The sequence below is a fragment of the Bombilactobacillus apium genome (assembly GCF_013385145.1).
Taxonomy (GTDB): Bacteria; Bacillota; Bacilli; order Lactobacillales; family Lactobacillaceae; genus Bombilactobacillus; species Bombilactobacillus apium.
In genome coordinates, this window is record NZ_JABZEC010000004.1 from 1 (window position 1) to 115,343 (window position 115,343).

A 115,343-nucleotide genomic window follows, 5' to 3' on the forward strand; every position below is an offset into this window, starting at 1 on the left:
GATAGACATTGATCCAATTCACCACTTGCCTTTGAGACTTGATGCTGTATTTCTTTGATAAATAAGGTACGCCACCTTCTCCCGCAAGATATTCGTGAACGATCTTTAACTTAAGTTCAAAACTATATTTAGCCATAAAAATACCAACCTCCAGAAGCTAGATTTTTGGTCTAATTTTTGGGGGTCGGTACATAGGGAATCAATTAAGTAACTACCTATTTTTATTTTTAAATTTATTCGGCTAATTTCTTGTATAAATCAACCATTTCTCCAGCTAGGTCGCGGAAAGTAATGGCATTCATAATATGATCTTGGGCATGCACCATCAAGAGGGTCACCGTTTGGTGATCACCTTGAGCTTCTTGGGTCAACATGCCTGTTTGAGCATTATGGGCTTCACTCAAGAATTGGTCGGATTCTTTCAACTTAGCTTGCGCTTCTTCAAAGTCACCCTTCTTGGCAGCCTTGATCGCCGCGAAGGCTGATCCTTTAGCATTGCCCCCATTCATAATTAAGCCCATTACGGCTTGCAATTGCTTTTCGTCTTCCATCTCTTAAGCCTCCATCATTTTCAAGGCTTCAGCGAGAACTTTAGAACCATTCATCATGCCGTAATCTTGCATATTGATAACTTCGACCGGAATTTCGACTCGCTTCTTGAAATCGTCCAACATATAGCTAACTTGCGGTCCCAACATCAAAACATCTGGATGTTCGTTTTCAATCTTGTTGTCGGCATCAGCAGCCGAAGTGGCGAAGATGTGGACATCGACGCCTTGGTCGCTAGCAGCAGCCTGCATCTTGTTAACTAATAAACTGGTGGACATTCCGGCGGAACAAACCAACATAATTGTTTTTTCACTCATAATAAATTTCTCCTTTAAGACTTTATTTTTCTAAAGCTAGTTCTTCTTTTAATTTAGCACGATCCATTCGCTTAAAGAAGACGTAATAGATCAAACCATCTAAAATAATATTTACAATTTGGAGGATCACCCCGGAAATATGACCGGTAGCTAGATAACCAGAAATAATCGGTGGTGTCGTCCAAGGAACCATTACCCCCATCGTCCGGGCAACTAAGCCGGTGGACATGGCAATATAAGTTGTCACAACATTAACTAGGGGAGCAACGATGAAAGGAATCGCTATTTGGTAATTCAAAACAATCGGTAGACCAAAGATAATCGGTTCATTGATATTGAAGATTGCCGGACCAACAATTAACCCCCCCAGCGTCTTATACTCTGCACTCTTAGAAAAGAGCGCAATCATGATTGCCAAACCTAAAGTAGCCCCGGCACCACCCATATGCACGAAATTATCCCAGAATTGTTGAGTCACAACATTGGGTAAAGCTTTGCCCGCAGCATGTGCAGAAGCATTTTGAGCCATGGCTCCTAACCAGATTGGCATCATCACACCACTAACGGTATTACCCCCGTGAACCCCAAAGATCCACAGAATACAAATCAAAAGTTCAATGACCAAAGCCCCCCAGAGAGAGTTAGTTAACTGGCTGAGTGGTTGTTGAAGGAAGAAGATGATGATATTGGGAATACTCTTCATCGGGGTGGCTTCAACCGCCAGCCGAATGATCCAAACAACCGTTAGCACAACTCCACCAGGAATTAAGGAAGCAAAGGAACTGCTGACTGCTGGCGGAACACTCGCCGGCATCTTAATCGTCAAATTCTTGTGCACCAGCCAAACATAGAGGTCAGTCGCAAACAAACCAACAATCAAGGCAATAAATAAACCGGCGGAATCAAGTTGTTGGAGCGGCACCCATAAGGCTCCAGCTTTATCAATTTTCATCGGGATAGTTAATAGGAAAGCCCCCACCATCACAATCATGGTTGAGAAAGGCTCTACCTTATAAGACTTCGCCAACTGATAGGAAATTCCCGCAACGGCAATCAAGCCCATGATGTGGAAAGAAGCGTTCGTTGGGTACTGCAGAACCGTCGCCCAATTCTTACCAAAGGTATGCGCCATGAAGTTCAAATAAGCGGGAATAGGAAATTGGGCCAAGATCATAAAGACCGACCCGATAATAATCATTGGTACAGCAGCCGTCATCCCATCCCGCAAGGCGGTTAAATGTCTGGAAGCGGCAATCTTTTGGAAAAAGGGAATCATCTTTTGATTAAGAAAATTGTTTGTTGTCTGCGCCATCACAATCTACCTACCATTCTTAAGCATCGCTAACTTAGTCGGCGGCCCGCAATTGGAAACTACTCCAAGGTTTGATGTACTGTAATAAAGGCAAGTCACTTGCTGTTAAGCGACCAACTAAATTACGGCGACCATCATTAGGGAAAGGCTGCAAGACAATCTGTAACTCACCCTTGTAACGTTTGTAACCTTCATTAACAATCACAACATCGCCGCGTTGAAAATCAACGGTATTGTCGTGAGCCGGAATAATCTCTTGACTATATTTAACTCGCGGATTGGTATCGCGTAAGAGATAGTCGGAAGCATCGCCCCGATAGAGATGGGTTTCCTCCAAGGTGATCTTTTCTTCCAAAGCCGAAATGTTTTTCTGTAAATCAACTTGCAAGAAAGGATATGGATTTTGAAATGCAGCGGCGATAGCTTTCAATTCAGCTTCCGAAGCATAAGCGTTTCCAATAATGACATCGTCAACCATCCCGGTCAATAATAAATGTTGAACTTGCGAAGCGACAAGGCGCTTACGATCAGTTTCAATAGTAGGCAAGCCTTCACTCACCGGCCAAGGACCAATCTTAGCAACTTGTGAGGAAACAAAAGCGGCACTGTGAATCTGGTGCTTGCGGTAGGATTTCGAATAATCGAGAAAAATTTGTTCACCCAAACCAGTGTAACTTTGAGGATAGAAATTATGGCAACCCAATAAATTATCGGGATTCGGACCATAATCCATAATTTGATCTAAGTAATGGGTCCCACGACTCATATTTAATTCAATCTTTAAACCATAAGGATTCCGCGTCATCTGTGCTTCTTCCAAACCGGAGAAGCCTTCGTCTAAACGCAAGCCCCAAACTTTCAATTCATGGAAGAAACTCAGATCATCATAGCTAATCCCTAAAGATTCAAACAGACTGGGATTGATATCCACAATGACTTTCAAACCTAAACTATTAGCGTAGTCTACTGTCCGGCGAAATTTACCTAAGATATCTTCGCCATTCTCCCCAACTAACTGGAGCAGCGAAGTAAAGACTCGCTGATAACCGTATTGACTAGCTAAATCGAGATAAGCCTGATCCTGTTTAAAATCTGACAAATCTGGATAGATGGAAACACCCAACATGCGCATACAGTTCACCTCAAAATTTTTTCAAAAAATTAAGCTCACTTATATAATAGTGAAATCGATTGCAATTTTCAATGATTACTTTTCTGAAATCGAAAAAATTGTGTTAAACTTATTTTCAAAAAGCGGAGGATTTCCATAATGAGCCCTGATCACGACTACCAAAATCTCTTAGCCGGAAAATTATACCGGGCGCACAATATTCAGCCAGAGCATCGCTCGACTTCCGGCAAAGTTTTAGTCCAAAAGATTAATCAACTACCCCGAAAACAAATAGATCAGATTAAGACTCTCGAACGGCAGCTTTTCGCCTCCTGCGGGACTGATGTTTTTATTCAACCGCCCTTCGAGGTCGATTACGGTCGCCACATCTCAATTGGTGATCATTTTTACTGTAATTCCAACGCCATTCTACTGGATACTAATGAAATTCGGATCGGAAATAATGTGATGATTGGACCACGAGTCAATTTATTTACTGCCGGTCATCCAGTAGATGCGCTGATTCGCAATCAAGAGTGGGAATTTGCGCAAGCAATTACAATTTCTGACAATGTCTGGCTCGGAGGAAATGTCACCGTCCTGCCCGGTGTAACCATTGGCGCGGGCACAGTCGTCGGCGCGGGCAGTGTCGTTACTAAGGATCTTCCAGCTGACGTAATCGCGGTTGGCAATCCTGCCCGGATTTTACGCTCCATCACGGCCGAAGATCATGCTTTTTGGCAAGCAAAGTTCGCAAGTCAATAAAATGACAAATAATAGGTTCAGAATTAGGTGAGCGTCTTCAGGCTTCTTTATAATGAGATGTTCTAGTATAAGTGATGTAGAAATAATCTAATCACTTAAAAAGTGCATGGCGTAGGAAAGAAAGTCATCTACTGTTTAATTTATTCGCCACTTTCACAGCTCCTCTAAATTTATAATACTTGGCTTTGACAGCTCCATTGTAAATCTCAGAAGAGCTGTTTTGGTTTAACCATTGGACTATCCACCCGCATAGCGGGTGGTTTTTTGTTTCGCACAGACTCCGTGCTCAACTAGGTCTAAAGACAATAATAAAAAACTCCCCATGGGAGTATTTCATTTAAATATAAATCAAGTATTTTTAAAAATAACAGACAATATATTTCTATTTTTTGAATATTTTCTGTTTCAGTAGGGAATTTTCCTCGCCATATTTTTGTCAGAATTAGGGTTGAATTAAAGTGCAGATTGCTTGCGGATCAATTCGATTGAAATAAGCGGGCAAGTCCAGTTCACTGCAACGTTCTTCTAAAACAGAAGCGGTATAAGCTAGGCCGACCAATTGCTCTTCTAATTCAGCAACATCTTTTTGACCAAAGAAGTCGCCGTAAAATTTAATGGCCACAATTCGACCGCCTTTAATTTGCAGACGCGCGTCAATGGTTCCGGCGGGAAAATGCTTTCTCTTCTGGACGGTAAAGTCGGGAGATTGACCGTAAACCCAATCCCAATTAGCGTAATAACGTTCCTTTAAATCGGCAATCGCTTGTCGATCAGCCGCGGTTAATTGATAAGCTTGGCTTTGAATCGCTACCAAGTTCGGAACCGCAAATAAACTCAATAGTAATTGGTCGCGAAATTGCGCGGTGGTTAAATGTTGGTATTCCGGCTTGAGATAAGGGCGCAGATTGGTGACCCGACTGCGAATCGACTTAATTCCCTTGGACTGAATCTTATCGGGATTAACTCGCAAAGCCTGGGTTAAGACGTCCAGATCTACATCATAAGATAAGGTTCCGTGCGAAAAAGTCTTGCCGTTTTTGGTGTACATGGCATTTCCCGAAAACTTCTTCCCGTCAATCAAGATATCATTACGACCGGAGACTTCCGCGCCCGTCGCTCCCATTTGATGCAAAGCTTGGACAATTGGAGCCACCATTTTCCGAAAATCACCGAAACTTTCGTCTTCAGCATTGACCACAAAGCTAAAGGAAACATTGCCTAGATCATCGTAAACCGCCCCGCCGCCTGATAAACGCCGCGTCACGGTAATTTGCTGCTCCCGCACATAAGCAGTATTTAACTCTTCTAGGGTATTTTGATTCCGTCCAACGATGATGCAGGGTTTTTGAATATAAAATAAAACTAAAGGCGCATCGAAATCTTTATTATTCATCAAATATTGTTCTGTAGCTAAATTAGTTCGAATATCTAATTCCGGCATTATAAAATAGTACATAAATTGTTTCCCCCAATAAAACGCTAGAAATATTTTTTCCCGCCAATCAGAGCTGCTCACAAAATCAGAAATTGATTTGGCATTTAAAAAACCGAACGAAATCTATTTTCATTCGGTTTCTTATCAACCTTGCTTATGGTTTCACAAGTTCTAAGATTTCTGCTGGATCAATCAAGGCAAAGTAAGGCCGTAAGTCTTGCTTTTGAAAGAATTCTTGGAGACTGTCATAGTCGTAAGTCAAGCCCAGCATTTTAGCGGCCAAATCTTGGACGTCTTGGGCGCCAAAGAAATCACCGTAGAATTTAGCTTGAGCAATTTTGCCGTGTTCAATCTGAAAACGGGCGTCAACGGTTCCGCCATCAAAGTGCTTTCTTTTTTGGACGGTAAACTCGGGTGACTTTCCATAAACCCAGTCCCAATTGTAATAATATTGTTGTTTTAATTTTTCAATTTCTGCTAAGTCAGACTCGGTGAGCTGATATTCATGCTCCTTAATTTCATCCAGACTATCGGCTTCAAACAAACTCAATAACAAGATATCTCGAAATTTCTCGGTGGTCAGATGCTGATATTCCGGTTTTAAATAGGGACGAATATTGGTGACCCGGCTGCGAATCGACTTAATCCCCTTGGATTTAATTTTATCAGGATTAACGTGTAAGGCTTGAGTCAAGACATCCAGATCCACATCGTAAGACAAAGTCCCGTGCGAGAAAGTTTTGCCGTTTTTGGTGTACATCGCATTTCCCGAAAATTTCTTGCCGTCAATCAGGATATCATTGCGGCCTGAGACTTCTGCTCCCTTAGCGCCCAGGCGATGGAGAGCGGCAACCATCGGAGCGGTAATTTTCTTAAAATCACCGAAGTTTTCATCGGCAGCATCCACCATGAAACTGAAGCAAAGATTACCTAAATCTTGATAAACCGCGCCCCCACCGGACAAACGCCGGGTGACGGTGATCTGGTGCTCGCGCACGTAATCATTATTCAATTCTTCGATTGTATTCTGATTGCGGCCCACAATAATGCACGGACTTTCGATATAAAATAAAACCAGCGGTTCATCAAAGTCTTTATTATTCATCAAAAATTGCTCGGTGGCTAAGTTATCCCGAATATCCCGGGAAGGCATAACTACATAATACATTCTATCCGCCCCTTTATCTTAAAACGTTTTCAGTTTAATTATACTTTAGTCATCCAGCAAAAACAATTATCCCTTAATTAGTCGTCCCAAAACGGGCCGCAGTAAGAATAGAACTATACCTAAGAAAATTAGACTCGCGAGAGCACTGCCCCCGTTGACGATGAAAGAATACAACCAAGGATTCATCGACTTGGGCGCAAAGCTTCCCCAAACTAAAACTCCGGCGATGAAGTGAAGAAAATATTTAGCAATTAGCGCTGTGGCCCCACTAGCCATCATTAATCCCCAAGACAGATGTTGGCGGGCTTTTTTTTGAATTAAAGGCGTGGCCCAGCCCGCTAAGCCGAGAACACTAAAAGCCAGCGGATATTCGAGGATTCCTTGCCAGACATTGAGCACTGAACCGCTACTCAGGCCCCGCAAGATCAGATCCAACAAGCCCCAAACCAAACCGGACCCCATTCCGGCAACCAATCCCCGGCGCCAAGTATAGATATAAATAGGTACAATTCCATACAAAATTTCAATCGACGAGATTCCCGTACTGTGCGGAATATAACTCAAAGCCATTGCTAGAGCACTGATAATTGCCCCTTCAATCAAAACCTGTAATTTATTTTTAACCATCAAAAAAAGCCCTCCTTGTGAATGTCCCGCAAACAGAGCCTCTCGACTCATCACAATTCCTACGCTTGTCTTAACAAACAGGTTCAAGGGTCTGAACTTAATCACTCTCAGCTAATTAGCTCCCCTTTGCGATGACGATTCAATTTAATCTATTTTTATTGTAAACCCTTTAATTCCAAAAAACAATTTTCATTTTCTAAAATTTTGCCCATCAACTAAGGTCTAGCGTTAAAATGACCTAGAGTATGATATATTTAAGGGTGTTGTTTATCTTTATTTTTGAGCTAAATTAAAGGAGTCCTGAAATGGATTTTATTGTTAAATTGTACCAACCTTTTTTTGATTTACACAATTGGCAAACAGTCATCACCACCCCCAATGACTGGCTAATTATTCTCTCTTTAATTATCATGGAGTGTCTCTTATCCGTCGATAATTCAATCGTCTTAGCGGCCCAAGCCCACTCTTTGCCCCAGCGCAAGCAGCAAGAGGAAGCGCTCTTTTATGGAATCTGGGGAGCTTTTATCTTTCGCTTTCTCGTCATTGGAATTGGCACCTACCTCATCAATCTAGAATGGATCAAAATTCTAGGGAGTTTATATTTACTCTACATGGCCTTTAATTTCTTTCATAGTAAGATAACCAATAGCCACAAGAAAATTAAACTCTTTCGTATTAAAGGACTCTCTCCTCTGCTTCAAGTAATTATCTCGATTGAATTCACCGATATTATGTTTTCTCTCGATTCAGTCCTGACTTTGATCGCAATTTCTAACAACCCGGTTATTATTTTGATTGGAAGTATTGTCGGAATTATTGCCATGCGGGGAGTTGCCGAAGTGATCATGACTTTAATGAACAAGATTCCGGAGCTGGAACCGATGGCCTATGTGCTGATTACTTTCATCGCCGTCAAGTTATTCCTGACGATTCCAGCGATCAATATTGAAATTCCCAACACCATTTTCACCCTCGTCTTAGCCGTTGCCTTCATCGTAACTTTTATCATTCATTTCTGGCGCAAAAAGCGGGCTCGTTAGCCCCAGGGTTTTGCTTTCAAAGCTGGCCTTGGTTTATGATAGAAGAGAACGGAGCATGACTTGTTGTCTTACAAGAAAGGAGGATCTGCTTTTAATGTCTCAACAAAAGCCGATTGTAGAATTTAAAAACGTTTCAAAAATTTATAAGGGGAAAGCCCCCGCTGTTACTGATGCTAATATCAAAATTGCTCAAGGTGAATTTTGTTGCTTTATCGGAACTTCTGGTTCTGGGAAAACAACTTTGATGCGAATGATTAACCGCATGAATAGCATTACCAAAGGTCATGTCTATATTAATGGTAAAGATGTCAACCAATTCAACCCCGTAAACTTGCGCCGGCGGATTGGTTACGTGATTCAAAATAATGGTCTGATGCCCCACATGACGATCAAAGAAAATATCATTCTCGTTGCCAAACTTTTGAAATGGCCCCAAGAAAAACTGGACCAAAAAGCCCGCGAATTAATTAAGTTGGCCGAATTGCCCGAAGAGTATCTCGATCGCTATCCTTACGAACTTTCTGGCGGTCAACAACAACGGATCGGGGTCGTTCGCGCTTTAGCTGCCGACCAAGATTTAATCTTGATGGATGAACCTTTCGGGGCTTTAGACCCCATTACCCGAGAAAACTTGCAGGATTTAGTCAAAAAGCTGCAAGAAGAATTAGGAAAAACAATTGTCTTTGTGACCCATGATATGGATGAAGCTTTGAAATTAGCCACCCATATTGTGATTATGCACGACGGAAAAGTTGTCCAAAATGATACTCCTGAAGAAATCTTGCGGCATCCGGCGACGGAATTTGTCGAAACCTTGATTGGGGAAGATCGTTTAGCCGAAGCGCAACACGACACGGTCCAAGTTCAAGAAATTATGTTAACCACGCCCGTAAAAATTAACCTCGGGGCTTCTTTGCGCGATGCTTTGAGTTTGATGCGGGACCGGCACGTGGATACCCTTTTAGTCACCGATAATTCGGAACATCTCAAGGGCTTTATTTCGATTAAAGATCTTGAACAAAAATACCGCAAGGTTTCTAGTGTTAGTGATATTTTGACTGCCAAACTGTACACCGTCCATCCAGATGCTTACCTTCGGGATACCGTGGATCGGATTTTAAAACGTGGTTACAGCTATGTTCCCGTAACTGACGATGAAAATAAATTAGTCGGAATTGTTACTCGGTCAGCCTTAGTCAACCTCGTCTACAATACTATTTGGGGCGATAACGAACCGATGTCCGCAGCGGAACTCAGCCAAACTCCAACCAAAGGAGCTGATCATTCCCATGAGTAGTTTTCTTAGCCAACACGGTTCGGAATTATTAACCAAAACTTGGCAACAAATTTATATCTCAGCTATTTCTTTAGGCTTAGGAATTTTAGTGGCAGTACCCTTGGGCGTAATTCTTTCCCGCTTTCCCAAAACCGCTCATGTGGTGATGTCAATTGCTAGTATGTTACAGACCATTCCGGCGCTAGCTTTGTTAGCCTTGATGTTGCCCCTCTTTGGTGTCGGTCAAGTGCCCGCGATTGCCGCTTTATTCATCTATAGTTTAATGCCCATTTTGCGGAACACTTATCTGGGGATGAAAGATGTCAATCCGGACTTAATTGACTCTGCCAAAGGTTTGGGCATGACGAATTTGCAATCAATCACTAAGGTTGAGCTGCCTTTAGCAACGCCGGTCATTATGGCGGGAATTCGCCTTTCCGCGATTTATGTAATTGCTTGGTCAACTTTAGCTTCCTATATTGGGGCTGGTGGTCTCGGTGATTTCATTTTCAACGGTTTGAACCTCTTCCAACCTGATCTGATCTTCGGCGGAACGATTCCGGTTATTTTATTGGCAGTCCTCACTGATTATCTTTTGGGGCGTTTGGAAAACTATTTAACTCCAGCCGCTGCGAAGAAGAATTAGGAGGTTGGATATGAAAAAATTACGTTATCTTTGGCTAACTTTCATTACTTTGGGTAGCTGTTTGCTTCTTGGTGCCTGTAGCTTTCCCGGCCTCGGGGCCGGTGGTGGTAACACACCCAGTGTCAAAATTGCTTCTTTAAATACGACGGAATCTCAAGTGATGGCCAACATGTTGGCGGAACTTATTAGTCACGAAACTAAGTACCCAACGGAAATTGTCAATAACTTAGGTTCTGCTCCCTTAATTCACCAAGCTTTGGTCCGCAATGACGCCGACATCCAAGCGGTGGCTTACTCCGGAACCGAATTAACAACTAACTTGTATCTTCCTCCGGAAAAAGATCCCCAAAAGGCGACGGATATTGTCCGCCGGGAAGCCAAAAAACGCTTTGATCAGACTTATTTCCCGACCTACGGTTTCAGCAACACTTTCTCTTTTATGGTGACGCAAAAAACTGCCCGAGAAAATAATCTTAAAACAGTGTCAGATTTGAAGAAAGTTGCCGATAAATTCACGGTCGGCGTTGATGCCAACTGGTTGAATCGGAAAGGCGACGGTTACCGCGATTTTACCCATCATTATGATCTGGAATTCGCTAAGGCTTACCCGATGCAGATTGGTTTAGTTTATTCTGCCTTAGCTTCTAATAAGATGAATGTCGTTCTTGGTTATTCGACGGATGGACGAATTGATAGTTATCATCTGAAATCACTACAAGATGATAAGCATTTCTTCCCTCCTTATAACTGTTCAATGATGGTCAATAATTCACTTTTGCGCCAACATCCCGAATTGAAGCCCATTTTGCACCGCCTCGATGGTAAAATCAGTGTTCATACCATGCGTCGTTTGAACTTCCAAGTTGATGATCAACTTTTGGAACCGCAAGTCGTCGCGCATCAATTCCTAGTTAAAAATAATTACTTCCGAGGTGAATATTAATGTCTTCCATGAATACCTGGCAACAATTGTTGTATTACTACAACCACAATGGGATGTATATTCTCGAACAATTCAACCGCCATTTTCTAATTTCCATTTATGGGGTCTTAATTGCGGCCGTAATTGGAATTCCCTTGGGAATTTTCATCAGCCGCAACCATCACCTAGGAAATTTTGTCATTAGTATCGCCAACGTCATTCAAACGATTCCCTCTTTGGCCTTGTTATCAATCATTATGATTGGCCTCGGTCTAGGTGTGAACACAGTCATCGCGACGGTTTTCTTGTACGCCCTCTTGCCGATTATCAAAAACACCTATACCGGAATGCGTAACGTTGATGCCAATATTATTGACTCTGGAAAAGGGATGGGGATGACTAATCTCCAACTATTAACCATGGTGCGTTTGCCCTTATCTCTTTCCGTGATCATGGCTGGGATTCGTAATGCCCTAGTCTTAGCCATCGGAATTACCGCGATCGGCGCTTTCGTCGGGGCCGGGGGTTTAGGTGATATTATTGTTCGCGGAACTAACGCGACTAACGGAGCTGCCTTGATTCTCGCCGGGGCTTTGCCAACAGCCTTAATGTCGATTATCACTGACTTCATTTTGAACTTAATTGAAAAATGGCTCCAACCCGCAGGTTTACGTTAATTAAGAAACACTGACCTCAAAATGGACCCGTTTTAGGCTTCATTCCAGAATCAACTGGAGTGAAGTTTTTTTTATCCTGAAGATCGAACTGGCCCCTCCCTAGCTAAATTAAAAAAGAAACATCGGCTTAAAGATCGGCCCTCTCATCGTCGATCCCTTCGAAAAATTTAATAGTTTCGGAAAAAGTTACTTAAAGCCCCAGTCTTTTGATGAGCATGGTTTGCGTTAGCTAAGTTAGGGCTTATAATTGAGATATAAAAGAGGAAGGCGCGACGGTAATCGAACTTCCTTGCAGAGCCGGCAGCGATTAAGATTCTAAATAACTATGCTTTACCGTAAGCGGACGGTTATTTTTTTGCTTAAATTTCAGAACTTTAAGCATGGATTCGGCAAATCGCAATACCAAATCCAGCAATTGAAAGTCTGACATGTTGTTCCCTTCTGGAGCAATACATATTTTAACCAGCGACATTACCCCACTTTCTGGAGTTAGCACCGGCTACGAAACTGAAAGTCCGATATTGTGAGAGCTTGGTTATTGAAATAATTTCTTACTTTCTCCTAATTTTATCTTAGAGGACAGATTACATTTAGAATTTCTGATGGCGATAATCATTGCTTATCCATAAAAAGATACCCTGCCCTCTTTTATTTTCCTAAAATTCGCTGGCAAAGGTGTCTTTGTTTTTTTAAATTCTTATTCTAAGTTGGGGTAGCAGGATCAGAAATAAATTTAACTGCAGTTCCGTAAGCCACGACACTTTGCATGTCGCCCCCAATTGAGCCCGAGTCAAAACGCATCATTACAACTGCATCTCCGCCCAAAGCGGTAGCTTCATCACGCAAGCGACTGATGGCCTTCTCTCGCGATTCGTGCAACATATTACTGTAGGCCTTGATTTCGCCACCCACCATATTTTTCAAAGATGCCCCAATATCGCTGAAAAGATTTTTCGACTGCGTTGTCAAACCAAAAACTTCCCCTAAAATTTCATATTTTTGTCCCGGAATAGTTTCAGTGGTCGTAATTAAAATTTCTGTGGCCATGCTAAAACCTCTTTTCCCCATTTAATAACTTTATTATAAATTAACCGGGAGCAATAAAATAGCCAAACTCGAAAAATCAAAGTTCAGCTCAGAAGAAAATTTTTATTTAGTAGCGATGGTGGGCAAGTCTTTGTGCGGTGCCGTGGCTAAGGTCTTAAAGCCCGGAATCGTGAACATCACGATAAAGCTGAGGCAGTATAAACCGGCTAAGAAAATCATGACCACGATCAAGGAATAATGATCTAAGAGAAAACCAATCACGACGGAAGAAAAGCCACCGATTGCGCGCCCAGTATTAACAATCACATTATTAGCGGTCGAGCGAATTTCCGTCGGATAAAGGCGACTAATTACGGCTCCATACCCCCCAAACATTCCGTTTGAGAAGAAACCTAAGATAGCTCCGGCAAGTAAAAGCGTCACCTGATTGTAGGCTAAAGTGATGCCGAAGACGGAAGCTGCAGAGGCAACCAAGAAAATTCCGAAAGCCCAACGCGGACCAAAGTAATCCAGGATTCGTCCGTAAACTAACATCCCAATACTCATTCCCACGATTGTAGCAATCATCCACCAAGAAGATCCCGAAACAGATAAGTGCAGTTGTTTTTGCATAATTGACGGCAACCAATTCATTAAACCAAAGTAACCAGCAATTTGAACAATCACCATCACCATTAAGGCCAGCGTTTGATAAGCCAAGCGCGGGGTTTTAAATAATCTCCGGACTTGAACCCGTTTTTTGGGATCTTTTTGGGCAGCTTTAGCAGCCAGAAATTCATCACTTTCCCGTAAGTGCCGACGGATAAAGTAAGTTAATAAGACGGGCACTACTCCGATTAGAAATAATTCACGCCAGCCCCAAGTCATTAAGACAAAGCCCGCCACGACCGCAGCTAAAACCGCCCCAACTTGACCGCCAATCGCGGCAATCGAAGTCATAGTCCCAATTCGCCGCTGATCAAAATTTTCCGCAATCAAGGTAATGCCAACTCCATATTCGCCTCCAGCACCGATACCGGCAATGAATCTGAAAATATAAATCATAGTAATATTTTGGGCCCAAAACATGGCTGCCGTAGCGATGGCGAAGATAAAGACGGTGTAGGAGAAAGTCTTTACTCGACCCACTCGGTCACCGATAATTCCAAATAAAATACCACCCACTAACATCCCCAGATTAGTGATGGAAGAAATGAATCCTGCCTGCATACCGTTGATTTGAAGGGAAGCCATGATTGATGATAAAGCGAAAGATAAAAACATGACGTCCATATTCTCCAAAGCAAAACCGGCCGAGGTTGATGCAATCGTCCATTTCTGATTGGTTGTTAGTGCGTGGTTTGTTCGTGCCATTACGATTCCTCCAAAACGGCTGCTCACGGACAGCCATTATTTTTTTAAAATACACGTTGCTTGACTCCGGAAGTTAACTTAGCATAATTATTAAGAAATAGCAAACTTAGATTTTGCCTAGTTAAGATTTGACGAAATTAAAAACTTGGCTTAAGCTACCATCAATGTGTTTCAAGTTTGAACAGGGAAAGGTGACATTCACATGGGACCCGTTTTTATTGCCTTAGATTTTGCTGAAGCCCAGACAGCTTTAGCTTTTCTAGACCAATTTCCAGATTCCGAACCCCTCGCCGTTAAAGTGGGGATGGAACTATACTATGCTGCTGGACCAGAAATTATCCAAGAATTACGCCGGCGACACGCGACCATCTTTTTAGACTTAAAATTATGCGATATCCCGCATACAGTCGAACAAGCGGCCGCCCAATTAGCTGCTCAAGAAGTCAGCTACCTTACAGTCATGGCTTTGGGTGGCGGCACGATGATCCAACAAGCTAAGCAAGGTTTACTCCGGGGAAGCCAGCAAGTTGGCGTCCAACCAGCTAAATTGCTAGCCGTAACTCAGTTAACTTCAACTTCGGAAAGTCAAATGAATCAAGATCTTCAAATTCCGGGATCACTGGGGGCTTCAGTAACCCATCTCGCCCAATTAGCCCAAACTAACGGCGCTGACGGCGTTATCGCCTCCGCCCTAGAAGACCCTCAGATTCACCAAGCCACCACCGACGAATTTCTCTGCATCAATCCGGGTATCCGGCGAACAGACAATACCAATGACGATCAAAAACGGGTCGTAACTCCGCAAAAAGCTGCTGCTCTGGGGAGTAATGGTTTAGTCGTTGGTCGACCGATTACCCAAGCAAGTGACCCGGTTGCTAGTTACCACGAATTTTTAAAAGAATGGAGTGCCCAACATGAATGAAACTACCGCCAACCAAATTGCGCAAGATTTACTAAAAATTGATGCCGTCCGTTTAAACTTATATCATCCATTCACTTGGGCTAGTGGGATCAAATCCCCTATTTACACCGATAATCGCAAGACAATTGCCTATCCGCAAGTTCGCGACCATATCGCCGAGGGCTTAGCGCAATTAATTCAAAATTTCTATCCACAGGCAACGATTATTGCTGGTGTCGCCACTGCTGGAATTCCTCATGCCGCTTTAGCAGCCGATCGTTTAGCTCTTCCCTTGAGCTATGTTCGCCCCAAACCCAAAGATCACGGCACTAATCAACAAGTCGAAGGGTCTTTGCCCACGGCCCAAGACCAAGTTGTCATCATTGACGACTTAATTTCTACCGGTGGCAGTGCCTTAAAAGCTGTTGACGTGGTTCGTAAAACGGGTGCCGAAGTTGCTGGTGTGGCCGCGATTTTCAGTTATGAATTACCCGACAGTCAAACTAACTTTACTCAAGCTCAAACCACGCTGCAAACCTTGACCAGTTACAGTCATCTGCTGCACGCGGCTCACGCCGATGGTCAATTTACAAAAGCCGAATTTAATTTACTAGCTCAATGGCAGGCTGATCCTTGGCACTGGCAAGCTCCCACTAAATAATCTATCTTCAAAATTAAAAAGGCCTCTGAAAAAAACTTTCAGAGGTTTTTTGAGTATTAATTAATCTAAAAAAAAGTCAGCTGGAGCGAGGCGATTATAATAGCGCATCGAAGTGAATTTTTCAGTTTCATCATAGGCGAGGTTGACGACTCCAGTATTTTTCATCTGGACAATTTGCATAATTTTAGGAACCTGTAGAGCATTTTGGACTAGCGCTCGGGAAACTGCGCCATGACAAACAACCAAGACGTTTTGCCCAGCATGTTGGCTAACCAAGTCTTGCCAAAAAGGCGCTAAACGTTGAGCTAAATGGGCATAACCTTCGCCAGTGCAATAGTTACTATACTGGTCATTTAAATAGCCAAAACCATCAAAAGCCTGCGGATATTTTTCTTTCAGGGGTGGAACGTAAGCTCCATCCCAGCTACCATAATTCAATTCAGTTAAGCGATCATCAATTTCTAATTGATCGGGTTGATCCATGATAATGTTCGCCGTTTGAACCGCCCGAATTAAGGGACTGGAATAAACGTAGTCAATTTTTTTTGGATCCCAACTGGCCCGTAAAGCCTGAGCTTCCGCGATTCCCGTATCGTTTAGGGGTAAATCAGTTGTCGCTCCGTTAATTTTCTTGCTTTTGTTCGTGTCTGTTTGTCCGTGACGAACTACATAAACATTAATCATTCCTGATCTCCTTCACCAATCACCGTGCTTTCAAACTGCCCTTCATTATAGCAAAAAGCATCCCTTGAACATAGCTTTTCTCAAAGCGAAAAGTTGACAAATCCCTTGAAAACCAGCTAAAATGTCTTCAAATAGCTCCTTTTAATCCCAGTCCCGTGAGGCTTGGAAGGGTACCTGCATTAATCAATTCGCTTTCCCCCTCCTTCCTCCCGCTACTTACCGGATGGAAGGTTTTTTCTTGGAGGAAATACCATGACCCCGAAAAATAAAGATATCTTACTTGATCTCCACGATCGTCCCACTCCCGGACACTGGTTCGGTCTTTCCTTACAACACCTATTTGCGATGTTCGGCTCGACTGTCTTAGTGCCGATCTTAGTCGGCCTCAATCCCGGAATTGCTTTATTTAGTTCTGGGGTCGGAACTTTGATGTATCTGTTAATTACCAGAGGCAAGATTCCCGCCTATATGAGCTCGAGTTTTTCCTTCATCGTTCCCATGATGGCCCTCATGAAAACAGTTGGTTATCCCGGAATCGCTCAAGGAACCATCGCTGTCGGTGTGGTTTATCTAACTGTTAGTCTCTTAGTTGGCTGGTTAGGCTCCGATTGGATTGATAAAGCCCTGCCCCCAATTGTTGTGGGTCCGATTGTGATGGTCATTGGCCTTTCCTTAGCCGGAACAGCGGCCAAAGATGCCACCATGAACGGTAGTCACTACGATCTCCGCTATTTCGTGGTGGCCATCTTGACAGCCTTGATTACAGTAGCTTTTAATATGTATTTAAAAGGTTTTTGGAGTCAAATTGCGATTTTACTGGGAATTGTTGTCGGTTATCTAATTGCCGTTGCCTTTGGCTTGGTCAACTTCACACCAGTTTTAACTACTCCTTGGTTTAAATTACCCCACTTTGAGATTCCTTTCTTGTCCTACCAACCTAAATTCTACTGGGGAGCAATTCTAAGCTTAGCCCCCATTGCTTTTGTGACGATGACTGAACATATGGGTCATATCATGGTTCTAGATGGTCTCACTCATCGAAACTTTTTCAAAGATCCCGGTTTGAACCATACTTTAGCCGGTGATGGAACAGCTTCAATCATCGCTGGTTTAATCGGGGGACCAGCTATTACCAGTTATGGTGAAAATATCGGCGTGATGGCAATTACCAAGATTTACAGTGTTTGGGTCATCGGGGGTGCCGCCGTCTTAGCAATGATTTTCGGCTTTATCGGCAAGCTCAGTGCCCTAATCCAAAGTATCCCTGCTCCAGTAATCGGGGGAATTAGCTTTCTACTTTTCGGCGTAATTGCTTCCAGCGGTTTACGAATTTTAATTGATAACCAAGTCGACTTCAATCGAAAGCGGAACTTGATGATTGCTTCCTTGATTTTAGTGATCGGAATTGGGAATGCCTTTCTCCAATTAGGCCCCTACCAATTCTCTGGCTTGGCTATTGCAACTGTTTTAGGAATTAGTCTCAACTTAATTTTGCCCCAACAAGCAGCGAGCGAAAAATAAATATCTTGTTTATGGTATAGAAAAATCATCAAACCATTTTTGGTTTGATGATTTTTTTGGGTTACTCCATAATCTCTTTATTGCTTGTCTAGATCCTAACAATTATCTGGGCTAGTTTTATGATACTTTAAAATGAGAGGAAAATGCTAGTCCAAAATCAAGTCAAATGATGATTTATCACTTTATGAAAGCGCGACCATTATTTATAAACCAACAACTGAGATCGTAATTTAAATCACAAAATTATTTTTTATTTCTAACGACTAACTTGATTATTGGAAGCCAAAACAGCTTGAATATCTGTATCGGTGACTAAATTCAAATCACCTTGAATTGTTAATTTCAAAGCACTGGCTGCTAAAGCCTAGTCAATTGTCGCTTGAAATGTAAAATTATGCAACAAAGCATGAACCAAACCAGCTTCAAAAATATCGCCGGCGTAATTCTTGAAAAATAAAAATAATCAATATCCTGTAATAAATCAGGCCAAACAAACTCCTCTACCTGACTGGTCGCTAATGAACTTCCTGCTCGATCGTAGACAACATTGATATTGCGTACACTAGCCCCTTTTTCAAAGAAATAAATCCCCATCCGAGGACCACCTCGTAAGATCTTTTGGGGATCAACTCCTAGTCCCCGCAGGGTATTACGGGCCGCGTCACCCAAAGGATTTCGTGGAAGTTTATTTACATATTGCACTTCATCACCTAAGAGAGCTAAGGAAATAGCTATATTAGCTTCGGCACCCCCGTAATTAACTTCCAGTCCCGGCGTTTGCAGTAAACGCTGATGAGAATTTTCATCAACGTTAACGTAAGATTTTTAATATAAATATGCTTTAGCTTCATAAGGCCGCAAAGTGGGGCCTTGATCATCAGCATAATTAGAAATCAATAACTCCTTATCGGCCGGCAATTGATAGTCACGGGTCAAAGTTTGCGCTGTAAAATTACTCAAAACAATTAAAGTTTGCCCTTGATAAGTTCGCCGATAAACAAAAGCTTGAGAATCGTCTAAATCAACTGCTTGATAATCACCATAAACAATGATTTCTTTTTCATGGCGGAATTGAATCAGCTTTTGATAAAAAGCAAAGACTGAATCAGGATCCTGAACTTCTTGGGCAGCATTGATTTCTTGATAATTAGGGTTAACTGGCAGCCAAGGCTGCCCCTCAGTAAAGCCACTGTGCGAACTTTGATCCCACTGCATTGGCGTCCGGGCATTATCGCGACCTTCCGTAGCCAAATAACGAAGCATCGTTGGGCCATCAACAATTTGGGCGCGATCAACTAACTGATGGTAAGCCTCAATAGATTCAATATCTTGATACTGATCCAGACTCGTAAAGTGAGCGTTAGTCATTCCTAATTCTTCCCCTTGATAAATATAGGGCGTCCCTTGTAACAAATGTAAAGTCAAAGCTAGCATCTTGGCCGATCGTTCCCGATATTTGGGAGTGTCATTACCGAAGCGCGAAACCGCCCGAGCTCGATCATGATTATTCCAGTAAAGACTATTCCAGCCCTTACCCGCCAAAGCTAACTGCCACTTGGAAAGGGTCTTCTTCAAAGCTACCAAAGAAACCGGAGCATCATTCCACTTACCTAAGCGTGGATCGGGGTTCATTGCCAAAGTTACATGGTCAAATTCAAAGGCCATACTCAATTCACTACCATCTAAATTAGTATATTGAGCGGCATCTTCCGGGGTCACACTCGGCATTTCGCCGACTGTCAAAACATCATAATGAGATAAAACTTGCTGGTTCATTTCCCGTAAATACTGGTTTACTTTGGGACCATCAGCGACCACTGGCTCAACATTACCATACAAGGCTTGTTCTGGATTCGGGGCATCGGGCAGGCCTTCAGGTTTAGAAATCAAATTAATGACGTCCATCCGAAAACCATCAATTCCCTTATCCAACCAAAAACGCATCATTTTCCAAATTTGTTCGCGCATTTGAGGATTTTCCCAATTTAAATCAGGCTGACCCTTGGCAAACAAATGTAAATAGTATTCCTTAGTTGCCTCATCAAAGTCCCAAGTTGAACCACCAAAGTAGGAGCCCCAGTTATTAGGCTTCTTTTGGGAATCACCTGGCCGCCAAATATAGAAATCTCGGTAAGGATTATCACGACTCTTCTTACTTTCTTGGAACCACTGATGTTGATCCGACGTATGATTAACTACCAAATCCATCACAATCTTCAGCCCCAATTCATGGGCCTTAGTCAGTAATTCATCAAAGATCGCCATCGTTCCAAAACGCGGTTGAATTGCCCGATAATCACTAATATCATACCCGTTATCACAATCTGGTGATTTGTAAATCGGGTTCAGCCAGATGACATCAACTCCTAACTTCTTGATATAAGGCAAACGCTGAATAACTCCAGCTAAATCCCCAATTCCATCACCATCTGTATCTTGAAAACTCCGTGGATAAACTTGATAAACAACTGCCTTTTGCCACCATTTCTTTTCCATCAGCTTACTCCTTTACCTGATCTTCTTTAATCACGCCCACGGCTAAAGCACCGAGGAACATTGCAATTCCTGCCACCAGAATCATTTTCGGCATCGATTGTCCTAAAAGTGGGAACAAGCCGAAGCTAATTACGGAGGCAATAATCTGTGGTAAACAAATTCCACAGTTAAATAACCCTAAATAAGCGCCTTCATTTTTTCCTGTCAAAGCTGTAGTAAAAATTGAAAAAGCTTCTGTTTGCATGGTTAAATAAGAAATTCCAATCAAACAAAACGGTAAAATTAACAAATATTGATTATGAGTTAAGAAAACCCCCACAAAACCAACGGCTCCGGTAATCAGTCCCACTCGAAACCAGAACTTGCGTTTCTGGGCACTGGTTTTCGATAAAACGAGAAAACCCCAGACAACTGCGGCTAACGACTGGACACAAGTTAAGATTCCGTACCAATTACCGGCTGCTTGATAACCAGCCGAGGCTGTATTAGCGGTATGCCAAACATTTTGCGCAATTGCTCCCGTAGAATAAGTCCATAAGTATTGGAAAGCAAACCAATCAAATAACTGCACAAAAGAAACCTCCCAGAAAGCTCGCGGAGCAGTCTTTAATAGCTGCCACAGACTAGGCGTCTTTTCTTTTTTCTGGGCGGAAACATGATGATAGCGATTATAAGTCTCGGGATCATATTCATGGACAGAAACTACCGTATACAAAGAAGTGCCTAATAAGACTGCCGCGCCAATATAAAAGGATAAGCGTACTGATAAAGGAACTTCCCCCTTAGGCGCCACATTAGCAACTCCGATGGCCGTTAAAATAAAGGGAAAAATAGTCGCCACTACCCCACCTAAGTTGCTAAATGACTGCTGCCAAGACCAGGCCAGATCCTTTTGATCTTCATTGACCATATCACCAACAATCATTTTAAACGGTTGCATACAGACGTTGCTTGAAAGATCCATGAATAAAATAGCAATCGCCCCAAAAGTTAAGGCGGCTACTGAAGCATAACCAAAGCCCATTGAACCCGCATTTGGCAATAAAATCATAACCAAAGCGGCAATCGGGGCTCCCAAAATTAAGTACGGCATCCGACGACCATAGCGATTGGACCAAGTTAAATCAGAATACTTACCTACTAAGGGTTGAACGATCATTCCAGCTAAAGGTGGCAAGATAAAGAAAAAACCTAGCTTCGTTGGATCAGCGCCAATAGTCTGAAAAATCCGCCCCATCTGAGAAGATTGGAGGGAAAAGGCCATATTAACGCCAAAGAAACCAAAAGTCATCGCAAAAATTGTCTTTAAAGAAAGATTGGGGAGGGAATTATTCGTCGGTGGAGAAACCGGAGCCTTAGCTCCAGCTTCTTGACTTGAACTGACAACATTTTTCGTAGTCATATCTATCATAAGCTCCTTAATTATTAGATTCAGTAACCGTTACCAATATCGATTATAACGTTTAGGACAAACGTTTACAATAGCTTCAAAAAAATAACACAAACGTTTGCAAAAAAGAATGCTAAAATAAGGCTAGTTCTACTAAACTACTAAAATAAGTCCAAGTAAATGCAAGTGAGGTCTGTTTTCATGCCGACAACAATCAAGGATATTGCCCAAACCACCGGTTTTTCTACCGCCACAGTTTCTCGAGTTCTAACCAATAAAACTGGTTTTTTCAATGCGAAAACGGCGCAAAAAATTCGGCAAGCTGCCCACGATCTAGGTTATCAAAAGAATATTGCCGCCACCGAATTAGTAACCCAAAAAAGTGACGTCGTCGCTGTTATTGTTAATTCCACCAATACCAATTTTTCCGAAGCTATTATCCAAGGAATTCAAGAGCAAGCAGAAAAAGCTCACAAAACTATTATTATTTTATATACGGAAAATCGTAATCCTAAGGCCCAAAAGAAAGCCTTAACTACGGCTTGGGAACGCTCCGTTGCCGGAATTTTACTCTTATCAGTCAATCTAGCACCCGCAAATTTAGAACTTTTAAAAAACTCCCAAATTCCATTTTATTTTGTTTCGATCAATTTCCAAGATCCAACTCTGCCCTGTATTACTGCCGATGACTATGAAATTGGTTATTTAGCAACCCAATATCTAATCCGAAAGGGACATCAACGAATTGGTTTAGCGGGTATTGATCTTAGTGACTCTTTTACTGGTCAACTGCGCCGATCTGGTTATCACCAAGCTCTAGCTGACTATCACTTGCCCGTTGATTCTTCTTGGATTCAAACTGGCGACTATAGTTACGCCGCTGGTAAAAAAGCCCTAACAAATTATCTAGCAGATGAGCAGCCAGTCACTGCAGTAATCGCTGGAAGTGATCTTGTCGGAATTGGAATCTTAAAACAAGCCCATCAACAAAATTTAGAAATCCCCCAGCAATTGTCGGTTATCACTATTGATGGAACCCAACTTTGCGATTTTGTTCAGCCTAGTTTGACCAGTGTCAGTCAAAAATTTTATCAAATGGGAAAAATTAGTCTCCACCAACTTCTCGCAGATCGACAACAAAGTAATTACGTTAGCAGTAAAATTGTTGAACGAGAGAGCGTCTTAGATCGCTTGCAGCATTAAATTACACTTTCCCAGGAAAATCTTTCGCCAAAAACAAGAGTTACCAATTTTTATTTTGGCAACTCTTATTTTGTCTTTGAATATGAGTAATAATTTATCTATAGAAATTATTATTTCTAATTCTACAGCCAGCATATAATCACCCTAGTTGGGGTCTAATAAGTAGACTTAATCTAAACGTAGAAATATATTACTGCATCATTATTGGGCTACCTAGTTAAAATCACCAACAAATTAGGACCAACAAAATCAAAATACAAATTATTTTCCAAAAGTAATGTGTTTTTGCTTCTGTGCTAATTTCGAGCAGTTTAGCTAAAATTAATAAAATTCCAGCACCCAAAAAAGCTCCTTGCCTAGGTAGTTCGATTACGGAGCAAATTGCTAAAACAACAATTAGAAAGCTAACAATGTTCAAGATTGCTGCCAATTTAAGCTTTATAGAATGTGACCAAAGTTGATGCCAGTTAGCGAGAGTTAGACCAAAAGCTTCCCCGGCAAAGGCTAAAAAAATAATTCGAATTATCATTTGCACCATGAAAACGTCTCCTTTTTAAAAATCATTTTAACATGACTTTCCTTTCCTAAAAAGGTGCTCTCGTGATACTTCCGATAAAAGGCGTCAAAAATTAGCCTTCGCCAATATTTCAAAATCATGTTAAATTCAAAGTTATAGATTAATAATCGAGAATCAATGATTACAACAGGGGGGTTTAGAAATCAAAAAACTTAGACTAAACTTGATATATTTACTTATCTTTTGGCTCAGTGCTATTGTTGGCAAATACTTGTTTTATCAAGCCTTCTTAAATAAAGCAGATCTTTCAGGGCTGTTGCTTACAAGTTTAGCTTTAGTTGTTGGCAATCATTTATTTACTCCTAAGAAATAATTTCTCAGCTAGTGAAAGACTAAAAAATGCCACCACGACAAAAGTAGTTTTACGTTTAATGTCTACAAAAAGTAGGGATCAATTTAGTAGTGTCTAATAATAATCTCTTTCAGCAATAATTAACCAAATTTTGCAGCTACGGTGATTACCGGCTGGTTTCGCTCAGGATGGATGTCCCGCCAACTCATTAATCATCATTTCACCAGCACTTACCCCTAATAGGAAGGGATTTTGCGAGATAAATTTCATGCGCGGTTCTAAACGACGGGTAGTATTCGTATCCGCAAAACCGGTAACGGTCACATGATCATTATCAATATACCGTAATGGCCTTTTCTCTAATTTTATTGTCTTTAGACCTAGTTGAGCACGGAGTCCGTGCGAAACAAAAAACCACCCGCTATGCGGGTGGATAGTCCAATGGTTAAACTAAAACAGCTCTTCTGAGATTTACAATGGAGCTGTCAAAGCCAAGTATTATAAATTTAGAGGAGCTGTGAAAATGGCGAATAAATTAAACAGTTTCGCACACACTAAATGGCTGTGCAAGTACCACATTGTATTCACTCGGAAGTATAGAAGCAAAATAATTTATAATCAATACCGAAGAGATCTACAAACAGATATTAAACTTCTGTGTCAATACAAAGGAGGCAAGCTCCTTGAGGGACATATGATGCCTGATCTATTTTCGCTGGGTATTAGTATTCTAATTCTTTACTTATATTTCCGAAAAGCAATTCCTAAAGAATTTGATCCTAGTCAACTGGGTTCACCCAAAAATGCTATTAAAGACTTGTGACTATTTTATTTATCTTGGTTAGTCCTAGCAGTACTACTTATTGGCTACTTCTTAAGTAGTTTCGTCAAGGTGCCAGTATCATTAATCGCTTTACCAATTGCTGCTGTATTCTTATTACTTGCTAGAAGAAGCCCTAAAGTTGATGCATTAGCTGCTATTAAAGGTGCTCCATGGAATATTGTTGTGTTTTCAATTGGTATGTATGTCGTTGTTTATGGGTTGCAAAACGCTGGCTTAACAAGTATGTTAGCTATTCTAATTAAACAGATTTCTAGCTGGGGTCGTTTAGGTACTACGTTGGGAATGGGCTATTTAGCTGCATTTTTATCCTCACTAATGAATAACATGCCAACAGTAGTGATTAATGCATTAGCTATTCAGGCTAGTCATGTTACTGGGATACTACACCAAAGCTTAGTTCTAGCGAATGTGGTTGGTTCTGATCTTGGTCCAAAAATTACACCAATTGGTTCTCTGGCAACCTTAGTCTGGTTACATATATTAAGCCAAAAAGGTATAAAAATTAAATGGGGAACTTACTTTAAAATAGGTATTACAGTTACTATTCCAGTGCTATTTGTCACTTTAATTGGGCTATATGTATCATTATCAATTTTTCACTGAAAATTTGATAATGGTTATAATTTTAATTTCTGATAAACGACTACACCTTTTTTCCGCCGCAAACATGTAAAAGAGGTGTGGTCATATCAAATTAATGAAAGCATTTTGGATATACCCTAGTGCAGGCAAATAATATTTTCCAAATCGTATTTATGTTCAATTACTTAAATTATTCTGTATCGGCGGGAAACATCCTGTATCTTGCCATCAAATCCCTTATAAAATATATAGCAAGGATCACTAAATCAAGGATTTTTAAGCGCTTGGTTATATAGAGAATTCCCGGTATAATAGTCCAAGCAGGAAGTTTTAAGGGCGGTGGCTGTCTTTTCCCTTGCGAGGTGAGGCCCATGGGAACATGGAATAATCTTCAGAAAGGTTTCACAGTCAATGAGCGTCTTCCAGACACTCTCGTTGATGTTGCTGTTTGGCACGTTTTTAATCGCGCTGCTCAGCTATATCGACAAGCACCACAAATAAAAAAGCCGCCCCGATTATAACTTTGGCGAGTTACGGGACGACATTAATATAGTTTTGTAATTATGCCACCGCCTTTGAAGCGGCTTGCATGGGAAGCCCTGTTTTCGGCGGGGCGTCCTTTTTCTGTCTTCATTATAGCATGCCCTAACAAAACTGGCTAACGTTTCAGGCTTTGATCCAGTTCGGGATCGGATTGTTTGATTTCTGACTTTCGTTTAGCAAAATCTTGCAACTGTTGTTGCGTTCGGTTACTGATTTCTTGGTGCACATCATTTAACTGGTTTTTTAGTTCTGATTTTTGTTGGGGATCAGTCGCTTGCTTAATTTGTTGTTGCAAGCTCTGATAAGACTTATTAAGTGCTGGGGCTGGTAGCTGTTCCAAGTTATCGCGAGTATCGTTTTTATTTTCTGGATCATTTATTGACTTTTCAATTTTTAAATCTGGATTATCTTTAACAAAGCCATTTAGTTGTTTTTGAATGGCTACTTCAAAAGTGATTTTCGGATTAATCCAAAGATATTCACTCAATTTATTTTTAATTACTTGGTCATGCTCTTTTCTGTAAACTGAAACAAATTTTTGGCTATTATCGTAGATCACAACGCTATCAGCTTTGAAGGCGACTGCTGGCAAATTATGATTTGATTGATTATACCCTTGTAACATCAGATTAGGTACGAATTCTAACAACCAACGTTTCTTTAATACAAAAATAACTGTCCACTCCTTAGTAGCTGGCTAAAGTTTAATCAATTGTTGATGAACAGATTGATGATTGTAAGAAAATTCGGAAACTTCTATCACATCAACATTTTGCGCCGCAGCAAGAATTCCCCGATAGCGTTCACGACGATTGTTTGCCAGTCCCAATTCCTAGGTCAGTACAATAAAGTGAGTATATTTTTTACCTACAAAATAGTTCGTCGCCTCGCGAGCCGCTTCAAAATTGTTGGTAACAACCTGTGGCCAAGGGGATCCGGGAGTTTCTCGATCAACAATGACAATCGGTATTTCTCACCGCATAGTGGCATTAATCTTAGCTACAGAACTAAAGGGTTGAATGATTAAAGCGTCAAAAGTATGACTATCGACTGTCGCCATCAGCCTTTGTTCCCGCTGAATGTCAGCATCGGAATCAAACATTGTCGCAACATAGCCGTTAGTTTCTAGAATTGAGCTAATTCCGCATCCGTTGAGTTTGTGCAATTTGATCCTGCCCCTCTCTAAAATTAGTCAGTCCTAAATAGGCGGTTTCTAAATCCGGATAACCATATTTCCTAGGAAATTCAGTTACTGGCGCCTGTGCTCGAAGTCGGCCATGATCAATTCATCAGCTAACTTGCTTATCTCTTCTACATAATGAGACGTCAGTAAAATAGCAACTCCCTTTGCTTGGAGTTGCTTAATTTTCTGCCAAAAGACATGTTGGGATTGAGTATCCAAGCCTGTTGTTGGTTCATCTAAAATTAGCAAGTGGGGATCATTAATTAAGGCCCAAGCCAAAATCCCCCGACGCCGCATCCCCCCGAACAATTGGCTAATTTCTTCTCCTTGATAATTAAACAAGCCCACAAATTCTAAGAGCTGGGCCACTTTTTCTTGAGCTTGGGCAACCGACAAATCAAATAAAATTCCATGAGCAATTAGATTCTCTTCAACCGTTAGAGTTGTATCCAAAAAATCATCTTGCATTACCACTCCTAATTGCCATTTGGCTGCCCGAGGGTTTTGACTAACATCTAATTGCTTAATTAGACTTCGGTCACTACTAATTTTCGTAGCTGCATAAATCATCTTCAAGGTTGTTGATTTTCCCGCACCATCAGGTCCTAAAATAGCGATAGTCTGACCAGCTGCGACCGTGAAAGAGATTTCCTGAACAACAGTTAGTGTGCCATATGTTTTAGTTATTTGACGTACCTCCAAGATTGGCGTCATCTTCTCATCTCGCCGGCAGTTTTGGCACCAAGAATTACAAATTGACTTAGACCAAGTAGCCGCTAAAAGAAGAAAGTGGGCCTTCCCCTACTTAGATTGGAGTGAGCGCCAATTTGATTTAGCTGGATCCTTGGGGCAAGCTCTATTTCAAACTTTTAAAAATTTAGACTTCGTGGAAAGCGATTTAAAAACACCCCGAGCTTTACACCTAACTTCCAACGGTCAGCAATTTTTAATGACCAAGTTAGAGCTCCCAGAAGAATTAATAACTTCCACAAAATAAATTCACAACCAAATTTGGAGATAAAAAAGAGAGCTTGCTAAAATCGCAAGATCTCTGATATCCAAAAATATCGACTTTATTCTTAACCGAATTTTACAGAAAAGACCGACCGTCTACCCCCTGAATACCAAGATGCCATGCTAAGGCCTGATAAGAGAATTGATCACCTACCAAACAAGTCTTTAGAACCACTTGGACATGGAAAAAGTCATGACTTAGTAAGAAAAGCTTACGCACTAGATCAACTAATAATTATTTATCAGCTCTGGTAAACACAATCTCCAATCCTAATCGTTTAAATTAAAAAAGCGTCGATGCTTCTTAAGCACCAACACTTCTAGAATTATTTTTATTCTGCAGCTACCGTAGCTTTGTCGACTCCATTTAAACATAAGTTTAAAATTACGGCGGTCATACTACCGACAACCATTCCGTTGCTGAGAACGGTTTGGACAGTTGTTGGTAAATATTGGAACAGGGTCGGTTGGGAGCTAACTCCTAAACCAACTCCAATGGAAATCGCCATCACCAACATATTCTTGGTCGTCATTTCGACCGTCGACAACATTTTAATTCCTTGGATCCCAACCATCCCAAACATCACCAACATTGCTCCCCCTAGGACTGCAGTCGGGATCAGCGTCGCAATCGCCCCGACCTTAGGAATAACTCCTAAAATCAAAAGGAAGAAAGCGGAGTAATAAACTGGGCGCAAAGTTTTGATTCCTGATAATTGAACAATCCCGACATTTTGCGAGAAAGTTGAATAAGGGAAGGTGTTGAACAGCCCACCTAAAACGGCTGCGATCCCTTCAGAACGATAACCATCTGCTAAATCGCGTTCGGTCAACTCTTTACCGACAACTTCGCTCAAGGCAAAATAAACTCCAGTTGATTCAATCATACAAGTCAAAGCTGTTAAGACCATGGTGACAATCGACGACCACTCAAACTTCGGAGTTGCAAAGTAAAAGAGCTGCGGTAATTGAAACCAATGAGCTTGGCTAACTGGACTAAAGCCGACTTGTCCTAAGACAATTGCCAAAATTGTACCGGCAATAATTCCTAATAAAATTGCAATTTGTTGAATAAAACCATGGGTCCAAATATTTAAAACAATAATAATTAAAGCTGTACTAAAACCTAAGAGTAAGTTCGTACTATCCCCGAAAGTTTTGGCAGCGACATTTCCGCCCCCAATATTTTGAAAAGCCACGGGAATCAAAGTGAAACCAATTAAAGTAATCAATGATCCGGTTACTAAAGTTGGGAATAAGCGCCGAAGTTTCGCAAAAGTTCCGGCAATTAAGAAGATAAAAATTCCGGCGATAATAATCGAACCGTACATATAACCATAACCTAGAGTTTTCCCGATATGTTGCAAGGGTGCTACATACTCCACCGCACAACCGAGAACGACGGGGAGACCAATTCCGGTCCACACCGTCCGCTTAATCTGCAATAAGGTCGCAATCCCACACATAAAAATATCGGCAGAGATTAAATAGGCCATCTGCTGTGCATTAAAGCCTAATGCTCCCCCGACTAATAACGGCACTAAAATGTCTCCTGAGTACATCGCTAATAAATGTTGCAAACCCAAGAGGGCCGTTTTGAAAGCCGATTGCTGCTTCTCCAAGATCTGTTCCTCCTTTAAGTAAGTCACTGGAATGTATCTAACAGCATACCACTGAAAACAGGAATTTTAAACATAAATATTCTTCCAATGTTCGTCTTTATACTGAAAAATTACTAGGCTTACTTTCTTATGTAGCCTATAAATTCCAATCGCCTCAACCGTTAAGACTAAAAAACAGCTTCCATAAAAAGCTAACTTTTACACCTAGTTCCAAGTTATTGTTCGTAAATTGTTTCCGCTTAATATTTTTAATCATACTTACAAGCCCTGGACTATTACCAACTACATTAGTCCTTTGATATGTACTGAAAAATATTGATATTTAAGCAACAAAAAACACAGTTTAAATTTAGCGTACTTTCTAAACTATGTTTCTTTGGACCTTATTGCTCAAACATGCTTTTATTTCCCCGGCCAAATCTTGCAGATCCAAAAATTCTGCCTGTTTAAGTACGGATACTAGTTCCTTATGTCCTTTACTAGAATCTCTAAATAAAAAATCAATTTTTGCTAAATAATATTTGACTAGCAACTGATAACCCGCCATTACAATCCCCCGGGAAGTTGCTTCTAAAACCGAAATGAAAGATAGTGCAAGTTTAAGATCGGATTTATTTATCATTTGATTAATACAGTTGGATAACATCGTAGAAAATATTAAATCACTATTATTAAAGTAGCGATATCTATTTTGAGCTTTCAAGGCCTCTTGTAACAAGGTCAGCATAAGCTCATAAGGCAAGATACAACAATTATTAGCAAAAAATCTAATATCACTTAAGGTCCAGGAAGACAAGTTAGTAAAATAATCAATAACAATTGCCAGTTCGCTACTATTTAATTTTTCATCCTGTGAATATTCTTTTAACAAACGATAGCTTGATAATTGAACTCTCTCAATATTTATACTATTTGATTCTATCGTTTTTATATTTTCTTCAAATTTACTTTTTTGATTAGTGTTCCAATATTTCTTAAACATATAAAAGTGATAATGATTTACGCCAGGCTGGTAGCCATTCTTTATCCATAAAAATTCATCCATAGTAATCAGTAAGTTGTCTAACACTTTGTTAAACTTATCTGCTGCTAACGTCCGTTCCCCTTTTTCAAACTTTATAGCGTTCGTTTTGGAACAAATATCATAGTATACGCCTTTGATAGGTAAGCCCTTACTTTCTCTAATTTTTTTTTTTACTACACCATACATATCCACCCCTCCTTAATTTAGTAAACAAAAGTTCACTTACACGTTTATCGAGAAAATTATAACTCAAAATAAAATTAAGAGGGGGGCTTTATCAAACATGATTAATTTTATAAAATGTAATACACTATTCTCCAAATTAACTGCTATTAGCCTATTTTCCAAGATTGGTGATCGTCTTTTTTATACAACAATGCTCATGCTAGCTACCAGTTTGCCTCAAGCTAATCTAGCTATAACCATTGTTTCTGTATCTGAAACAGTACCTTTATTGTTAGGTTTCTTTATTGGCAGCATTGCTGATCGTCAACAACATAAAGTACGTAGAATGATTATTAATTCTTTATTACGAAGCTGTATTTATACATTAATGGGCTTTTTACTAAACTATTCTTCTACTTTTATTCTAATTGTAATTATGGCCAGCCTAAATTTTTTATCTGATATATTTGGAAATTATTCCTCAGCCCTGACTGCCCCCTTTACTAAATTGTTAATTAAGCGTAACGATATGGAACAAGCCCAAGGATTAATCAGTGTTACTTCTCAGCTCGTAAACGTTTTGGCGACCTTCACTGGTTCCTTATTGCTGTCATTTTTCTTATCACAAACAGTTGCCTTTCTAAATGCTCTTATTTTTCTATTAGTGGGAATTCTTTTTCTACTGGTAAGAAAAAAATTAGAAAGTATAGAAAATAAAATCAAAGCTAGTCCCAATGATCCCTTGCGACAAATGATTACCGGAAATTTAAAAACCATTTTTCAAAATAAAATTATTTTAAATGATCTTTTTCAGCTATCATTAATAAATGGCTTTTTTGGTGGTATAACCCCTATCTTTGTCTTATTTTTAAAAGATTCTGCGGTTATCTTCTTTTCCAAGCCAATTACAATAGCAATATTATCCAGTTCAATAACAATTTTTATGATTATTGGCAGTGAAATTAGCCCCAAATATTTGACAAAAACAAGCACTACTAGGTTTAATATGATTTCCAATCTCTTTATTATTATCGCGGGGATCGGTTTCCTACAGCAAAATATCTATTTAATTCTATTTAGTTCAAGTATTATTGCCTTGGCTTTGGGAATCGTATCTCCGCGATTTTCTGCCAAAATTATTAATAACTATCCGGCCGAACGTTTAGGTGGTATTGTAACCACAGTTAATTCAATGTTAGTTGTTATTCCGCCAATTACTGCTCTGATTTTTCCAATTTTAGCTAGTCTCAGCCTCCCATTTTCATATTTATGTTTCATAATTTACGGTATTACACTATTAATTATCAGTAAATTGATTTTATGGAAATCTTAATTTAAACTCACCTAAGATGGGTATAATGTTAAAATGGAATAATACTATCAAAGGAAGTATTTCAATGTCAGTTCAACCCTTATCCGCCTGCACCAGCATTTTAGTCGGGAAAAAGGCTTCCCTAGACGGCTCAACGATGATTGCCCGCAACGATGATACTTTTCACGCCGTGGCTCCGCATCAATTTGTCTACCATCAGGCCCAAGACGCCAGCGACACTCCGACTGTTAAATCATGGCTCAATAAGTTTGAGGCTCCTGTTCCCGCCAAAAGCTACGGCTGGCCCGCTGTTCCTAACGTCGACTACCAACATGAAGGTTACTATGACGAAAGTGGAATCAACAGCCACAATGTCGCCATGTCGGCGACTGAAAGTACCTATGGAAACGAGCGCGCTTTAGCTTATGATCCCTTGGTTCCTGACGGTCTAGATGAAGACTGCCTCCTGCGGATGGTCTTACCTTATATTGATTCTGCCCGCGACGGCGTCCAACGGACGGGTGATTTAATCGCCCAATATGGTTCTCCCGCTGGAAATTCAATTTTATTCAGCGACAGCCAGGAAGTTTGGTATTTAGAAATCGTCACTGGTCATCATTGGCTAGCGCAAAGAATTCCTGATGATGCTTACGCCATCGCGGCCAATCGAGTTTCCATTCAAGAAGTTGACTTTAGCAAGCCTGAAGATTTTCTTTGGTCAGAAAAAATTCAAGAATTTGTCCAAGAACATCATCTTAATCCCGATGCTCATGGTTGGAATTTCCGGCACATTTTCGGAACTAACAATCAAAAAGACCGCCACTATAACAATCCCCGCGTTTGGTTTGGCCAACGCGTTCTTAATCCCAAAATCGAACAAGACCCGGAAGACGGCGAACTGCCTTTTATCTGTCACACTGACCACCAAATTTCCGTTGAAGATTTAGAATATATTCTGGGTTCTCACTACAATGAAACGCCTTTTGATCCCTTGCAATCACGGGAAACTCCCGAAAAGTATCTTTATCGACCAATTGGCTTAAATCGGACGCAAAATTCGCACATTCTGCAAATTCGCGGCGATCAACCAGCAGCCACGGCGAGCTTAATGTGGTTTTGTTTTGGTTACCCGACTTTTGCGCCCTACTTGCCCTTCTATACTAATATGAAGGCTACTCCGGCCAGTTTCGCTCAGACTGATGCTAAGTTTAATTTGGACCAAGCTTATTGGTTGTATAATGGTCTTTCAACCTTGGTTGAAAGCCACTATCCCGAATTAATTCAAGCTAATCGTGATTATTTGACTGATTTTCGGCAAGCCGCTCGGACTCATGTGGCTCAGACCGATCAAGCGGCGCGAAGCTACCAAGGATTGGCAGCAACCGAATTTCTCACGCAAGAAAATGAAGCTTTTGCTCAACAAACAGCCATTAAATCTCGCCAATATTTTGGAGAACTATTGCAAACTAGTATTAATTTATCCAAGTTGACCTTTAACATGGACCGTAATCTTTAAAGATTGACAATAAAGTTCGATTAGCCCCCTTCCTAAGAAGGATTTCACCCCCTGAGAAGATCAGTCTTTTCGGGGGCTTTTTATTAGCTACTTTCTGCCAACTTTTCCTAGGAGATAATTATCAAATAATATATATTTAAATTATATATTTTATTTTTAATAGATTATTTTTTTAATTTTCTTTATAGAAATCCTCATTTCGAATTAAAAAAAGACCATTGATTCCCGGAAGCTTTTGTTTTACTAAAAGGCAGAGTTCGTTTCTGGGAGGCAAATAGTTATGAATGTTTTTCTAAAAAATTCAAATTTCCGAATCTTTTCCCTGGGTAGTTTTTTCTCCACGGCCGGTGATATCCTCTTCTATCTGGCCTTAATCACTTATGCTAGTAAATTAGAGAATTACTCTCTGGCTATTTCTCTAATTGGAATTACGGAAACTGCGCCCCACCTTTTTGGCACGATTGGGGGCTATTTCGCTGACCGTTCCGCGAATAAATTACGAAGTATGGTTCATCTGGCTCTTTTTCGAGCCGGTTTATATCTTATTGTAGGCTTTCTTTTTTGCCAAAATCTTCCTGGCTGGCACCTAGTCTTAATGGTCATTGTCCTTAACTTTTTTTCAGATAGTTTAGGAATTTACTCCTATGGCCTACAAAGTCCGACCATCGTCGCCTTAGTCGGGGAGAAGCAATTAGGGGAAGCGCAAGGCTTTAACAACGGCTTTAACCAAATCATTACCATGTTGGCCCAATTTGTCGGCTCTGGCTTACTTTTAGTCATGAATTATTCCCTTTTGGCGGTAGTTAATGCGGGAACTTTCTTAGTGGCGGCGGCTTTATTTGCGATCACTAGTCGCCGAACTAATTTACAAAAAGCAAAGCCGGTCACTTCCGAGTCGACGAACATTAATCGCGACAGTCTAGGTCAAACTTTGAAAAAAGTTTACCGACAAACGATTCACATTCCTGGACTCGTCCCCAGTATCTTAACCTTAACTTTGGTCAATGGGATTTTGGGAACTATGGATCCCCTCTTCGCGATTTTGGTGCGAAACAGTGAGCAACAAATGTTAATTTTGAACTTCAGTTTTACAATTGCCTGTTATACCACCGCTTTAGGTCTCGGTGTTGCCAGTGGGGGAATTTTAGGAACGCTACTTTTTAAAAATATTCCCGTGCAGCATTTTTCTTGGATTACAGCGCTAATGGTCATGGGGGAGTTTAGTATGATGCTTCTTCGCCAAGTCTGGCTCTGTTTAGTTTTTTGCGTCCTTGTGGGTTTTTTCGCCGGAATTATGGGTCCCAAAATTACTAAATGGATTACTACTTCTGTAGAGCGCAGTATCTTAAGTTCCTCAATGGGGACCTTGAATATGTTGGTAACCATTTCTCAACCTTTAGGAACAGCGATTTTTACGACCGTGGCGACGGTTGGCGGGTTGAACACTTCAATCACTAGCTTAATTGCTATTAGCTTTTTAACCGCGCTAATTACTAGTATCTTGGCTCTCAAAATAACGACGAAATCTGCCAACTAAAATTATTTTCAAGATAAATTTCAACTTCTTTAGTCCAGAAGCTATACATTACTAGTAGATTTGTACTAAAATTTAAGTTTAGATTAAGGAGGCGACGGCATGAATGCCAAGCAAAGACAAAAACGAGGCACAATTTTAGCACTAACAGCCTCAGCAATCTGGGGAGTTTCGGGAACTGTCATGCAATTTGTAGCTCAAAACGCTGCAGTCCCAGCTACCTGGTTCATTGGAACCCGAACTTTAATTGCCGGAACGATTCTAGTTATTATTGCATTGCTCCAACCAAAAAAACAGGCCAGTCCCCTCTTTAAGAACTGGTCAAATGTTCTACTTTTAGTATCTTTTTCCATTTTTGGATTACTGGCAAATATGTATACTTTCTATTACAGTATCCAAGGGGGAAATTCTGCAGCAGCCACTATTTTGCAATATCTCAGTCCCCTGTTTATCTTATTGGGAATGATTTTGTTTGGAAAACAAAAACCAACCAAGAATAACATGGGCGCCTTTGTTATCGCCCTAATTGGGGTCTTTTTATTAATTACCCAAGGTGATATTCATCATTTATCGATTCCCTTTGATTCTTTTATTTGGGGAGTTTTATCTGGTTTGACAGCGGCCTTATATGTGGTTTTACCCCAAATTTTAATCAAGCGGGGCTGTTCACCAGTCGAGGTTACCGGTTGGGGAATGTTCATCAGCGGAATTTTATCGCAATTCGTCCGCCCGATCTGGCATCTTCCAGCTCATTTTGATTTAGCAGCCGCAATCGGCGTGGGAACCATCATTCTTCTAGGAACCTTGATGGCCTTTTTAATTATGATTACCGCTACGCAATACGTTTCCTCAGCAATTGTCAGCATTACTGATGCCGTTCAACCATTAGTGACTTTCGTTCTCAGTGCCTGTTTTTTGGGAGCCAAGTTTTCTCCCGTGGAAATTTTCGGTGCCTTAGTGGTTATCGTCGCCATTTATATTTTAAATCGTGATACTGCCGATCTAGAAGCCTAAAGAAGATTTTCTGACCTTAACTTTTTGATTTCCTATTTCTAATCGTAAAATTTTTCAATTAATATTCGTTAAAGAATGAAAGTTTATTGAAATCGTTTTCTAATTAAACTAAAATAAGGATAGATTTAAATTTATAATAACGGGAGCGCTAACTTTATGAAAATTATCAGTTATAGTATCCGGGATGACGAAATGCCCGCACTCAAGGCTTGGAAATCTCAACATCCTGACGTTGAAGTTCAAGTGGAATCCGAGAATTTGACTCCAGAAACAGCTAGCAAGGCGCAAGGTGCCGATGCTGCCGTAACTTTCCAGCAAGCTCCGTACACCAAAGAAGTTTTAGAAGAGCTCCAGAAATTGGGCGTGAACAAACTGAGTTTAAGAAATGTCGGAATTGATAACATTGACTTACCAGTTGCTGAAAAACTTGGTTTTCAAATTACCAACGTTCCAGTTTATTCGCCGAATGCGATTGCCGAACATGCTGCTTGGTTGATGGGGCGTCTGTTGCGGCGCGTTCCAGAATATGATGCTAAAATAAAACAACGTGATTTACGTTGGGCTCCAGAAATTGGCCGTGAGATGCGCATGCAAACTGTTGGGGTCATCGGAACTGGTCATATTGGTCGCGTTTTGATCAATATTTTACAAGGCTTTGGTGCTAAAGTTGTTTGCTACGATATTTTCCAAAATCCAGAAATTAAGGCTGCTGATCTTTATGTCGATAGTTTGGATGAATTGTACCAACAATCAGACATCATTACTTTGCATGTTCCTTCCGTTAAGGAAAATATCCATATGATTAATGCTGATTCCATCGCTAAGATGAAAGACAGCGTAATTATTATCAATGTAGCCCGCGGTGATTTAATCGATACCGATGATTTATTGAAAGCTCTAGATAATGGTCAAGTCGCTGCCGCTGGCTTAGACGTTTACGAAAAAGAAGTTGGTATCTTTAATAAGGATTGGGCTGGTCAACCAGTTCCGGACGCTAACTTAGAAGATCTTTTCCGACGACAAAATGTCATTGTTACACCACATACTGCTTTCTACACGGAAACAGCGGTCGAAAACATGGTTCAAAAATCATTTGATGCTAGTCTGCAATTAATTAAGGGTGAGACTCCAGATACCTTAGTTAAATATTAATTTTCCAATTCAAATTTGTAATACTCCCCCAAGATGGATTCTGTAATTAGGCAGAATCCATTTTTGTTTATCTAAAATTATCCTTAACTCCCCCTTCTGCCAGGGGATTTTAGAGCCAGGGTTTCTAAATAATTGCTTTTATGTTGACAAATGTAGACTATCCTTCTATCCTTAAGACTACAAATGTCAACAGAGGAGGATTTCGATGGATTTAATCATGACTCCGGCAGAATGGAAAATTATGCGTATCATCTGGACTAAAGGACAAGCCCAAAGCAGTACAGTTGTCGAAGTCATTCAAGATGATTGGTCTGCTTCTACTGTGAAAACCTTACTAGCCCGTTTGGTTAAAAAGCAGGTTCTGACCACGACCCGGGTGGGTCGCAGCTTCGTCTATCATCCGGCGATTAGCGAAACTACAGCAATGAAGCAAACGGCTAGCGCTCTATTTGAAAATCTTTGTGCTACCAAACAAGGGCTCGTCTTGGCTGACTTATTGGCTAACCTGACCTTGTCTCAAAAAGATTTAGCAGATCTGCAAAACATCATTCAGGAAAAACTACCCACTGCTCCGACTAAAGTAGATTGTAATTGTCTCGATCAGACAGCAATTTGTTCTTGTTCCTAGCAGATTTTTGAAGGAGAAATATACAATGTTGAAAATAATTTTAGTCTTCGTCACCATTATCGTTATTGCTTTAATTGTTTGGTGGTTCTTTGCCAGCCGCCAAAACACCAGCACGACTGCTCAAGTTACCGCCGATCACCAACAGCAGGCCACGATCACCGTTGATGGTGGTTATAGTCCCAGTCAAGTCGTCTTTCAACAGGGAATTCCGGCAGAATTAACTTTTACGCGCAAAGATCCTTCCAGCTGCTTAGAAAGAGTCGTTTTTGAAAAACAGGGCATCAACAAATTTTTACCCCGCAACGAAGCGACCACGGTAAAATTCGACACTTCTAAAGCGGGAGAATACCCCTTTGCTTGCGGCATGAACATGTTTCACGGACAAGTGCTTGTCCAAGCTCAAAAAGCAAACTCTGCCCAGTAAAAGTAAGACTTGCGAAAGGTGGCTCCCAGCATGACAATTCAACAGCGTTTTCTCTTTTCTTTTATTTTTTCTTTACCGATGTTTATCAATATGTTCACCATGCCCTGGGGGTGGATGCTTCCCGGAGGCACTTGGACTCAGCTAGGCTTAACCACCGCCATTATGCTCATTGCCGCCGGACCCTTCATTCAAAGTAGTTGGGCCGCTTTAAAAAATCACCAGGCAAACATGGATACCTTGATCGCCGTAGGAACTTTGACCGCCTATCTCTATAGTATCTACGCCATGTTTCACCAGCAGGATGTCTTTTTCGAAAGTGCTGCGCTAGTAATTACCTTTATCTTACTTGGTCAGGTGCTCGAGGAAAGAATGCAACGGCAAGCCTCGAGATCGATCGAAAATTTATTAGATCTCCAAGCTCCCACCGCGGAAGTTTCCAAAGACGGGCAAATCATCAAAGTTCCTCTAGCCGAGATTGCCGTGGGAGATTTAATTCGAGTCAAACCGGGTGAAAAAATCGCCGTCGATGGGGTAATCACTGAAGGTGAATCAACCATTGATGAATCCATGGTCACCGGTGAAAGCCTGCCTGTGACTAAAAGTGTGGCTGATGAAGTCATCGGGGCCACGGTTAATCAGACCGGAACTTTCTGGTTTCGAGCCACTAAGGTGGGAGCTGATACCTTCTTAGCCCAAATCGTCGAACTTGTCAAAAAAGCGCAAACTAGTCATGCTCCTATCCAAAAGATTGCTGATCGAATCGCGAATATCTTTGTCCCGGCGGTCTTAATTATTGCTCTTTTGACTTTTGACGTCTGGGTTCTCTTTTTCCAAGCCTCCTTGGGACAAGCCTTAATGTTTGCCGTGGCTGTAATTGTCATTGCCTGCCCTTGTGCTCTAGGAATTGCTACTCCCACGGCCTTGATGGTCGGTACCGGCCGCGGCGCCAAAATGGGAATTTTAATTAAAAATGGCGAAGTTTTAGAAGCAGCAGCTAGAGTCAAAACGGTGATTTTCGATAAAACCGGAACTTTAACCGTTGGTCAACCACAGGTCACTGATGTCATCGGGCCGCGCGATCAAGTGCTAGCAATTGCAGCCGCTTTAGAAGCTGCTTCCGATCATCCCCTTGCTCAAGCTATCAACGCCTATACCCGCAAGCTAAATTTGACTCCCGCGTCAGTGACGGCTTTTCGCGAACAACAAGGTCAAGGAGTGACCGCTGAACTTGCCGGGAAAAAGATCGCCCTTGGTAATCCCCAATTTCTTGCTCATTATGAATATCCTACCTCAATCCAGCAATCTCTAACTCGCCTTGAAAAGGAAGTCAAGACGGTAATGCTGATCGGTCAAGAACAAAAAATCTTAGGCCTAATCGCCCTCCAAGATCAGCCCAAAGATAGCGCTCAACCAGCTTTAGCTGAACTTCAAAAACGGCAGATTCAAACTGTCATGTTAACCGGCGACAACCAAGAGGTAGCCGAAGCGGTGGCCCAAGAAGTCGGAATTGATCAAGTGGTGGCCCAAGTATTGCCGGAAGAAAAAGCTCTCCACATCAAAAGTTTGCAAGAAAAAGGACCGGTCGCTTTTGTTGGTGACGGAATCAATGATGCTCCCGCCCTTACGCAAGCCGATGTCGGGATTGCGATGGGGGCCGGGACAGATATTGCCTTAGAATCCGGTGGGATTATTCTCGTGCGCAATGATTTGGAAGATGTTCCCCGGGCCCTAGAGCTTAGCCACCAAACCTTACGACGCATCAAAATTAATCTCTTCTGGGCTTTCATTTACAATACCCTCGGGATTCCCATTGCCGCCGGTCTCTTCGCTGGGGTCGGACTTACCTTAAGTCCCGAATTAGCTGGGTTAGGGATGGCGCTCAGCTCCCTATCGGTAGTTGCCAGCTCCTTACTCTTAAAGTGGACCTCTCTACCCCAAAATCAAGCCTCAGCCTAATTAACTCTACTTCCGACTCCAGTTTTTGAAAAACTGGGGTTTTTATTTTATTCCGAACAATTATTGCAAAATAAAATTCCACTTCATAAATTAATTGAAGTCCAAAAATCTTGGTTTTCAGCCTACTAAAGTCAGTTTATTTTCTATTAAGTTTTCAAGTATTATCCGAACAATATTATATTTATATTTGAAATATTTCGTGTTATGATGATATCAAATTAGAAAGGAGTTGAGCTCCATCATTTTCCAAAAAGTTCTCCAAGCTTCCTTTTTTTCAGCGCAAACACCTGAGCAAGTTGACTTTGAACCAGCAGCTTTAATCGGAATTGACCCTAATGGCCAAATCGCCCAAATTTTAACCCCGGCTGATCCTGCATATACCACGGTTCTTCAAGACGCCCAGGAAAAAAATATTTTACAATGTTTACCACCTGACGAGTACTTATTACCTGGCTTCATTGATTTACATCTCCATGCGCCGCAATGGCCCCAAGCAGGGATTGCTCTCGACAAACCCTTAAATGCTTGGTTACAAGACTATACTTTTCCCCTAGAGGCCCAATACCAAGATCCTGATTTTGCCCAAGGTAGCTATCAAAACTTGGTTCAAACCCTCCTAGCCAACGGAACCACGACGGTGCTTTATTTTGGAACTATTGATGAAGCGGCTAATCTCGTCTTAGCTGCCCAATGTGCGCAAGCAGGGCAAAGAGCCTTCATCGGACAAGTTGTCATGGATAATCCCGAGCAAACTCCGGCTTACTATCGCAATTCTTCGGCGGAATCTGCCTTAGAGAGTACTCGCCACTTTATCGATACCCTGCGAGAACGCTACGGTCAAACTGGCCTCATTCAACCAGTTTTAACGCCCCGTTTTGTCCCTAGTTGTTCGGATGCTGTCTTAGCCGGCTTGGGGCAACTGGCCCAAGAAACTGGCCTGTTGATTCAATCCCATTGCAGCGAAAGTGACTGGGAAGATAATTACGTCCAAGAGCGCTTTGGACGCAGCGATACTGAAGTTTTAAAATCTTTCGGACTTTTAACCGCTAATTCCATCATGGCCCACGGAACAATGTTGGTTGACGCCAACTTGGCTACTTTTCACCAACAAAAAGCTGCTCTGGCTCACTGTCCAATCTCTAATGCCTACTTTGGAAATGCTGTCTTACCCGTGCGAAAGATTCTTCAAGAAAAAATTACCGTCGGCTTAGGAACGGATATTTCAGGAGGTTTTACTCCTAGTATGTATCGTAATATTCAACAAGCAATCATTTCTGCACGCATGCTGGAAGATGGTGTCGATGCTCGGCAAAAGGCAAGTGAGCGGGGAGTTAAGAATTCCCGGATTACAGCCCGGCAAGCTTTCTATATGGCGACGGTCAATGGAGCCCAAGCTCTTCATCTAAATACCGGGCAAATTAAGACCGGCTATACCGCTGATTTGCAAGTTGTCCAAGATCCTTTAGCTAAAATTGCTAGTTCTGATCCGGCAGCCATTTTTGAACGTCTAATGTATCAGACAACCGCCCAAAATATTCAAACCGTCTTCGTCAAGGGTCAAGTTGTCGCTAATCATAATCAGTGAAAGGAAGCTTAATCCATGGCTAATTCTCCCCAGAATCTCTTATTAGGGCCTGATGATCCGATTAAAAAAAGTGAAGCCGGTCTCCTAGGCTTACAACATGTGTTAGCGATGGACGTTTATGTTCCATCGATGGTCTTAGCCTTGATGCTCGCTCTGCCAACGGGGGCCAAAACCGATTTACTCCAGGTCACTTTTTTAGCAGCGGGAATTGGAACCTTTCTCCAAACTGTAATTTTTATGAAGATTCCCCTCTCACAAGGGCCCTCTTTCGTTCCCTTAACTGCAGCGGCAACAACCGTTCTGGCGGCTCCCAATCTTCAATCTGGGATGTCCAATCTTTTAGGAGCCTGTCTAATTGGAGCCTTACTTTTAATTATCTTAGGAGCATCAGGGATTTTCTATCGAGTAATTCAAAAATTAGTTCCCCCAATTGTCGGGGGAACCATCATCACTTGCGTCGGTCTATCCTTGATTCCCACCGCTCTCCAAAGTAATATTTTCCAAGCTCCCGGTCCCAAAATGGAAAATATCTTTTTAGCAGGAATTACAGCGCTGACTTTATTAACGATGATCACCTTGAGTCTCCATTTTCCTCGTGGACAGCGGATTTTACGAACGGGAGCAATTATCAGTGCTCTTTTAATCGGTACCTTGTGTGCAACTTTTCTTGGTCGCTTTAATTGGCAAAGCGTTCAAAAAGCCCCTTGGTTAAGTTGGCCGCATGGAACCGTGCTCCACTATGGGGTCTCCTTTTCACCAACAGCAATCTTGACTTTCCTAATCATTTACTTAATTTTAGTTACCGAAACAACAGGAACTTGGTTCGCGATGAGTGCCGTGATTCAAAAACCGATTGCTGCTCGGCAATGGAACCGCGGTTTAATCGGCGAAGGTGTCAGCTGCCTGATGGCCGCTTTTCTAGGAACAACTCCAGTCACAAGCTATTCAACCAACGCAGGGATTGTCTCAATTACTGGGGTTGCCAGCAAACGGGTCTTTTGGGCTGCCAGCATTTGGTTCCTTATTCTAGGTTTCGGTACTAAAATAGCTGCTTTTCTAGCGGCGATTCCCGCCCCAGTTATCGGCGGAGTTTTCACAATTATCTGTGTCACAATCATGTTGAACGGTTTACGGGTTATCCGGCCCCTTCCGGAACGAGAAGGCGACCTCTATATTATCGGTGTCCCTTTAATTATTACTTTAGCCCTCATCTTCTTGCCCCCAGCCCTATTAAAGAAAGCACCCTTCCTGCTACAAGTTTTCTGTGGTTCACCAATCGCGGTTAGTGCTCTGGTCGCGATGGTCTTAAATTTAATCATGGTTCCCAAATCAAAGGCGAAAACTTCCCATCCTGCTGCTAATTAACCTTTGAAATCAGGGAGGGTTCGATGATAATTAAATCTAAAAAACTCTGGATAATTTTCCTACGATCGCTGATAGTTGCCAAAATAAGCCTGTGGTTTTTAAAACTTGTTTAGGTTAAATCTATGCTTATTTAAAATAAAAATGGCAGCTATTATATAAATTTAACTTTAAGAGTTTTTCCTAAAGCAAGCGCAAATTTGCTTAAGCTTGCAAAGCTCGTGTTATCGCCTCGTTCGATTCGAACGACGGTTGCCTGTGCAAGACCAGCTTTGGCTGCTAAATCTCCCTGTGTTAGGCCGGCACTTAAACGGGCCCTTTGGAATTCTACAGCACTATCTAGTTTACCCATTTCTTGAGCATAAGCTTTTTTAAAATTAGGATCAGCTAAGTCTTCTTTGAGTAGGTCGCTGAATTTCTTGGTGGTCATTTCTCCATCTCCTTATAAAATTGGTTTGCGAGGGATCAGTTTGAGTTCTACTCTATTATTCAATTCCTAAAACATCTCTATGAGATCCCGTTGCTAGGAGTAATAATTCCACTCTATCTCCAACTATTTGATATCTTAAAAGCCAATCAGGAGCTAAATGAAGTTCCCTTTGATTTTTATAACGCCCAGATAATCTGTGATCTTTAAGCCTCTGAAGTCTAGCTAAATCACCTTCGACAATGGCTGTAACGGCAATATCAATCAGCTGCAAATCCAGGCCACGTTTTTTAGCTAGTTTAAGCTGTTTTCGGTATTTAGAAGTTAGGCTAATCTTCATTTGAATACAAGTCTTTGCGAAAATCTGCTAGTGAATTAAAGGTCGTCACGCGCCCAGCTTTCACATCTTGAAGCGCAATATCCGTAGCTCTATCCAAGGGATCTTTGGCATCTGGTGTAAATGGTAAACGTTGATCGCGGGCAACTTGCTTTAGAAAAATTGAAATAGCTGTACTCATATCTAGACCCATAGTAGAAAGAGCCTCCTGAGCAGCCGTCTTTGTTTCTGGATCAATTCTAGCGGAAATACGAACAGTTTTATTTTTTACTTCCATGATTTAATCCTCCTTGTATGCCTATTGTACATCTAACGGACGTACGTTTGTCAATAACTTATCAAGAATTCAGATCAAAAAATCTAATCTTTTAGCTATTTTTAAGCTCTACTGACCTCTTCTTTATCAAGTCACTAAACTCACTTAGATCTTCTTGAGTTGCTGATTTTTTTATGAAACTGCGAGCCCGTGACCTATCCGATCAGTATACTTATTCACATATTTTGGCAAACAGTATCTATTTCAGTCAACGCTAAAAAAGGGCTTAAATCAACGCCATATCAACTTACGACCGTTAAGGCACTATATACGGCAAAAAAGTAAGTATAATTGCAGAGAAAGTCGCTTAGAATAGCTTTTATTTGTAACTACACAGCAGATTATTAAATATTAAATATTCCAAGACCCGAAAAATAAAAGAGAATAAGATGGATAACCAAAATACTTTTGGAGAAAATATAGCCCAATTTAATGCAGAGTTAGGGGCCTTTTCTATTGATCTACCAAAAAACTACATGATTTTGCATCCCTATTCTGGAGAACAAAAAGAATTAATCAGTGAAATGAGTTCTATTTTTATAAGAAATTTTTCAACGATCTGCATCATCGCAAGTTGATCTTGGGAAGTTCTCCAGCTAGAAGAGGATCAGCAGTAACGGGAATTCCCTTTGAAGATGTCCAACATTTACAAGAAGAAACGGCTATAAAAATTGCGGGATTTCGGATCAATCAGGCGTCTTCAAATTTCATATACGAAGTAATGAATAATTATGGCGGAGTCCGAAAATTTTATCATGAATTTTGTTTGTCCCCTGGGAATAATCCAAAAAAATCCTAAAGGGAACTATGTAAACTGTAATTATTATGAAAATAAAAATATTTTAAAAATTTTACTTCCGTTTCTAGTTGAATCACTCCGTAAGATTATTTCTTTTGGAATAGATACTTCAATATGTTACTGCATTGGCAGCGGCGAAAACTATCAAGTTTTAAAAACGATAAATAACAGCCACAAATTCTTTGAAAAGATTATTCCATTAGAACATCCCAGATATATCACTCAATACCATGCACAAGATAAAGATAAATACTTAAATAAGTACTTACAGGCCTTAAATCTAGACTGACGTGTTAAAATAATTTGCGGTAACTACTAATCAATTAAAATGTGCGCAATCCATAGAATCGCAAGCGGACGTGGTTATCATTTGTCCCTAAAGTAATTCTTCTTTAAATTAATTATAAAATCTATCCACCACAAAAAAATTCTCCAACTCTGTTTGAGTTAGAGAATCAAGTTTGAAAGTTATTTTTTGGATTTGCTTTTTTCTTTCATTTCAGCCAAGCCATCAAATAAGAATGCTAAGACAGCATCTGTATGTTGGCGCCGACTAGCTGAGTTTCCTTTAGATGTGGGACGACGCCGTCCAGTCACACCTTTATGCGTATTTGCCATGTTCAGTCCTCCTCTCACCGTCAACTTAACCTTTTCAGTTTAAAAGATTTCGCCGGGAGATTCAAGTTTTATCCCGTAATTCTGGCGGCCAGCAAGCAATCTATGCGGATTTTCCTTAGTTAGTATGCTAACATTATTAGGAGGAGGATCGTTTATGACAGAAAATGTAATGCATATGATCAAGATTGTTTCTAATCAATTATCACGGGAGATTAACAACTTCGCCAAACAATTTGGTTTGACCGGAGTTCAACTCCAAATTATTGACTACATTAACCATCTGCCCCAGAACCAATTCGTCTACCAAAAAGATATCGAGCGCGAATTTAATATTCGACGTTCTACCGCCACTAGTGTTCTCCAAAAGATGGAAGAAAATCAACTCATTATTCGGAATGTTTCCCCATCTGACTCTCGAATCAAAATTATTTCAGCCTTACCGAAAGCCGAAGAAATCCAACCGCAGATTTCCCGATTTTTGGAAACTACCAATGAGCAATTACTCAGTTGCCTCAGTGCTTTCCAACGGCGGAGCTTTATCAAGGCTTTGGAAAAATTACCTGAACAAATTGACCTGATGACTACTAAGGAGGAAGATCATGACCACAAAAATCGTCTTTGATTGCGACCCGGGGAGCGATGATGCCCTAGCGATTTTAGAAACCTTCGCTCACCCCAAAGAAGTTGAAGTTTTAGGAATGACCACCGTTGGAGGCAACCAAGTTCTCACCAACGTCACCCGCAACCTGCAGCATTTACTTTGGTTCTTGCACCAACAAACTCCCATGGCTGCCGGGCAAGCTGTCCCTTTAATCAAAAACTTGGAAAATGCTTCTGAATTTCACGGGGAAAATGGTCTCGCCGGTCCCACTTTTCCTTCAGCTGCTGATCAATATCCGGTTCAAAAACAAGGCGGAATCGTTTTTCTCCATGAGATTATTAGCCAAAGTGACGTCCCGATCACCATTGTCGCCACGGCACCCTTAACCAATATCAGCCTCTTGCTTAAAGTTTTCCCAGAAGATAAGGCCAAGATTGCCCGAATTATCATCATGGGCGGAACTTTGACGGCCGGTAACGTGACGGACGCGGCCGAATTTAATTTCTACGTTGATCCCGATGCCGCCCAAATTGTCCTCAGTTCGGGGATTGAAATCATCCTTTGCGGTTTGGATGTAACGCACCACACGGCTTTAACTGCCCCCGAAATTGATTCTCTGCATGACCGCGGACCAGCTAGCGAATTAGCTTACAAAATTCTGGTTCCCTACTTTGCAGCTGAAAAAAAGCATGGCTTTACCATGGCTCCCATTCACGATTTAGCTACCATCACTTACCTCCTTCACCCAGAATACTTTCAAGGAGAAAAGCATGCTCTTGCAGTCGCAACCACTTGGGATGAGCAAAGAGGAGCCGTTCAGATCATAGAGCAAGAACCTGCTAATATTCTGGTCCTAAAGCAAGTTGACCGCGCCGCCGCCGCTCAATTTCTGCTTGACTCTTTAGCTCTTTTGGACGCGCGACTTTCATAATTTTTTCTGAAAATAAAACTTTTATCTTCACTTTTTGTCCATTCTAGTTTAGAATGATTCTAAACTAGAAATTCAAGGAGTGACTCCATGCACTATAAAAAATTATTAGTTATTTTTGGCATTGGCTTATTGGCCTTTGTCCTCGAATTTGCCTTCCATCTCAATCTCTGGGCGCAAATTCTAATTACTGTGGTCGGTTTACTTTTAGCCTTCTCGATGACCATTGAAATGATCAAAACCATTCGTTCCGGCAAGTACGGGGTTGACCTCCTAGCCATTATGGCGATCTTATCGACCTTGGCTGTCAGCCAATACTGGGCCAGTTTGATTATCCTTTTAATGTTGGTCGGCGGAGATACTTTAGAAGACTATGCCGCCAATAAAGCCGGCAGTGAACTCAAGGCGCTCTTAGAAAAAGCTCCGGAACAGGCTCACTTAATTGTTAGTCCAGAAGAAATTAAGGATGTCCAATTAGATACCGTCAAAATCGGCGATCACTTACTCGTGAAACCCGGAGAACAAGTTCCGGTCGATGGAAAAATTACCAAGGGTAGTGGCAGTTTCGATGAATCTTCCTTAACTGGTGAATCTCAACCCGTTGACAAACATTTCGGCAGCGAATTAATGTCGGGATCAATTAACGGGGATAGCCCCATCGAGTTCGAAGCGACTAAGCTGGCAACGGACTCGCAATACCAAAAGATTATTCGTTTAGTTAAGGAGTCCCAGAATCAACCCGCCCATTTTGTTCGTTTGGCTGATCGCTACGCGGTGCCTTTTACAATTGTCGCCTTAATTATTTCCGGTTTGGCTTGGCTAATTTCAGGCGATCCGAATCGTTTCGCCCAAGTCCTAGTAGTTGCCTCTCCTTGTCCTTTGATCTTAGCTGCTCCCATTGCTCTCGTTTCGGGAATGAGTCGTACCAGCCGGAACGGAATTATCGTTAAAAATGGGACCGCGATTGAAAAGCTATCCCTGCTCAAGGCGATTTTCTTTGATAAAACTGGCACCATTACGACTGGGGAATTATCTCTAGATTCCGTTGAGCCGACGCCGGGATTTGATAAGCAAACCTTACTCCAAACGGCAGCCAGTGTTGAACAACAATCTAACCACGTGCTGGCAATTTCCTTATTGAACTATTACCATGGTCCCTTACTTCAACCCGAAGATCTCAGTGAAGTTACGGCTCAAGGAGTCCAAGCTCAGTTACGCGGCCACCAAATCAAAGCTGGTCGGATTGAATTTGTCGATCCCCAGCAAAAGTTGACCCCGACTAAGCCCACGATCTACGTTTCCATCGATAACCAATATGCCGGAAAAATCACCTTCCTAGACCAAGTTCGACCAGAAGCAGCCCAAACGATGGCCGATTTACGCAATTTAGGAATTCAAGATCTCGAAATGTTGACCGGAGATAATGCAGAAACTGCCCAATTAGTCGCCCAACAGGTTAACTTATCTAAGTTCCAAGCCCAATTACTACCAGAAGATAAGATTAAAGCTCTCCAAAATTATCAGCTGGATCAACGGCCAATTGCGATGATTGGCGATGGTGTCAACGATGCCCCAGCTCTGGCGACCGCCGATGTGGGTGTAGCTATGGGAGCCAAAGGTTCTTCTGCTGCTAGTGAATCAGCTGATGTCGTGATTCTCAAAGATGACCTCAGTCGACTCAGTCGGGCGATCATTATCGCCAAAGAAACGATGGTCATTGCTAAGCAATCCGTCCTGATTGGGATCTTCATCTGTACTGCTTTGATGTTAATCGCGGCAGTTGGTATTATCCCAACCATCATTGGGGCTCTCCTCCAAGAAGTAATTGATACAATTTCCATTCTTTGGTCGCTAAAAGCCCGGCACGGAAAAACCAAATTCAACTAATTATTTATTCTTTAAAAATCAAAGCGAAAATTTTCCACTAAAAGAGGCTGTAACATAAGTCCAGTCAAAAATAAAAATAAGAGTTGCCAAACTAAAAAATCATTTGGTAACTCTTATTTTTACTCCTGTTTTTAAAAGTGGTCCTAAACGGGACCTTAAATTTAAGATGTTTAAGACTAATACTAACAATCCAGCTTCCTTAGTTACCTTATCTAAACCTCGAACCAAGAAACGACGGAACTTCAAAGAAGCCTTCAACCGTCCAAAAACAGGTTCGACATCAATCTTGCATTGTGCGTAACTTGACTTGGTCGGTCCGGCGGTTTGTAGTTGACGCTGTTGGGCATTATAGTATTCCCAATGCTTTACTTTTCGATCATCATGCGCCACTTGCGCCTGTTTTCTTTGAGCATCGTATCGTACTATAAGGAATAGTTACGGTTTTAGAACTTAATTCATCTTCGCAAAAACAGTAATTTCGCTCTGATCCATAACCGGCATCAGCAACGATGGTCGTGTCTAAAGCTTTCTGTGCTGCTAATTATTTCAAAAAAGGTGGTAAAGTTCGGGTATCATTGCGATTTTAAAACAAAAGGGACCGCTAGAAAATGAAAAATCTTCTAGCGGTCCTTTTTTCTTGGAAACTTATGTCACAGCCTCTTTTAGTAACCACAATTAGCTGCATATTTAATAAGAAAATTTTAGATAGTTCAGATTAATTATCAAATCAAGTGCGACCCTTCTGCCCGAAAACTTGGGATAATGTGTAGCAAGCTACAAGCTTATGAGGCCTATTATCTGGCTTCTTGTTACACTTCAATTAGAAATTTGTCCAGCAAAAAATATCTTCGTTTATCCATCATCAATACTGAATAATAATTTGTACAAATAATCTGTTCATAGCCACTACTGGAATTAAAGTTAACATAATATATATCACCTTGGCTTACTATTGAACTTCATTACCTACTGACTCACCCCAATCAAGCTCATGATCGCGTTTTCCGTCATCTTGCCAGTCCTTAAACAGTTCGTGAATATTAGTTGGACACTTTTTTATGGGCGTTAAAGTAATTGATCCATCTTTAATTGCTACTGTCATATCTTGGTTATCCTCTAACTGCTTAATAATTTGACTAGGAATTCTAACAGCCTTAGAGTTTCCCCACTTTGCCAAGCGTATTTGTTCTTTAAAGCGATATTTCAAATGATAAATTAATAGCCACATAAAAATATATAATAGCTATTTTTTAGCTTTTAACGTGATTAACCATTGACACAAGAATTATATATGCTAAACTAATGTCTGTAGGATAATTCCTGATCAGGAAATTATTTATTTAAAAATTGAGGGGAGGCATCTTTAATGAATTCATCTGATAAAATTAACGAATTTGTTGCCGTAAATTCTGGAGCAGAAGACTTTGAAGTTTCTGAAGTTCGCAATGATGACCACGACAGCACAAACTGGTTCTTTATCTAAATCAATTTCAAAGAGACATTTATCTAGGATTCAAAAGATGAATGTCTCTTTTCCTTAATTCTTAAGAATTAACACTTCTAATAAGAACAGAAGGAAGGCGAGACAATGGATCTTATGACTGAATTTGAAAGTTGGACCGCAGCCCACTCAACTGAAACCAATTTTGAAATCGCCGAAGTACGTCATACTAGTGACGATAGTATCAATTGGTTTTTCATTTAAGGACTAGCAAAAGAGGACCCTTGGCAGTTTGACTGACTAAAGGTCCTTTTTTGCAGAATGGAGATTAAGATTAATGGCAAAACTACTCGACTACTATCCCATGATTCATCGAGATAAATTGGTTTATACATACCAAACAGGTATTGTGCGGATCGGGACCGACGATAATGATGTGATCGAAATTACTGATCCGGAGGGTAAATTTCTACCGATCTGTCAACTGATGGACGGCGAACATTCCGTCCGTAGTCTCTTGCAAGAGTTCCCCGAACTCAGCTTACGCCAGTTAAGTCTGATGATTGTCAAACTGGGACAAAAACACTCTTTAGCAGTTTTAGAAGAACCTTTTTCAGAAATGACCCAAGCGGGCCGCTTCCAAGCTGATCTGACTTATTACTACAGTGAAGGCTTTGCTGGAGACCAAGTTTTAGAGCAAATTCAAAAGATGCACGTTACCATCTTTGGCGCTGGCGGCGGGGGTAGTTTGCTGGCCCTCCAACTAATCAATTTGGGGGTTCAACACCTTCATCTAGTTGATGACGATCTGATTGAACAATCAAATCTCAATCGACAATTTTTATTTCAAGACCAAGATCTAGGACATTTCAAAGTTGACGCTGTCCGACAATTTCTCTTGGCGCGCCAGCCCCAAGCCCAAATTACAGTTTCCAAACAACGAATCACCAGCGTAGCGGGGGCTAAGAAAGAACTGGAAAATGCTGATTGGGGTTTTTGCTGTATCGATGAGCCCCCCTATATTGCTCAGCGAATTATCAACCGTGCTTGCTTTGAAAAACAAATTCCCAGTCTTTATGGCTTTAGCGCCCGGGATTCCGGTAAATTACTATTAGTTGATCCTCGAAAAACCGCTTGTATTGACTGCCTCTTAAGCAGTCGCGACAACGCCGGCTTCCAACAACTAATTACGGCCTTTCAAAATGGTGATTTTCACCCAACTACCCCAATTATCCTGCCCAATATGCTCTTAGAAACTGCCTGGATTGCCAAACGTTGGCTTGATCAAGTTTTGCAACGACAAGAATTTGGTAATGCCTTGTATCGTTTTGATTACAATCAACTTCAAGAAGAGAAATTCGTCCCTTTCACCCGGCAAGACAATTGTCCGACGTGCGGTTCAATTAGAAATCGGAGCAAATTATGGTCAATTATTCCCATTCAGTAAGCCATTTAGACAATGGCCTCGTGGTCTATCAACGATCCTTCCCGGGAAGTCCCTTGGCTGGAGTAACTTGTAAAATTCATTTAAATTCTCAATATCAAAACGGCCTTCCCCATCTCATCGAGCATCTTTTGGTCCACCAGATTCCGCGTCCTGATTGGATCAAAATTTCCGGAAGTACGACAGCTCACTTTATCGCTCTGCAAATTCTCGGTGAAAAAGCGGCCATTGCTGACTTTTTGCCTAATTATTGGAAACAATTCCAACATTTTCAAGTTACTTCTGAGCAATTAGAGCGGGAAAAAGCCGTCGTTCAACAAGAATTACGACATTATCAAGCTAGCTTAACGGAAAAGTTTGCTACCCAAGCTAGGGGAAAGATGTTCGATGCTCAGCAACCTTACCATGATGAAGTTTTAGGAAATATTCAGGATTTAGCAACTATCAAGACCGCTGATATCACTGACTTTTGTGAAAAACAACTGACGCCAAAGCAAGTAACTTTTCTGATTGCCGGAGATTGTTCCCAAAATCCTCTCGACTTGCTGAAAGTTTGGTCCCAATGGCCGACACAGGCGACTGTCCCGCCAACTTCCAGTTCGGACTCCCCGGCTTTGCAAACTGAACCAGTCATTCTCGGGGATCCCCAAACAGCGCAAATCGCCCATTTATCACTCATTACGCCGCTAACAACTCAACCTTTACCTCCGGCCATGATTTTAGCGCTTAGTTTAACTTTTTCTTTATTACAAACTGGGCCTTCAGCCCTATTGCAGCAATTACACCAAACGGTTCCCCAACTCTATATGGCCCAACCGCTGCCCTTATACCGAGGGTCGCAATTATACTTACAAATTTTATCAGCTTGTGCGCCTAACGATGCCCCTAAAACTATCAAAGGCCTCCAGCAAGCTTTGGCCCAACTAAAGACGCTCCAAGATCCGCAATTAACCGCGGCCTTTCGTGCCCTGACTTTCCAACAAGATTGTCTTTTTGATGGCGTCGCTAGTAGTTTGGCCGCTTTTGCCCGCATGGATCCTTCTCAAGAAAAAATTGTTTCCTTAACTCAAGTCCACCGCAAGGCAATTTTAAAATCTTGGCAAGAGTTGACTACTACTTTAGCCTCCGACCAACAACCGTATAATATTTTATTAAAGTATCAATAGGAGTGCCTATGACTCTCAAATATGCTCCCATCTGGCAAATCATTCTCTATGTAGTTCTCGCCCTAGCTAAAGGATTACAGGTGGTCTTTGTTGCCTACATCTTTCAGCAATTTATTAATTTCGCCCAAGCTCCCACCGGGAGCTTAGGATTGCTCACTCTAGGGGCCTTAGGCGGTTTGCTAGTTTTTGGCGGCCTCAGTATTGTTTATCAATTTATCACGACCAAAATTGTCGCCACTATTAATTTACGCTTGAAAAGTCAAGCCGCAACTGCCCTTCTCCAAACACGCCCGGAGCAGAATAATCTGGACACTTCTTTTTTAACTAATGACCTCAAACAAATCGAAACTGCCCGCATCCAAGCTGAACTAAAAATTATCTTTAACGCTGGCCAATTCATTGAAGCCTTGATTGCTGCTCTGGTCAGTTCTTGGTCCTTAGCTCTGATTTTCCTAGTCGCGGCCTTAGCTCCGGCTACTATTCAAAAGCTCTTTGGACAAGCCATTGCTCAACGGGCCGCGCACTGGCAAATTGCCAACCGCCACTATACTCGAACCGTCCAAGACACTGTCACCGGGGTTGGCTTAGCCCAGCTCTATCAGGTCGGAGCCACCTTCCAAAAACGTTTCGCGCAAGCTGCTCAAAAAATGGAAACCGCTTTACAGCAGACCAACTGGCTGCAAGCTACTGCCACGGAGGTAACCACCACCGGAGCCTATATCTGTAGTCTAATCATCCCCTTTGCATTTGGAATTTACTTCGTCGTTCATGGACAGATTTCCTTGGGAACTTTCATGATGATTACCCAATTAGCCAACAATTTCATTAATCCGATCGTCAATATTTTCAGTGCCCTTAATGATCGCCACACCACCAGTCCCATCTGGCAACAATTACAAGCTAGTCTCGCCAACAGGTCAACTTTTCCCCCAGCAAAATTAACTCCCGGACCAACTTTTCAGCAGCTTGAACTCCAAGACGCTACCGTCGTCTTAGGGGAACAAACTATTTTTCGAGGGCTCAACTTAAGGGTGAAAGCCGGTGAAAAAGTGTTGCTCAAAGCTCCCTCTGGTTGGGGAAAATCGACCCTCCTCCAGGTTTTGACCGGAAATTATCGGCTTACTGCCGGCAAATACTTAATTAACGGTCTTGATTGTACGGGTAATTGGGAGCAAGCCCATCAATACTGTGCCGTCATCCAACAGGAACCTTTTATTTTAGACGATACTTTGCGCTACAACATTACTCTCGGACGTCCCTTAAGTTTGGAACAATTAACACAAGCCGCTACTCAAGCTGGCTTAAGTGATTTAGTTGCTACTAAAGGTTGGAATTATCAAGTCGGTCCCCACGGCCAAAATCTTTCGGGAGGACAAAATCAACGCTTGGAAATCGCGCGCGCTTTAGTGGCTCAACGACCTTTACTCTTGGCCGACGAAGCAACTTCCGCTTTAGACCCCCACTTAGCTCAACAAATTCATCAAATCTTCTTACGAGATTTTCCAGGAACAGTGATTGAAGTTGCTCACCAAATTAGCCCTGCTGATCAAAGACTTTTCGATCGCATTTTAGATTTAACAGAATTGGGCACTCCCACTGCTTAAAAACTCCCCAGAACAAATAAACTGACTCTCCAGTAAGGGTCAGTTTTCTTTTTTACTAAAATTTTCACTTGGCAAAGGGAACCCTTGTCTAATCATGGCGACCAAGGTAAAAACAAAGACTCAAGAGGCCTGAAACAAGCATGAAGTTAATTATTAGAACTAAATATACTGGGACACTGGCAACCAAAGCACTTGTCCCTAATAAGACTAAGAGCGAGGCGCAACGACTCAAGGTGAGTTGAAGGAAGTCAAAGCACTAATTCTCGTCGGCGAAATAATTTGTGCAAAGTAAGTTTTACAAGGATAATCCAGCAAGCTGTAGGCAAAAACAAAGGCTAAGTAGATTAGAGCCATTAACCAACGCTGCCGTCCCCAAAAGACTAAGGCTAAGAGACAACTTCCCGCAAAGATCAAAGCCCAACTGCGACGGGAAGGCAGTCGAGTCAGGGGCACACTACAAGCCAAAATCGAGATAGCTTGAAATAATAAGTAAATTAGACTAAAAATTGCTTTGGGAAATTTTGACTCCAATAAGAAAGCCTGCCATAACTGATAATGGGTCTGGAAAAAGATTTGCATGACGACATTTAAGAGGACAATCATACCTAGTCGCGGTTGTGTTCGTAACTCCTGCAAACTAGTCTGCAGATGCTGGTGAATTTTACGAGTCATTTTGGGCGAACTTTCAGCAGGCAGCCAAGTTTGTAAACCATGATATTGCCAAATTACTAGTCCACTAGCAATTAAGGTCACCCCAAAGGCTAAAATATAAATCTGGCCACCGATGACAAAATACAAGTTGCCCCCCAATAAACTACCTAAAATCAAAGCTCTAAAATAGATTCGCTGATCATTTTTGACAAAGGGATCAACTTGGGCGCCTTCTCCCAAATACTTGAGATCATTAATTATCTGGGCATCAATCGTTCCACTCCACAAAACTGAAGAAATCCCATATAAAATCCAGGCCAAGACTAGAACCGGAAAAAAATGTCCCCAACAGATTAGGAGAAACATTTCCAACAACAAGGCATTGGCCAATAAATAAATTATTTTCTTAAAATATAAATCAGCCCAAACGCCGTTGGGAAATTCACACAGCAAAACCAAGCCACTGAAACTGGCTTCAATGAGCATAATTGTGCTAAAGTCAGCCCCTTATCCAATAAGAGGACTGTTAAAATCGCATGAGGTAAAGATAAAGCCACGGTGACTAAAGCCAAGGCCCCGTAATAAATTCTCTGATTACGTCGCAACTGTTCGAGCATCAATCCCACCTCAGATCAAAAAAACATTAATTGATGCGCACTATATCATAATTTATTAGTTGACGCAAAAACAGAGTATTTCCCCGAGTTAGATTTTAAAGAAGCTGATAATTCCCATGATGACCATAACTACGGCAAAAAAGTAGCCGAAATAGAGGGTCGCCAAAGAAAAGTGCGAGCTAGAAGATGTCTGTTGCTGTTTCAAAACTCGAAAGTAGCGTTGAGTATTAATAAATTCCAGAATCCCCAAAATAATCGCGAAAATTCCTAATAATAGATTAAACATTGTTTTTCCCTCCAATAGTAAGAGTTAGTCTGAAATGGTTGTAGGACGGTCTTGCTAGTGAAACAAACCTTAACTGGAAATAATTTGACCTTGATTTCTCTTTGGATGATATTCGAGACAGGTAATTTCTCCTCTTTAATGTCATTGAGAACCTCTTCAATCTTACTTCTAAAAAAATAATTATAGACTTAATAGTCAATACAAAAGTTTTAAAACTCAATTATTCTGATCAGATTGTCCTAAAAAATAATTTTTATAATAAGCAAAAAATGATTCTTTCCCCGTAATAATGGAACCCTGGCCAACCATTCCATAGTGTAAATTATTACTTTGCTTAGTGGGGATTCTGGCTAAGGCCTCTACAACATAAAAATTACTTTTATTAATTGTTACTGGTGCCACACTAATTGTTTCAATTTTTCCCTCTAATATAATAGGAGTGGAAACATTTCGGATAATTTTTAATCTTAATTTCTGTCCCTTTTTAATTGTTGAAATATCTCGAGGTTCAACATAAGACTTAATTTTAACAAATTTATTTCTCCCCAATACTGGATAAACCTGAGCGATTGGATTCCCCATTCCTATTAATTTAGAATGTTCATCAGGATTAAGAATATGAATCATACCAGAAATTGGTGCTTTAACCTCCAGATCCTTAGTAGAGCTTTGCACACTTTTTATTTTTAAATTATTTTCATCTTTTTTCTGTTCCAATTCAACTTTCGATTCTGAACAGGACTTTAGTTGTTCATTTTGCAAGCTTAAAATTTTTTGATTATTTGAGGCAATATTATATTGATTAGAATCAAAATTTTCCAATTCTATCTTTTGTTGTGTAGAACTTTGAATAGTATTTCTTAATTGATCCACATGCTGCTGCAAGTTATTTAAATATTCTTCTTTATTGGCACTTCTTTCTGCCTCTGAAAGGTCCCTATTTTGCTTTTCATAATCTTGATAAATATAACTATACTTAGAATTTCGAGGACGTATTCCAGATTTAATAGCACTAATAACATCTATATAAGAGTTCAATTGACTTTGATTTATTTGCAAACTAGAATTAATATTATTAGTAATTTGGCTTTTTTTACTATTCTCCTGACTAGATTTTTGTTTTAAATTACTATTTTCCAAAAGATATACTTGGCGTTGATTGCTATAACTGTTATAAAGATCCTCATAACCAAACTTATCATTTCCAAAAAAAAGATTTCGATTTTGTTGAATACTAGTCTTCAAGGTCTCAAGAGCACTAATCTGTTGTTGCATTAAATCATTTTGTCGTCGTAATAAATCTAGTTGACGATTAATTGAATCGGATTGATAGGTAACTAGCGGCTTTCCTTTATGAACTAAATGACCCTCTTTAAGATAATTATGGATAATTTTATTATTACTTGTAGATTGAATAATTGGAACCGCTTTCCCTGAATCAACTTGCCCTCCAGACTGAATTGTAATTTCACGTTGGCAGAATAACGAAAAAATTACTACTAGTATTACTAATAACGTCACGGGAATAATAATCATTGTTGAAAAATTACTAAAACGTTTATCATAAAATTCGCTACTCTCTAAAATCGATTTATCCATTATTATCATCCCCCGTGGCATGTAAAAGTTGATAATATTCCCCTCTTAGATGAACCAATTCTTGATGTGTACCTTGTTCTATCAATTTACCATGCTTCAAAACAACAATATTGTTAGTCTTCTGAGCAATAGCTAAGCGATGAGCAATGAAAATGATCGTTTTATTCAGATCTAATAGTTCATCTATCAGATGCGCCTCTGTGATCGCATCTAATCCACTAGTAGATTCATCTAAAATAAGAACTTGAGCCGGAGATAGCAATGCTCGAGCAATAGTAATTCTTTGTTTTTGACCACCAGATAAAATATCTCCATTCTCATCCAAGGGTGTTTCATATTGAAGAGACATTTTTTCAATATCAGTTTGAATTTGTGCAATTGCACAGGCCTGACGGATATCTTCAAAGGTTACATCCTTACGATTTCCTAATTTTAGATTTTCTAAAATAGTTCCAGAAAAAACATAAGGAGTCTGTGGAACATAAATAATTTGACTTCGCAGTGTTTCTTTATCAATTTCGATCAAATTATTTTTGTTAATCAGGACTCTTCCGGCAGATGGATCAAAAAAACTAACCAAGAGTTTAACTAAAGTCGATTTTCCCGAGCCGCTCATTCCTACAATTGTCAATTTAGATTGCGGCTGAATAGTTAGATTAATATCGTTAAGGACATCTTCACCATAACCATATTTATAATGGATATGTTCCAAAACTATTGGTCCTTGGAGAGATTCAATATTTTTAATTGGTCTTTGTTGCTTAAATTCTGAATCAATAAAATATATTTCGCTTAATCTATTATTAGCCACCTTAGCACTTTGTAACTTGGGCTGGAGATTGATGATATTTTGGAGGGGATTTGTAAAATATGTTAATAACGCATTAAAAGTCATCAATTGTCCTATAGTTAAAACATTACGAACTACCAAATTTGACCCAATCCATAAGACAACTACCCCGAGTCCAAGCTGAACAAACAATTTTAAGGCCTGCTGCAATTGGTCTATTTTTGTGTATTTTAAATTTTTCCTTAATAAATCAACAAATTCTTGATCTACCTTTTGATAGCTTTGTTGTTCGCTTGAAAGAGCCTTAATAGTTTCAATTCCATGTAGATCTTCAATAATTGATGAATCTAGTATCGCACCACTTTCCATCTGCTTTCGATTCAAAGTTTCAAAGGGTTTATTAAAGATCCAAATAATAATACTATAAATTGGCAAAGCTACTAAAGTAATCAAAAATAGAATACCATTTTGCAGCGTTAAGACGATCGCCATAATAACTACTATCGTTAAATCTAAGCCAACCGAAATAATAGAACTAGCTAAAGCATCAATAATTTTGTTAGCATCATTAAATCGCGAAATAATATCTCCCGTTTTACGAGTAGTAAAAAAAGACATTGGCAATTCAAAGATATGACGAATATATCCCAAAATGATATCAATCGAAAGTCTTTGACCTAAAATCGCCAACAAGAAATTTTCAGCATAAGAAAATAACGCCTGAAAAATGTAAGCAACAATTAATCCTATCGCAATTAGAGATAAAGTATGCATCGTGTTATTAGGAATATAAGTATCAATAATACTTTGAAGGAAATAGGAACCCAGAATACTGATTAGGGTAACCAAAAGAGCCGCTAAAATAATATTAATTAAAAGTTGCTTTTGTTTCAAAATAACTGGCAAAAATTGAAACAATGAATCTGATTTTTTATCTTTAACTGGCTTATAAGTAGAAGTTGGTGCAAAAAAGAGAGCTACTCCACTCCACTCTTGAGCAAATTGTTTGCGTGGCATCTTAGTAATCTGGATATCAGGATTAGGATCAGCTATCAAAATATTTTTTCCAGTAGCTTGAAGTACTACATAATAATGAAGTAATCCTCCTTCTTTAATCACATGAGCAATAAAAGGGTATGGAATATCCTGTAAATCAAATAAAGTCATATCAGCTTGAATTGCCCGAACTTCAAGATCAAAATGCTCCGCCGCTTTTTTGAGTCCCAGAGCCGTTGTCCCTTCATTGTTTGTTTTCGTAAAATTACGTAATTTGGCTAGTGAAAACTGTGAACCATAATTTTTCAAAATCATGGCCAAAGAAGCTACCCCACAATCTTCTTCATCAACTTGTGCTACATAAATTTTTTTAAGATTCATAGTTTATCTCCCACCTAAAAAATTAAGACAAAAATTCCTGGGAAATGTAAAAGATTTTTACCCATCTAGACTACAAAATATAAATTTAGATAATAATAACTGTTATTAATCTATCCAAAGAATTACCTAAATACAAGCTTGTTATTTAAGACATTCCTAACTCTTCCTCGTATTATATAAATTAATTTAGATAGGCTTTAGTTAACCACTTATATCTTGGCCTCTATATGATAATTTTTAATTGCTATTTACTTTAATTATTTGTTACATACTGTAATTTTCTACGGCTTTTCTATCTAAAAAACATACTACTCAGACCAATCTTCTAATATACTCATATGCTATTCCAATTTCTTGGTTATGCTACGATTCATGATAGTAAGTATCCACCAGCATAGCTGCTCTAGAAGGGCTCCACCTGGCACAAAAAGCCCCTTTAAGGGGCCCAACAAAACACTATCAACCGCTAACTATTCTTATTTACTCTCTACTATTTCTTAAAGGGATCTAGATACTCTCTCTTACTGATACTATCTTGGACACGATCTTCGGCTTCCCGTTCCCAAATATATTTTTGAATAATTTTCTAATTTAATCCCACGGTACTGACATAGTACCCGCGCGCCCAAAAGCTTCGATTTCCATAATTATATTTTAAGTTAGCGTGCCGCTCGTGAATGATTACGGCACTACGTCCTTTTAAATTGCCCACAAACTGGGAAACACTCAGTTTTGGGAGGAATTCGAACCAACATATGAATGTGATCTGGCATCGCATGGGCTTCGATAATCTCTACTTCTTTCAGCTCACAGAGCCTTCTTAAAATACGGCCAATGTCGATTCTTAATTCACCATAAATCACCTTACGTCGATACTTGGGTATAAAAACTAGATGATACTTACAATTCCATCTAGTGTATGCTAAGCTATTAGCGTCTTGTTTCAAGACCAAAAAAACTTCCTTTCGATTTAGTTATGGTTGATAGCCAAAAACTATTATCTCGAAAGGAAGTTTTTCATGCTAAAGCTGTTTTGTCCCCCACAAGTAAAACTTGTGGTTTATTCGATCGTATTAACAAAAAATGTGGAAAAATAATTTAAAATTATTATTTTTCCACATACTATAATCACCATTAATAATTACACAAGTGTTTATATTCCTCACGTGTTTGAAACTAAACAAATACCGTTATGATCAAAGTAGAAGATAATCAAGAATCTAAAATAGATCACCTAAAGTCATAACTAACTATCATAAATCTCTAAATATAATGTCTTATATCCGAGTCATATTTTAACTATCCTACAACTAAAGTGACTAAAAATTAAATAACAATTGAACATTTATTCCAGTATCTTACTATCCAAAATCAAAGCATCCTTAATCATCGGATCTTTTATATTAAGATATATCTCACGTGCTTTATCATAATTATGAGTTAGTATAAAGAGCCTAACAAGTAATGCACTTAAAGCCTCCTCAGAACCTTGAGACTCCTCATCAACTTCTGTCTCGTTTACATTTGAATATCTACTAATGATTTCATTTAAATACAATTGACTAGTACTCTCAACGTAAGAAAAAAATGTGCTCAAATTATACATAACAAAATTTACATCATAGGGAAAAATACTATCAGCAAAATCAGCACATTCTTTGACTATTTTCCAATTTTGCTTGCTAATCATCAATAAACAAAACTGCTCTAATAAATATTTCAAGTATGGTCCAGATCGGATATTTTCTTTAAGAAAAACTTTATTATTAATATTTTTAAAAATGTTTTTTTCCAGTTGTTCTTGATATTTACTATTAGAAATAAGTCCTAATTCAATATAGTCTGGAGTCACTAAAGAAATCCATCTTGGATTATTAGGTTCTAATTCGATATTTTTAAGAAGTAGCTTTGAATATCTTTCTGCTTTACTAAATTTATTGATATCTTCAACACTAGTACCTGTATTATTAAAAACAATATCAGTATCTATTTTAAGATTTTGTTTAGCATTTTTACTTCTTAATTCTTCATGAACATATCCAAAATAATAAATGGTATCTGTCTTCTTAAATATTCTTTTAGATCTAACAAATGATCCCAAACTGCTAAGATTTTGTTTAACGGTACACGCTATATCATATCCGGGGTATTTGGAGTCAATATTATACACAAATTGATGTAAAACTTCATAGCTTAAATTTGAATCTAAATATTCATCAGAGTCAACACAAAATACCCAGTCTCCTTTCCTGATAAAAGACAAACATTTATTACGCATAAGAGAATAGTTTTCTATCCATTTGATTTTTCTTATTATTACATCAGGAAATTCATTTTGAATATTTTTCACAGTATTATCAGTAGATCCTGTATCTACCACTATTATTTTATCACAAATATTTTTTATTAATTTGATGGTTTTTACGATCTTTACTTCCTGATTTTTAACCATTATTAAACCGATAATTATAGGAGCGCGGTCGTTAGTTTGAATATTTATTGTTTTAAAATTTGAATCAGAAAAATCATTAGGATCTCTATATTTCATGTATAAAACATCTTCTTTCTAATTCTTTCAAATTACTTATACAACTATATTTTCAAAAAACTGTGATTGTACCTAATAAAAATAAGGTTACCCCAAAAACAAAACCAGCGTAAACTGCATAAAGCGAAAATTGTGAAGTGGCCTTAGTGGCATCATTTTTAATAAATCTAAAATACTTAATTGAATTAATTATCTGAAATATAGCTAAAAGCATTAAAAATATACCTATTAGTAGCTTAATCATACGATCACCAATATTATTTAAAAAACATGGGAGACACTATGATTAAGTATCTCCCACACACGACCTGCTTTTAAACTTTACCACTCAGATAAAAATTAGTATCTAATATGCCATAATCCAGATCCAGCTTCAGCTACCTGTCCCATTCCATTTAGAAATTTATACCACCATTTGTTACTATATCCTCTTCCACCACTCACAGAAGCTAATGTCTGCTCAGAAACTTCGTTATTTAATTTTGAAATTTGTTCTAAACTACTCATAAGAATATCTCCTTAAACAAATCTAAAATGTATTTATCACTGCTAAATAAACACTCACTATCAGACGAATTTATACAAACAATGAGTCACTCATAATTTTCTAAATTACTTTCCCCCTTCTTTTTCCATTTGCTAAACTTATCATTACAAACTATTATAAAAACTCATTGCTTGACTGTAATTTAAAATAGTTATTTGTTTAACACAAGCTATTCAGTAAAGACATTAAAAACTTACCAAGTAAGACCAATATAAACAGCTCTAATAAGTAAATTACAGTTAAAATTCGATAACTAAAGTTAAATAATATTTTTTAATAACCATATTATCAAGAATTAACCTCTTAATAAATAAGATAGATATATCAATAAGCTTGTGAAAAATCATAATAAATAGATTACTATTTGCCTTAATCGGTTGATCCATGGATATTTATGACTCCAATATTGAATAGATTTATCTTACGATATTTTAGTTGAAGCTTAACAAATAGTTTAAAAATAAATATTTAGATTCTGTCGATCCTAAGGACTAACACAGTTGGTTACATTTTTAACTGCTGTTCATTCTGACCAACGTTCTCAGTATCAAATTCTAAATTAATAGAATTACTCCAAAGTAATCAAACTTTTCAAGGTATGAGTCAAAAGGCGACTTTCTTTGATAAAACTCAGCTACTTGCGTTTGAACAGCTTGAGTAATATTAGAAATCGTGGTTGACGAATAAGCTATCTCCTATATCTTTTCAATTAATTGGGCTGTAGTCATACCATTTTGATAAAGATGTAAAACTGTGGTCTCCAAAGAATCACTACTCCTAGTATGAGGATCGAATACCTGGGGTAAGAAAACTCAATTACTATCTCAAATAATGAACAGGTTAACGTTTTTATAATCAGCATCAAAAGTTCGTTCATAATGACCATTATCAGAATTAAAACCAGTCCGATCATAGGTCTTGCAACCAAGATAGGCAGCTAGTTCTGTTTGGAGGAATTAATTCATAACTGGTTCCTGATGGGAACGAAAAAATTCTTTTAAATCTTGCTTCTAAGCTAGAACTGAAATGATATCTATATTAAGTTTATTCGTAGGGAATCTCATTGATTAAGTGCGGTCATTTTTAATCATACTGGGAATGTACGCCCTTTCCTAGTCAATTAAAATTTTCAATTATACATAATTATTTAAACACTCAATTATTAATCTATTAATCACTAATTTAATTATGATAAGGCTTTCTTTTGTTTTATAATAATATTAAATATACCTAAAGGTGTGGTGATTAATTTGAACATTGCAAATAAATTAAAACAGTATCGCCTAGATAAAAATATGACTCAAGCCGAAGTAGCCGAAAAACTCATGGTTTCGCGCAAAACTGTTTCCGGTTGGGAAAACGGCCGCAGTATTCCGGAAATTACGACTCTAGCTAGACTTAGTGACCTATATCAGGTCCCCATAGATACCATTATCAGGGATGATCAAGATATCCTTGGACCTTATACCGTAAATAATCATCCATCCTCTAAAAGTATCAAAATATACAACTACACTTATGGATCAACCTTTATTTTTCTGATTTTAGCTTATTTTCAAATGTACGGTTTTTTTCATTCTATTTTAATTATGCTGGGGCTGCTGACTTGTATAACAATAATTATCATGATCTATCCATATTGGAAAATCTATGCCAACAAAAAAAGATTAGCTTTACTGCTAATCTCCTATCTAGTCTTAATAATTAGTAACATCCTACTTATGCTACTAGATCCAATTTTTTTGAAATCTATGACCGACAACGAATATGCAAATGCCGGGTTAATTTTTGCGGAACTGCTTCATATAATATTCATCTCATCTGGAGAAATAGTAATTATTTTTCTAGCACCCATACGATTAATAAAATTCTGGTTACTTTTGCGCCATAAAAAATGAAATAAATCTATTAGTAAAGTCCCAAATTACATTTTTTCTTCTCCGGCCCCCGCTTACTTGCTGAAGCTTACTTTCATTTAAGATTTTAAAACTATTAATTGTCTTCAATCTGAATTCCCCCTTCATTTTTTATTTAATCCTCTATTAAGAATTAAATCAAGCTAACAACTTAAGACAAGTTATTAAAAATTAGTTCCAATGTGAACTATAATATTTCAAAAACTACTTAGATCTAACAATTCAAAACTCATTTTCTCTTACCGTCGTTGCCAACGGACTAAATAATTAGTCAAGAAAATCGTCGCAATTATCCCCAAGACAGCTAAGAGTAATTCTACAACCGCGGTAGCCAAAATCGTATTGTTGAAAATTTCGGCAACTGAATAATGAAGTTGCAAAAACCAGAGACCTAAAGTCAGATAACTACCAAAGAAGCCAAATAAAAGCGTATTAATGGCCGTTGAAATATTTTTAAAACCAATCGCTAAACCGGCGCGCCATAATCTAGCCGGAGAAATTTGCGGTTGTTGGTCAACAATTTCCCAAATTCCCGAACTGACAGCAATACTGGCTTCCGCTACTGCCCCTAAACTACTAAACAAGGTCACGACGACTTGAATTTGAGGAAATGATACTCCGACGGCTAAAACAAATTGTTCAATTTCATCCGTATCCTCCAGGGCAAAACCATGCCCAAAGGCGAGGTTAATTAAGATTTCTGCTAAAACTAATAAGCCGGCCAGGACGATCAAAGTACCCCAGATTGCGGTCTTGCGGGTGGCGGGATTTTGGGTATTGGGATAAATTGCCAAATAAACCAAAGCAATGGCCGCCAAAACTCCGACAATCAGAGCGGGAAACTGATCCGCAATTAACATCATCACTACTAATAAAACTAGAAAACTTCCCGCTAAGCTCAGGAAAATGATCCAACCTTGGCGGCCACAAACTAAAATTAGTAAAACTAAGAGAATCAACGTTAAGATCAGCATTTTTTTGAACCTCGCAACCAAAGTGCCGCCAAGCCGGCCGTTAAAGGAACCGCTAAGACTAAGGCAATTGCGCTCACAACGGTTTGGGTGTAACCCAAAGTCATTGTCCGCGACAAAGAAAAGGCTAAAGTATTGCCATTGCGCAAATAAAGGACGACCAAGGGAATTAATTCAGCTAAGAAAATATAAAATAAGATATTAATTAAGGGACCTAGGATCTCCCGACCAACATTTAAGCCGGAACGAAACAAAGCTGGCCGAGTGATAGTCGCTTTTTCTTGCAGTAATTGCTGCATGGAAGCCGTAATATCCCCAGTTTCATCCATTACCGCTCCTAAAACACCTAAAATTGTTTCCGCTAAAAAGACTAATTTGAAAGGTTGGATTCCATAATCCATCGTTTCGTAATAAATACCTTGATCATGACTTAGCTGCAAGACCAGGACACTAATCCCAATGGCAATCCCTGTACTAACCAAGGTCGCCCCTAAAGTGACCGCAAACTGTTGCGACCAGCCAAAAATCAGACCCAAAGTCAGAATGGTCATCACCCCCGCCAAAATACTAGCAGTCAACAAAATTTGCTGATTTTGTAAATGCGTGGTCCACATTAAGGCCAAAACAAAACAGGCCAAATTTAAGGCCACACTAATTAAAGCCCGCAACCCGGACCACTGCATCCAACCCAATAAAATAATGATAATTACAGCCAGAAAAGCCAACCAAACTCCCGATCGCTGGGGTCCTAAAATCTGCCAATTCTGCGCTTGCGAATTATAATGTAAGCGCAAATGACTGCCGACAAAATAGCGATTACTGGTCGCTTGCGATTCGTAATAAACATTAGTCAAAGTTAAATGCCGGCTCTGCCCGACAGGAACTTTGTGAATTAAACGTAATTGTAACTTTTGCTTCACCTGTTGATCATGATTTTCATATTCACTGTGCACCGTTTGCCGGTGTTGAACTTGAGCCTCTTCTACCACGGCAACAGTTTGCGAAGCTTGCTCTTGAAGCCAATAAGCCCCGCCACTCGCCAATAAAACTAGAGCCCCTAAAATCCAATAAAAGTGTCTTAATTTTGACATTCTTTTCACTCCTAGCCTCTATCTTATCAAATCTAGGCTAATTTTGCTTTTTGGCTTAGATTAATTTTATTGCTTGCTAGTTCAATTTTGCGCCCATTAGTTAGCCAAATATAAAAAAAGATCGACTCTTAAAGTCGATCTCTTCCTATTATAATATTTTCTTTAAGACTAGCAGATTAATACCAGTTATTTTGTAACCAGAACTTCTTAGCATTTTGCCATGAACCGTAACGGGATTGAACGTATTGGTTAGCAACCCGATCTTGGTTAGCAGCGGAGTAGTCACCGTTCAAGTAAGAAGAACTTAATTGATATTTACCTACATAGCTACCGTTAGCAGCGCCATAGTTACCACCGGATTCACGACCGGCAATCCATTCGCGAGCGGAATCTTCATCACCAGAAACGGTAACTGCTGGAGCAGCTTGTTGTTGAACTGGAGCTGGTGTTTGAGTAGCTGGAGCAGCTTGTTGTTGAACTGGAGCTTCTTGCTTTGCTTGGCTTGCTGCTGGTTGTTGATCTTCTTGGGCAACAGCTTGTTGAACAGTTGCAACTTCTGGGGTCTTTTGAACTTGCGTCTTGGTAGCGACACTTACTTGGCCGTTATCTTTAAAGATTAACTTTTGGCCGGGGAAAATTAAATCCACGTTTTGAATATTGTTATCAGTTGCGACTTGGTTTAACTTGCTTAAGTCGTTTTGAGTTTGCATCAAGATTTCGGAAAGAGTATCTCCGGACTTAACGGTGTAGATGCTGTCAGCGTTAGCTACCTTGGTAGCTCCTAAAAATGAAATTAATCCTAAAATAGTTGCGAATGCTACTTGTTTGATTTTCAAAATAATAATCTCCTTTAAAATGTTCAATCGAATTTGTGAGGTTGAAAACTTATATCTTTCAACAGGGAATATAGTATCAGATGAACATTACAACAATATTTCAGGAAAATTATAAATTTTGGCCTTTATTACAGAAGCATTACAAGGAATAACTTATTTATGATAGGGCCGCCCCGCATTAATCATAAAACTACGATAAATTTGCTCAGTCAAAACCAGGCGCATTAGCTGATGGGGCAAGGTAAAGCGGCCAAAAGACAATTGCCGTTGGGCCCGTTTCAAAACTGCTGGACTGAGCCCCAAAGAACCCCCAATAATAAAGGTAAATTGACTATGGCCATAGGTTGACAATTCTTGTAATTGTTGGGCTAAGTGTTCCGAAGTCCATTCTTGGCCACTAATTTCTAAGGCCAAGATATAGTCATCGGCCTTCACTTGACGCAAAATCCGTTCGCCTTCAATTTCTTTGACCTGGGCCATTTCCTTAGGACTCAAACTTTCCGGAGCCTGTTCGTCTTTAACCTCAATAATCTGAAAGTCACAAAAGGGACGCAAACGCTGGGCGTACTCGGCAATCCCTTGGCTAAAGAATTTCTTTTTGACTTTCCCGACGGCGATAATTTTAACCTTCATCTTTTTCTCCTTAGTTATCCACTGCTTAAATAATATTCGGAAATCCAATCCGACCCTATCCTTATCGGGTTTACTGGTTTTTTATAATCAGTTATCCCCAGTTTATACAACCAGTTGTGGATAACTTTTAAAATTCTCTAAAGTTTAATTTTGAGCTTATCCCCTGCTTTATCAACAGCATGTGGATAATTTTTAAATCTAATTATCCCCTATTTCTCAAATTAGGCGAAATTTAATTCCGATCATTAGTTGCGTCTTCTAAAAATAAAGTCCAGTTTTTAGTTAACCACTTCCGGACACTCCCCGAAATCAACTTTTGACTCAAAAGAAGCAAATGAAAAAGGAACTTTTCATCTGCTTCTCTCTTAATTATGGCTGTAATTACCTCGGCTGAGCTTAATTAGCTCGGGCTAATTTTAATTCAACTGTTTGTTGTTTACCTTCGCGATAGAATTGTAACTTCACAGTATCGCCCAGGGCATGACTATAGAGTTTCGTGTGCAATTCAGCAATATTCTTGACCTTCTTGCCGTCAAGAGCCGAAATTACGTCATACTTCTTCAAACCAGCTTTTTCGGCGACAGAGTTCTTATTCACAGAACCAACAATTACCCCTTCAGTCACATCACTTGGGAGTTTCAAAATCGAGCTTTGTTGGCTTTGTTGAACTTGGTCTAAGTCGATGACTTTGATCCCTAATTGGGGCCGTTCCACTTTCCCTTTTTCCACTAATTGATTAATAATTTTGACAACTTCGTTACTTGGGATCGCAAAACCCATCCCTTCAACGGAAGTTCCATCAGTACTCGAAGCTAATTTCATGGAATTAATTCCCACAACTTGGCCGGCGAGATTAATTAAAGGTCCGCCAGAATTTCCGGGGTTGATGGCCGTATCGGTCTGCAAAACGGTGGCTTGGCCCGTAGCTTGACCGGTCTTCTCATCAGTGGTATCAATGGTCCGATTCTTCGCTGAAATAATCCCGGAAGTTACGGAAGTTGCATACTGGCTTCCCAGAGGAGAACCGATCGCCAAAACTGATTCTCCCGGTTGAACAGCATCTGAGTTACCAAAACTAGCTGTTGACTTCACCTTGCTGCCATCAATCGAAAGGACAGCTAAATCCGTGACTTTATCAGTTCCCACTTTTTTAGCTTTAACTTTCGTTCCATCACTTAAAATAACTTCTAGTTTCTGTGATCCGGAAACCACATGATTATTAGTTGCTAAATAGGCCAAGTTTCCTTGCTTCTTATAGATAACTCCGGAACCTTCACTCGATTCTTTCAATTTATCTTTCGAAGAATTGGACCCGTTTTGGCTTCCATTACCGTTACTATTGCCATTGCCGTAAAGACTACCAAACAAGGAACTGAGACTATCGTCTTGCTGGACCTTTTGATAGTTAATCACGGATACCACGGAACCCTTAACTTTGTTAAAGGCATTGGTAGTTTGGTTGTTGGACTTTACCGTCATATTACTAGTTTGCGTAGTCCCGTTACTAGTAGTATTGGCATTAGTTGCCCCAAACTGGCTAAAGCCCCAATAACCGATTCCGGTTCCGATTAAAGCCGCAACCACAGCTACTAAAGCAATTTTCCATAACTCTTTACTGGATTGTTTCAAGATGATCTACCTCCTAATTAACTTCTATTTTAATCATTTTGAACCAAAAAATCATGGATTTTTTATTTATAAGCTTATTAAAGGCGTGGCTTGTAAAGCAGCCGTATCCCAAAGCCGAAAATCATGATCTACCGCGTAATCTCGGTCTTCCAAAAAATGAGCCACGGTCTGATGCGCCAAGTTTCGTTCATTATTATGGGGACTACGGTGACCCAAATAAACCTGTTTGGTCGCATTACCGATCACCTCACTCAAGGTGCGGGCGCTATCCAAATTAGAAAGATGACCTTCATCTCCCAAGATTCGCTGCTGCAAGGACCAAGGATAATTCCCCTGCCGGAGCATTTCAACATCGTGATTACATTCCAATAAAATTCCGTCGGCATTTTGAATCTGATATTTCACGCGATCAGAGACGTAACCCGTATCGGTCAAATCGATAAAAGATTTATTGTCATAATGTAAATTGTAAAATTGTGGATCGGCAGCATCATGGGAAACTCGAAAACTTTCAATCTCCAAATCCCCCAAACTAAGACAGCTTTCTGGGGCAAAAATATGCTGCTGTTCCAAAGGAACCTTCCCAATTTTGGGGGCCATCGCTTGCCAAGTTTTCTGATTGGCATAAATCGGGACTCCATAACGCCGCGCAAGAACACCCACGCCGCGAATATGATCGCTGTGTTCATGGGTCACCAAAATTGCCGCAATCTGCCGCATGTCACTGCCCACACTTTGCAACAAAGTTTGAATCTTTTTTCCCGATAAGCCGGCGTCGACCAAAATCTGCTCGTGTGGCGTCTTGACCAGTAGTGAATTGCCTTGACTGCTGCTGGCTAAAATACTAACTTGAAAACTATCTGCAGCCACTATGCCATCTCCTAATTACTTGTATCTTTAATAATTGTTCCGTTAAAAGCATTAATCCGGCGAATTTCGGGAACTTTACTATTTTTATTGACAAAACCTACATACCAAACCGGGATATAAACTGTACTTTCCCGAACCCGTAATAAACGTTTATAGGCCAAATCAATCCAGCGAATCCGGGCACCACTAGGGATTTCATTGTTGGTATACAAAATCTCAATCGCCCGTCTTTCACTGATTGTATTTTGTTTTTCTCGCAGAAAAGTTACTCCATTAATGTATGTTTGTTGATAACCAACCACTTTTCGACCTACAATTTGAAAAATTAATTGGCCTTCACGAGAATAAAATTGCCCTGAACCTTGCTTTTGAACATAGACCAAATTATGTTGATCTGAGAGATGGGGGGCATATTGATATTGATTGCCATACAAGATATTTTGATCTTTATTTTTCAGACGATTCAAAGTCTTTTGGGGAGCAGTTCGATTAACCGTCCACGGCACATCTAAGACACTATGCAATTGTCTTTTATTACCATCATAAGTTACTGCTTGATTTTTTAAGTCCGGATGGTTCTGTAAGATATTACTATCCTTACTGGCCAAATAATAACCTTGAGATGGCCGATCACTAGGGGTTTGATCCAAAACAATATTATCCTGGCTCATTTCCTTAGCTAAGGTCGTCGGACTAGAATTATTGGTCATCACCACCGCATTGCGGCTTTGATTGTAAGAAAAAAACAAAAAGATATCCAAAGCCACAAAAACGCAGAGGAAAATTATTTCAATCCGTTTAAAATCCACAGTTTAAGGCACCCCCTTTACTTCAACCAATCTTGGTAAGATTTCCATTGATCGTTAATTTTGACATAATAACTAGGCATTAAATCAACAACATCTTTATTTTCTAAATCATTATTCCAACTATATCCGAGCGTCAAATTTTGAATCTGAGAGCTACTATAACCAACCGCTTGCAATTGTTGTAAAACTGTTGTCGTCGCTGGCAATTCAATCGTTTTTTGTTCAGCAGGAACGGGAGCTTGCAAGACCCGATTAGAAAAGCGTAAGGTTTGCGAGCCATTAGCAAAACTCACCTCAGTACTCCCGGCTTTATTGGAGTGAAAAATCGGAAAACCTTCAACATAATCACGGAAACTCAAACGGTGTTCCGAAGCATCATAATTGAAGAGATAGAGACTATTCAAAGGATTACTAATCTGCTTTAAACTTTGGTAGGCCTTATTAAAAATCTCACTAGTAGTGGTCGCCAGCGTGAATTTTGAATAGTCATTAAAGACGACCACCCCGGTTTCCCGATCCACGGTCAACATTTTATTTTCTTTGCGATAAACATTCTCCTTCCCCGTCTTATGAGTGGTAATTTCTGTTCCCGAAGAAGAGCTTAAAAGATTGGCCAAGTAGGTGCTATCACTGGCTTTAACCACCAAATAACTAACCGGATGGAGTTTAACTGGCTTTAAATAGTTAATGCGTAAGTTATGGTTGATCATTTTTATTTCTACGGGAGCGGTAAAATTATTATGCTGCCAGAGCTGATTCAAACGCTGATAGTCTAAGCTTCGGACCTTTAATTTATGAACCGTATACCGATGATCATCAAGAAAATACAATTCCTGGGTCGAACTATCCTTATTTAAAGTCAAAATAACCCGATTTAACTTCTGATCAGTCTGGGGTCGTAAAATATTCTGTTTACCAATCGCCTGTAAAAAGGTACTCAAAGTTACCGTAGTCGGATAACTTAACTGCAGGGTGTGGTGGCGATGCAAGAGTTCTAGATAACGATTTTGATCTTGCTCAGAAACTCGGTGTAAAGGGCCCATTCTGGCTTTTTGTAAAACCTTCAAAATTTCTCCACTACCACTGGAACGATAATTATAAATTAAACGCTGTTGCTGAGAATCAGTCACAATGACTTCCGTGGGGGCGAAGACCTCACTAATTTTCTTCGTCGCTGCTAAATGGCGCCGGCCAAAAGACTGGACATTACTGTTAGCCGTCAAACCTTGTTGATATTTAGCGTTATTTGTCCAAATCAACCACGATAAAACTAAACTCACCAGCACGGCCAAAGATAAGCCAATTCCCAAAGCATAGTTACTCAGCCGTTTCGTCATCCCATTCACCTCCGGTTTCTGCAGGATTGTAAGGCAAGAGGATATAGAAAGTTGAGCCCCGATTTTCGGTACTATTAACCCAAATATGGCCCCCTTGAGCTTCAACAACTTCTTTAGCAATCGAAAGACCTAAGCCCGTGCCGCCTTGCTTGCGGGAACGCGCTTTATCCACCCGATAAAAACGATCAAAGATCCTTTTTAAATCTTTGCGCGGAATTCCCAGACCTTGATCAGCAATACTCAAGATGACATTATTTTGGGTATAAACCAAACGACAGGTGATTGTTCCCCCATCAGGTGAGTATTTGAGAGCATTATTTAAAATATTATCAATTGCTTGCGTAATCTTATCCGGGTCAATTTCCACCCAAAGATCACGGTGAGTCAAAAGACGCTTAATTTGATAACGTTTGGGCTGGACACCACTGTCAGCCAACTGTTTTTCTTGATCCTTTTGAATCATCATATCGAACCGATCCAAAATATAACTAAATAACTCATTGAAGTTCACTAATTCGACACTAATTTTAGCCGTTCCTTGATCTAAACGAGACAAGCTTAAGAGGGAGCTAATCATCCGAATCATCCGCTCGGTCTCTTCTTGAATCACATGTAAAAATTGTTTGGATAACTTCGGATCATCCATTGCTCCGTCACTCAAGGCTTCTTCATAACTGCGCAGGCTAGTCAAGGGCGTCCTTAATTCATGGGAAACATTGGAGACAAATTGGCGACGATCACGGTCAATTTTTTGCTGCTCAGTGACATCATGCAACACGCAAACCAAGCCGGTGACAAAGCCAGTACTGCGTTTAATTAGCGAAAAGTCAGCTTGCAAAATTAAGTTTTCCGGATCATTACCCGAGCGAATTTCCAAAATTCTCTCGGTTTGATTAGCCAACAAATCATCAAATTTAACTTGCTCGGTTAAAGCCAAAATTTCGATTAAAGATTGATTTTGCGTTTCTTGAGCTTCGACATTTAGGAGATCACAAGCTGTTTCATTAATAATTGTAATCTTTCCGTGGCGATCAGTTGCCAAAACTCCATCCGTCATCTGCCGTAAAACACTATCTAGTCGATTTCTTTCCGCATCGGAATTTTCACGTTCTTCTTCTACTTTAATAGAAAGATTATTCACGGCTTGAGCTAGTTGACCCAATTCATCTTGACTATAAATTCGAACTTGCCCGAAATAATCTCCCTCCGCCATATGAAAGGCCTGCTGCTTCATTTCGGAAATTGGCCGCGTAATCGCTCGCGCAACAACAATGGAAATAATCGCCCCCATTAAACCCGCGACCAGAGAAGCGATGAAGAAAGTTGAAACAATATCGTTAATATTTTTATAAATTTGATCCATATCTGCTCGAATATAGACGGCTCCGACAACCGTATTACTATCCCCATTGGAATTAATCATCGGTGTAATCGCGACATAATAACTCCCATCGCGATCATCATGTAAAATTTTGGTAAATTTGCGTCCAGAATATAAAACTCGCTTAACTTCTGTATTCGTAGTCCGGCGACCAATCAATTCCGAATTATTAGCTGACTTCGTCGCCACAATTTTGCCTTGGCTATCAACGACTTTCATTTCTGAAATTTGCGGACTACTATATTCTTTAATCAAAGTTCGAATTTTACGACCTGAACCAGTTGTATTCTGGGCCAAATTCGTCGCCAGAGGAGTCGCAACATAGGAAGGTAATTGAACTTGCGTTTCAAAACTCTCAATATTTTGTTGCTCCAAACGGTGCACAAAATAAGCTCCAATAATTTCAATCGTACTCAACAGTAACAAGATGAAGATAATTAAAATTTTAAACTGGATTGATCTAAAAAACCGTGCTTTTTTCTTCACAATAAGACTCCATTACTCCAATTATCAACTAACACTAGTTGGAAAATTAATCGGCGTTTTGTTCACCTTCCGGGATCTGTAAATAATAACCAACCCCCCGCCGAGTAATTAAATACTGGGGCGAACTAGGATCGGTCTCAATCTTCTCCCGCAGCCGGCGAACCGTCACATCAACTGTCCGGACATCCCCAAAGTAATCATAACCCCAAACCGTTTGCAGTAAATTCTCCCGAGTCATCACTTGCCCAATATGTTGGGCCAAATAATAAAGCAGCTCAAATTCGCGATGCGTTAACTCAATTTCATGCTTTTGCTTACTGACACTGTAAGCATCCGGTGAAATTACTAGTTCACCAACGCGAACATCAGAATTGGTTTGCGTTTCTTCTTGACTTAAATTAACACTTTGCCGACGTAAATTAGCTTTCACTCGGGCTACTAGTTCGCGGTTGGAAAAAGGTTTGGTCACATAATCATCCGCCCCCATTTCCAGCCCCAAAACTTTGTCTAGTTCAGAATCCTTAGCGGTTAACATAATAATCGGAATATCTTTGGTTTTACGAACTTGACGAGCTACTTCTAAGCCGTCAATTTTGGGGAGCATCAAGTCTAAAATAATCAAATTAGGCTGCTCCGCCTCGACTTTTTCCAAGGCTTCTTCGCCATCAAAGGCCACAACCGTATCGTAGCCTTCTTTGCCCAAATTATATTTAATAATATCTGAGATCGTTTTTTCGTCATCGACGATTAAAATCTTATTAGCCATTCCCGAAATCCCTCCTTGATCTTCTGTTTCAGTATACTAACTTTTGTAAGGAATGACAAAATTTGTTCAAATAAATCTTGCACTGGTCTAGAGGATATGATAATATATCTTTTGTATTCAAATGGGTGGTTAGCTCAGCTGGCAGAGCAACGGACTCTTAATCCGTGGGTCCAGGGTTCGATCCCCTGACCACCCATTAGTGAAAACCCCTTGGTCTCAATAATACCTAATGGTAGATATTGTGATTTTTCATTTAATACAATAAAAACCCCTACTCTTAGCAGTAGGGGTTTTTATTGTATTAAGATTGAATTAATTCGGGCTCTCTAAAATCTAGCCTTAGTTTCTCTTCTGGAGACCAAGCGCACTCGGCTAGCCTATAAACGGTCTAGCTATTTTTTTACAATCATTAATTCGGCAGTTAAATTTACTGAGCTTGAGTTATTTTTCCATAACGGTTGGCAAATTCATTATTATAAGCTTTACCACTCGCATCGTGAGCAACATCCCAATTGGCTGACCAAGTCATCAAACCTTTGACCGGATTACCGGCAGCTTTTAAGCGATCCAAAGCGGTCAAGACAGCTTGCGGATCTTCTACATAGCCACTTCCAGCAGCATCACGGTTGGCCGGTAAACCTAAAACTAACTTATCAGCAGGAACTTGCACGAAAGTCCGACTTCCATGAATCATCGAATCCGCCATATAATAGAGGAAATCTGCTTTTCGAGCATCATTATTTTGCGAGATCCAAGCACTAATTTCGTCGACCCAGACGCCATCGCCCCCTTGGTTATACAACTGTGGCGAAACGTAGTCATAGTAACCTTCTAAGTCTTGAATATATTGAGCGTAAGGTAAGCCGACCTTCATATTCGGAAATTCTGGGGCCATTGTGATCACAAAGTTCTTACCTTCGGCGCGATAGTGATCTTTGACAATCTTCAAAGCTGCTGGCAAAACAGTTTGGTTATCCCCTGCCGTAATTGCCCCTTGCTCCAAATCAATATCCAGACCATCAAAACCATAAACCGAAACCAGACGCATAATTTCTTGAGCTAGAGCCTGCTCATCACCCTTTTTCAACTGGATGTGCGCATCTGCTCCACCTAAAGCAATTAAGACCGAACGGTTCTGTTTATTCAAAGCCCCAACTTCTTGACGAAATTCTTGGTCGGTCTCTTTATAAGGTTTAAAAGTCGGAATTCGGTTAGTTCCATCACTTTTCATGAAAGCAACGGGAACAACATTGTAAGCTGGATTGACTTGAGACAGCTTGATTTCTGCCGACGTTCCCTGCTTATAACCATCATGACCCGCGGACTTCCAGTTATGCCAATAGCCTTCCAAGACCTTCTTTTGGCTGACATCAACCATTTTCGCGGCTTCATCAGCTTGAGCTGAAGTAGACAAAGTCCCGAAGCCAATGCCTAAACCAGCAATCGCCGTTGCCAGTAGGGTCCAATTTTTCTTATTTTTCCACATCGAATTTCCCTCCCGAAAATAAATTAAATATGGAAACTAAAAATTGTTATCAGTTTGATAACAATTTAATTTTATAATATTTTCACAAGCATTAAAAATAATTTGCCTGCTATATATTATAAATATTTATAAAAAAAGTGTGTATTTTACCAACTAGACACTATTTTTTATGTCTAAAAAACGCATTAACTTGAAGATAATCAGTAATGACTAGAGTTCCCCCCAGAATTAAAACAAGGTAAATTCCTAACCAAGTCGCTAAGATTACCCAGTCAGCTCCGGGATGATGTCGACTCTCCTGCCACAAATGGATGACGGCCGGAATTCGGGTCACTAAGCGCCCGATGATGAAAACAGTAGCCCAAAAGAAGGCCCGACGAAAGGCAACCTTGAGCTTTTTTTCATTTTCTTTGCCGTTTTTTCCGCCGATCTTGATGTTGCCGAAAGTTAAGATAGACCGCCAAAATCAAGGTGAAGAAGACGACCAAAGTCAAATAGACCCCCAAATACATCCCCAATAACTTAACTATTCCCAGCCGTTGACAACTAGTTTGAAAAGATTGTTGAAAGTTGGACCATTTCGTAAGGATGGGCGCGATCATCAGCAACAAAGAAATTGCTAGGGCACCCTTAAAAGCTGGTTTGAAAACTTTTTTCATTTTTATTCCACCTCAAGTTTTTGTACCTTATTATAACAAGCCCGCTTCCGGGAACAAATCAGAATTCTGCACCATACAAAAAAAGTGCCCTTTTCAGGACACTTGGTTAGGAGAAGTTAGCTCCTTCTTAAAACTATTTTTCCAAAGCTTGTAATTTTTGGTTATCATCCAATTGCGAAATTCCCATCAGATGTCTTCTTTGTAAGAGCTGCATCGCCCAGAAGAGAAGTACTAGAGAAACTAGCGTAATCCCCACTAAGATTGATAATGAAGAAACTACTGTACTGGTTCCCAGACCGGAAGTAATTGCCTGCCGGAAACTCAAAATCGAGTAGGTCATCGGTAAGAAGGGATGAATGGCATTAAAGAAGCCATTGGTGATTTCCATCGGGAAGGTCCCGCCAGAACCACCCAGTTGTAACATTAAGAGCACCATGGCGAGAAAACGTCCGGGATTGTCCAAGAGCATCGATAAGAACATAATCAAAAACATCGAGCAGAGTGAGAAAATAATCGTCGTTAGATAAAAGGTTCCTAGGTGGTCGACTTTTAAGCCGCCAACCATAATCAAAGTTGCTTCAACCAAGGCCATTCCCACCGCTACTACGGCGCCAATTGAAACTTTACTCCAGAACCACTCAGTCGCGGACCTTCCAACCATCGAAACTCGCCGAATTGGATAAGCAAAGTTGAAGACGATGGCCCCAACATATAAGGCTAAGGATAAAACATAAGGTGCTAACGCATGCCCATAATTAGGTACATAACTGTAATTAGTATGCTTTTGCTTGGTTGGTTCAGCAAACATTGAGAGGTTTTGCGGAGTGATCTTAATGCCGTTCACTGTTTGCGCCCCATCAGTTAAGGACTTGCTGAGTTGATCACTACCCTTACTCAACTTCTGACTTCCAGCCAACAGTTGCGCCGAGTTACCATCTAAAGTCGAAGCCCCGGTTGCTAATTGATTAATCCCCGAAGTCAACTGATTGCCACCGGCACTTAGTTGATTAATGCCGTTAGTTAAGGTTGGTACTGACTGATTGAATTGTTGCAAACCACCGGTTAATTGTTGCGAACCGGCAACTAGTCCCGTCGGTACGGTAGTCCCATTTAAGGCTCCTTGAATACTTTGTAAGCCCCCAGATAATTGGGTAATCGCTTGATTAGCCCCCGGTAAAGCAACCTTTGCACCCGCGGATAATTGGGCGACCCCGGTTTGCAGTTGGGTTAACTGCGAGTTTAATTTATTAAGATCAATTTGATTTGCTTTGCTTTTAACTGCCGTCAAGGATTTTCCAACACTTTGCGTGGATTCACCAGCAGCAATTAAATCTGCTTTCACACCTTGTAAAGTATTGCCTAAATTACCTTGAACTTGTTGCGCTTGCTGTTGAGACTCACTAACTTGGCCTGCGATTTTGCCTACTCCGGCTTGAATTACTCCCTGAACAACAGCTTGTTGTTGCGGCGTTAATCCTTGTTCTCCTTGAAGCTTCTGGTTAATGCCCCCCATCATTTGTTGGGTAACTTGATTACTATCAAGCTGCGGTGTTTGCACACTTCCGGCGACATTTTGAAGGCTACTTAGTTTTTCACCAGCATCTTTAATTTTACTACCGACATTTTCTAAGTCCGTTTGAACAGAACCCATTTGACTGGTAAGGCTACTAAACTGACTCAAGTTCAACTTATTCCCGTTAACTTGTTGGTTCAAAGTCTGAATTCCGGCATTCAACTGCGGTAAAGCCGCTTGCAGTTGTTTGATTTGAGCCTGTTTATCAGCCGTGTTGCTAGCATTAACTGCTCCTTGCAATTGTTGTAGGCCCTGAGTTAACTGGTTTGATCCGTTGTAAAGTTGGCCGACACCGGAAGCTAGCGGTTGAACGCTTTGTTGCAATTGACTCAAACCACCAACTAATGGTTGGGTCTTAACTTTTAAGGTTTGGACACCCTTATTAACTTGGGAAACCCCGGCCGTATATTGCGTTAGGCCATCGTTCAAGGTGACGGTTCCTGAATTTAACTGGGTTGCCCCATCAGCAGCTTGATTCATTCCCTTGCCCACGACCTTCAATTGACTGAACATCGCGCTAGCATAGGCATTAGTCACTGCCGCCCGAATTTTCTTCTCGAGATTAGTTACTCCCATTTCACTAATAACTTCCCCGATATAATTCAAAGAGTCATTAGTTTGGTAACGTAATTCCATTTTCTTCGGTTTGGACGATAAAACGGTAGTTGCATTTTCAGAAAAATTCTTGGGAATTGTAATAACCGTGTAGTATTTCTTATCTTTAATTCCCTGTTTCGCTGTCTCTGCCGAAACAAAACGCCAACCTAATTGTTTATTTTGTTTTAAATTGGCGACTGTCTGCTGCCCGACGTTCAAGGTTTTACCTTGATATTGGACTGGCCGGTCTTCATTAACTACCGCAATCGGTAGGTTTTGGGTACTTCCATAAGGATCCCATACTGAACGCAAGAAGAAAATTGCGTATAAAAACGGAATCAGCGTAATAACTAACACCGATATTAAGAGCAAGCGGTTATGGCCAATGGCCTTCCATTCGTTTTTAATCATCCACTTCAATCCCTTTCCTTAGTCTTCTTTAATTTCACTAAGCTGTAACTGCAATAAACCTGCAAATTCATGATCTCTTTGTTGCTGATCTTTAGGTAAAAAGCCCATCACTTCAATAAAAGTAAAGCCTAAAACTGAACTTAAGAGAGTTTGAACGTACGATTCCGCATCCAGATGTCGCAATTTGACACTAGCAACTAATTTATGCAATAAGTCCAAAACTTTACTCATTGCCTGATAAAAATCACTTTCTTGGTCAAAATTGTGGACATGGTACAGCAATTCTACCATGCGCCCTTGGTTTTCCAAATAATCATGCGCCACTAAAGCATATTTTTGGAAAGCGGCTTTCCCGCTCAAGCCAACTAAACTTTCGACAACTAGTTGGTAGAGTTCATTCATAAAACCCGCGCCAATTTGACCGATCAAGTCATCTAGATTTTTAAAATAGTTATATAAGGACTGAGATCGAATATTCAGCTCCTTAGCTAACCGGGGAAAAGTCAAAGCTCCCATTCCTTCACGATAAATAATCGTCCGGCCAGTTTCGAGAACCTGTTCTCGATTGATCCTTTGGTTACTCATTTCTTCACTCCTTCAACTAGAAGTTTTAAATCTACAATGTGTAATTTTAATACGTGACTTTGAAAATTTCAAGCAGAAAATCAGATTTTTTTCAGGAAAAAAAGCAGTGCCCAGTTTTTCCTGGAGCACTGCTTTATTTTTCAAAAAATTATTTTTTAACTTGGCTCAGATCTAGCCCCAAAGCTTGCGCAACCCGAGTCCCATAATCAGAATCAGCTTGATAAAACTGACGTGTTGCCAGCAACTTAATTTCGGCATCAGAAACCGAGCCTAGACTTCCCACTATGGCCTCAATCAGCCGATCTTGTTCATCTTTCGACATTAGTCGATACAAGCGCCCGGCAGCGGAGTAATAGTCAGGATCATAGGGTTCATAATTTCCCTCTCGGCCGGTCAGAGGATTTCCGTGAATCTGACTGCTGGGGTCAGCCTGCGGTCCATCATGACCACTAGGAGCATAATTAACCGCTTTTCCTTGACCTTGGGCCATCACGCCGTCGCGCTCATAGTTATGGACCTCATTGAGGGGCCGATTGACTGCTAATTGATCATAGTTGGCACCTAGACGATAACGAGCTGCGTCATGGTAAGCAAACAAACGTCCTTGTAAAACTTTATCCGGCGAAGGTTCAATTCCCGAGACTAAGTTAGCCGGGGAAAAGGCTGCTTCTTCAATATCTGTAAAGTAATTCGTGGGATTTTGATTTAAAGTAAATTCTCCGACTTCGACTAAAGGATAGTCGTGATGGGAGACGACTTTGGTAACATCAAAAAGATCATACTTATAATCCCAACCTTCTTCATAAGGAATAATCTGAACATAAACTTTCCAACTTGGGTAGTCACCTTGGGCGATTGCATCATACAAGTCATGCAATAAATAATCCGGATCTTCGCTGGCTAATTTAGTCGCGATCTTCGCACTCATATTTTGAACACCTTGATTACTCAAGAAGTGATACTTAATCCAATACTGCTCACCTTGAGCATTAACCCACTTGAAAGTATGGCTGCCATAGCCATTCATCGTCCGATAACTGGCGGGATTTCCCCGATCCCCCATCAAATAAGTTACTTGATGTAAGGCTTCGGGATAATGGGCCCAAAAGTCCCACTGCATCTCATCACTCCGTAAGTGAGTTTGCGGATCTCTTTTTTGCGAATGAATAAAATCAGGAAACTTCAAAGGGTCATTGATGAAAAAGACCGGCGTGTTGTTTCCGACAATATCATAATTTCCAGCTTGCGTGTAAAAACGAAGCGCAAAGCCCCGAACATCTCGAATGGTATCTGGGTAGCCTGATTCTCCCGCCACTTGAGAAAAACGTGCCAAAACTGGCGTCATTTTATTTTGGCCACAAAATAAATCCGCCGTTGTGTAATCACTCATATCATAGGTCAAGGTAAAGATTCCTTTGGCGCCGGCTCCTTTAGCATGTACCACTCGTTCCGGAATTCTTTCCCGGTTAAAATGGGCCAGCTTCTCTAATAGCTGGTAATCTTGCATTAGAACTGGTCCTCGGACACCGGCAGTTTGAGAATGGTCGTTGTTTCCCCAAGCTTGTCCAGAACTAGTCGTCAACTTATCTGTCATCGATGGTTCCTCCCTTGCGAACAATATCTCGTTCTTTATTCACCATAAAACGATTTTCACACGGAAGCAAACATTCTGACTTTAAGCAAATAGGTGGAGTTTGCCAATCCGTTCGCAAGCTTCACTAAAGCGCGGTTCATCAATCAAGAGGCCAATGCGGACATAACCTTCTCCGCCAGCGCCAAAGCCACTGCCTGGAGCCACGGCAACTCCAGCTTCTTTTAACAATAAATCGGAAAATTCTGCACTACTATAACCTTCAGGAACTGGCATCCAAGCATAGAAAGATCCACCACTCGGATAAGGCTCCCAGCCAATCTGACGCGCCGCTTTTTCAAAGTCTGCCCGGCGTTGTTGGTACAACTGTGCCAACTTTTGAACAGTCTTTTGATCACTTTCTAAGGCCGCCACTCCGGCTTCTTGAATTGCGGGAAAAACACTGACAAATAAGTGATCTTGAATTAAATTCAACGCCTCAATCATTTCCGGATTTCCGACCGCAAAACCCAAACGCCAACCAGCCATGTTATAGGTCTTGGACAAAGTATACATTTCAATTCCGACTTCTTTAGCTCCTGGAGTTTGCAGAAAGCTGCGCGGCTTAGTCCCGGTTGCGCCCAAAGCTCCGTAAGCAAAGTCATGTACAATTCCAATTTGATTTTCCCGGGCAAAGTCGACTGTTTGCCGAAAGAATTCTGCGGTCGCCACTGCTCCCGTGGGATTATTAGGGTAATTTAAGTAGAGATACTTGGCGGCGGCCGCTACTTGGGGATCTAATTCTTGATAATCTAGCAAATAATTATTCTCCCGGCGTAAACGGAAAAGCTCCAAATGAACTTGGGCCAAAGCAACTCCCGACAGATAATCAGGATAACCGGGATCAGGCAACAATAAAGTCTCCCCGGGATTCATCAAGGCTAAAGGCAACTCAACCAAGCCAATTTTGGATCCCCCCAGAACGGCGATTTCGGTCTCGGGATCCAGTTGCACACCATACTCGTGTTGATAAAAATCAGCAGCAGCTTCTTTAAAGCTTGGCATGCCTCGGAAGAGAGAATACTTATGGTTTTCCGCTTTAGCCGTTGCTTTTTGCATGGCCTGAACAATAAAAGCGGGCGTTGGTTGATCGGGGTTCCCCTGACCTAAATTAATAACGTCAACTCCCGCCGCAATTTGGGCATTAACATTGTTAACTAAAGTAGCGAAAAACTGCGTGGGCAAGCCCTGTAAGACTTTCGATTCCGGAAACTTCATTTGCTAATCCCCCTGTTAGATTTCAAATCAAATCCATATTTTTAATTTAAATTAATTAATTCAAATTTTAATTCATAAAAATATAATGTCAAGGCTGAATAACAGCTTTTCGGCCACAAAAAAAGACTTCTTTTCTAGAAAAAAGAAATCTTCGAATTATTTGAACTTAGATTAAAACTGTAATGGCGGCGGCGACTAAAATCAAAGCTAAACCAATGAGGGTGACCGTCATTTCTTTGCCCGTCTTCTTTTGATTGAGGAACCAAATTCCTGTCAAGGTACCCAAGATCACCGAAGTTTGTGACAAAATAAAGCCGGTGGCTAAGCCATTGACATTTGGCTGGGCAGAAATTAAGTAGGTCAAGGCTGCAAAAGCAAAGAAAAGGCCGGAAAAAATGTGTTGGTAGGAAACAGTTTCCAAGATCGCAAATTTTTCCCCTTTGCCGGCAAGGACGATTGCGTAAATTAAAGCTACTAAGAACATCCCCATTGCTTGTGGTAAAAAGGCCTCCATTCCCGTAATATTGGTGGCTTGCGGAGCAGCGGAATAAGCCCAGTAGCCAATTTCTCCAATCGCCAGTAAAATTATCGCTTGCTGTAATAATTTTTGATCACTGGCGCTTTTCTTTTCACTCCAAACCGTCATCGAAGCTCCGATAATAATCAAGATGAGCGCTACAGCTCCTAATACTTTGGCCATTACTCCGGGCCAATTTCCTAAGGCTAAAACTCCCCACAGGGAAGCGCCTAACAATTGAAAAGCAGTGGTGATCGGCATGACCCGCGAAGAACCAACTAAAGTAAAACTTTTAAAGGTAAAGATTTGGGCACAACCCCAACCAACACCCGATAAAATCGCAAAAATTAAATTTTTACCAGTGGGAAAACTGACCTGATTGACTATTAGAACTACCCCCGCAAAGAGAAGAGTTCCAAAAGTGGATCCCAAGATTTGATTGACAGGACGGCCGCCAATTTTCGACGCAATCGTTGGATACAGGCCCCAGCCTAACAGGGGTCCTAAGCCAACTAGTAAAGCAAACATACTCATCTAGCATTTCTCCTCTAACTAATTTTCTGAAAAAAGCGTTTTACTTTCAGACGTATCTTACCATTATATTAGAAAAGTTATCACAATGACACTTTAATTTCTGGACTCGGCAAATTAGGAAGCTAGTGCCCAGCGACAACAACTAAAAAGTAAGCCACATGAGAGTAGTTGAATCTCATTTGGCTCACGAGGGTAGGATCAGGGGATTCCTTTTCGAAACAGGAAGCCCCCTATTTCTTTTCCAGTTCTGTCCGATAAGGGATCGAGCTTTGCGCGCCTGGACGTTGAACCGTCAAAGCTGAAGCCTGATTGCCAAATTTAATGGCCGCAACCATCTTGGTCAACTGCGGGTCGAGAAAACTAGCTAGAGCACCAATAAAAGTGTCCCCAGCAGCAGTGGTGTCCACGGCTTCAACTCGATAAGCGGGAATTAGCTGACTGGCTTGACCTGATGCAGACCAAAAAGCACCTCGACTCCCAAGCGTAATAATCACCTGCTCGATGCCTTTGGCCTGCAACTTTTGGGCAGCTTGCTCCGCACTTTCTTGATCCACAACTGCGACGCCCGTCAAAATCTGTGCTTCGGTTTCATTAGGAATAATCAAATCAGTCAACTCTAACAGTTTCGGGGACAGATCAGCTTGGGCGGGTGCAGGATTTAAAATCGTTACCGCCCCATGCTCATGAGCTAACTCAAAAGCAGCCTGAGTGCATTCCAGGGGGCTCTCAAATTGGGCGATAACGAAGTCACTGTCGGCAATTAATTGGGCTTGGCTTCTGACTTGCTCTGGAGTAAATTCTTGATTGGCGCCGCCGTGAATCATAATCTGATTTTCACCGGCATCATCAACAACCACGTAAGCTTGCCCAGTTGCCACTTGGGGCAAAACTTGAATTCCTTTAGTTTGAAGTCCTTCTTTTTTTAGCTGGGCTAAGATATCCTGGCCCGCAGCGTCATCACCAACGGCGCCAATAAAATTGGTTTGCGCGCCCAAACGCTGGGCAGCAACCGCTTGATTGGCTCCTTTGCCTCCATGAGCCGTAAAAAGTTCCTTAGTATGAATTGTTTCACCAGCCCGGGGCATCTTTTGAACCCGAATCGTCCGATCTAAATTAATACTTCCAACTACCGTTACCGTATTCATAACTGCTCCTCCTCGTATAAGTAGAAATCATTTCAAGTTGTAGCTACGTTTTGAGCTACTCATGAATTTCTTCTTCTTAATTATACCCATTTCCAGAGATTCTTTTGGCAAAAAAAATCCTCCCAACTCCAATCGGAGTCAGCAGGATTTGCAAATCAACTTAGGCCGTGAAAACAGTGGTCTCGACAGTTTCTACATATTTAGCACTTTGTGGTTTAAAGTACAACTGTTCACCATTATCGAGACACAAGTGAGCTTGGGCAATAATTTCCATTTCTTCTTTTACCTTTTCGGCAGTTAAAAGCGGATCAGGAGTAGCACAAGTCAAAGTATGTTTCTTGGAACTATCACTGGTAAAGACTAATTTTAAAACTTTCATTTTATCATCCTTTCTCTTAGACGGGAGTAATCATTGAATGCACCGTTAATTGGGCGCCAACTAATTGAGAATTAGTGCTTAAAGCAGCTAAGGCTTGCCCGACAGCCAAGACTTGCGCATCATTGGGGCTCGCAACCACTTTACTAATCTTTTGTTGCACTGTAGTTTCTGATCCTGGTTGAGTGAATTGATAATTAAGGCTGGTATCTTGCCAAGCCCGTTGAGCAGTTGTCGTCATAAAAATGACTCCTTTCCAAAATTAGTGTAGGTCTCATTCCTAGCTAGGTTTTCTTGCCTACACCCTTAGTAACGTTGCTCTTTTGTAAAACGGAACTTATGTAAATTATTTTTTCTCAAAACTCTACCTAGTTTAAGCCGTTGGCTGGCAAACTAACCTTAAATTTTCTAGAACTTTAGTATTTCCCGGAAAATATTTTCTACATTTATCTAATTTAGGAATCCCATTTAGTAAGGAAAAACAATTAAAAGCATCCAGCTTATGTCAGATGATTTTCTAAGTAAAATTAGCATTAATTAATTAAAAAACGGCGGAATTTCAGGGTTATTTTAAAACAATATCCTTGTTGGCTCTTCATTTCTATTTAAAATAATCGTTTTCATTGATTAATTAATCAGATCATATTCTCCGTCAGTTACAAATTCAATTAGTTGTGCAACTTATCAATTAAACAAGGAGTAAATCTTTATTCTCTTTTAAATTAAACCATAAATAGATTTATCTATTACAATGAGCTTTAGATAGTTAAAAATTTGTATTTTTTAATCAGTATTTCGAGCCAGCAAAAAAAGCCCTTTCTAATTATTAGAAAGGACCATCGATATTTCCTGGGAAATTTTATAAATAATGCCAGCTTAAATTCCCGAAAATCACTTCACCGCGAATGTAAATCCGGGGATTCTCTGCTGGACGCGGATCGTGCCGCAGCGAAGTCGTACTCCCCATGATCGGTACGGTTTCATCAATTACCTGACAATCACGAGGCAAGAACAGTTCTACATGACCCATGACTACATCTAAGTCAATGATTATATCGTTGGTTGGTTTTTCGGAGGTTAAATAAATCTTCAAACTAGACATTACCGTATCGATTTTCAATTTTCGAAAATTGTTATCGGGTAAATAACGCATGCTACTCATCATCAGGGCATCAATATTAACTACTTCTGCATTCCGAACTGTTTCTTCAGTCGTAGCCGACTTTCCGGAACGACAAGACGGTGTCCAAGATCGAACCCGATAACGTTGTAACCAAGGGGCTAATAAAATTGAAAGTCCGGCCTGCAGTAAAACCGCCACAATAAAAAGGATGAACGGAGAAACCATCCCCAAATGTAAAGTATCGGCATTAAAAATGATGAAGAAGGCTATTGCGTAATACATCACTTCAAACAACCTTCGATTCCAACCCCAAAGGAAAATCACCAATAAAACGGCCGTCGAGATAAATTTTCCAGAGCCTAAAAAGGGAAGATCGATTATTTGGTTCAAGAGTAATAAAAAGGCCAATAAAATAAAGATGATCCCCCAAAAATAGCGTCTACTTCGTTTCATAAACTTTCTCCTCCCGTTAAGTATTGCCTTACCTGTTGATAATATTTACGTGAAACAAAAACTTCTTTCGGTGTATTTTGAAAAGTAATCCGCGTCTGTCCCATCGTATGTTCTAAAGAATAAATTGCCTGAAGATTTAAAATCGTTGACTTAGAAACCCGCATGAAAGTGCTAGGTAGTAACTCTTCCAACTGATAAAGGTGAAGGCGCGTTTGGTAGGCTTGCTCCCCCGTATGCGCTTGGACTTGCCGGGCGAAAGTTTCAAAAAACAAAATCTCTTGCACAGCTAAATAATATTCTCGGTCACCTTGATAAAATAATAACTTTTCCCGAGAAACACTAAGTTCCTGCAAATTTTGGGCGATTTGTTGAACCTGTGCATCAATTTGCGGAGTTTGAATCACCACTTGAGTTTGCTTTAGAACAGAATTCACCTCGATTTCAACTTTCATCTTGGCCTGAGCTCCCCCCTTTACTATATGTCTAGTAAACCATGCCGAAAAAAATAAACCAACCCTTCTGGGCTAAGTGGTTGATTTATCTGACTAAGACGCATTTAAATTTAGCTTACTTTTGCTTGAAAATAAAAACTTTGCTAAAAATATAATTGGTGATTACGACAACTACATTATCAATCAACTTCACAATCAAACTGTTGCCATGCAGCCAACCAATCCCGATGGTCACAATAATGACGTCTAAAAAGTAACTTAAAATTCGAAAGAAGAAAAAAGAACCCAATTCTCGCCAAACTCCTGCTTGACTAGTTTGATGGGAGTCAAAAACGAAGATTTTATTAGTTACATAAGCAAAAATCACTGATAGAAACCAGGCCCAAAAAGTCGCTACTTGGTAACCCATCCAATGATTCCAAGTATAAAAACTATAGAATACCAGTAAATTAATCAGGGTCGTTAAGCCACCAAAAATCAAATAAGACCAGACTGTCCAAGTTTGCTGCACAAATTGAAAGATTTTTTTCATTCTTTTATGTCTCCTAAAAATTAAGATACCCTTCCCCCAGGGTGACTGTTACTATATAACCATATTACTATAAAATTTCCATTGAGGTTTCTAATGTCTACACAAAAACAATTACGTTGGTACAATATTGCCCTAATTGCCTTCTCCTCCGTTTGGGGGCTCATCAATGTCGTCAATAACTTTGCCAATCAGGGTCTAGTTGTTGTTACATCCTGGATCTTGATTATGTTTCTCTATTTTATTCCTTATACGCTAATGGTCGGGCAAATGGGAACCACCTTCGCTAGCGATAGTGGCGGCGTAGCCACTTGGATCAAAGAGTTGACCAACAGTAAGTGGGCCTATCTGGCCGCTTGGACTTACTGGGTTGTCCACATCCCTTACCTAGCGCAAAAGCCCCAATTAATCATCGTTGGTATCAGCTGGCTCCTGCACGGTAACGGTCAATTCGTCAAGCAAAGTTCAGCCTTCACCGTTCAGATTCTCTGCCTCATAATTTTCTGGTTCTTCTTAATTCTCGCCGCCCGTGGAGTCAAAATTTTAAAACTTATCGGTAGTTTCGCGGGACTAGGGATGTTTATCATGTCCATCCTTTTCATCATTCTAGGTCTATGCGCCCCTTTGATGACTAACTTAACCATCCAAACCGAAGGCATGGACCAAATCCAAAACTACTTCCCTAAATTTGATTTTCACTACTTTACCACCATTTCGATGCTGGTATTAGCCGTCGGTGGCGCCGAAAAAATTGCCCCTTACGTCAGCCAAACTCAACAACCGCAACGAGAATTTCCCCGGGGAATGATTCTCCTTGCTCTGATGGTTGCCACCTCGGCTATTTTCGGTTCTTTTGCGATGGGAATTTTATTTGATGCCCAACATCTCCCCGCTGATCTAATGGCTAATGGTGCTTATTACGCCTTCCAGCTACTGGGACAATACTTCCACTTGGGAAATACCTTAGTCTGGTTATTTGCCCTCACCAACATCCTCACAGCCGCTGCGGCCTTGATTATTTCAATTGACGCCCCCCTGCGAGTTTTACTCAGCGATCCTAAACAAAAACTGATTCCAGCTAAGTTGCGCAAACAAAATCGCTATCAAGTACCGATTAATGGTTATTGGCTGACCGGCGGTCTAGTTTCTCTTTTAATTATGATCCCTGCTCTAGGAATCGGTGGTGCTAACGAACTCTACAATTGGCTTTTAAATCTCAATTCAGTGGTGACCCCCCTGCGCTATCTCTGGGTCTTTGCTGCCTATACGCTCTTAAATCATCAGTTGCAAAACTACCAAGGCAGCTATATGTTAACCCACCATCGTCACTGGGGCATGATTCTGGGCAGTTGGTGTTTTATTTTCAATCTGGGAGCCTGTCTTCTAGGGATGATTCCCAAGACTACCGGCGCTCTTCCGGCCCAGAATTGGTGGTTCCAATTAAGCCTCAACATTCTGACTCCCGTGGTTTTACTCTTATTGGGATTAATTTTTCCATTAATTGCGCGCCATCAGCGCTCCGCCAATAAGTAATTAAGCCCTAAGGATACTAAAAAGGCGCCACCGGCGAAAATTGCTCCAACCGGACCAACTTGCGCTAAACCCCAACTTTTAAAAGTCCAACTACCGGCCGCCGAACCCAAGGCAATTCCTAAATTAGCACAAATCGAGTTAAAAGAAGAGGCAAAGACTAGGGCTTGCGGATATTTCTGCTCCGCTAAAGTCATAAAGTGCATCTGAATCGGCGAATTATTTAAATACATGCTCAAAGCTAACAACATAATGGCGCCTAAACAAAGACCGACCTTGGGCAAAAGAAAAGGTAAACTAATTAATAAAATCGTCTGCCCAGCAAAGACGAAGGGTATTTTACGTAAACCCCCCATTTCAGCCAAGCGACCGCTCAATAAATTGCTGGCTAAAGACATTAAGCCAAAAATAAATAAGATTGGGGTTAATAAATGCGGCGAAAGCTGTAAACTCTGAGTAATTAAAGGACTCAAATAGGTATAAAAAGTGTAGATACCAGCCAAGTTTAGCATCGGTAATAAAAGTCCGAGTTGAATCCGGCGATCTTGCAAAATAAGCAGTTGATGGCGCAAAGACTTTGCAGGCTCCTGAAAGAGACCTTGCGGTAAAGCCTTCGCCAAAGCTAGGGCAATCAGGATGGCTAAGAGGGTAATTAAGCCAAAAACACTGCGCCAACCAGCAACTAACCCCAAAGCCGTTCCCAAAGGAACGCCGAAGACACTGGCAATACTAAAACCAGAAAAAATCCAAGCAACTAGGCGAACTCTTTTTTCAACCGGGGCTAAACTATTGCCGATGGTAATCGCTAGAGAAATAATCGATCCCGAAACTACGGCGGTTAGGATCCGAGTTCCTGTTAAAATAGCAAAATTGGGGGCCAGAGCGGTTCCTAAATTTCCCAAAATAAAAATTCCCAGGAAAACTAGGAGTACTCGATACAAACTCCGGGCCCCAATTAATAAATTCAAAATGGGGGTACTTAGCGCATAGACTAACGCAAAAACCGTCACCAAAAGACCGATTTGGCTAGCGGGAACAACAAATTGGTGGGCCAAAGGTGCCACCAGACCAATAATAATAAATTCGCTAAAACCTAAAATAAAAGCTAAAGCAACTAAAAGTAAGGCTTGAACTCGATATGTTTTCATTGACAATCCTGTCTTTCCCCAAAAATAATTAACAACTCCAAACTATTTTTCCTTGGGGCAGTTATAAAATATAATTTAGCACAAACTACTCCCAGTAAATAGCTAATTAAGATTAAACACAAAATACCGGATGAAAACTAAATTTTCATCCGATATTTATCACCTTTTAGGTCTTAACTTATTTAACTGGAATTCAATTCGAACTAGTTTAGACTTCGGTCCAAATATCTTTCAAAACAATTGTTTCATCCCGATTAGGGCCAACTGAAACACTCACGAAGTCCATGCCGGTTAATTCTTTAATCTTAGCCAGGTAATCTTTAGCAGTTTGCGGCCATTGCTGCATATCAGTTACGCCCCGTAAGTCTTCTTGCCAACCAGGCATCGTTTGATAAACCGGTTCACATTGGTTGACGATATCTAAACTAGCCGGATATTCATCAATCACTTCTCCTGAAGGCAAGCGATAGCCGGTACAAATCTTCACTTGGGAAAGACCACTCAAGACATCAATACTATTTAAAGCTAAATCAGTCACTCCAGCTACTCGTTGAGCATGCTTCAAGACAACTGCATCTAGCCAACCAATCCGCCGTGGACGCTTAGTAACCACGCCGTATTCATGACCAGCATCACGAATAAAGTCACCGGTCTCATCGGTCAATTCAGTTGGGAAAGGACCATCACCAACGCGAGAAGTATAAGCCTTAGCAACCCCAACTACCTTGGTAATCCGGGTTGGGCCGACACCAATCCCCGCAGTATAACCACCAACGGGATTAGAGGAAGTTACAAAAGGATAAGTCCCATGATCAATATCCAACATAATTCCTTGAGCGCCCTCAAAGAGAACCTTGTGGCCCTGATCAAACTCTTCGTTTAAAACTTTGGAAGTATCAACAACATATGGCTTTAATTGTTGACCATATTGGTAAAATTCTTCAAAAATATCATCAAACTCAATTGGTTCCGCGCCGTAAACTTGGGTAAATTCCCGATTTTTAATCGCCAAAGCGGTCTTTAACTTAGCCGCAAAAGATTCGCGCTCTAATAAATCGGCCATCCGAATCCCAATTCGGGCAGCCTTGTCCATGTAAGCCGGGCCAATTCCGCGATTGGTAGTCCCAATCTTTTGGTCACCTTTGCTTTGTTCTTGAAGTCCATCCATCTTGATATGGTAAGGCAAAATTAAGTGGGCCCGATTGGAAATCTTAAAGTTCTTAAAACTGATGTCCTGTGCTTGTAGCCGCTGCATTTCTTCGACTAATGATTTCGGGTTCACAACAACGCCATTCCCAATCATGGTGATTTTGTCAGGATATAAAATCCCTGACGGAACTAGACGCATCTTATATTCTTGGTCACCTACTTCGACCGTGTGTCCAGCATTATCGCCACCTTGGTAACGAGCAATGACGTTTGATCCTTGACCTAGAAAGTCGGTAATCTTACCTTTACCTTCATCGCCCCATTGCATCCCTACTACTACTACACCTGCCATCTTCGTCATCGTCCTTTACTTGTACTTGTTTTTTCAAACTCCGCTACTAGTTTATCAACCTCAGCCAGCAATAGCAAAAAAACCTCGGCTAACTATTGTCCCGGATCAGGAATCGGTGAAATCGCCGCAAATTTATTATATGATTTGACAAATAATAACTTCACGGTTCCCCGCGGGCCGGAACGGTTCTTGCCAATAATTACTTCAACTTCTCCAGCATTGGTATCTTTTTCGGGCTCATCATCTTCTTGATTCTCATTGTAATAGTCATCCCGATATAAAAAGGCCACAATATCCGCATCTTGTTCAATTGAACCGGATTCACGAATATCTGATAAAATCGGGCGTTTATCTTGGCGCTGTTCGACCCCCCGCGATAACTGAGATAAGGCAATTACGGGAACGTGAAGTTCTTTGGCTAATTTCTTTAATTGCCGCGAAATCGTCGAAACTTCTTGCTGGCGATTTTCCTGGCCAGTACCTTCAATTAACTGTAAATAATCAATAATAATTAAGCCCAGATTACCTTGTTCTTGGGCTAAACGGCGACATTGAGCTCTGATTTCTGCCATTTTGATTCCTGGGGTATCATCGATATAAATAGAAGTCTTGGATAAAATTCCGGTGGCGACAATTAAATTTGACCATTCATCATCGTTCAAATCTCCCGTTCGTAAGTGATTGGCATCAATACTTCCTTGGGCACACAATAACCGGCTAGCTAATTGCTCGGCCCCCATTTCGAGACTAAAGATAGCAACACTTTTGGGATTATGCACCGCAATATTTTCGGCCACATTCAAGGCGAAAGCTGTCTTCCCAACCCCCGGCCGGGCCGCCAAAATAATTAACTCATCGGCATGTAAGCCAGAAGTCACGCGATCTAATTCCGGATAACCGGTCGATAAACCGGTAACTGCTGAATCTTCTTGCGCTAATTTATCAATATTTTCTAAAGTTGTATTTAAAACATCCGCAATCTTTTGGAAACCACCATTAGCATGATTTTCACTGATATCCATGATCGCTTTTTCCGCGGCATCTAAGACACCTGAGACCTCATCATCTTGTTGCTCGTAACCTTGCGTCACAATATCAGTCGCCGTGTTGATCAAGCGCCGCAACAAAGATTTATCAGCCACAATCTTAGCATAGTAAGTGATATTAGCCGCTGTCGGTACCGAACTGGCTAGTTCTCCCAGATAGCTAATTCCCCCAATATCTTCTAATTGTTGACGATCACTGAGGACATTTTTAACGGTCACCACATCAATTCCTTGCTCTTGATCATTGAGAGTAATCATCGCCTCGAAAATCAATTGGTGGGCATGTTGATAAAAGTCTGCCGGAACTAAATATTCTAGGGCTTCAACAATTGCTTCCGGGCGCAACAAAATTGAGCCTAAAACTGATTGTTCAGCCTCTTTATTATTTGGTGGAATTCTTTGGGTAAGCTCAGTATTCATACGTTCGACTTTCTATCATGTAATTTGTATAAGGTATTTTAACATAAAAATTAGGCCCCACGATTGAATTCATCGAGGCCTAATCTTTGTTCTTTAATTTTAAAAAGCGCTAGAATCCGATCATATGTCCGAAGATTGGCACCACGATATTATCAACAATACTGATGACAACTACCGCTACGGCAGCCATTGCTCCTTCAGTTGATCCTAATTGTAAAGCAAACGCAGAACCGATCGTGTGACCAGCAGTTCCTAATCCTAAACCAGTTCCAATCGGGTCGTTTTCCAAACGGAACCACTTAACCAGATATTTACCTAAAGCATAGATAATAACCGCGTTTAAGATGCAGGCCATCGCGGTAACCGCGGTATTCCCACCAACAGCGGTACTTAATGGTAAAGCGATCGCCGTCGTTGCTGATTGACTCAACATGGAAGCTGTTCCGACTTTGCTGAGGCCAAAGAGTTTAGCAACACCAGTGATGACGATCAAAGAAATAATAGTTCCGATGAACAGGGCCAATAAAATAATCAGCCAGTTTTTCTTGACCACATCATTTCGCTTGTAGAGCGGAACCGCAAAAGCAATTGTTGCTGGTGTTAAGAACCAGAAGATGATGTCCCCCCCAGGTTTATAAGCCTGTGTATAAACTTGAGCCGTGGATAAGCCGAGACACTTTCCGAGAATCATTAAAACAATAATCCCGATAACCATCCCGAAAAATAGCGGTTGGAATAAGAAGAACCCCTTAGTTTTGTCAAACAAATATTTTCCAATCACAAATAATACCAAAGATAACATGACTCCGAACAACGGATTAGTGAAATATGCCATCATTATAATCTTTCCCTTCAATTAGCTAAGATTTCCTCAAGGCAATCTTACTTTTTTGTCATTTTATGTTGGATTCCTAATAAGAAGCGCGTGGTGTAGGCCGTCACAACTAATAAGACAATTGTGGCAATGATAATCACCAAAACTAATTTAATTCCTTCGTGTTGCATAATATCCAGATTAGCGGCTAAGGCAATCCCGGAAGGAACAAACAAGAATCCAATCAAATCAATTAAAACACTTGCGAAAGAATCAACCCACTCGAGTTTAACAATATGAAAGGTAAGTAAAAGATAGAGTAAGACTAACCCAATTACCGGTGTCGGTAATGGGAACGACTTCGGCACAGATTGTGAAATAATCTGTGAAACATACAATATCACCGCATAAATCATCATTTGAATGATTATCGGCGCAGACTTCGGAGCATCCTTTTTTGGACTTTCCTTCTTCATAAAAATCAAATCCCCTTCTAGAATTTAATAAAGCGTTTCCATTTAGAGGGTAACACTCTATTCAAAAAAAATCTAGTTTATAATGAAACTTTTTCAATCTCTATTTACACAGTTTTCGATTCTGACTTTTTAAAGTTTAAAAGCAGCTTTACGTTGACCTTTTGCAGACTAAGATAACGAAAAAGCCCTAGGAAATCTGAAATTTTCCTAGGACAATTAGCAAAGTTTTTATTTTTCTTGAATATGAACTCGAATCTTAGCGTCAATCCCCGGATACAATTTAACTTTGACATTTGTATAGCCTAAGACTTTAATTGGTTCCGGCAAATCCAGTTTCCGCTTGTCTAACTCAATTTTATATTGTTGAGCTAGGGCTTGCACGATTTGTTTGCTAGGAATGGAGCCGAATAAGCGGCCATCAGTTCCGGCTTTGGAAGTCAATTCCACGACGGTTTCGTCTTTTTCCAAAACATCTTTGATCATCTGGGCGCCGGCTTTTTCTTCATCTTTAACCCGTTGCTCAGCCTGCTTTTGCGCCTTTAACTCTCCCATTGCTGCTGGAGTAGCTAGTTTGGCTTTACCATTTTTGATTAAAAAATTTTGTGCATAGCCATCAGCAACTTCTTTCACTTGCCCCCGCTTACCTTTGCCGCGAACATCTTCCGTAAAAATAACACGCATTTGATAGCCTCCTGAGAGTTATTTAATAACTATTATTGTTTAATATCTTCCACTTTTTGTTGCGTAATTGCAATCAATTCTTTTTTCGCTGCCGAAACTGTCGTTTGCTTCAACTGGGTCGCCGCGTTTGACAAGTGACCCCCGCCACCCATCTCTTCCATAATTACTTGGACGTTAAAATCACCTAAACTCCGTGCAGAGATAGCAACCACATCATCATCACGTTTGGTTAAGACAAAGCCGGCCTGAATATTCGAGAGCGATAAAAGTGTATCTGCCGCTTGAGCGGCAATCACTGAATCATAGCTTTGATCATCTTCTCCCGCACAAACTGCCACGTGGGGAGTAATCATTTCAATCGTCGAAATGAGGTGACTTTGTTGAATATAAGCGGTCACATCTTCCTTCAGTAAATTCTGAATCATAGTCCCATCGGCGCCCAAAGAACGCAGATAACTGGCCGCATCAAAAGTGCGGGTTCCAGCCCGCAAAGTAAAGGACTTCGTATCCAAAGAAATTCCGGCTAATAAAGCCGTGGCTTCTAACTTCGACAGTGACTGCTTACTCTTGGGTTGATACTCAATCATTTCTGTAACTAATTCACTGGCCGAAGAAGCATACGGTTCAATATAAACCAAAATCGGATTAGCGGGAAATTCTTCTCCCCGACGGTGATGATCAATAATGATCGTTTGTTTAGCCAATTTTTGAAATAATTCCGGACTCATTGACAAAGATGGCTTAGAAACATCGACCATGATTAGAAGTGAGTTCTTTTCAACGGTTTCGACAGCCTTCTTTGGTGAAATTAAGTCGTCTTTTAAAGTTGGATCTTGGTCAATCAGGGTCAATAAACGAGCAATATCAGTATGGACTTCCGTTTGATCAATGACAATTTGGCATTTTTTGTCATTCATTTGCGCAATACGATGAATCCCCAAACAAGCTCCCAAGGAATCCATATCTGGCCGATCATGTCCCATAACATACAGGTGATCGGCTTGATCAAAGAGATCGCGCAAAGCCTGACTAATCATCCGCGCCCGCACTCGGGTTCGTTTCTCCATGGGATTAGTATTTCCCCCATAAAAGCTCGCCGGTTCTTCGCCCTTGCGGACGACAACCTGATCACCACCACGACCGAGCGCCAAATCCAAATTCTTTTGAGCTTCTTCAGCCACTTGCGCCAAATTATCATGTCCGTAAGCTAAACCAATACTGAGAGTCAAAGGATAGTTTTGTTGCGAAGTTCCCTTGCGAATTTGATCTAAAATGCCAAAACTATTTTCTTCCAGTTGTTGCAAGGACCGGGCATAAGCCACGACAATGAAGCGGTCCTTACTAATCCTTTTCAAGAACATTGCATTATTATTCGCCCAATCTGTCAATTGATTAGTCACATAATTATCGAGATTGGACTGTTCCCGATCGGCCATTGTCTGCGTAATTTCATCATAGTTATCTAAAAAGATTTGCCCCAGAGCAATCTTCTCCGATTCATACTTTTGCTGCAATTGAACCAAATCAGTGATATTTAATAAGTAGATAATCCGCAGATCTCGCTGGACAAAAGCCCGGAATTGGGCACTTTCCAATTGAATCACCTGGGACTGTGCTTTAGATTCCGAGGAGCTGATAACCAATTGTTCTAGCTTAGGATTCAATTGCGACATCGTTAAGCCCAAGATTTCCCGATCGCCAAAATGGCGCTGCAGGCGGGGATTGATCCATTCAATCTTATGTTTCTTATCCGCACTATATAGCAAAATTCCCATCGGCAATTTAATTAAAGCCTCTTGTTGGCCGCGATTTTCGCGGAAGGACAAATCATAAAGGTGTTGGTTGGCCTGCTTTAAAAGATCATTGAGTAAATAAGCACTCAACAAAACCAGCAAAACAATAATACTTAAACTAAAGATGAGGTCTTCTGGTCGATCCAAGAATTGGACCAAGATTAAAGCCACCAGCAATACTAACAATCCAGCGGAGCCCAGTTTAGCCGCTGAACTCAAAGCTAAAAGGTTCTGATTCGTTAATTTTTTTTTGCTCATATGTTCCTCTTTACTTAGAATATAATTAGCTTTATTTTATCATATTTCCTCCCGTTAATTGATTTCCAAATAAACTCTCCCCCAAAGCTTGCCCCCTCAAAGTTTTTAACTCTATGTAATGGATCTGGGAATTTATGGATTCCTTTATCTTAACTAAGCCAAAAAGAACTGATTCTTTTAAATTGTGTGCGAACCTCGCTCTTAATGGTGAATTAAATTAATGAAGCTCTCATTTATCAGCTAGCAACTGAATTTTTTTAGTTCAGACTTAATTAGGAACTTTGGTTGCTTGATCAGTCGTTACTCCGGGCACTAAATCAAAATAATGCTAAGGATAAATCACTGGGAACATTTTGTCACCCAATTCAACGTAATTCAAATTGGGATGTTGGAAATCACAATTAATTTTGCTAATTCCAATAATCAAAAAATCAAAATCGTAATTATGTTGGAGAAAGTCCGGAATTGAATCTGCTTTCTTTCAGCAATTTAAACTTACCACCTACTAGATCAATATTAACCCTTGACTAAAGGTAGAAAAAAAGAATCCGAACAAGCCAAGGACTGTTCGGATTCTCTTCTACTAATTAATCTTCAGCAACAAATGGTAACAATCCCATTACTCGGGAACGTTTAATCGCAATTGTTAGACGACGTTGGTTCTTAGCGCTGGTTCCGGTTACTCGACGTGGTAAAATCTTACCCCGTTCGGAAATAAACCGTTTCAGCAAATCAACATCTTTATAATCAATATATTCAATATGGTTAGCGGCGATGAAGTCAACCTTCCGGCGACGACGGCCACCACGACGTTGTTGTGCCATGTTTAGTTTCTCCCTTCATTCTTAAAGTAAGAATTCTTAAATTAAACCCTTAAAATGGTAAATCATCATCTGAAATATCAATTGATCGCGCGTTGTCCGCAAACGGATCCGCTGGCGCACTATTGTTATTAGTGTTCGTCGGAGCCGCCGGCTTACTTTGACCACCAAAATTATTGGCGGCAGGATTCGGATTATTGTTATTCATAGAATTATTTTGATTATTAGCGGATTTCGGTTCCAGTAAGGCAAAGTTTTCCACGACAATTTCTGTCACGTAAACTCTTTGTCCCTGTTGGTTTTCGTAATTTCGGGTCTGAATCCGTCCATCAATGCCAACCAAGGAACCCTTGTGCGTAAAATTAGCGAAGTTTTCCGCCGCTTTACGCCAAATCACACAATTAATAAAATCAGCGTCTCGATCACCGTTAGCGTTAGTAAACGAACGATCAACAGCCAAGGTAAAACTAGCAACAGCAGTTCCACTAGACGTGTAGCGTAAATCAATATCACGCGTCAAACGTCCAACTAAGACACTTCTATTAATCATAATTCCGATCTCCCTTTAAAATGTTTCACATGAAACAATTATTTATCGCGCTTGATAATCATGTGACGAATAATGCCATCTTCGAATTTTGCTAACCGGTCAAATTCGTCGATTGCTTCCCGATTATCGGAATTAACGTTCACAATGTGGTAAGTACCTTCATTGTAACCTCCGATTTCGTATGCGAAACGACGTTTTTGCCAGTCTTTAGAATCAAGCACTTCAGCACCATTATCTTTAAGAATTTGGTCGAAACGTTCGATCAAACTTTTCTTAGCATCTTCTGCTAAATCAGGTTTGATAATATAAGTGATTTCGTAATGTGTTTGAGCCATGACTGCTCACCTCCTTTTGGACTAATGGGAAATACTCGCTGGTACTTCCAAGGAGTACGGGCCTCAATTGAGGCTATACCCACAGATTTACATTATATCATCTTTAGCTTTGATTTCCAATCAAAAACTAAAACTATCTTACGCTCTGTCTTCAAATTACCCGCCAGAAATTATTTTTACCGAAAAAACAAAATACTTTTTAAAAAGACCAGCTGATGTTTTCGTAATCATTCAAATCTTTCAGCAGGTCTAGGAAACTGACTTCCAAAGAATTGGCCACCTGTGAGCAACAAAGCCCCCTCAGTAAAACTAGCAAGAAGCCAATTATCAGCCAACGCCAACTAAATTTTTTAATCCTATTGTTTGCGTCCTCCGTTAACTCTAAAACTTCTAATGTAATTGTAGAAATTTTTCAGCTGCTGCCAGCCTACCAAAAGTAATTGCCAGAAGATAAGCGCCAGTCCCAAAAGAATAGCGACTGAACCAAGTTGCCACAAGAAGTAGCCCCCCCAAAATGCCACCAAATGCTGGAACTAATTACTAAGAACCAGATTCCTGAGAAACCAAAGGCTAAGCTACAAGCCAACGCAGAAAAAATTACTGAAGCAAAAACAATTAAATGTCCCAGTAAGAGCGGCCCCCAGAGAGGTAGTCCCAATAAAATAAGCATCCAACTAAAAGGATTAGCTCTTTTTACTTTCACTTCTTTATTTTCACTAGCAATAGTTGCCACAATCTCCGGAATACTTCCAATTTGTTCCAGTGCTTGAACTTCACTAGCTCCATGATCAATCAAATCGTCTAAATATTCTTCATAATAACTCAAATATTGTTAGGGCTAGCGGACACCTGTCTCTTGTAATTGAGACCTTAATTCTCGTAAAAATTCAGCTTTTGTCATCGACTGCTCCTTCCTGGATAAAGTGGACGATAGCTTCTACCGAATCCCAATCAGCGATGAATTGCGTGATTTTATCTTCTCCAATGGCCGTAATCCGATAATACTTACGAACGTGACTATGATAAATCTGCTTTTTAACTGTTATCGCCCCTTGGGCTAACAAACGTTTCAAGATGGTATAGAGTGTTGACTCGGAACGCTGTAACTGCGCCAAAACACAAACATCTAACAATCCTTTTTTCAATTGGGGGTTCATAACTTACCTCCTTATGCATGATACTATGTATAAAAAAGTAAAGAACTTCCTGATACAATTCCTCTCTAGCTCAACAAAAAGCAAAATCTCAAAAAAAATAGAATATCGGTAATCTTTTACAAATATTCAGGATTAGCCACTTAGACAGGAGATTGTTGATAAAAAGTGATTTTTTGGTTGTTTAAATGCGCAATTAGACTCTGATAGCTCAAGATGACGGTTTCGGTATTAGTTCCTGCGTGCATGCCTAATTTCGGCTGGTCAAACAAATGATTACTAATCAGAACCTTTACGGGAGAAGCGGTGGCCAGAATTAAAGGACTGACCTTTCCTGGAACAGTCTGCATTATTCTTTGTAACTCTTCAGAGCTCGCAAATTTCAGCTGACTACGACTAGTGGCCAGTAAGTTAGCCAATTTACCAAACTTCAATTTCTCTTCCGGCCCACAGAGTATTAAATAGTAAGCGTTTGTCCGCTGATCATGTAAAAGTAAACTTTTGACAAGCAGACAATCTAGAGCAAGGTTGGCCGCATCCTGCATCTGCCAAACCGGGGCATGACGGCGAATTTCATAAGGTAATTGCTCATTAACTAACCGCTGAAGATAAATATTAGGCATGATTTTATTTCCTTTCTCAAAGATCCTGTTAATTCAGAGAGTATTAATTACTGCTGGAGAGTAATTTTAACAGTCTATAGATTAGCTTAGATCACCATTTTTTATAGATATTCGACCTAAATAAGTTAATCAAATCCCATTTTCCCTTTGATAATCATGGTCTTAATTGCCTCCCCTACTCCAATGGTGTTCGAACCGTATCCACATGCGGAATTCCATCTTCCAAATATACTGCTGACACAGCTTGAAAACCAAATTCAGCATAAAAATCGCGTAAATAATTTTGGGCTTGAATTTTAATTGCCTGCTGTGGATAACGCTCTTTAATTGCCGCTAAAGTAGCCTTTATTAGCTGGGTTCCCAACTGTTGATGCTGATATTTATCTACTACCAGCACCCGACCAAAGCTAATAAAGTTTGGCTCATCATGAGCAACGATCCGGGCGTAAACTACTAACTGCTGATTCTGCCGTAATTGAACATACCAAGCGGTAAAGTCTTTGGCATCCATCTCTTGATAGGTACATTTTTGTTCTACCACAAAGACTTTTGTTCGCGCGGCTAAAATTTCCACTAAAATTGTTGGTTTAAGGTACTTGATTAATTGCACAGTAACTATTGTTTCCATATTTTTCTCCATAATTATTAAAAAAGCAGCAAACTCTCTCCTTATCGTAAACGACGCCCTAATGGAGAAAGCCTGCTGCTAGATGGTAATGATTACTAACAACATTTAATTGATTTCAATGTGCTCTAACTTCGAAGCTAAAACAAGGAAAGAGAGCTATCAAACTCACTGTAGATTTGTTTCACGTGAAACAATTTTTTGACAAGATTTAGAAGTTGCGATTATTTTGATTCAAAAGTGGAACTACTTTTCTTAAAAAACTTCCGCACTCGCTTTTTAGTTTAAAATTTATGGTTGCGAAAAGCTTCAATCATCGTCCAAGTCAGACTAAGTGGCTGATCATCATGTGGAATTTTGTCTCGCTCAAACCAACGAGCTTCAGAAAGTTCATCGGTTTCAAGTTTAATCGGTAAATCTTCATCTAATTTAGCTGTGAATCCGACCAATAAAGAATGCGCAAAGGGCCAAGGTTGGCTGCTATAATATTGAATATCGTGAATAGAAAGTCCTACTTCTTCAAAAACTTCTCTTTTAAGAGTCTTTTCCAAGGTTTCTCCGATTTCAACGTAGCCGGAAAGCAACGCGTACTTTTGATAACCGGTGAGAAACTTCGTCAGTAAAATTTTTTCTCCATTCGTAATTGCTACAATAATTGCTGGAGTAATTTCAGGATAAATCTTTTCTTGACAATCCATACATACCAAGGCCCGCTCGACAGTATATTGTACCAAGGGCTTGCCGCAAATCCCACAAAAGCGGTGCGCATTATACCACCAGCCAAGATGTGTTGCCGTGGCACTAGCAAAACTAAGCCACTGGGGTTGCACGCCCCGCAAGACCTAGGTTGCTTCAAAATGGTAAGCATTATTTTCTTTTACGGGAGCCATTACTAGAAAAAAGGAACGATCATCAACCGATAATAGGTAACGGTAGTCAGTCCACGGAAAATTCCATTCTTGATCAACAAATTCAAAGCTTGGTAATAGTTTAGAGTTTGATAAAAGCACTTTATTTGAACGACAAATTACTATAAAGTCGCCTTTCTTCGGTTTCCTTAATCTATGATCCTGATTATCTAAAACTTTTGGCTAAATATCTCGTAACATGCTACTGGCCACCTTCTTAAATTAACTCCCCCCCAAATCAGTTGTGTTTCACGTGAAACAATTTTATTTTTGAAGTCTAGAATGCTTTAGCTGCTACTTTTGTTTTCGAGCTTGTAAACGAGCATTAATCCTTGGGGCATCTAGGTACCACCAAAAAACTGTGCTCCCAGCAAGGGGGATGCAGTTCTTTTTGACTATCGTCCTTTAAATAGATGGCAGGTGGGCTATATCTAGTTCGGCCAGATGAAGTCGCTTGATTCATCAATCCTAAAAAATTTAGATCCAAAATAATTTTAAAATTATTTTCAAATTATAATCAGCACAAAGTTCCTGAATCAATTGTGGGGTTAAATATGCTGCTGGTGGTTGAAAACAAACTTCTTGTCTACCACCTGCATATTCGATAATGATTGGATTGTCAGAATCTTTAAATTGGCCACCCCAAGTACTGCTGGTGTAACTAAACAAACGTTTATGTAGCGTTAAAATTGAGCTACTACTAATCGGAATATAGATATATCGTGCATGAACTAAAGCTAATACATCCCGGTAACCCGCAATTTCTGCCTCACTACGATTACGCGGCTTGGTTTTTTGATGAACCAATTATTTTAAACGAGTGTTACTGGTATAAATTCCCTCAATCCGATTAGAAGCATCGGCACTCTGGACTTTAGCAACATTAAGCAAGCGATCTAAAGCCTCTTTATAGGTGATCTGTGTAGCTGATAAGCGCCCTTTAAGTTCATAAATTTGGTTTAACTTGTCATTCATTGAAGCAGTTATAGCTAAATTATTTAAAGATTTATAATCAAATTTTTTCAGGATCAGCTCACTACTTTCGGTATCATTTTATGCCATTTGATACCGAAAATCATATAAATGATCCTGAAAAAGTAAATAATATCTCTATTGGCATTACTCAATATCAAGCTAATTAACTTACGGTGTTTGTGAGAAAATAGGTCTGAAAGATTACTACTGAAGATATGCTTATGCTGCAAAATAACTCGGCCAATATTCTCCTTCTATCGTATTAAACCAAAAATAACGTCCACATTTTTTAGTGGACGTTATTTATTAACTACAATTAAATTACTCGTCTTTTAATAAACCAAATTTCTGATAGTGTTCTTTTAAATAGTCTAAAGTTAAACTTTGCTCTGTTTTTACCAATTGCTGGGGCACACCAGCCGCCAATAATTGTCCGCCGTTACTGCCCCCTCGAGGGCCTAGATCCACGAGGTAATCGGCATTAGCCATTAAATCTAAATCATGGGTAATCATAATAATTGTGGCTCCTTGAGCTTTCAATTGATTGAAAACTCCCAAGAGAGTCTGAACATCTAAGGGATGGAGTCCCACTGAAGGCTCATCAAAGACAAACAAGGTCCCAGCTTGCTTTTTATTTAAATGGCGCATCAATTTCAAGCGCTGAGCTTCCCCACCAGAAAGCGCGGGCGTACTCTCACCTAAATGAAGATAGTCTAAACCGACTTCTTGTAATAACTGTAATTGTTTAACAATCGCTGGCACTGCTTGGAACACGGGAATTGCTGCACAAACGGAAAGATTCAACAAATCGATAATTGTATAGTCTTGCCACCGAAATTGTTGAACTTCCGGCTTGAAGCGTTTCCCTTGGCAAACGGGGCAAGCCACTTCCATATCGGGCAAATACTGCAAATCGAGGCCAATCGTTCCTAAACCACCACAATGAGGACAGGCTCCTTGTTTGTTATTATAGGAAAAATAAGCTCGGCCATAACCCTGTTCTTGAGCCTTAGGCAGGGCGGCAAATAAAGTCCGCAGGTGATCCATGATCGAGGTATAAGTGGCAACACTAGAACGCGTATTTTTACCAACTGGCTTGGCATCCACGCTAACCACTTGCCGCAAATTCGTCGTTAATTGCGTGACTTGCGCGGGTAAATCTTGCTGGGCCGCTGCCTGCTGGACCGCTGGAACTAGGCTTTCTAAAATTAAACTGGTTTTGCCGGCTCCGGAAAAACCAGTGACGGCGGTAATTTGCTTTTCCGGAAAAGCAACCCTCAAATCATGCAAGTTAAAATACTGCTGGACTTGAATCTGGGTTTGGACATCTGTCTCTTTTCCAACTACGGCTTGCTTAGGATGCATAATTTGTGCTTGCCCGGAAATAAAGGGTCCAATTAAAGACTGCGGATTATGAGTCAAATCTTGCGGAGTTCCGGTCGCAATAATTTGTCCACCCTTAGCGCCAGAGCCCGGTCCAACTTCGATCACCCAATCAGCGGCTTGAATCAAATCCACTTCGTGATCGACAACTACCAAAGAATTCCCTCGGGCAATCAAAGAGCGCAAAATATGAATCAAGCCTCGTACATTATCGGGGTGCAAGCCAATCGAGGGTTCATCCAAGACATAGAGAACTCCAGTGGTCTCAGTCCGCAGCGTTTTGGCTAACTGGATTCGCTGCAATTCACCCGTCGAAAGAGTATTGCCCCGCCGGGCCAAGGTTAAATAATCCAACCCGAGTTCTAATAACGGTCGCAAAGTAGTGTGTAAATTCTGAAATAGATTTTTAGCTAAGGTCTGCATATTAGCTGGTAATTGAGCCTGCGTTGTTTGTACCCAATTCTCCAAGTCTCCTAGGGTCAATTCCGATACCTCAACAATATTTTGACCGCCAACTAGTTGCGTTAATAATTGCGGGTCGAAACGATGCCCCTGACAAGTTGGACAAACCGAAAAGTGGAAGAAACGACTAATCTTCTTGACGGAACTTTCACTTTTACTTGTTTGCATGGAGTCATAAACAGCCTCATAGGCATTTTCATAGAGGGTACTTTCGCTATGAAATACCCGACCAGTATTTGTATGCAGATCGATAGGATAGCGTTTTTTAGCGCCATGCAAGACGATCTCTTTTTCCTCAGCTGTCAAATCCTGATAAGGTACATTGAGACGCACCCCCAGAGTTTCCGCCACTTTGGGCATGAAATTTCGGCCCGGTAAGCGCCAAGAAGCCACCGCACCTTGATCCAAAGTCAAAGTCGGATCGCCAATTAATTTACTTTCATCTAATTCCTGAACCTGACCGGTTCCTTGGCAAGTCGGACAAGCTCCCCCGGCATTAAAAGAAAAATCTGCTGCTGACCGAGCCGCAAACTGAACGCCACAAGTCGGACAAGTCAACTGCCCCATCCTTTCGTCAGGTAAGTCCATGGCTTGAGCAATATCTAGACTAGGTGCCAAGCGATGACCATTAGGACAAACCACCGAGCCTAAGCGCGAAAAAATCAAACGAACGATATTCAACAACTCACTCATTGACCCAACTGTTGATCGTTCTGAAGGGACTCCCGGACGTTGACGCAAGGCAATTGCTGCCGGAATATGGCGAATCTCGCGCACCTGGGCGGTTTTACTTTGCCCGAGCCGCCGCCGCGTATAAGTCGACAAAGCTTCTAAATAACGCCGAGAACCTTCAGCATACAAAATTCCCATCGCTAAAGAACTTTTTCCCGAACCGGAAAGTCCCGAAACTACGACTAACTTATTTAACGGAATATCAATATCAACTTGTTTTAAATTGTGCACTTGACCACCGCGCACTTCAATTTGCCTAATCTCTGACATCAACTGTCCCCCTCTGAGCTTGCTTGCGCCAAGAAAGCTCCTTTTCGTTTTCATTGTAACAAAAGGGACCCGCAACTCAACCGGAAAAGAAAAATCAGCCCCAGATTATGATTTTAGTCGGATATCTAAAACTTCCTCTTAATAATCAAAATTCTTAGTTAACGAAGAGTCTCTTTACCAATCGCCCAAGTTTCCAATCTCGCCTTAATAGAAGTTGTATAATCTTAGGTAAATCACTTTTTGTTTCTTACTAGCGCAAAAAAGAAATGCAACTTGTTTAAAGGAGTTTATCGATGTCGAACCCGACCACTAAACAACCCCGAAATTCTAATCTTGAAGGGTTGCGAATTTTTTCTATGTTTCTGATTGTCTTGGGACATTTCATTTTTTACACTAACTGGGACTTTCAACAAACTGACCTCTGGCTCCGAACCGCAATCCAATGGCTATGGGCCGGCGGTAAGCTGGGAGTTAATCTTTTCATCCTAATCAGCGCCTATTTCTTGAGCCAATCTACCAGACAGAGTCCCAATTGGGCTAGTTTGGGAAAGTTATGGCTGCAAGTCTGGTTTTACGCCGTGGTCTTATTTGGCTTTGGGGTCGGAATTTTGCACTTACCCTGGCATGGCAAAAATCTCCTGCAGGCTTTATTTCCCTTAACCACTGGAGCTTATTGGTTCGTGACCGCTTATTTTGGCCTTGTAATTCTTGCTCCCGTGATCAATTTTGCCGTTCAACGTCTAGACTTCAAACACTACTCTTATCTTTTACTTTTCTTGCTGGCTCTGACCTTCATCGAATGTACCACCGGTAACCACGCTCTCGGCTTAACCAACGACAATATCCCCACATTAATCATCACTTACCTGGTCGGAGGTTACCTGCAAAGGTTCCCCCACTTTTGGCAAAAAATCTCCAACAAGCAGCTTTACCTAATTATTGCTAGCTGCTTACTACTCCTCTATTTATCGACTTTAAGTATTAATCTCCTTGAAAGTTGGCGCCAACAAAGCGGGGTCCGTTCTTCCGTCGTCTGGCGTTATTACGTTAGCTCTAGTCCCTTTCAGTTAATCAACGCCGCCGCTATTTTTCTTCTTGTTCTTCGACGCCCACCTAAGCAGCGGCAATCCATTAATTACTTAGCTCACGGCGTCTTTGGTGTCTATTTGATTCACGACAATCTCTTACTCAGCCCCTGGCTGTGGAATCATCTGATCAATGCTGGCGCCCAAAAATGTTCGTTGTGGATCTTCCCGCAAGCCCTCTTGGTGGCTGCTAGCATCCTGATTGTGGGCTTGATCTGTGATAACTTCCGCCAAGTCCTCTTCCAAGCTGGGGCAGTTCTGGTCCGTAAAATCAAGGCCCCTCATCAGCAATAATTCTCGCTAACAATACCTGAAAACTCTTAATTATTTCAGGGCCGCTTACTTTTCCAAGTTTTATAATAATAACTGTTTTTCTTTACCCAAGAGCGACCAACGTGCTCCTAAACCAGTTAGTGTTCGAATAATTCCGACTAATAAGATGACTACCCACATCGAGTAACCGTGATTTAATAATAGGCCCCCAAACCAAGAGCCCGCGGGAATAGAGGCGAAAGAAACCATCCGCGTTACTGCCACTCGTCCCAGTAACTCTTGCGGAACAGTTCGCTGCCGCAAGGTAAAGTAAATAATGACATTGATATTAGTAAAAAAACTGACTAGCCCTAAGACGAGGCCGATATAAATATAATTCGTACTGATCAAAAGTAATAGCGTACTTAAACCAGCGCCAATAGTGCTCGCTGACAGCAAGACTCCAGCCCGCCAGTTTAGTTAAATGAAGGAATTGTTTTGATGCTAATAACCGAAAAATTTTAACAAGTCAGATCACCTGCTTTCTCTAGTTTTAAATTACCCCCTTGACTAATACTCTAACTTTTATAAATTTTCTTAAAGAGGAGACCCTGACAGTTACTGACTAGGAATTCCAATTTTAGATAATATAAAAACCATACCCTTCACACTAGGTATGGCTTTGAAACGACTTTTCGTATTCATCTGGCTGGCTGCCAACAAAGATTTTTCTAATTTTCGAGTAAATTGGATCATAATTTAGACAGATTGACCCAAATTGCTATAGGCGAAATCGCCGGAACATCCTATACTAAAGATGGTCCTATGGCTGTGGGACTATCAAATCCCCTTCTAGCGGTGACCAAGGTTAGCCCCTCAGACGCTGACCGCAGTCAAAGTCAAAGCTACGATATAATTCTCAAAATTAAATTTTTGGGGATTATATTATTTATAGACTTATTTTCTGTCGCAAAAACCAGTGATTTCTAATAACTTAACTAATTCATCAATTAAAATCTATCTTTATTGAAAATTTCAAAGAAATCAAAGTAGATTGTGTGATACAATAACTTTGCAACCCAAATACGTCAACTCGTTATGAGATTGAGTAATTATCGTGAATTTTTCAGGTAATTACACGCCTTTCTCTGTAATTATAACCCCCCACGATAAAAAGGTCAGCCGCCTTCTGGTTCGGCCTTTTTATTATGCCAGAAATAAAAATAGCCCACTCCGTTCATCTACGAAACTAAGCTATCAGTCATATTTGGGTGGAAAGCAAATTAACTTTAACATTAAACTCGGATCCATCCACCAATCCAATGAAGGTTGGTATGATCATAGAGCCGCTTATATACATGACCGTTAATTGACTTAAAGTGCCAGTATAGAAATGGCTTAAAAGTTTCTGCATGAACATTTTGAGAAATTTGCTGTTCTGACGAAATACTCTCTGTATTGGTAGTAGCTGCTTGACTTACTTGGGAATGAAAACAGAAGATTCCTAAACTAAAAATAGCTATAACTAAACTCCAAGTTAAACGTTGCTTCTTATTTTCCACTGAGCTTCTCCTCACGAATTTTTAGTTTGTTGACTGACGGATCTTTAATATTATCTACTGTGCCCACAATATGACCATCAATAACTAAATAATACTTTTTACCTTTTTTCAATAAATAATCTTTAGAATTGCCTTTCGGATATACTCTGTAAGTTCCCTTTGTATTGGGAGCATTGGAGATATCCGGTTCAACAACTATTGAAGTAACAAGAAAAAGTAATAATGGAATCACAATAATTGATACCAGATGAGTATGTTTAAAACGATGGTCTTCAAACATAAACTTAATTCTGCGAGATAATGTGTGTTCTTCAGCAATTGTAAACTGCAAAGAAAGTAATGAATCCTTTTTCTTAGAACCTCCACTTATACTCTTTGAAATTTCAACTAAGCTTTCTGCGTAGACAAGATCAGAATCATTGCGATCAATCTTCCGTTCAACTTGAGAATCAACATACATCTCTAGAACTAATGCAAACTGAGTTCTAAAACGATAAATCGGTGGAAACCACCAATATAGACAAATCACAAGCTCTACAACTGCTTTACTCCACAAATCATGATTCCGAATGTGCTGAACTTCATGACTAAGAATAAAATCCAAATATTTACTATTTTCTAATTGCTTAGGGATAATAATTTTGGGCTTTAGTAAACCAACAACAAAAGGAGATCCCGAAAAATCTAAATAATAAATCGGAATAGTATGATGTCTAAACTTACTATGCTTATTTGATGATTCAAATTTGACCGGTTCCAACAATTGCTCAATAATTCTCGAACTATGAGTTTGGTGATAAATCAGCAAACTAACTTTAATAGCTACACCAATAGTCCAAACAACTATTATAATCAACCACGGATCAATATAAAGCCCATGATAGGTCAATAAATCTTGATGCAAGAATTCATAAAGTACCGATAAAAAGTGCGGAGCTTTAATAGTTTTAGTGTTAATTAACTCAACTGGAAGACATAACCTAACAACAAGTAGAACACAAAATGATAATAAGAAATCGACTCGAAATACCTTATATAGCGATGTTTTATCTAAAATAAATTCAAAGATTACAATTAGTAACGTAGCAAATAGAATTGAGATTAATATTGACGATAAAGATAAATGCATAGTTTCCTCTTATTAATCCTTATTCTTACGCTGTTCTTGGATATAGTCTTCGATTTGAGTTAGTTCTGCTTCGCTACTTTTGCCGATAAATTGTGCTACTAATTGCAACATGCTCCCGCGAGAAACCAAGGAGTCCAAGTAAGCTTCTTGACTAATAGCTGGACGATACTGTCGAGTCAAGACGGTCCCGCTATACCCAACTCCAGCAGTTTTGATCATATCGTTAGAAAGTAACCGTCTCAAAACAGTCTGCACCGTATTTTGACTCAACTTAGAATCTGTCGCTGCGATCTCTTTAGCTGACAAGGCTTCGTGATTGTTCCAAAGAACCTGCATAATTTGCAATTCACGCTTTGTAAAGTTAAATTTTTTCATTAAGTCCACCTCCTTATTCTGTATTTCACCAATTTTACAACTAAATTGGTGAATTTTAAATCAGCCAGTTTAAAAATATCCATTATTCATCTTTACTTTTATCCCCTTCAGAATTTGTTGTCATCTCTGCTTTAGATTTAACAACTTCTTCTTCTTCGTAGATTTCGATAATTTCTCGTGCAATGGATAAAGTAATCGCCCCGTCTGTCGCCAGACGCATGACTTTGACTAGGAATGGATCCTTCTCACGCTCTTCTACAGCGTTCAATTTCCTGATGATTCCGTCAAGACGAATTCTGACTGTAGGATAAGAAATACCATACAATTCAGCAACTTTCTTTAATGATCCTGACAATGCAACAAAGTTTCTAATAAATTCTAAATCATCATCTGATAATTCAATATACCAAGGACTCATAAGAATCACCTCCTTAGTAGCAACTTTAAATTAAGTTGACTTAAAAGGCAATAATTAATTGAATTTATTTTATTAGACCTTCAGCTTAATTTTTCAATTTGGAAATATATTAACTTGTTTTATAAAAGTGTGCTAGGAAGGAGTTGGTGACTTTTAAACTAGACAACAAAGAACCCCGCCACGACCAAATCACGGGGCTCTTCCATAGATTTATCCGATGGTGGACTATAATATGGATAATAAAATAATCTAAATGAAATTGTTCTAGAGAAAGGAGTAGCCTAGGGTCCACCCAAATAGACACCTAGAATTGGAAATAAGCAACGAATCACCATCGAATTGGAATCAGTACAGGAAAAATTCCTGTAACTTGATTGTAGCACATAATTAGCAAATGTTATCTTTAAATTTAGGTATATTTGTTAAATTGTGAGGAATTCGAAATTATTTTGGATTCTAGCCGGTCTGTCGCTGAAAAGAAATTGATTTATGGTAACGCTTTTCCCTATTAGAATAGGATTTTAAGGTTTTTTCTAACTTAACTTATCTTTTTTGATAATTTTTTATTTTTGGCTTGAGTGCCAAATTTGAGAAATAATTTTCTATTCGTAACTTAAAAAGTGTCGCAAATTGCGACACTTTTTGTATTTTGTACCATATTCTAATTTTCCGATAGTCAGCAAGAGCGATTAAAATGGATGATCTAATTATCACCAGTGGGCTTATTTTGAATATTTCTTTTTAGCTTTTTCTAAGGTTTGCTTAGCAATTCCTCCAAATACCGTGCTCATAGGTCCAATTTTTAATCTGGGTTATATCCCCACTAAAATAGTAATCAATAACTAGCCGATTCCATTGAGACCATTGATTTAGTGGTACATTAATAATTCCCGCGCCACCATCAACCATGATTTTATTAGCTGCAATAGTTGCCGTTCGCTTATTACCGTCCCAAAAATCCGTTGGTGCAGATTATGATAGATCAGGGTTAAAGCCTTATCAGTCGTTGTCTTAGATGAATTCATTAACTTATTAACAAAGTCGTTTTCCTGCTCTTCATCAATCAATGGTGGCTCAAAATAATATCCCTCTCCGAGATCCACTCCACCTTGACCAGTTCTTAATTCACCAAGAAATAGAGCATCTTTGGCAGCTACTACTTGATTAATTTTCTTTTCAAAATTTAAATTAAAAGGCTGCTCATCTTGAGTGATTAACTGCCAACCCTTTTTCAGAGCAACAATTGTATTAATATCGTCAATTGGAACACCATCAACCTCTAAGCCATCAATAATTGTTTAGATTAGAATCAGGGTGGTTCTTATCCCTTCAAAGCGCGAAGTTCTATGAACCAATTTAGTAAAGTTCATTCAGATAAAACGTCGATTTTGATCTGGAGACAGCTGAAACTTATCTACAAAAATAACCATTCATCTCCTGGCTAACAATTAAACGAAGGGGTTACCGTATTTATTACAATACTGGTAAAAACCCGCTTTGGATAAATAAATATCTTTATCAATTTGTTGATTATCTTTAAAACGAATCATTTTTAAGACTTGCTGCGTAAATTCTAAAGCGGCTGTCCCATTAGTAGTGACTAGGTGCCGATCAGGCACCGCCTGCTTTTCGACAAACTCGGTTTTATTTTGATATTTGCTAAAATTTTTCCATAAATATTGGGCATTGCCAGTATGCTTGAAAGCAGTAAGTAATCCATTTTGGGCAAGATAATCAACCGCTCCACAAATAGCTCCAGTAAATTTACCATTAGTTAAACGATCTTGCACTATTCGCTTTAATAGATCATTTTCGATCGTCCAAGAATTCCCACCAACCAATATTAACAATTCACAATCGGTAGGTACTTCTGCTAATTGATAATCAACTACCGTCTTAAATCGCCCAATTGAAACTACTTCCTTTGCAAGTGAAGCCGTTTTGACTTCCCATTTGGAATCCTGATTTAAGATACTTGAGAGGTAAGCGCTCTCCCAATCAGCATATTCGTCTAATATCAAAAAAACCGCTTATTTCACAGAATATAGCCTCCTACTAATACTGCTCTAGCCCTTTTTTTTAATTATTATACTACTTGAAATATATGTATATCGAATTAACTAAATTAAATAATATCTTAAATATAGATTATGGAAAGATTTTTCTCCAACTCTTTTCTGTGGTACTTTAAGTATTAAAAGAAGCCCTGCTTGAACAGGGCTTCCTCCAAACCGTAAAACGGTGCCAGCCTATAAGATTAAGCCCTCAGCCAGCTAAAGCTAAGCTGACTTTTTTCATGCCTAAAGTTTCTGGACCTATGATAAAAACATCTTCACATTTGATAAAATCGAATAGACGTGTTCCATAAGATAGAAAAGAAGCCAGTCCATCCTAAAACTAATACTACGGTAATTCTAATTATCTCCACTCATAGTATCTATAATATTTTTATATAAATTTAAGCAGTAATTAAATGATATCTGCTAATTTAAAAGTCATATTTACTAAATTGACTCTAGTAAAGCTTTAAGGTTCGGTTTACATTAATTTATTCTTTAGTAAGTTCCAATATTATTTATTTGGTAATTAAA

Annotated in this window: 112 protein-coding genes, 1 tRNA gene, 5 pseudogenes and 1 riboswitch (1 of these 119 running past the window's edge); of the genes and pseudogenes, 34 read left to right on the forward strand and 84 right to left on the reverse strand. The window is 40.2% G+C overall.

Annotated elements, in window-relative coordinates; genetic code table 11:
• The 5 genes and pseudogenes from HU830_RS04775 to HU830_RS04795 form a co-directional block, all read right to left on the reverse strand.
• Positions 1 to 136 (reverse strand): annotated as a pseudogene (locus tag HU830_RS04775) (helix-turn-helix domain-containing protein); the annotation flags it as partial.
• 97 nt (positions 137 to 233) lie between these two features.
• Positions 234 to 551: a PTS lactose/cellobiose transporter subunit IIA gene (locus HU830_RS04780; protein ID WP_176942655.1), complete on the reverse strand. Its 318-nt coding sequence runs from the start codon at positions 549 to 551 to the stop codon at positions 234 to 236.
• Between the two features lie 3 nt (positions 552 to 554).
• Positions 555 to 866 (reverse strand): PTS sugar transporter subunit IIB, encoded by a 312-nt coding sequence (locus HU830_RS04785; RefSeq protein ID WP_176942656.1) that lies wholly within the window; start codon positions 864 to 866, stop codon positions 555 to 557.
• 22 nt (positions 867 to 888) lie between these two features.
• Positions 889 to 2,178 (reverse strand): PTS cellobiose transporter subunit IIC, encoded by a 1,290-nt coding sequence (gene celB / locus HU830_RS04790; RefSeq protein WP_176942657.1) that lies wholly within the window; start codon positions 2,176 to 2,178, stop codon positions 889 to 891.
• A gap of 34 nt (positions 2,179 to 2,212) precedes the next feature.
• On the reverse strand, positions 2,213 to 3,310 hold the full coding sequence (locus tag HU830_RS04795; RefSeq protein WP_176942658.1) for a DUF871 domain-containing protein: 1,098 nt from the start codon (positions 3,308 to 3,310) through the stop codon (positions 2,213 to 2,215).
• A 138-nt stretch (positions 3,311 to 3,448) separates the two neighbouring features.
• On the opposite strand from HU830_RS04795, the gene HU830_RS04800 reads away from it, so the two are divergent.
• Positions 3,449 to 4,054, forward strand: a complete 606-nt coding sequence (locus tag HU830_RS04800) for a sugar O-acetyltransferase (RefSeq protein WP_176942659.1) — start codon at positions 3,449 to 3,451, stop codon at positions 4,052 to 4,054.
• Positions 4,055 to 4,496: 442 nt separating this feature from the next.
• Here the strand turns inward: HU830_RS04800 and HU830_RS04805 are convergent, their stop codons facing one another.
• The 3 genes from HU830_RS04805 to thiT all read right to left on the reverse strand — a co-directional run bounded on the left by HU830_RS04805 (position 4,497) and on the right by thiT (position 7,287).
• Positions 4,497 to 5,510 (reverse strand): lipoate--protein ligase, encoded by a 1,014-nt coding sequence (locus tag HU830_RS04805; RefSeq protein WP_176942660.1) that lies wholly within the window; start codon positions 5,508 to 5,510, stop codon positions 4,497 to 4,499.
• 133 nt (positions 5,511 to 5,643) lie between these two features.
• A complete protein-coding gene (locus HU830_RS04810) occupies positions 5,644 to 6,657 on the reverse strand; it encodes a lipoate--protein ligase (protein ID WP_176942661.1) in 1,014 nt (337 codons plus the stop codon).
• A gap of 66 nt (positions 6,658 to 6,723) precedes the next feature.
• Complete coding sequence (thiT, locus tag HU830_RS04815; protein WP_407647481.1) at positions 6,724 to 7,287, reverse strand: energy-coupled thiamine transporter ThiT; 564 nt, start codon at positions 7,285 to 7,287, stop codon at positions 6,724 to 6,726.
• 36 nt (positions 7,288 to 7,323) lie between these two features.
• Positions 7,324 to 7,420: riboswitch (TPP riboswitch) on the reverse strand.
• A 169-nt stretch (positions 7,421 to 7,589) separates the two neighbouring features.
• On the opposite strand from thiT, the gene HU830_RS04820 reads away from it, so the two are divergent.
• The 5 genes from HU830_RS04820 to HU830_RS04840 all read left to right on the forward strand — a co-directional run bounded on the left by HU830_RS04820 (position 7,590) and on the right by HU830_RS04840 (position 11,845).
• Positions 7,590 to 8,324, forward strand: a complete 735-nt coding sequence (locus tag HU830_RS04820) for a DUF475 domain-containing protein (RefSeq protein ID WP_176942663.1) — start codon at positions 7,590 to 7,592, stop codon at positions 8,322 to 8,324.
• Positions 8,325 to 8,418: 94 nt separating this feature from the next.
• A complete protein-coding gene (locus HU830_RS04825) occupies positions 8,419 to 9,621 on the forward strand; it encodes a betaine/proline/choline family ABC transporter ATP-binding protein (protein WP_176942664.1) in 1,203 nt (400 codons plus the stop codon).
• On the forward strand, positions 9,614 to 10,246 hold the full coding sequence (locus tag HU830_RS04830) for an ABC transporter permease (RefSeq protein ID WP_176942665.1): 633 nt from the start codon (positions 9,614 to 9,616) through the stop codon (positions 10,244 to 10,246). The genes HU830_RS04825 and HU830_RS04830 overlap by 8 nt, the downstream gene beginning before the upstream one ends.
• A 10-nt stretch (positions 10,247 to 10,256) precedes the next feature.
• Complete coding sequence (locus HU830_RS04835) at positions 10,257 to 11,189, forward strand: osmoprotectant ABC transporter substrate-binding protein (protein ID WP_176942666.1); 933 nt, start codon at positions 10,257 to 10,259, stop codon at positions 11,187 to 11,189.
• Complete coding sequence (locus HU830_RS04840; protein WP_324196306.1) at positions 11,189 to 11,845, forward strand: ABC transporter permease; 657 nt, start codon at positions 11,189 to 11,191, stop codon at positions 11,843 to 11,845. Before HU830_RS04835 ends, HU830_RS04840 begins: the two co-directional genes overlap by 1 nt.
• A 702-nt stretch (positions 11,846 to 12,547) precedes the next feature.
• Here the strand turns inward: HU830_RS04840 and HU830_RS04845 are convergent.
• Both HU830_RS04845 and HU830_RS04850 read right to left on the reverse strand, forming a co-directional pair.
• Entirely contained in the window at positions 12,548 to 12,892 is a 345-nt protein-coding gene (locus HU830_RS04845; RefSeq protein WP_176942667.1) for a heavy metal-binding domain-containing protein, read from the reverse strand.
• Positions 12,893 to 12,994: 102 nt separating this feature from the next.
• The gene (locus tag HU830_RS04850; RefSeq protein WP_176942668.1) at positions 12,995 to 14,245 is read right to left on the reverse strand and encodes an MFS transporter; all 1,251 of its coding nucleotides are present in this window, start codon (positions 14,243 to 14,245) and stop codon (positions 12,995 to 12,997) included.
• Between the two features lie 202 nt (positions 14,246 to 14,447).
• Between HU830_RS04850 and pyrF the strand changes: the two genes are divergently transcribed.
• Complete coding sequence (gene pyrF, locus HU830_RS04855) at positions 14,448 to 15,167, forward strand: orotidine-5'-phosphate decarboxylase (RefSeq protein WP_176942669.1); 720 nt, start codon at positions 14,448 to 14,450, stop codon at positions 15,165 to 15,167.
• Positions 15,160 to 15,807: an orotate phosphoribosyltransferase gene (gene pyrE / locus HU830_RS04860; protein WP_176942670.1), complete on the forward strand. Its 648-nt coding sequence runs from the start codon at positions 15,160 to 15,162 to the stop codon at positions 15,805 to 15,807. Before pyrF ends, pyrE begins: the two co-directional genes overlap by 8 nt.
• Positions 15,808 to 15,867: 60 nt before the next feature.
• Here the strand turns inward: pyrE and HU830_RS04865 are convergent, their stop codons facing one another.
• Positions 15,868 to 16,491 (reverse strand): histidine phosphatase family protein, encoded by a 624-nt coding sequence (locus HU830_RS04865; protein ID WP_176942671.1) that lies wholly within the window; start codon positions 16,489 to 16,491, stop codon positions 15,868 to 15,870.
• 252 nt (positions 16,492 to 16,743) lie between these two features.
• Here HU830_RS04865 and HU830_RS04870 point away from each other — a divergent pair, with 252 nt between their 5' ends.
• Complete coding sequence (locus tag HU830_RS04870) at positions 16,744 to 18,012, forward strand: uracil-xanthine permease family protein (protein WP_176942672.1); 1,269 nt, start codon at positions 16,744 to 16,746, stop codon at positions 18,010 to 18,012.
• A gap of 429 nt (positions 18,013 to 18,441) precedes the next feature.
• Here HU830_RS04870 and HU830_RS04875 read toward each other — a convergent pair.
• The 3 genes and pseudogenes from HU830_RS04875 to HU830_RS04885 all read right to left on the reverse strand — a co-directional run.
• Positions 18,442 to 18,810: pseudogene (locus tag HU830_RS04875) on the reverse strand (PfkB family carbohydrate kinase); the annotation flags it as partial.
• Positions 18,811 to 18,837: 27 nt separating this feature from the next.
• The gene (locus HU830_RS04880) at positions 18,838 to 20,508 is read right to left on the reverse strand and encodes a glycoside hydrolase family 13 protein (protein ID WP_176942673.1); all 1,671 of its coding nucleotides are present in this window, start codon (positions 20,506 to 20,508) and stop codon (positions 18,838 to 18,840) included.
• 4 nt (positions 20,509 to 20,512) lie between these two features.
• Entirely contained in the window at positions 20,513 to 21,799 is a 1,287-nt protein-coding gene (locus HU830_RS04885) for an SLC45 family MFS transporter (protein WP_228765825.1), read from the reverse strand.
• Positions 21,800 to 22,099: 300 nt separating this feature from the next.
• On the opposite strand from HU830_RS04885, the gene HU830_RS04890 reads away from it, so the two are divergent.
• Entirely contained in the window at positions 22,100 to 23,101 is a 1,002-nt protein-coding gene (locus tag HU830_RS04890; protein ID WP_176942675.1) for a LacI family DNA-binding transcriptional regulator, read from the forward strand.
• 223 nt (positions 23,102 to 23,324) lie between these two features.
• Here the strand turns inward: HU830_RS04890 and HU830_RS04895 are convergent, their stop codons facing one another.
• Positions 23,325 to 23,639, reverse strand: a complete 315-nt coding sequence (locus HU830_RS04895) for a hypothetical protein (RefSeq protein ID WP_176942676.1) — start codon at positions 23,637 to 23,639, stop codon at positions 23,325 to 23,327.
• 854 nt (positions 23,640 to 24,493) lie between these two features.
• On the opposite strand from HU830_RS04895, the pseudogene HU830_RS04905 reads away from it, so the two are divergent.
• Both HU830_RS04905 and HU830_RS09090 read left to right on the forward strand, forming a co-directional pair.
• Positions 24,494 to 25,417: pseudogene (locus HU830_RS04905) on the forward strand (ArsB/NhaD family transporter).
• Between the two features lie 417 nt (positions 25,418 to 25,834).
• The gene (locus tag HU830_RS09090) at positions 25,835 to 25,897 is read left to right on the forward strand and encodes a putative holin-like toxin (RefSeq protein ID WP_222843308.1); all 63 of its coding nucleotides are present in this window, start codon (positions 25,835 to 25,837) and stop codon (positions 25,895 to 25,897) included.
• A 157-nt stretch (positions 25,898 to 26,054) separates the two neighbouring features.
• On the opposite strand, the pseudogene HU830_RS09095 reads toward HU830_RS09090, so the two are convergent.
• The 5 genes and pseudogenes from HU830_RS09095 to HU830_RS04935 form a co-directional block, all read right to left on the reverse strand.
• Positions 26,055 to 26,264 (reverse strand): annotated as a pseudogene (locus HU830_RS09095) (hypothetical protein); the annotation flags it as partial.
• 648 nt (positions 26,265 to 26,912) lie between these two features.
• Complete coding sequence (locus HU830_RS04920; RefSeq protein WP_176942677.1) at positions 26,913 to 27,104, reverse strand: hypothetical protein; 192 nt, start codon at positions 27,102 to 27,104, stop codon at positions 26,913 to 26,915.
• 84 nt (positions 27,105 to 27,188) lie between these two features.
• Positions 27,189 to 27,836: an ABC transporter ATP-binding protein gene (locus tag HU830_RS04925; RefSeq protein ID WP_228765811.1), complete on the reverse strand. Its 648-nt coding sequence runs from the start codon at positions 27,834 to 27,836 to the stop codon at positions 27,189 to 27,191.
• Positions 27,837 to 28,468: 632 nt separating this feature from the next.
• A complete protein-coding gene (locus tag HU830_RS04930; RefSeq protein WP_176942678.1) occupies positions 28,469 to 29,758 on the reverse strand; it encodes a nucleobase:cation symporter-2 family protein in 1,290 nt (429 codons plus the stop codon).
• Between the two features lie 361 nt (positions 29,759 to 30,119).
• Entirely contained in the window at positions 30,120 to 30,968 is an 849-nt protein-coding gene (locus HU830_RS04935) for an Rgg family transcriptional regulator (protein ID WP_176942679.1), read from the reverse strand.
• A gap of 97 nt (positions 30,969 to 31,065) precedes the next feature.
• On the opposite strand from HU830_RS04935, the gene HU830_RS04940 reads away from it, so the two are divergent.
• From HU830_RS04940 to HU830_RS04985, 10 genes are all read left to right on the forward strand, one after another.
• Entirely contained in the window at positions 31,066 to 32,280 is a 1,215-nt protein-coding gene (locus HU830_RS04940; protein WP_176942680.1) for an MFS transporter, read from the forward strand.
• A gap of 64 nt (positions 32,281 to 32,344) precedes the next feature.
• Positions 32,345 to 33,775, forward strand: coding sequence for a C69 family dipeptidase (locus HU830_RS04945; RefSeq protein WP_176942681.1), 1,431 nt, complete (start codon positions 32,345 to 32,347; stop codon positions 33,773 to 33,775).
• 280 nt (positions 33,776 to 34,055) lie between these two features.
• Complete coding sequence (locus HU830_RS04950) at positions 34,056 to 35,312, forward strand: MFS transporter (RefSeq protein ID WP_176942682.1); 1,257 nt, start codon at positions 34,056 to 34,058, stop codon at positions 35,310 to 35,312.
• 99 nt (positions 35,313 to 35,411) lie between these two features.
• Positions 35,412 to 36,323, forward strand: a complete 912-nt coding sequence (locus tag HU830_RS04955; protein WP_176942683.1) for a DMT family transporter — start codon at positions 35,412 to 35,414, stop codon at positions 36,321 to 36,323.
• A 156-nt stretch (positions 36,324 to 36,479) separates the two neighbouring features.
• Positions 36,480 to 37,475, forward strand: a complete 996-nt coding sequence (locus HU830_RS04960; protein ID WP_176942684.1) for a D-2-hydroxyacid dehydrogenase — start codon at positions 36,480 to 36,482, stop codon at positions 37,473 to 37,475.
• 205 nt (positions 37,476 to 37,680) lie between these two features.
• Positions 37,681 to 38,103: a CopY/TcrY family copper transport repressor gene (locus HU830_RS04965; RefSeq protein ID WP_176942685.1), complete on the forward strand. Its 423-nt coding sequence runs from the start codon at positions 37,681 to 37,683 to the stop codon at positions 38,101 to 38,103.
• Positions 38,104 to 38,128: 25 nt separating this feature from the next.
• On the forward strand, positions 38,129 to 38,527 hold the full coding sequence (locus tag HU830_RS04970; protein WP_176942686.1) for a cupredoxin domain-containing protein: 399 nt from the start codon (positions 38,129 to 38,131) through the stop codon (positions 38,525 to 38,527).
• Between the two features lie 30 nt (positions 38,528 to 38,557).
• Positions 38,558 to 40,483, forward strand: coding sequence for a copper-translocating P-type ATPase (locus tag HU830_RS04975; protein WP_176942687.1), 1,926 nt, complete (start codon positions 38,558 to 38,560; stop codon positions 40,481 to 40,483).
• A gap of 229 nt (positions 40,484 to 40,712) precedes the next feature.
• The gene (locus HU830_RS04980) at positions 40,713 to 42,068 is read left to right on the forward strand and encodes an amidohydrolase family protein (protein ID WP_176942688.1); all 1,356 of its coding nucleotides are present in this window, start codon (positions 40,713 to 40,715) and stop codon (positions 42,066 to 42,068) included.
• Between the two features lie 15 nt (positions 42,069 to 42,083).
• On the forward strand, positions 42,084 to 43,433 hold the full coding sequence (locus HU830_RS04985) for a uracil-xanthine permease family protein (RefSeq protein WP_176942689.1): 1,350 nt from the start codon (positions 42,084 to 42,086) through the stop codon (positions 43,431 to 43,433).
• A gap of 151 nt (positions 43,434 to 43,584) precedes the next feature.
• On the opposite strand, the gene HU830_RS04990 is transcribed toward HU830_RS04985, so the two are convergent.
• From HU830_RS04990 to HU830_RS05000, 3 genes are read right to left on the reverse strand one after another with little or no spacing between them, the layout of a single operon-like run.
• The gene (locus HU830_RS04990) at positions 43,585 to 43,860 is read right to left on the reverse strand and encodes a helix-turn-helix domain-containing protein (protein WP_176942690.1); all 276 of its coding nucleotides are present in this window, start codon (positions 43,858 to 43,860) and stop codon (positions 43,585 to 43,587) included.
• Between the two features lie 55 nt (positions 43,861 to 43,915).
• Positions 43,916 to 44,197, reverse strand: a complete 282-nt coding sequence (locus tag HU830_RS04995; protein ID WP_176942691.1) for a type II toxin-antitoxin system YafQ family toxin — start codon at positions 44,195 to 44,197, stop codon at positions 43,916 to 43,918.
• Positions 44,187 to 44,471, reverse strand: coding sequence for a type II toxin-antitoxin system RelB/DinJ family antitoxin (locus HU830_RS05000; RefSeq protein ID WP_176942692.1), 285 nt, complete (start codon positions 44,469 to 44,471; stop codon positions 44,187 to 44,189). Before HU830_RS05000 ends, HU830_RS04995 begins: the two co-directional genes overlap by 11 nt.
• A gap of 428 nt (positions 44,472 to 44,899) precedes the next feature.
• Between HU830_RS05000 and HU830_RS08885 the strand changes: the two genes are divergently transcribed.
• Complete coding sequence (locus tag HU830_RS08885; protein WP_228765813.1) at positions 44,900 to 45,088, forward strand: hypothetical protein; 189 nt, start codon at positions 44,900 to 44,902, stop codon at positions 45,086 to 45,088.
• A 177-nt stretch (positions 45,089 to 45,265) separates the two neighbouring features.
• Entirely contained in the window at positions 45,266 to 45,598 is a 333-nt protein-coding gene (locus HU830_RS05005) for a uracil-DNA glycosylase family protein (RefSeq protein ID WP_324196308.1), read from the forward strand.
• A 179-nt stretch (positions 45,599 to 45,777) separates the two neighbouring features.
• On the opposite strand, the gene HU830_RS05010 is transcribed toward HU830_RS05005, so the two are convergent.
• Positions 45,778 to 45,927, reverse strand: a complete 150-nt coding sequence (locus HU830_RS05010; protein ID WP_176942693.1) for a hypothetical protein — start codon at positions 45,925 to 45,927, stop codon at positions 45,778 to 45,780.
• A 154-nt stretch (positions 45,928 to 46,081) separates the two neighbouring features.
• Here HU830_RS05010 and HU830_RS05015 point away from each other — a divergent pair, with 154 nt between their 5' ends.
• From HU830_RS05015 to HU830_RS05025, 3 genes are all read left to right on the forward strand, one after another.
• On the forward strand, positions 46,082 to 46,549 hold the full coding sequence (locus tag HU830_RS05015) for a MarR family winged helix-turn-helix transcriptional regulator (protein ID WP_176942694.1): 468 nt from the start codon (positions 46,082 to 46,084) through the stop codon (positions 46,547 to 46,549).
• Positions 46,527 to 47,459: a nucleoside hydrolase gene (locus HU830_RS05020; protein WP_176942695.1), complete on the forward strand. Its 933-nt coding sequence runs from the start codon at positions 46,527 to 46,529 to the stop codon at positions 47,457 to 47,459. The genes HU830_RS05015 and HU830_RS05020 overlap by 23 nt, the downstream gene beginning before the upstream one ends.
• An 87-nt stretch (positions 47,460 to 47,546) precedes the next feature.
• Positions 47,547 to 49,343, forward strand: coding sequence for a heavy metal translocating P-type ATPase (locus HU830_RS05025; RefSeq protein ID WP_176942696.1), 1,797 nt, complete (start codon positions 47,547 to 47,549; stop codon positions 49,341 to 49,343).
• Positions 49,344 to 49,442: 99 nt separating this feature from the next.
• Here the strand turns inward: HU830_RS05025 and HU830_RS09190 are convergent, their stop codons facing one another.
• The gene (locus HU830_RS09190) at positions 49,443 to 49,733 is read right to left on the reverse strand and encodes a transposase (protein ID WP_176942697.1); all 291 of its coding nucleotides are present in this window, start codon (positions 49,731 to 49,733) and stop codon (positions 49,443 to 49,445) included.
• A 559-nt stretch (positions 49,734 to 50,292) separates the two neighbouring features.
• On the reverse strand, positions 50,293 to 50,571 hold the full coding sequence (locus HU830_RS05035; protein ID WP_176942698.1) for an AbrB/MazE/SpoVT family DNA-binding domain-containing protein: 279 nt from the start codon (positions 50,569 to 50,571) through the stop codon (positions 50,293 to 50,295).
• 550 nt (positions 50,572 to 51,121) lie between these two features.
• On the opposite strand from HU830_RS05035, the gene HU830_RS05040 reads away from it, so the two are divergent.
• Genes HU830_RS05040 through HU830_RS05050 form a run of 3 tightly spaced genes read left to right on the forward strand, consistent with a single transcriptional unit; the run spans position 51,122 to position 54,998 of the window.
• Entirely contained in the window at positions 51,122 to 52,231 is a 1,110-nt protein-coding gene (locus HU830_RS05040) for a ThiF family adenylyltransferase (protein ID WP_176942699.1), read from the forward strand.
• The gene (locus tag HU830_RS05045; protein WP_176942700.1) at positions 52,207 to 53,394 is read left to right on the forward strand and encodes a peptidase M16 family protein; all 1,188 of its coding nucleotides are present in this window, start codon (positions 52,207 to 52,209) and stop codon (positions 53,392 to 53,394) included. The genes HU830_RS05040 and HU830_RS05045 overlap by 25 nt, the downstream gene beginning before the upstream one ends.
• 8 nt (positions 53,395 to 53,402) lie before the next feature.
• Complete coding sequence (locus tag HU830_RS05050) at positions 53,403 to 54,998, forward strand: ATP-binding cassette domain-containing protein (RefSeq protein ID WP_176942701.1); 1,596 nt, start codon at positions 53,403 to 53,405, stop codon at positions 54,996 to 54,998.
• A gap of 228 nt (positions 54,999 to 55,226) precedes the next feature.
• Here HU830_RS05050 and HU830_RS05055 read toward each other — a convergent pair whose 3' ends face one another.
• The 7 genes and pseudogenes from HU830_RS05055 to HU830_RS05085 form a co-directional block, all read right to left on the reverse strand.
• The gene (locus tag HU830_RS05055; protein ID WP_176942702.1) at positions 55,227 to 56,135 is read right to left on the reverse strand and encodes an MFS transporter; all 909 of its coding nucleotides are present in this window, start codon (positions 56,133 to 56,135) and stop codon (positions 55,227 to 55,229) included.
• Positions 56,136 to 56,354: 219 nt separating this feature from the next.
• Positions 56,355 to 56,552: a hypothetical protein gene (locus HU830_RS05060; protein WP_176942703.1), complete on the reverse strand. Its 198-nt coding sequence runs from the start codon at positions 56,550 to 56,552 to the stop codon at positions 56,355 to 56,357.
• Positions 56,553 to 56,768: 216 nt separating this feature from the next.
• Positions 56,769 to 58,151 (reverse strand): bacteriocin secretion accessory protein, encoded by a 1,383-nt coding sequence (locus HU830_RS05065; protein WP_176942704.1) that lies wholly within the window; start codon positions 58,149 to 58,151, stop codon positions 56,769 to 56,771.
• Positions 58,144 to 60,318 (reverse strand): peptide cleavage/export ABC transporter, encoded by a 2,175-nt coding sequence (locus tag HU830_RS05070; protein ID WP_176942705.1) that lies wholly within the window; start codon positions 60,316 to 60,318, stop codon positions 58,144 to 58,146. The genes HU830_RS05065 and HU830_RS05070 overlap by 8 nt, the downstream gene beginning before the upstream one ends.
• Positions 60,319 to 60,808: 490 nt before the next feature.
• Positions 60,809 to 61,265 (reverse strand): annotated as a pseudogene (gene tnpA / locus HU830_RS05075) (IS200/IS605 family transposase).
• A 398-nt stretch (positions 61,266 to 61,663) separates the two neighbouring features.
• Positions 61,664 to 62,866 carry a glycosyltransferase gene (locus HU830_RS05080; RefSeq protein ID WP_176942706.1) on the reverse strand — a complete coding sequence of 401 codons (1,203 nt, stop codon included), beginning with the start codon at positions 62,864 to 62,866 and terminating at the stop codon, positions 61,664 to 61,666.
• Between the two features lie 339 nt (positions 62,867 to 63,205).
• Positions 63,206 to 63,373: a bacteriocin gene (locus tag HU830_RS05085; RefSeq protein WP_176942707.1), complete on the reverse strand. Its 168-nt coding sequence runs from the start codon at positions 63,371 to 63,373 to the stop codon at positions 63,206 to 63,208.
• Positions 63,374 to 64,663: 1,290 nt separating this feature from the next.
• On the opposite strand from HU830_RS05085, the gene HU830_RS05090 reads away from it, so the two are divergent.
• The gene (locus HU830_RS05090; RefSeq protein ID WP_176942708.1) at positions 64,664 to 65,311 is read left to right on the forward strand and encodes a helix-turn-helix transcriptional regulator; all 648 of its coding nucleotides are present in this window, start codon (positions 64,664 to 64,666) and stop codon (positions 65,309 to 65,311) included.
• On the opposite strand, the gene HU830_RS09195 is transcribed toward HU830_RS05090, so the two are convergent.
• The 11 genes from HU830_RS09195 to yycF form a co-directional block, all read right to left on the reverse strand.
• Positions 65,288 to 65,437, reverse strand: coding sequence for a bacteriocin (locus HU830_RS09195; RefSeq protein ID WP_407647487.1), 150 nt, complete (start codon positions 65,435 to 65,437; stop codon positions 65,288 to 65,290). The genes HU830_RS05090 and HU830_RS09195 overlap by 24 nt on opposite strands.
• A 131-nt stretch (positions 65,438 to 65,568) precedes the next feature.
• Positions 65,569 to 66,303 carry a YibE/F family protein gene (locus HU830_RS05100; protein ID WP_176942710.1) on the reverse strand — a complete coding sequence of 245 codons (735 nt, stop codon included), beginning with the start codon at positions 66,301 to 66,303 and terminating at the stop codon, positions 65,569 to 65,571.
• On the reverse strand, positions 66,297 to 67,391 hold the full coding sequence (locus HU830_RS05105; protein ID WP_176942711.1) for a YibE/F family protein: 1,095 nt from the start codon (positions 67,389 to 67,391) through the stop codon (positions 66,297 to 66,299). Before HU830_RS05105 ends, HU830_RS05100 begins: the two co-directional genes overlap by 7 nt.
• Positions 67,392 to 67,567: 176 nt before the next feature.
• Positions 67,568 to 68,227: an aggregation-promoting factor gene (gene apf, locus HU830_RS05110; protein WP_194946729.1), complete on the reverse strand. Its 660-nt coding sequence runs from the start codon at positions 68,225 to 68,227 to the stop codon at positions 67,568 to 67,570.
• A gap of 153 nt (positions 68,228 to 68,380) precedes the next feature.
• On the reverse strand, positions 68,381 to 68,860 hold the full coding sequence (gene rlmH, locus HU830_RS05115) for a 23S rRNA (pseudouridine(1915)-N(3))-methyltransferase RlmH (RefSeq protein ID WP_176942712.1): 480 nt from the start codon (positions 68,858 to 68,860) through the stop codon (positions 68,381 to 68,383).
• A gap of 396 nt (positions 68,861 to 69,256) precedes the next feature.
• On the reverse strand, positions 69,257 to 70,489 hold the full coding sequence (locus tag HU830_RS05120) for a S1C family serine protease (RefSeq protein ID WP_176942713.1): 1,233 nt from the start codon (positions 70,487 to 70,489) through the stop codon (positions 69,257 to 69,259).
• A 66-nt stretch (positions 70,490 to 70,555) separates the two neighbouring features.
• Positions 70,556 to 71,359, reverse strand: a complete 804-nt coding sequence (locus HU830_RS05125) for an MBL fold metallo-hydrolase (protein WP_176942714.1) — start codon at positions 71,357 to 71,359, stop codon at positions 70,556 to 70,558.
• Between the two features lie 11 nt (positions 71,360 to 71,370).
• A complete protein-coding gene (locus HU830_RS05130; RefSeq protein ID WP_176942715.1) occupies positions 71,371 to 72,168 on the reverse strand; it encodes a two-component system regulatory protein YycI in 798 nt (265 codons plus the stop codon).
• A gap of 17 nt (positions 72,169 to 72,185) precedes the next feature.
• Positions 72,186 to 73,505 (reverse strand): YycH family regulatory protein, encoded by a 1,320-nt coding sequence (locus tag HU830_RS05135; RefSeq protein WP_176942716.1) that lies wholly within the window; start codon positions 73,503 to 73,505, stop codon positions 72,186 to 72,188.
• Positions 73,486 to 75,372 carry a cell wall metabolism sensor histidine kinase WalK gene (walK, locus tag HU830_RS05140; protein ID WP_176942717.1) on the reverse strand — a complete coding sequence of 629 codons (1,887 nt, stop codon included), beginning with the start codon at positions 75,370 to 75,372 and terminating at the stop codon, positions 73,486 to 73,488. The genes HU830_RS05135 and walK overlap by 20 nt, the downstream gene beginning before the upstream one ends.
• A 46-nt stretch (positions 75,373 to 75,418) precedes the next feature.
• Positions 75,419 to 76,138 (reverse strand): response regulator YycF, encoded by a 720-nt coding sequence (yycF, locus tag HU830_RS05145; protein ID WP_176942718.1) that lies wholly within the window; start codon positions 76,136 to 76,138, stop codon positions 75,419 to 75,421.
• Positions 76,139 to 76,261: 123 nt separating this feature from the next.
• Between yycF and HU830_RS05150 the strand changes: the two genes are divergently transcribed.
• Positions 76,262 to 76,334: transfer RNA gene (locus tag HU830_RS05150), tRNA-Lys, on the forward strand.
• A 231-nt stretch (positions 76,335 to 76,565) separates the two neighbouring features.
• Here HU830_RS05150 and HU830_RS05155 read toward each other — a convergent pair.
• From HU830_RS05155 to HU830_RS05220, 14 genes are all read right to left on the reverse strand, one after another.
• Entirely contained in the window at positions 76,566 to 77,516 is a 951-nt protein-coding gene (locus HU830_RS05155; RefSeq protein WP_228765829.1) for a glycosyl hydrolase family 18 protein, read from the reverse strand.
• 268 nt (positions 77,517 to 77,784) lie between these two features.
• Positions 77,785 to 77,958, reverse strand: a complete 174-nt coding sequence (locus tag HU830_RS05160) for a hypothetical protein (protein WP_176942720.1) — start codon at positions 77,956 to 77,958, stop codon at positions 77,785 to 77,787.
• Positions 77,959 to 78,025: 67 nt separating this feature from the next.
• Entirely contained in the window at positions 78,026 to 78,283 is a 258-nt protein-coding gene (locus HU830_RS05165) for a hypothetical protein (protein WP_176942721.1), read from the reverse strand.
• Between the two features lie 133 nt (positions 78,284 to 78,416).
• Positions 78,417 to 80,864: a YhgE/Pip domain-containing protein gene (locus HU830_RS05170; protein ID WP_176942722.1), complete on the reverse strand. Its 2,448-nt coding sequence runs from the start codon at positions 80,862 to 80,864 to the stop codon at positions 78,417 to 78,419.
• An 18-nt stretch (positions 80,865 to 80,882) separates the two neighbouring features.
• A complete protein-coding gene (locus tag HU830_RS05175; RefSeq protein ID WP_176942723.1) occupies positions 80,883 to 81,449 on the reverse strand; it encodes a TetR/AcrR family transcriptional regulator in 567 nt (188 codons plus the stop codon).
• Between the two features lie 148 nt (positions 81,450 to 81,597).
• Positions 81,598 to 83,043: a catalase gene (locus HU830_RS05180; RefSeq protein WP_176942724.1), complete on the reverse strand. Its 1,446-nt coding sequence runs from the start codon at positions 83,041 to 83,043 to the stop codon at positions 81,598 to 81,600.
• A gap of 81 nt (positions 83,044 to 83,124) precedes the next feature.
• Positions 83,125 to 84,297, reverse strand: coding sequence for a pyridoxal phosphate-dependent aminotransferase (locus tag HU830_RS05185; protein WP_176942725.1), 1,173 nt, complete (start codon positions 84,295 to 84,297; stop codon positions 83,125 to 83,127).
• A gap of 166 nt (positions 84,298 to 84,463) precedes the next feature.
• On the reverse strand, positions 84,464 to 85,348 hold the full coding sequence (gene rbsU / locus HU830_RS05190; protein ID WP_176942726.1) for a ribose/proton symporter RbsU: 885 nt from the start codon (positions 85,346 to 85,348) through the stop codon (positions 84,464 to 84,466).
• Between the two features lie 230 nt (positions 85,349 to 85,578).
• Positions 85,579 to 86,493 carry a ribokinase gene (rbsK, locus tag HU830_RS05195; RefSeq protein ID WP_176942727.1) on the reverse strand — a complete coding sequence of 305 codons (915 nt, stop codon included), beginning with the start codon at positions 86,491 to 86,493 and terminating at the stop codon, positions 85,579 to 85,581.
• 160 nt (positions 86,494 to 86,653) lie between these two features.
• Positions 86,654 to 86,872 carry a DUF2922 domain-containing protein gene (locus HU830_RS05200; RefSeq protein ID WP_176942728.1) on the reverse strand — a complete coding sequence of 73 codons (219 nt, stop codon included), beginning with the start codon at positions 86,870 to 86,872 and terminating at the stop codon, positions 86,654 to 86,656.
• A gap of 16 nt (positions 86,873 to 86,888) precedes the next feature.
• Positions 86,889 to 87,110 carry a DUF1659 domain-containing protein gene (locus HU830_RS05205; RefSeq protein ID WP_176942729.1) on the reverse strand — a complete coding sequence of 74 codons (222 nt, stop codon included), beginning with the start codon at positions 87,108 to 87,110 and terminating at the stop codon, positions 86,889 to 86,891.
• Between the two features lie 618 nt (positions 87,111 to 87,728).
• Complete coding sequence (locus tag HU830_RS05210; RefSeq protein ID WP_176942730.1) at positions 87,729 to 88,445, reverse strand: hypothetical protein; 717 nt, start codon at positions 88,443 to 88,445, stop codon at positions 87,729 to 87,731.
• Positions 88,442 to 88,897 carry a LytTR family DNA-binding domain-containing protein gene (locus tag HU830_RS05215; RefSeq protein ID WP_176942731.1) on the reverse strand — a complete coding sequence of 152 codons (456 nt, stop codon included), beginning with the start codon at positions 88,895 to 88,897 and terminating at the stop codon, positions 88,442 to 88,444. The genes HU830_RS05210 and HU830_RS05215 overlap by 4 nt, the downstream gene beginning before the upstream one ends.
• A 115-nt stretch (positions 88,898 to 89,012) precedes the next feature.
• Complete coding sequence (locus HU830_RS05220; protein ID WP_407647492.1) at positions 89,013 to 89,420, reverse strand: GtrA family protein; 408 nt, start codon at positions 89,418 to 89,420, stop codon at positions 89,013 to 89,015.
• A 102-nt stretch (positions 89,421 to 89,522) separates the two neighbouring features.
• Here HU830_RS05220 and HU830_RS05225 point away from each other — a divergent pair, with 102 nt between their 5' ends.
• Complete coding sequence (locus tag HU830_RS05225; protein WP_176942733.1) at positions 89,523 to 90,959, forward strand: APC family permease; 1,437 nt, start codon at positions 89,523 to 89,525, stop codon at positions 90,957 to 90,959.
• On the opposite strand, the gene HU830_RS05230 is transcribed toward HU830_RS05225, so the two are convergent.
• The 18 genes from HU830_RS05230 to HU830_RS05310 form a co-directional block, all read right to left on the reverse strand.
• Positions 90,938 to 92,104 carry an MFS transporter gene (locus HU830_RS05230; protein ID WP_176942857.1) on the reverse strand — a complete coding sequence of 389 codons (1,167 nt, stop codon included), beginning with the start codon at positions 92,102 to 92,104 and terminating at the stop codon, positions 90,938 to 90,940. The genes HU830_RS05225 and HU830_RS05230 overlap by 22 nt on opposite strands.
• 208 nt (positions 92,105 to 92,312) lie before the next feature.
• Positions 92,313 to 93,605, reverse strand: coding sequence for an adenylosuccinate synthase (locus HU830_RS05235; protein ID WP_176942734.1), 1,293 nt, complete (start codon positions 93,603 to 93,605; stop codon positions 92,313 to 92,315).
• Between the two features lie 92 nt (positions 93,606 to 93,697).
• Positions 93,698 to 95,071, reverse strand: a complete 1,374-nt coding sequence (gene dnaB / locus HU830_RS05240; RefSeq protein ID WP_176942735.1) for a replicative DNA helicase — start codon at positions 95,069 to 95,071, stop codon at positions 93,698 to 93,700.
• A gap of 109 nt (positions 95,072 to 95,180) precedes the next feature.
• On the reverse strand, positions 95,181 to 95,906 hold the full coding sequence (locus HU830_RS05245; RefSeq protein ID WP_176942858.1) for an LrgB family protein: 726 nt from the start codon (positions 95,904 to 95,906) through the stop codon (positions 95,181 to 95,183).
• A 47-nt stretch (positions 95,907 to 95,953) separates the two neighbouring features.
• Positions 95,954 to 96,361 (reverse strand): CidA/LrgA family protein, encoded by a 408-nt coding sequence (locus tag HU830_RS05250; RefSeq protein ID WP_176942736.1) that lies wholly within the window; start codon positions 96,359 to 96,361, stop codon positions 95,954 to 95,956.
• Positions 96,362 to 96,589: 228 nt separating this feature from the next.
• Positions 96,590 to 97,042 carry a 50S ribosomal protein L9 gene (gene rplI / locus HU830_RS05255; protein ID WP_176942737.1) on the reverse strand — a complete coding sequence of 151 codons (453 nt, stop codon included), beginning with the start codon at positions 97,040 to 97,042 and terminating at the stop codon, positions 96,590 to 96,592.
• A gap of 32 nt (positions 97,043 to 97,074) precedes the next feature.
• A complete protein-coding gene (locus HU830_RS05260; protein ID WP_176942738.1) occupies positions 97,075 to 99,093 on the reverse strand; it encodes a DHH family phosphoesterase in 2,019 nt (672 codons plus the stop codon).
• Positions 99,094 to 99,680: 587 nt separating this feature from the next.
• Positions 99,681 to 99,917 carry a 30S ribosomal protein S18 gene (gene rpsR, locus HU830_RS05265; RefSeq protein ID WP_176942739.1) on the reverse strand — a complete coding sequence of 79 codons (237 nt, stop codon included), beginning with the start codon at positions 99,915 to 99,917 and terminating at the stop codon, positions 99,681 to 99,683.
• 49 nt (positions 99,918 to 99,966) lie between these two features.
• Positions 99,967 to 100,464 carry a single-stranded DNA-binding protein gene (gene ssb / locus HU830_RS05270; RefSeq protein ID WP_176942740.1) on the reverse strand — a complete coding sequence of 166 codons (498 nt, stop codon included), beginning with the start codon at positions 100,462 to 100,464 and terminating at the stop codon, positions 99,967 to 99,969.
• A 38-nt stretch (positions 100,465 to 100,502) separates the two neighbouring features.
• Positions 100,503 to 100,799 carry a 30S ribosomal protein S6 gene (rpsF, locus tag HU830_RS05275; protein WP_176942741.1) on the reverse strand — a complete coding sequence of 99 codons (297 nt, stop codon included), beginning with the start codon at positions 100,797 to 100,799 and terminating at the stop codon, positions 100,503 to 100,505.
• A gap of 427 nt (positions 100,800 to 101,226) precedes the next feature.
• A complete protein-coding gene (locus tag HU830_RS05280; protein ID WP_176942742.1) occupies positions 101,227 to 101,625 on the reverse strand; it encodes a DUF1700 domain-containing protein in 399 nt (132 codons plus the stop codon).
• A gap of 61 nt (positions 101,626 to 101,686) precedes the next feature.
• Positions 101,687 to 101,956 (reverse strand): PadR family transcriptional regulator, encoded by a 270-nt coding sequence (locus tag HU830_RS05285; RefSeq protein ID WP_176942743.1) that lies wholly within the window; start codon positions 101,954 to 101,956, stop codon positions 101,687 to 101,689.
• A 140-nt stretch (positions 101,957 to 102,096) separates the two neighbouring features.
• Positions 102,097 to 102,576: a YbaK/EbsC family protein gene (locus HU830_RS05290; protein WP_176942744.1), complete on the reverse strand. Its 480-nt coding sequence runs from the start codon at positions 102,574 to 102,576 to the stop codon at positions 102,097 to 102,099.
• A 175-nt stretch (positions 102,577 to 102,751) separates the two neighbouring features.
• Positions 102,752 to 103,204, reverse strand: a complete 453-nt coding sequence (locus HU830_RS05295) for a GNAT family N-acetyltransferase (protein ID WP_176942745.1) — start codon at positions 103,202 to 103,204, stop codon at positions 102,752 to 102,754.
• Between the two features lie 281 nt (positions 103,205 to 103,485).
• Positions 103,486 to 104,031 carry an NAD(+) diphosphatase gene (gene nudC / locus HU830_RS05300; RefSeq protein ID WP_324196331.1) on the reverse strand — a complete coding sequence of 182 codons (546 nt, stop codon included), beginning with the start codon at positions 104,029 to 104,031 and terminating at the stop codon, positions 103,486 to 103,488.
• 555 nt (positions 104,032 to 104,586) lie between these two features.
• Positions 104,587 to 104,916 carry a Fic family protein gene (locus HU830_RS08895; RefSeq protein WP_228765817.1) on the reverse strand — a complete coding sequence of 110 codons (330 nt, stop codon included), beginning with the start codon at positions 104,914 to 104,916 and terminating at the stop codon, positions 104,587 to 104,589.
• Positions 104,917 to 105,084, reverse strand: coding sequence for a hypothetical protein (locus HU830_RS08900; protein ID WP_228765819.1), 168 nt, complete (start codon positions 105,082 to 105,084; stop codon positions 104,917 to 104,919).
• Positions 105,085 to 105,405: 321 nt separating this feature from the next.
• Entirely contained in the window at positions 105,406 to 107,931 is a 2,526-nt protein-coding gene (locus HU830_RS05310; RefSeq protein ID WP_176942746.1) for an excinuclease ABC subunit UvrA, read from the reverse strand.
• A gap of 293 nt (positions 107,932 to 108,224) precedes the next feature.
• Here HU830_RS05310 and HU830_RS05315 point away from each other — a divergent pair, with 293 nt between their 5' ends.
• A complete protein-coding gene (locus HU830_RS05315) occupies positions 108,225 to 109,310 on the forward strand; it encodes an acyltransferase family protein (RefSeq protein ID WP_176942747.1) in 1,086 nt (361 codons plus the stop codon).
• 60 nt (positions 109,311 to 109,370) lie between these two features.
• Here the strand turns inward: HU830_RS05315 and HU830_RS05320 are convergent, their stop codons facing one another.
• From HU830_RS05320 to HU830_RS05355, 8 genes are all read right to left on the reverse strand, one after another.
• Positions 109,371 to 109,727 carry an MFS transporter gene (locus tag HU830_RS05320; protein WP_228765821.1) on the reverse strand — a complete coding sequence of 119 codons (357 nt, stop codon included), beginning with the start codon at positions 109,725 to 109,727 and terminating at the stop codon, positions 109,371 to 109,373.
• 836 nt (positions 109,728 to 110,563) lie between these two features.
• Positions 110,564 to 110,830: a hypothetical protein gene (locus tag HU830_RS05325; RefSeq protein WP_176942748.1), complete on the reverse strand. Its 267-nt coding sequence runs from the start codon at positions 110,828 to 110,830 to the stop codon at positions 110,564 to 110,566.
• Complete coding sequence (locus tag HU830_RS05330) at positions 110,820 to 111,959, reverse strand: M56 family metallopeptidase (protein WP_176942749.1); 1,140 nt, start codon at positions 111,957 to 111,959, stop codon at positions 110,820 to 110,822. The genes HU830_RS05325 and HU830_RS05330 overlap by 11 nt, the downstream gene beginning before the upstream one ends.
• A 12-nt stretch (positions 111,960 to 111,971) precedes the next feature.
• Positions 111,972 to 112,334 (reverse strand): BlaI/MecI/CopY family transcriptional regulator, encoded by a 363-nt coding sequence (locus tag HU830_RS05335; protein ID WP_176942750.1) that lies wholly within the window; start codon positions 112,332 to 112,334, stop codon positions 111,972 to 111,974.
• A gap of 82 nt (positions 112,335 to 112,416) precedes the next feature.
• The gene (locus tag HU830_RS05340; protein WP_176942751.1) at positions 112,417 to 112,752 is read right to left on the reverse strand and encodes a DUF2089 family protein; all 336 of its coding nucleotides are present in this window, start codon (positions 112,750 to 112,752) and stop codon (positions 112,417 to 112,419) included.
• Positions 112,753 to 113,621: 869 nt separating this feature from the next.
• Complete coding sequence (locus HU830_RS08905; protein ID WP_228765823.1) at positions 113,622 to 113,855, reverse strand: hypothetical protein; 234 nt, start codon at positions 113,853 to 113,855, stop codon at positions 113,622 to 113,624.
• Between the two features lie 345 nt (positions 113,856 to 114,200).
• The gene (locus tag HU830_RS05350) at positions 114,201 to 114,773 is read right to left on the reverse strand and encodes a DJ-1/PfpI family protein (RefSeq protein ID WP_194946730.1); all 573 of its coding nucleotides are present in this window, start codon (positions 114,771 to 114,773) and stop codon (positions 114,201 to 114,203) included.
• Positions 114,774 to 115,307: 534 nt separating this feature from the next.
• A protein-coding gene (locus HU830_RS05355) for a hypothetical protein (RefSeq protein WP_176942752.1) crosses the window boundary here: on the reverse strand, positions 115,308 to 115,343 show its end. The gene runs 849 nt beyond the window's last position; the window shows 36 of its 885 coding nt (coding positions 850-885); its start codon lies off the right edge, out of view; the stop codon is at positions 115,308 to 115,310.

What these genes read in the sequence shown, in the direction of transcription:
- HU830_RS05045 (WP_176942700.1), top strand. Translation starts at nt 52,207, where the DNA reads ATGGTCAATTATTCCCATTCAGTAAGCCATTTAGACAATGGCCTCGTG.
- HU830_RS05070 (WP_176942705.1), bottom strand. Translation starts at nt 60,318, where the DNA reads ATGAATCTTAAAAAAATTTATGTAGCACAAGTTGATGAAGAAGATTGT.
- HU830_RS05055 (WP_176942702.1), bottom strand. Translation starts at nt 56,135, where the DNA reads ATGCTCATTGAAGCCAGTTTCAGTGGCTTGGTTTTGCTGTGTGAATTT.
- HU830_RS05210 (WP_176942730.1), bottom strand. Translation starts at nt 88,445, where the DNA reads ATGAAACGAAGTAGACGCTATTTTTGGGGGATCATCTTTATTTTATTG.
- HU830_RS05050 (WP_176942701.1), top strand. Translation starts at nt 53,403, where the DNA reads ATGACTCTCAAATATGCTCCCATCTGGCAAATCATTCTCTATGTAGTT.
- HU830_RS05315 (WP_176942747.1), top strand. Translation starts at nt 108,225, where the DNA reads ATGTCGAACCCGACCACTAAACAACCCCGAAATTCTAATCTTGAAGGG.
- HU830_RS05250 (WP_176942736.1), bottom strand. Translation starts at nt 96,361, where the DNA reads ATGAAGAAGGAAAGTCCAAAAAAGGATGCTCCGAAGTCTGCGCCGATA.
- HU830_RS04885 (WP_228765825.1), bottom strand. Translation starts at nt 21,799, where the DNA reads ATGACTTTTGGTTTCTTTGGCGTTAATATGGCCTTTTCCCTCCAATCT.
- HU830_RS04990 (WP_176942690.1), bottom strand. Translation starts at nt 43,860, where the DNA reads ATGACCACCAAGAAATTCAGCGACCTACTCAAAGAAGACTTAGCTGAT.
- HU830_RS08900 (WP_228765819.1), bottom strand. Translation starts at nt 105,084, where the DNA reads ATGAATGACAAGTTAAACCAAATTTATGAACTTAAAGGGCGCTTATCA.
- ssb (WP_176942740.1), bottom strand. Translation starts at nt 100,464, where the DNA reads ATGATTAATAGAAGTGTCTTAGTTGGACGTTTGACGCGTGATATTGAT.
- HU830_RS05260 (WP_176942738.1), bottom strand. Translation starts at nt 99,093, where the DNA reads ATGAGCAAAAAAAAATTAACGAATCAGAACCTTTTAGCTTTGAGTTCA.
- HU830_RS05295 (WP_176942745.1), bottom strand. Translation starts at nt 103,204, where the DNA reads ATGGAAACAATAGTTACTGTGCAATTAATCAAGTACCTTAAACCAACA.
- HU830_RS04945 (WP_176942681.1), top strand. Translation starts at nt 32,345, where the DNA reads ATGTCAGTTCAACCCTTATCCGCCTGCACCAGCATTTTAGTCGGGAAA.
- HU830_RS05230 (WP_176942857.1), bottom strand. Translation starts at nt 92,104, where the DNA reads ATGAAAACATATCGAGTTCAAGCCTTACTTTTAGTTGCTTTAGCTTTT.
- HU830_RS05060 (WP_176942703.1), bottom strand. Translation starts at nt 56,552, where the DNA reads ATGTTTAATCTATTATTAGGAATTTTCGCGATTATTTTGGGGATTCTG.
- HU830_RS05010 (WP_176942693.1), bottom strand. Translation starts at nt 45,927, where the DNA reads ATGGCAAATACGCATAAAGGTGTGACTGGACGGCGTCGTCCCACATCT.
- HU830_RS05285 (WP_176942743.1), bottom strand. Translation starts at nt 101,956, where the DNA reads ATGAACCCCCAATTGAAAAAAGGATTGTTAGATGTTTGTGTTTTGGCG.
- HU830_RS04950 (WP_176942682.1), top strand. Translation starts at nt 34,056, where the DNA reads ATGAATGTTTTTCTAAAAAATTCAAATTTCCGAATCTTTTCCCTGGGT.
- HU830_RS05100 (WP_176942710.1), bottom strand. Translation starts at nt 66,303, where the DNA reads ATGCTGATCTTAACGTTGATTCTCTTAGTTTTACTAATTTTAGTTTGT.
- HU830_RS04780 (WP_176942655.1), bottom strand. Translation starts at nt 551, where the DNA reads ATGGAAGACGAAAAGCAATTGCAAGCCGTAATGGGCTTAATTATGAAT.
- HU830_RS04850 (WP_176942668.1), bottom strand. Translation starts at nt 14,245, where the DNA reads ATGGCACGAACAAACCACGCACTAACAACCAATCAGAAATGGACGATT.
- HU830_RS05105 (WP_176942711.1), bottom strand. Translation starts at nt 67,391, where the DNA reads ATGTCAAAATTAAGACACTTTTATTGGATTTTAGGGGCTCTAGTTTTA.
- rlmH (WP_176942712.1), bottom strand. Translation starts at nt 68,860, where the DNA reads ATGAAGGTTAAAATTATCGCCGTCGGGAAAGTCAAAAAGAAATTCTTT.
- pyrF (WP_176942669.1), top strand. Translation starts at nt 14,448, where the DNA reads ATGGGACCCGTTTTTATTGCCTTAGATTTTGCTGAAGCCCAGACAGCT.
- HU830_RS05000 (WP_176942692.1), bottom strand. Translation starts at nt 44,471, where the DNA reads ATGGAAGTAAAAAATAAAACTGTTCGTATTTCCGCTAGAATTGATCCA.
- HU830_RS05080 (WP_176942706.1), bottom strand. Translation starts at nt 62,866, where the DNA reads ATGAAATATAGAGATCCTAATGATTTTTCTGATTCAAATTTTAAAACA.
- HU830_RS05185 (WP_176942725.1), bottom strand. Translation starts at nt 84,297, where the DNA reads ATGAAGTTTCCGGAATCGAAAGTCTTACAGGGCTTGCCCACGCAGTTT.
- HU830_RS05340 (WP_176942751.1), bottom strand. Translation starts at nt 112,752, where the DNA reads ATGAGTCCTTGGTATATTGAATTATCAGATGATGATTTAGAATTTATT.
- HU830_RS05245 (WP_176942858.1), bottom strand. Translation starts at nt 95,906, where the DNA reads ATGGCATATTTCACTAATCCGTTGTTCGGAGTCATGTTATCTTTGGTA.
- rplI (WP_176942737.1), bottom strand. Translation starts at nt 97,042, where the DNA reads ATGCGTGTTATTTTTACGGAAGATGTTCGCGGCAAAGGTAAGCGGGGG.
- HU830_RS05015 (WP_176942694.1), top strand. Translation starts at nt 46,082, where the DNA reads ATGACAGAAAATGTAATGCATATGATCAAGATTGTTTCTAATCAATTA.
- HU830_RS05165 (WP_176942721.1), bottom strand. Translation starts at nt 78,283, where the DNA reads ATGAAAAAAGTTTTCAAACCAGCTTTTAAGGGTGCCCTAGCAATTTCT.
- HU830_RS04935 (WP_176942679.1), bottom strand. Translation starts at nt 30,968, where the DNA reads ATGTATGGTGTAGTAAAAAAAAAAATTAGAGAAAGTAAGGGCTTACCT.
- HU830_RS05065 (WP_176942704.1), bottom strand. Translation starts at nt 58,151, where the DNA reads ATGGATAAATCGATTTTAGAGAGTAGCGAATTTTATGATAAACGTTTT.
- HU830_RS05200 (WP_176942728.1), bottom strand. Translation starts at nt 86,872, where the DNA reads ATGAAAGTTTTAAAATTAGTCTTTACCAGTGATAGTTCCAAGAAACAT.
- pyrE (WP_176942670.1), top strand. Translation starts at nt 15,160, where the DNA reads ATGAATGAAACTACCGCCAACCAAATTGCGCAAGATTTACTAAAAATT.
- HU830_RS04965 (WP_176942685.1), top strand. Translation starts at nt 37,681, where the DNA reads ATGGATTTAATCATGACTCCGGCAGAATGGAAAATTATGCGTATCATC.
- HU830_RS04820 (WP_176942663.1), top strand. Translation starts at nt 7,590, where the DNA reads ATGGATTTTATTGTTAAATTGTACCAACCTTTTTTTGATTTACACAAT.
- HU830_RS05290 (WP_176942744.1), bottom strand. Translation starts at nt 102,576, where the DNA reads ATGCCTAATATTTATCTTCAGCGGTTAGTTAATGAGCAATTACCTTAT.
- HU830_RS04955 (WP_176942683.1), top strand. Translation starts at nt 35,412, where the DNA reads ATGAATGCCAAGCAAAGACAAAAACGAGGCACAATTTTAGCACTAACA.
- HU830_RS05170 (WP_176942722.1), bottom strand. Translation starts at nt 80,864, where the DNA reads ATGATTAAAAACGAATGGAAGGCCATTGGCCATAACCGCTTGCTCTTA.
- dnaB (WP_176942735.1), bottom strand. Translation starts at nt 95,071, where the DNA reads ATGAATACTGAGCTTACCCAAAGAATTCCACCAAATAATAAAGAGGCT.
- HU830_RS04830 (WP_176942665.1), top strand. Translation starts at nt 9,614, where the DNA reads ATGAGTAGTTTTCTTAGCCAACACGGTTCGGAATTATTAACCAAAACT.
- HU830_RS04840 (WP_324196306.1), top strand. Translation starts at nt 11,189, where the DNA reads ATGTCTTCCATGAATACCTGGCAACAATTGTTGTATTACTACAACCAC.
- HU830_RS04895 (WP_176942676.1), bottom strand. Translation starts at nt 23,639, where the DNA reads ATGGTGCAAATGATAATTCGAATTATTTTTTTAGCCTTTGCCGGGGAA.
- HU830_RS05005 (WP_324196308.1), top strand. Translation starts at nt 45,266, where the DNA reads ATGAATTTTGTTTGTCCCCTGGGAATAATCCAAAAAAATCCTAAAGGG.
- HU830_RS04970 (WP_176942686.1), top strand. Translation starts at nt 38,129, where the DNA reads ATGTTGAAAATAATTTTAGTCTTCGTCACCATTATCGTTATTGCTTTA.
- HU830_RS05215 (WP_176942731.1), bottom strand. Translation starts at nt 88,897, where the DNA reads ATGAAAGTTGAAATCGAGGTGAATTCTGTTCTAAAGCAAACTCAAGTG.
- HU830_RS05330 (WP_176942749.1), bottom strand. Translation starts at nt 111,959, where the DNA reads ATGCATTTATCTTTATCGTCAATATTAATCTCAATTCTATTTGCTACG.
- HU830_RS04985 (WP_176942689.1), top strand. Translation starts at nt 42,084, where the DNA reads ATGGCTAATTCTCCCCAGAATCTCTTATTAGGGCCTGATGATCCGATT.
- celB (WP_176942657.1), bottom strand. Translation starts at nt 2,178, where the DNA reads ATGGCGCAGACAACAAACAATTTTCTTAATCAAAAGATGATTCCCTTT.
- HU830_RS05335 (WP_176942750.1), bottom strand. Translation starts at nt 112,334, where the DNA reads ATGAAAAAATTTAACTTTACAAAGCGTGAATTGCAAATTATGCAGGTT.
- rbsU (WP_176942726.1), bottom strand. Translation starts at nt 85,348, where the DNA reads ATGAGTATGTTTGCTTTACTAGTTGGCTTAGGACCCCTGTTAGGCTGG.
- HU830_RS04870 (WP_176942672.1), top strand. Translation starts at nt 16,744, where the DNA reads ATGACCCCGAAAAATAAAGATATCTTACTTGATCTCCACGATCGTCCC.
- HU830_RS04810 (WP_176942661.1), bottom strand. Translation starts at nt 6,657, where the DNA reads ATGTATTATGTAGTTATGCCTTCCCGGGATATTCGGGATAACTTAGCC.
- HU830_RS04865 (WP_176942671.1), bottom strand. Translation starts at nt 16,491, where the DNA reads ATGATTAATGTTTATGTAGTTCGTCACGGACAAACAGACACGAACAAA.
- HU830_RS04890 (WP_176942675.1), top strand. Translation starts at nt 22,100, where the DNA reads ATGCCGACAACAATCAAGGATATTGCCCAAACCACCGGTTTTTCTACC.
- HU830_RS05135 (WP_176942716.1), bottom strand. Translation starts at nt 73,505, where the DNA reads ATGACGAAACGGCTGAGTAACTATGCTTTGGGAATTGGCTTATCTTTG.
- HU830_RS05035 (WP_176942698.1), bottom strand. Translation starts at nt 50,571, where the DNA reads ATGTGGCTATTAATTTATCATTTGAAATATCGCTTTAAAGAACAAATA.
- yycF (WP_176942718.1), bottom strand. Translation starts at nt 76,138, where the DNA reads ATGGCTAATAAGATTTTAATCGTCGATGACGAAAAAACGATCTCAGAT.
- HU830_RS09195 (WP_407647487.1), bottom strand. Translation starts at nt 65,437, where the DNA reads ATGAAGGGGGAATTCAGATTGAAGACAATTAATAGTTTTAAAATCTTA.
- rpsF (WP_176942741.1), bottom strand. Translation starts at nt 100,799, where the DNA reads ATGGCTCAAACACATTACGAAATCACTTATATTATCAAACCTGATTTA.
- HU830_RS04845 (WP_176942667.1), bottom strand. Translation starts at nt 12,892, where the DNA reads ATGGCCACAGAAATTTTAATTACGACCACTGAAACTATTCCGGGACAA.
- HU830_RS04800 (WP_176942659.1), top strand. Translation starts at nt 3,449, where the DNA reads ATGAGCCCTGATCACGACTACCAAAATCTCTTAGCCGGAAAATTATAC.
- rbsK (WP_176942727.1), bottom strand. Translation starts at nt 86,493, where the DNA reads ATGAATACGGTAACGGTAGTTGGAAGTATTAATTTAGATCGGACGATT.
- HU830_RS04995 (WP_176942691.1), bottom strand. Translation starts at nt 44,197, where the DNA reads ATGAAGATTAGCCTAACTTCTAAATACCGAAAACAGCTTAAACTAGCT.
- HU830_RS04925 (WP_228765811.1), bottom strand. Translation starts at nt 27,836, where the DNA reads ATGACGCCAATCTTGGAGGTACGTCAAATAACTAAAACATATGGCACA.
- HU830_RS08885 (WP_228765813.1), top strand. Translation starts at nt 44,900, where the DNA reads ATGGATAACCAAAATACTTTTGGAGAAAATATAGCCCAATTTAATGCA.
- HU830_RS05180 (WP_176942724.1), bottom strand. Translation starts at nt 83,043, where the DNA reads ATGACAGATAAGTTGACGACTAGTTCTGGACAAGCTTGGGGAAACAAC.
- HU830_RS04880 (WP_176942673.1), bottom strand. Translation starts at nt 20,508, where the DNA reads ATGGAAAAGAAATGGTGGCAAAAGGCAGTTGTTTATCAAGTTTATCCA.
- HU830_RS04785 (WP_176942656.1), bottom strand. Translation starts at nt 866, where the DNA reads ATGAGTGAAAAAACAATTATGTTGGTTTGTTCCGCCGGAATGTCCACC.
- HU830_RS05025 (WP_176942696.1), top strand. Translation starts at nt 47,547, where the DNA reads ATGCACTATAAAAAATTATTAGTTATTTTTGGCATTGGCTTATTGGCC.
- HU830_RS05310 (WP_176942746.1), bottom strand. Translation starts at nt 107,931, where the DNA reads ATGTCAGAGATTAGGCAAATTGAAGTGCGCGGTGGTCAAGTGCACAAT.
- HU830_RS05040 (WP_176942699.1), top strand. Translation starts at nt 51,122, where the DNA reads ATGGCAAAACTACTCGACTACTATCCCATGATTCATCGAGATAAATTG.
- HU830_RS04805 (WP_176942660.1), bottom strand. Translation starts at nt 5,510, where the DNA reads ATGTACTATTTTATAATGCCGGAATTAGATATTCGAACTAATTTAGCT.
- HU830_RS05225 (WP_176942733.1), top strand. Translation starts at nt 89,523, where the DNA reads ATGTCTACACAAAAACAATTACGTTGGTACAATATTGCCCTAATTGCC.
- HU830_RS04825 (WP_176942664.1), top strand. Translation starts at nt 8,419, where the DNA reads ATGTCTCAACAAAAGCCGATTGTAGAATTTAAAAACGTTTCAAAAATT.
- HU830_RS05235 (WP_176942734.1), bottom strand. Translation starts at nt 93,605, where the DNA reads ATGGCAGGTGTAGTAGTAGTAGGGATGCAATGGGGCGATGAAGGTAAA.
- HU830_RS05205 (WP_176942729.1), bottom strand. Translation starts at nt 87,110, where the DNA reads ATGACGACAACTGCTCAACGGGCTTGGCAAGATACCAGCCTTAATTAT.
- HU830_RS04960 (WP_176942684.1), top strand. Translation starts at nt 36,480, where the DNA reads ATGAAAATTATCAGTTATAGTATCCGGGATGACGAAATGCCCGCACTC.
- HU830_RS05155 (WP_228765829.1), bottom strand. Translation starts at nt 77,516, where the DNA reads ATGGTTGATGTCAGCCAAAAGAAGGTCTTGGAAGGCTATTGGCATAAC.
- HU830_RS04795 (WP_176942658.1), bottom strand. Translation starts at nt 3,310, where the DNA reads ATGCGCATGTTGGGTGTTTCCATCTATCCAGATTTGTCAGATTTTAAA.
- HU830_RS04940 (WP_176942680.1), top strand. Translation starts at nt 31,066, where the DNA reads ATGATTAATTTTATAAAATGTAATACACTATTCTCCAAATTAACTGCT.
- rpsR (WP_176942739.1), bottom strand. Translation starts at nt 99,917, where the DNA reads ATGGCACAACAACGTCGTGGTGGCCGTCGTCGCCGGAAGGTTGACTTC.
- HU830_RS05175 (WP_176942723.1), bottom strand. Translation starts at nt 81,449, where the DNA reads ATGAGTAACCAAAGGATCAATCGAGAACAGGTTCTCGAAACTGGCCGG.
- HU830_RS05085 (WP_176942707.1), bottom strand. Translation starts at nt 63,373, where the DNA reads ATGAGTAGTTTAGAACAAATTTCAAAATTAAATAACGAAGTTTCTGAG.
- HU830_RS04975 (WP_176942687.1), top strand. Translation starts at nt 38,558, where the DNA reads ATGACAATTCAACAGCGTTTTCTCTTTTCTTTTATTTTTTCTTTACCG.
- HU830_RS05020 (WP_176942695.1), top strand. Translation starts at nt 46,527, where the DNA reads ATGACCACAAAAATCGTCTTTGATTGCGACCCGGGGAGCGATGATGCC.
- HU830_RS04835 (WP_176942666.1), top strand. Translation starts at nt 10,257, where the DNA reads ATGAAAAAATTACGTTATCTTTGGCTAACTTTCATTACTTTGGGTAGC.